104 protein-coding genes, 2 tRNA genes, 1 pseudogene and 1 riboswitch (2 of these 108 running past the window's edge) are annotated in these 112650 nt (G+C 70.7%); of the genes and pseudogenes, 52 read left to right on the forward strand and 55 right to left on the reverse strand.

The features are described 5' to 3' along the window. Nucleotides 1–346, forward strand: partial view of an amidohydrolase family protein gene (locus ACFWJX_RS13915; RefSeq protein ID WP_383241440.1) — the final stretch only. Its footprint begins 920 nt before the window's first position; only the last 346 of its 1266 coding nucleotides appear in the window; its start codon lies beyond the left edge, outside the window; the stop codon is at nt 344–346. An 85-nt stretch (nt 347–431) separates the two neighbouring features. Continuing rightward, nucleotides 432–1088 carry an SDR family oxidoreductase gene (locus tag ACFWJX_RS13920; protein ID WP_383241443.1) on the forward strand — a complete coding sequence of 219 codons (657 nt, stop codon included), beginning with the start codon at nt 432–434 and terminating at the stop codon, nt 1086–1088. A 30-nt stretch (nt 1089–1118) separates the two neighbouring features. Here ACFWJX_RS13920 and ACFWJX_RS13925 read toward each other — a convergent pair whose 3' ends face one another. Next, the gene (locus ACFWJX_RS13925; RefSeq protein WP_383241446.1) at nt 1119–1331 is read right to left on the reverse strand and encodes a hypothetical protein; all 213 of its coding nucleotides are present in this window, start codon (nt 1329–1331) and stop codon (nt 1119–1121) included. 98 nt (nt 1332–1429) lie between these two features. Between ACFWJX_RS13925 and ACFWJX_RS13930 the strand changes: the two genes are divergently transcribed. Beyond that, a complete protein-coding gene (locus ACFWJX_RS13930; RefSeq protein ID WP_383241449.1) occupies nt 1430–1744 on the forward strand; it encodes a hypothetical protein in 315 nt (104 codons plus the stop codon). A 109-nt stretch (nt 1745–1853) separates the two neighbouring features. Here ACFWJX_RS13930 and ACFWJX_RS13935 read toward each other — a convergent pair. Continuing rightward, nucleotides 1854–1951 (reverse strand) — tRNA-Tyr (locus ACFWJX_RS13935). A gap of 179 nt (nt 1952–2130) precedes the next feature. Between ACFWJX_RS13935 and ACFWJX_RS13940 the strand changes: the two genes are divergently transcribed. From ACFWJX_RS13940 to ACFWJX_RS13950, 3 genes are all read left to right on the forward strand, one after another. Further along, nucleotides 2131–2754 (forward strand): hypothetical protein, encoded by a 624-nt coding sequence (locus tag ACFWJX_RS13940; protein WP_383241452.1) that lies wholly within the window; start codon nt 2131–2133, stop codon nt 2752–2754. Nucleotides 2755–2863: 109 nt separating this feature from the next. After that, nucleotides 2864–4267 carry a hypothetical protein gene (locus tag ACFWJX_RS13945; RefSeq protein WP_383241454.1) on the forward strand — a complete coding sequence of 468 codons (1404 nt, stop codon included), beginning with the start codon at nt 2864–2866 and terminating at the stop codon, nt 4265–4267. Between the two features lie 150 nt (nt 4268–4417). Further along, a complete protein-coding gene (locus ACFWJX_RS13950) occupies nt 4418–5206 on the forward strand; it encodes an NUDIX domain-containing protein (RefSeq protein ID WP_383241457.1) in 789 nt (262 codons plus the stop codon). Here ACFWJX_RS13950 and ACFWJX_RS13955 read toward each other — a convergent pair. Next, nucleotides 5190–6197 (reverse strand): XRE family transcriptional regulator, encoded by a 1008-nt coding sequence (locus ACFWJX_RS13955; RefSeq protein ID WP_383241888.1) that lies wholly within the window; start codon nt 6195–6197, stop codon nt 5190–5192. The two genes, ACFWJX_RS13950 and ACFWJX_RS13955, sit on opposite strands and share 17 nt — an antisense overlap. A 1007-nt stretch (nt 6198–7204) precedes the next feature. Here ACFWJX_RS13955 and ACFWJX_RS13960 point away from each other — a divergent pair. From ACFWJX_RS13960 to ACFWJX_RS14020, 13 genes are all read left to right on the forward strand, one after another. Continuing rightward, nucleotides 7205–7462, forward strand: coding sequence for a DUF6284 family protein (locus ACFWJX_RS13960; RefSeq protein ID WP_383241460.1), 258 nt, complete (start codon nt 7205–7207; stop codon nt 7460–7462). Nucleotides 7463–7518: 56 nt separating this feature from the next. Beyond that, nucleotides 7519–7749, forward strand: a complete 231-nt coding sequence (locus ACFWJX_RS13965) for a DUF6303 family protein (protein ID WP_383241463.1) — start codon at nt 7519–7521, stop codon at nt 7747–7749. Beyond that, nucleotides 7746–8753, forward strand: coding sequence for a DUF2637 domain-containing protein (locus ACFWJX_RS13970; protein ID WP_383241466.1), 1008 nt, complete (start codon nt 7746–7748; stop codon nt 8751–8753). Before ACFWJX_RS13965 ends, ACFWJX_RS13970 begins: the two co-directional genes overlap by 4 nt. Beyond that, nucleotides 8753–9094, forward strand: coding sequence for an RRQRL motif-containing zinc-binding protein (locus ACFWJX_RS13975; RefSeq protein WP_383241469.1), 342 nt, complete (start codon nt 8753–8755; stop codon nt 9092–9094). The genes ACFWJX_RS13970 and ACFWJX_RS13975 overlap by 1 nt, the downstream gene beginning before the upstream one ends. Nucleotides 9095–9170: 76 nt before the next feature. Continuing rightward, a complete protein-coding gene (locus tag ACFWJX_RS13980; protein ID WP_383241472.1) occupies nt 9171–10742 on the forward strand; it encodes a hypothetical protein in 1572 nt (523 codons plus the stop codon). 1 nt (nt 10743) lies between these two features. Then, nucleotides 10744–12855, forward strand: a complete 2112-nt coding sequence (locus ACFWJX_RS13985; protein ID WP_383241475.1) for a hypothetical protein — start codon at nt 10744–10746, stop codon at nt 12853–12855. 222 nt (nt 12856–13077) lie between these two features. Beyond that, entirely contained in the window at nt 13078–13389 is a 312-nt protein-coding gene (locus tag ACFWJX_RS13990; RefSeq protein WP_383241478.1) for a hypothetical protein, read from the forward strand. Between the two features lie 170 nt (nt 13390–13559). Beyond that, entirely contained in the window at nt 13560–14363 is an 804-nt protein-coding gene (locus tag ACFWJX_RS13995; RefSeq protein ID WP_383241481.1) for a hypothetical protein, read from the forward strand. Continuing rightward, nucleotides 14360–15253: a bifunctional DNA primase/polymerase gene (locus ACFWJX_RS14000; protein ID WP_383241484.1), complete on the forward strand. Its 894-nt coding sequence runs from the start codon at nt 14360–14362 to the stop codon at nt 15251–15253. The genes ACFWJX_RS13995 and ACFWJX_RS14000 overlap by 4 nt, the downstream gene beginning before the upstream one ends. Beyond that, entirely contained in the window at nt 15250–16074 is an 825-nt protein-coding gene (locus ACFWJX_RS14005) for an SLOG family protein (protein ID WP_383241487.1), read from the forward strand. The genes ACFWJX_RS14000 and ACFWJX_RS14005 overlap by 4 nt, the downstream gene beginning before the upstream one ends. Continuing rightward, complete coding sequence (locus ACFWJX_RS14010) at nt 16071–17324, forward strand: DUF3631 domain-containing protein (RefSeq protein ID WP_383241490.1); 1254 nt, start codon at nt 16071–16073, stop codon at nt 17322–17324. The genes ACFWJX_RS14005 and ACFWJX_RS14010 overlap by 4 nt, the downstream gene beginning before the upstream one ends. A gap of 158 nt (nt 17325–17482) precedes the next feature. Beyond that, nucleotides 17483–17689 (forward strand): helix-turn-helix domain-containing protein, encoded by a 207-nt coding sequence (locus ACFWJX_RS14015; protein ID WP_328735340.1) that lies wholly within the window; start codon nt 17483–17485, stop codon nt 17687–17689. Next, a complete protein-coding gene (locus ACFWJX_RS14020) occupies nt 17686–19050 on the forward strand; it encodes a tyrosine-type recombinase/integrase (protein ID WP_383241493.1) in 1365 nt (454 codons plus the stop codon). The genes ACFWJX_RS14015 and ACFWJX_RS14020 overlap by 4 nt, the downstream gene beginning before the upstream one ends. 153 nt (nt 19051–19203) lie before the next feature. Here ACFWJX_RS14020 and ACFWJX_RS14025 read toward each other — a convergent pair. Further along, nucleotides 19204–19285, reverse strand: a tRNA-Tyr gene (locus ACFWJX_RS14025). 224 nt (nt 19286–19509) lie between these two features. Between ACFWJX_RS14025 and ACFWJX_RS14030 the strand changes: the two genes are divergently transcribed. Beyond that, nucleotides 19510–19998 (forward strand): YajQ family cyclic di-GMP-binding protein, encoded by a 489-nt coding sequence (locus ACFWJX_RS14030; RefSeq protein ID WP_356560363.1) that lies wholly within the window; start codon nt 19510–19512, stop codon nt 19996–19998. Nucleotides 19999–20103: 105 nt separating this feature from the next. Here the strand turns inward: ACFWJX_RS14030 and ACFWJX_RS14035 are convergent, their stop codons facing one another. Further along, nucleotides 20104–20370 carry a GlsB/YeaQ/YmgE family stress response membrane protein gene (locus tag ACFWJX_RS14035; protein ID WP_073492995.1) on the reverse strand — a complete coding sequence of 89 codons (267 nt, stop codon included), beginning with the start codon at nt 20368–20370 and terminating at the stop codon, nt 20104–20106. Between the two features lie 166 nt (nt 20371–20536). On the opposite strand from ACFWJX_RS14035, the gene ACFWJX_RS14040 reads away from it, so the two are divergent. After that, complete coding sequence (locus ACFWJX_RS14040) at nt 20537–21811, forward strand: APC family permease (protein WP_383241496.1); 1275 nt, start codon at nt 20537–20539, stop codon at nt 21809–21811. Nucleotides 21812–22012: 201 nt separating this feature from the next. Here ACFWJX_RS14040 and ACFWJX_RS14045 read toward each other — a convergent pair whose 3' ends face one another. From ACFWJX_RS14045 to ACFWJX_RS14100, 12 genes are all read right to left on the reverse strand, one after another. Continuing rightward, the gene (locus ACFWJX_RS14045; protein WP_383241498.1) at nt 22013–22405 is read right to left on the reverse strand and encodes a YccF domain-containing protein; all 393 of its coding nucleotides are present in this window, start codon (nt 22403–22405) and stop codon (nt 22013–22015) included. Continuing rightward, a complete protein-coding gene (htpX, locus tag ACFWJX_RS14050) occupies nt 22402–23262 on the reverse strand; it encodes a zinc metalloprotease HtpX (RefSeq protein WP_383241500.1) in 861 nt (286 codons plus the stop codon). Before htpX ends, ACFWJX_RS14045 begins: the two co-directional genes overlap by 4 nt. Before the next feature lie 183 nt (nt 23263–23445). Then, the gene (locus tag ACFWJX_RS14055) at nt 23446–24963 is read right to left on the reverse strand and encodes an NADH-quinone oxidoreductase subunit N (protein WP_383241503.1); all 1518 of its coding nucleotides are present in this window, start codon (nt 24961–24963) and stop codon (nt 23446–23448) included. Then, nucleotides 24960–26534: a NuoM family protein gene (locus ACFWJX_RS14060; RefSeq protein ID WP_383241506.1), complete on the reverse strand. Its 1575-nt coding sequence runs from the start codon at nt 26532–26534 to the stop codon at nt 24960–24962. The genes ACFWJX_RS14055 and ACFWJX_RS14060 overlap by 4 nt, the downstream gene beginning before the upstream one ends. A gap of 6 nt (nt 26535–26540) precedes the next feature. Further along, nucleotides 26541–28535: an NADH-quinone oxidoreductase subunit L gene (locus ACFWJX_RS14065; protein WP_383241508.1), complete on the reverse strand. Its 1995-nt coding sequence runs from the start codon at nt 28533–28535 to the stop codon at nt 26541–26543. Continuing rightward, on the reverse strand, nt 28532–28921 hold the full coding sequence (gene nuoK / locus ACFWJX_RS14070; protein WP_383241511.1) for an NADH-quinone oxidoreductase subunit NuoK: 390 nt from the start codon (nt 28919–28921) through the stop codon (nt 28532–28534). Before nuoK (ACFWJX_RS14070) ends, ACFWJX_RS14065 begins: the two co-directional genes overlap by 4 nt. Beyond that, entirely contained in the window at nt 28921–29559 is a 639-nt protein-coding gene (locus tag ACFWJX_RS14075) for an NADH-quinone oxidoreductase subunit J (protein WP_383241514.1), read from the reverse strand. The genes nuoK (ACFWJX_RS14070) and ACFWJX_RS14075 overlap by 1 nt, the downstream gene beginning before the upstream one ends. After that, nucleotides 29556–30095, reverse strand: a complete 540-nt coding sequence (locus tag ACFWJX_RS14080) for a NuoI/complex I 23 kDa subunit family protein (RefSeq protein WP_383241517.1) — start codon at nt 30093–30095, stop codon at nt 29556–29558. Before ACFWJX_RS14080 ends, ACFWJX_RS14075 begins: the two co-directional genes overlap by 4 nt. A 110-nt stretch (nt 30096–30205) precedes the next feature. Continuing rightward, entirely contained in the window at nt 30206–31174 is a 969-nt protein-coding gene (locus tag ACFWJX_RS14085) for an NADH-quinone oxidoreductase subunit H (RefSeq protein WP_383241520.1), read from the reverse strand. Next, complete coding sequence (locus ACFWJX_RS14090) at nt 31171–32631, reverse strand: NADH-quinone oxidoreductase subunit C (RefSeq protein ID WP_383241523.1); 1461 nt, start codon at nt 32629–32631, stop codon at nt 31171–31173. The genes ACFWJX_RS14085 and ACFWJX_RS14090 overlap by 4 nt, the downstream gene beginning before the upstream one ends. After that, on the reverse strand, nt 32628–33233 hold the full coding sequence (locus tag ACFWJX_RS14095; protein ID WP_383241526.1) for an NADH-quinone oxidoreductase subunit B: 606 nt from the start codon (nt 33231–33233) through the stop codon (nt 32628–32630). The genes ACFWJX_RS14090 and ACFWJX_RS14095 overlap by 4 nt, the downstream gene beginning before the upstream one ends. Continuing rightward, on the reverse strand, nt 33224–33619 hold the full coding sequence (locus tag ACFWJX_RS14100) for an NADH-quinone oxidoreductase subunit A (protein ID WP_073499893.1): 396 nt from the start codon (nt 33617–33619) through the stop codon (nt 33224–33226). Before ACFWJX_RS14100 ends, ACFWJX_RS14095 begins: the two co-directional genes overlap by 10 nt. Before the next feature lie 212 nt (nt 33620–33831). Between ACFWJX_RS14100 and ACFWJX_RS14105 the strand changes: the two genes are divergently transcribed. The 8 genes and pseudogenes from ACFWJX_RS14105 to ACFWJX_RS14140 form a co-directional block, all read left to right on the forward strand. Further along, nucleotides 33832–35070, forward strand: coding sequence for a sensor histidine kinase (locus ACFWJX_RS14105; RefSeq protein ID WP_383241529.1), 1239 nt, complete (start codon nt 33832–33834; stop codon nt 35068–35070). A gap of 196 nt (nt 35071–35266) precedes the next feature. Beyond that, nucleotides 35267–36649: a sensor histidine kinase gene (locus ACFWJX_RS14110; RefSeq protein ID WP_383241532.1), complete on the forward strand. Its 1383-nt coding sequence runs from the start codon at nt 35267–35269 to the stop codon at nt 36647–36649. A gap of 950 nt (nt 36650–37599) precedes the next feature. Beyond that, on the forward strand, nt 37600–38259 hold the full coding sequence (locus tag ACFWJX_RS14115) for a LuxR C-terminal-related transcriptional regulator (RefSeq protein WP_383241534.1): 660 nt from the start codon (nt 37600–37602) through the stop codon (nt 38257–38259). A gap of 200 nt (nt 38260–38459) precedes the next feature. Next, nucleotides 38460–40403 (forward strand): 2-oxoacid:acceptor oxidoreductase subunit alpha, encoded by a 1944-nt coding sequence (locus tag ACFWJX_RS14120; protein ID WP_383241537.1) that lies wholly within the window; start codon nt 38460–38462, stop codon nt 40401–40403. After that, a complete protein-coding gene (locus ACFWJX_RS14125) occupies nt 40396–41475 on the forward strand; it encodes a 2-oxoacid:ferredoxin oxidoreductase subunit beta (protein WP_383241539.1) in 1080 nt (359 codons plus the stop codon). Before ACFWJX_RS14120 ends, ACFWJX_RS14125 begins: the two co-directional genes overlap by 8 nt. A 216-nt stretch (nt 41476–41691) precedes the next feature. After that, nucleotides 41692–42546, forward strand: coding sequence for an SDR family oxidoreductase (locus tag ACFWJX_RS14130; protein WP_383241542.1), 855 nt, complete (start codon nt 41692–41694; stop codon nt 42544–42546). A gap of 234 nt (nt 42547–42780) precedes the next feature. Next, on the forward strand, nt 42781–43761 hold the full coding sequence (gene rarD / locus ACFWJX_RS14135) for an EamA family transporter RarD (protein ID WP_383241891.1): 981 nt from the start codon (nt 42781–42783) through the stop codon (nt 43759–43761). An 85-nt stretch (nt 43762–43846) separates the two neighbouring features. Continuing rightward, nucleotides 43847–44058, forward strand: a pseudogene (locus ACFWJX_RS14140) (winged helix-turn-helix transcriptional regulator); the annotation flags it as partial. Here the strand turns inward: ACFWJX_RS14140 and ACFWJX_RS14145 are convergent. Then, nucleotides 44045–44620 carry a CGNR zinc finger domain-containing protein gene (locus ACFWJX_RS14145; protein WP_383241894.1) on the reverse strand — a complete coding sequence of 192 codons (576 nt, stop codon included), beginning with the start codon at nt 44618–44620 and terminating at the stop codon, nt 44045–44047. The pseudogene ACFWJX_RS14140 and the gene ACFWJX_RS14145 sit on opposite strands and share 14 nt — an antisense overlap. A 162-nt stretch (nt 44621–44782) precedes the next feature. Between ACFWJX_RS14145 and ACFWJX_RS14150 the strand changes: the two genes are divergently transcribed. Together ACFWJX_RS14150 and ACFWJX_RS14155 are read left to right on the forward strand one after the other, a co-directional pair. Then, entirely contained in the window at nt 44783–45259 is a 477-nt protein-coding gene (locus ACFWJX_RS14150; protein ID WP_383241544.1) for a VOC family protein, read from the forward strand. 287 nt (nt 45260–45546) lie between these two features. Beyond that, a complete protein-coding gene (locus ACFWJX_RS14155) occupies nt 45547–46500 on the forward strand; it encodes a M28 family metallopeptidase (protein WP_383241547.1) in 954 nt (317 codons plus the stop codon). Between the two features lie 9 nt (nt 46501–46509). Here the strand turns inward: ACFWJX_RS14155 and ACFWJX_RS14160 are convergent, their stop codons facing one another. After that, complete coding sequence (locus tag ACFWJX_RS14160; RefSeq protein ID WP_383241550.1) at nt 46510–47766, reverse strand: tetratricopeptide repeat protein; 1257 nt, start codon at nt 47764–47766, stop codon at nt 46510–46512. Between the two features lie 209 nt (nt 47767–47975). Between ACFWJX_RS14160 and ACFWJX_RS14165 the strand changes: the two genes are divergently transcribed. The 3 genes from ACFWJX_RS14165 to ACFWJX_RS14175 all read left to right on the forward strand — a co-directional run bounded on the left by ACFWJX_RS14165 (nt 47976) and on the right by ACFWJX_RS14175 (nt 50427). Next, entirely contained in the window at nt 47976–48497 is a 522-nt protein-coding gene (locus ACFWJX_RS14165; RefSeq protein ID WP_383241553.1) for a DUF6668 family protein, read from the forward strand. Continuing rightward, the gene (locus ACFWJX_RS14170) at nt 48494–49729 is read left to right on the forward strand and encodes an amidase family protein (RefSeq protein ID WP_383241897.1); all 1236 of its coding nucleotides are present in this window, start codon (nt 48494–48496) and stop codon (nt 49727–49729) included. The genes ACFWJX_RS14165 and ACFWJX_RS14170 overlap by 4 nt, the downstream gene beginning before the upstream one ends. Before the next feature lie 110 nt (nt 49730–49839). Continuing rightward, the gene (locus ACFWJX_RS14175; protein ID WP_383241556.1) at nt 49840–50427 is read left to right on the forward strand and encodes a flavodoxin family protein; all 588 of its coding nucleotides are present in this window, start codon (nt 49840–49842) and stop codon (nt 50425–50427) included. 72 nt (nt 50428–50499) lie between these two features. On the opposite strand, the gene ACFWJX_RS14180 is transcribed toward ACFWJX_RS14175, so the two are convergent. From ACFWJX_RS14180 to ACFWJX_RS14195, 4 genes are all read right to left on the reverse strand, one after another. After that, a complete protein-coding gene (locus tag ACFWJX_RS14180; RefSeq protein ID WP_383241559.1) occupies nt 50500–51435 on the reverse strand; it encodes an ABC transporter permease in 936 nt (311 codons plus the stop codon). Further along, the gene (locus tag ACFWJX_RS14185) at nt 51422–52411 is read right to left on the reverse strand and encodes an ABC transporter ATP-binding protein (RefSeq protein ID WP_383241561.1); all 990 of its coding nucleotides are present in this window, start codon (nt 52409–52411) and stop codon (nt 51422–51424) included. Before ACFWJX_RS14185 ends, ACFWJX_RS14180 begins: the two co-directional genes overlap by 14 nt. A gap of 57 nt (nt 52412–52468) precedes the next feature. Then, nucleotides 52469–53692, reverse strand: coding sequence for an outer membrane lipoprotein carrier protein LolA (locus ACFWJX_RS14190; RefSeq protein ID WP_383241564.1), 1224 nt, complete (start codon nt 53690–53692; stop codon nt 52469–52471). Nucleotides 53693–54343: 651 nt separating this feature from the next. Further along, nucleotides 54344–55354, reverse strand: coding sequence for a polyprenyl synthetase family protein (locus tag ACFWJX_RS14195; protein WP_383241567.1), 1011 nt, complete (start codon nt 55352–55354; stop codon nt 54344–54346). 333 nt (nt 55355–55687) lie between these two features. Between ACFWJX_RS14195 and ACFWJX_RS14200 the strand changes: the two genes are divergently transcribed. Next, nucleotides 55688–57745, forward strand: a complete 2058-nt coding sequence (locus ACFWJX_RS14200; RefSeq protein WP_383241570.1) for a CocE/NonD family hydrolase — start codon at nt 55688–55690, stop codon at nt 57743–57745. Nucleotides 57746–58023: 278 nt separating this feature from the next. Next, a riboswitch (cyclic di-AMP (ydaO/yuaA leader) is annotated at nt 58024–58204 on the forward strand. Nucleotides 58205–58208: 4 nt separating this feature from the next. Continuing rightward, nucleotides 58209–58691 (forward strand): transglycosylase SLT domain-containing protein, encoded by a 483-nt coding sequence (locus ACFWJX_RS14205; protein ID WP_383241573.1) that lies wholly within the window; start codon nt 58209–58211, stop codon nt 58689–58691. Between the two features lie 48 nt (nt 58692–58739). Here the strand turns inward: ACFWJX_RS14205 and ACFWJX_RS14210 are convergent, their stop codons facing one another. Further along, nucleotides 58740–59564, reverse strand: a complete 825-nt coding sequence (locus ACFWJX_RS14210) for an HAD family hydrolase (RefSeq protein WP_383241576.1) — start codon at nt 59562–59564, stop codon at nt 58740–58742. Between the two features lie 245 nt (nt 59565–59809). Between ACFWJX_RS14210 and ACFWJX_RS14215 the strand changes: the two genes are divergently transcribed. The 3 genes from ACFWJX_RS14215 (at nt 59810) to ACFWJX_RS14225 (ending at nt 63115) form a co-directional block, all read left to right on the forward strand. Next, on the forward strand, nt 59810–60883 hold the full coding sequence (locus tag ACFWJX_RS14215) for a GNAT family N-acetyltransferase (protein WP_383241900.1): 1074 nt from the start codon (nt 59810–59812) through the stop codon (nt 60881–60883). A 94-nt stretch (nt 60884–60977) separates the two neighbouring features. Continuing rightward, a complete protein-coding gene (locus ACFWJX_RS14220) occupies nt 60978–62303 on the forward strand; it encodes a glycosyltransferase (RefSeq protein ID WP_383241579.1) in 1326 nt (441 codons plus the stop codon). Further along, nucleotides 62300–63115 (forward strand): polysaccharide deacetylase family protein, encoded by an 816-nt coding sequence (locus ACFWJX_RS14225; protein ID WP_383241582.1) that lies wholly within the window; start codon nt 62300–62302, stop codon nt 63113–63115. The genes ACFWJX_RS14220 and ACFWJX_RS14225 overlap by 4 nt, the downstream gene beginning before the upstream one ends. Nucleotides 63116–63144: 29 nt before the next feature. Here ACFWJX_RS14225 and ACFWJX_RS14230 read toward each other — a convergent pair whose 3' ends face one another. From ACFWJX_RS14230 to ACFWJX_RS14250, 5 genes are all read right to left on the reverse strand, one after another. Further along, nucleotides 63145–64167: a glycosyl hydrolase gene (locus ACFWJX_RS14230; RefSeq protein WP_383241585.1), complete on the reverse strand. Its 1023-nt coding sequence runs from the start codon at nt 64165–64167 to the stop codon at nt 63145–63147. Between the two features lie 704 nt (nt 64168–64871). Then, a complete protein-coding gene (locus ACFWJX_RS14235; RefSeq protein ID WP_383241588.1) occupies nt 64872–65297 on the reverse strand; it encodes a hypothetical protein in 426 nt (141 codons plus the stop codon). After that, nucleotides 65294–67066 carry a glycosyltransferase gene (locus ACFWJX_RS14240; RefSeq protein ID WP_383241591.1) on the reverse strand — a complete coding sequence of 591 codons (1773 nt, stop codon included), beginning with the start codon at nt 67064–67066 and terminating at the stop codon, nt 65294–65296. The genes ACFWJX_RS14235 and ACFWJX_RS14240 overlap by 4 nt, the downstream gene beginning before the upstream one ends. Nucleotides 67067–67198: 132 nt before the next feature. Continuing rightward, complete coding sequence (locus tag ACFWJX_RS14245; RefSeq protein WP_383241594.1) at nt 67199–69703, reverse strand: lipopolysaccharide biosynthesis protein; 2505 nt, start codon at nt 69701–69703, stop codon at nt 67199–67201. Next, a complete protein-coding gene (locus ACFWJX_RS14250) occupies nt 69696–71000 on the reverse strand; it encodes a DegT/DnrJ/EryC1/StrS family aminotransferase (protein ID WP_383241597.1) in 1305 nt (434 codons plus the stop codon). Before ACFWJX_RS14250 ends, ACFWJX_RS14245 begins: the two co-directional genes overlap by 8 nt. 428 nt (nt 71001–71428) lie before the next feature. Here ACFWJX_RS14250 and fahA point away from each other — a divergent pair, with 428 nt between their 5' ends. Both fahA and ACFWJX_RS14260 read left to right on the forward strand, forming a co-directional pair. After that, a complete protein-coding gene (fahA, locus tag ACFWJX_RS14255) occupies nt 71429–72700 on the forward strand; it encodes a fumarylacetoacetase (RefSeq protein ID WP_383241903.1) in 1272 nt (423 codons plus the stop codon). Nucleotides 72701–72846: 146 nt separating this feature from the next. Then, nucleotides 72847–73785: a M56 family metallopeptidase gene (locus ACFWJX_RS14260; RefSeq protein ID WP_383241906.1), complete on the forward strand. Its 939-nt coding sequence runs from the start codon at nt 72847–72849 to the stop codon at nt 73783–73785. 76 nt (nt 73786–73861) lie between these two features. Here the strand turns inward: ACFWJX_RS14260 and recQ are convergent, their stop codons facing one another. The 15 genes from recQ to ACFWJX_RS14335 form a co-directional block, all read right to left on the reverse strand. Then, on the reverse strand, nt 73862–75916 hold the full coding sequence (gene recQ / locus ACFWJX_RS14265) for a DNA helicase RecQ (protein ID WP_383241909.1): 2055 nt from the start codon (nt 75914–75916) through the stop codon (nt 73862–73864). 249 nt (nt 75917–76165) lie between these two features. Continuing rightward, a complete protein-coding gene (gene nuoN, locus ACFWJX_RS14270; RefSeq protein ID WP_383241600.1) occupies nt 76166–77815 on the reverse strand; it encodes an NADH-quinone oxidoreductase subunit NuoN in 1650 nt (549 codons plus the stop codon). Next, nucleotides 77812–79383, reverse strand: a complete 1572-nt coding sequence (locus ACFWJX_RS14275; protein WP_383241604.1) for an NADH-quinone oxidoreductase subunit M — start codon at nt 79381–79383, stop codon at nt 77812–77814. Before ACFWJX_RS14275 ends, nuoN begins: the two co-directional genes overlap by 4 nt. A gap of 5 nt (nt 79384–79388) precedes the next feature. Next, on the reverse strand, nt 79389–81368 hold the full coding sequence (nuoL, locus tag ACFWJX_RS14280) for an NADH-quinone oxidoreductase subunit L (RefSeq protein WP_383241611.1): 1980 nt from the start codon (nt 81366–81368) through the stop codon (nt 79389–79391). Nucleotides 81369–81383: 15 nt separating this feature from the next. Further along, on the reverse strand, nt 81384–81683 hold the full coding sequence (gene nuoK / locus ACFWJX_RS14285) for an NADH-quinone oxidoreductase subunit NuoK (RefSeq protein ID WP_003974374.1): 300 nt from the start codon (nt 81681–81683) through the stop codon (nt 81384–81386). Then, nucleotides 81680–82522, reverse strand: a complete 843-nt coding sequence (locus tag ACFWJX_RS14290) for an NADH-quinone oxidoreductase subunit J (protein ID WP_383241615.1) — start codon at nt 82520–82522, stop codon at nt 81680–81682. Before ACFWJX_RS14290 ends, nuoK (ACFWJX_RS14285) begins: the two co-directional genes overlap by 4 nt. Continuing rightward, on the reverse strand, nt 82519–83160 hold the full coding sequence (gene nuoI, locus ACFWJX_RS14295) for an NADH-quinone oxidoreductase subunit NuoI (RefSeq protein ID WP_383241618.1): 642 nt from the start codon (nt 83158–83160) through the stop codon (nt 82519–82521). The genes ACFWJX_RS14290 and nuoI overlap by 4 nt, the downstream gene beginning before the upstream one ends. Next, a complete protein-coding gene (gene nuoH / locus ACFWJX_RS14300; protein WP_383241620.1) occupies nt 83153–84517 on the reverse strand; it encodes an NADH-quinone oxidoreductase subunit NuoH in 1365 nt (454 codons plus the stop codon). Before nuoH ends, nuoI begins: the two co-directional genes overlap by 8 nt. Continuing rightward, nucleotides 84514–87021, reverse strand: a complete 2508-nt coding sequence (locus tag ACFWJX_RS14305) for an NADH-quinone oxidoreductase subunit G (RefSeq protein WP_383241623.1) — start codon at nt 87019–87021, stop codon at nt 84514–84516. The genes nuoH and ACFWJX_RS14305 overlap by 4 nt, the downstream gene beginning before the upstream one ends. Further along, the gene (gene nuoF, locus ACFWJX_RS14310; RefSeq protein ID WP_383241626.1) at nt 87018–88364 is read right to left on the reverse strand and encodes an NADH-quinone oxidoreductase subunit NuoF; all 1347 of its coding nucleotides are present in this window, start codon (nt 88362–88364) and stop codon (nt 87018–87020) included. The genes ACFWJX_RS14305 and nuoF overlap by 4 nt, the downstream gene beginning before the upstream one ends. Continuing rightward, entirely contained in the window at nt 88364–89236 is an 873-nt protein-coding gene (nuoE, locus tag ACFWJX_RS14315; protein WP_383241629.1) for an NADH-quinone oxidoreductase subunit NuoE, read from the reverse strand. The genes nuoF and nuoE overlap by 1 nt, the downstream gene beginning before the upstream one ends. Continuing rightward, nucleotides 89233–90555 carry an NADH-quinone oxidoreductase subunit D gene (locus ACFWJX_RS14320; RefSeq protein WP_383241632.1) on the reverse strand — a complete coding sequence of 441 codons (1323 nt, stop codon included), beginning with the start codon at nt 90553–90555 and terminating at the stop codon, nt 89233–89235. The genes nuoE and ACFWJX_RS14320 overlap by 4 nt, the downstream gene beginning before the upstream one ends. Then, the gene (locus ACFWJX_RS14325) at nt 90552–91307 is read right to left on the reverse strand and encodes an NADH-quinone oxidoreductase subunit C (RefSeq protein WP_383241635.1); all 756 of its coding nucleotides are present in this window, start codon (nt 91305–91307) and stop codon (nt 90552–90554) included. The genes ACFWJX_RS14320 and ACFWJX_RS14325 overlap by 4 nt, the downstream gene beginning before the upstream one ends. Continuing rightward, nucleotides 91304–91858, reverse strand: a complete 555-nt coding sequence (locus tag ACFWJX_RS14330) for an NADH-quinone oxidoreductase subunit B family protein (protein ID WP_319257444.1) — start codon at nt 91856–91858, stop codon at nt 91304–91306. Before ACFWJX_RS14330 ends, ACFWJX_RS14325 begins: the two co-directional genes overlap by 4 nt. 14 nt (nt 91859–91872) lie before the next feature. Further along, entirely contained in the window at nt 91873–92232 is a 360-nt protein-coding gene (locus ACFWJX_RS14335; RefSeq protein ID WP_007383963.1) for an NADH-quinone oxidoreductase subunit A, read from the reverse strand. 711 nt (nt 92233–92943) lie between these two features. On the opposite strand from ACFWJX_RS14335, the gene ACFWJX_RS14340 reads away from it, so the two are divergent. Beyond that, nucleotides 92944–93762 carry a C40 family peptidase gene (locus tag ACFWJX_RS14340; RefSeq protein ID WP_383241639.1) on the forward strand — a complete coding sequence of 273 codons (819 nt, stop codon included), beginning with the start codon at nt 92944–92946 and terminating at the stop codon, nt 93760–93762. A gap of 138 nt (nt 93763–93900) precedes the next feature. Further along, nucleotides 93901–94527, forward strand: coding sequence for a peptide deformylase (gene def, locus ACFWJX_RS14345; protein WP_383241642.1), 627 nt, complete (start codon nt 93901–93903; stop codon nt 94525–94527). A gap of 46 nt (nt 94528–94573) precedes the next feature. On the opposite strand, the gene ACFWJX_RS14350 is transcribed toward def, so the two are convergent. Then, nucleotides 94574–95860 (reverse strand): geranylgeranyl reductase family protein, encoded by a 1287-nt coding sequence (locus ACFWJX_RS14350; protein WP_383241645.1) that lies wholly within the window; start codon nt 95858–95860, stop codon nt 94574–94576. A 97-nt stretch (nt 95861–95957) separates the two neighbouring features. On the opposite strand from ACFWJX_RS14350, the gene ACFWJX_RS14355 reads away from it, so the two are divergent. Together ACFWJX_RS14355 and ACFWJX_RS14360 are read left to right on the forward strand one after the other, a co-directional pair. After that, the gene (locus ACFWJX_RS14355; RefSeq protein ID WP_383241648.1) at nt 95958–96464 is read left to right on the forward strand and encodes a GNAT family N-acetyltransferase; all 507 of its coding nucleotides are present in this window, start codon (nt 95958–95960) and stop codon (nt 96462–96464) included. Between the two features lie 143 nt (nt 96465–96607). Next, nucleotides 96608–96925: a PASTA domain-containing protein gene (locus tag ACFWJX_RS14360; RefSeq protein WP_383241651.1), complete on the forward strand. Its 318-nt coding sequence runs from the start codon at nt 96608–96610 to the stop codon at nt 96923–96925. A 22-nt stretch (nt 96926–96947) separates the two neighbouring features. Here ACFWJX_RS14360 and ACFWJX_RS14365 read toward each other — a convergent pair whose 3' ends face one another. Genes ACFWJX_RS14365 through ACFWJX_RS14380 form a run of 4 tightly spaced genes read right to left on the reverse strand, consistent with a single transcriptional unit; the run spans nt 96948 to nt 101439 of the window. Beyond that, on the reverse strand, nt 96948–97643 hold the full coding sequence (locus ACFWJX_RS14365; protein WP_073493917.1) for a demethylmenaquinone methyltransferase: 696 nt from the start codon (nt 97641–97643) through the stop codon (nt 96948–96950). 30 nt (nt 97644–97673) lie between these two features. After that, complete coding sequence (locus ACFWJX_RS14370; RefSeq protein ID WP_383241654.1) at nt 97674–98822, reverse strand: acyltransferase; 1149 nt, start codon at nt 98820–98822, stop codon at nt 97674–97676. Beyond that, on the reverse strand, nt 98823–101117 hold the full coding sequence (locus ACFWJX_RS14375; protein WP_383241657.1) for a bifunctional polysaccharide deacetylase/glycosyltransferase family 2 protein: 2295 nt from the start codon (nt 101115–101117) through the stop codon (nt 98823–98825). Nucleotides 101118–101136: 19 nt separating this feature from the next. Then, nucleotides 101137–101439, reverse strand: coding sequence for a hypothetical protein (locus tag ACFWJX_RS14380; RefSeq protein WP_383241660.1), 303 nt, complete (start codon nt 101437–101439; stop codon nt 101137–101139). A 394-nt stretch (nt 101440–101833) separates the two neighbouring features. On the opposite strand from ACFWJX_RS14380, the gene ACFWJX_RS14385 reads away from it, so the two are divergent. Next, nucleotides 101834–102868, forward strand: coding sequence for a hydrolase (locus ACFWJX_RS14385; RefSeq protein WP_383241663.1), 1035 nt, complete (start codon nt 101834–101836; stop codon nt 102866–102868). Nucleotides 102869–102884: 16 nt separating this feature from the next. Here ACFWJX_RS14385 and ACFWJX_RS14390 read toward each other — a convergent pair whose 3' ends face one another. From ACFWJX_RS14390 to ACFWJX_RS14410, 5 genes are all read right to left on the reverse strand, one after another. Continuing rightward, complete coding sequence (locus tag ACFWJX_RS14390) at nt 102885–103337, reverse strand: hypothetical protein (protein ID WP_383241666.1); 453 nt, start codon at nt 103335–103337, stop codon at nt 102885–102887. A gap of 7 nt (nt 103338–103344) precedes the next feature. Further along, nucleotides 103345–104544, reverse strand: a complete 1200-nt coding sequence (mqnC, locus tag ACFWJX_RS14395) for a cyclic dehypoxanthinyl futalosine synthase (RefSeq protein ID WP_383241669.1) — start codon at nt 104542–104544, stop codon at nt 103345–103347. Nucleotides 104545–104616: 72 nt separating this feature from the next. Next, nucleotides 104617–105417 (reverse strand): prepilin peptidase, encoded by an 801-nt coding sequence (locus tag ACFWJX_RS14400; protein WP_383241672.1) that lies wholly within the window; start codon nt 105415–105417, stop codon nt 104617–104619. A 63-nt stretch (nt 105418–105480) separates the two neighbouring features. After that, entirely contained in the window at nt 105481–107154 is a 1674-nt protein-coding gene (locus ACFWJX_RS14405) for a serine/threonine-protein kinase (protein ID WP_383241675.1), read from the reverse strand. Between the two features lie 73 nt (nt 107155–107227). Beyond that, nucleotides 107228–108076, reverse strand: coding sequence for a menaquinone biosynthetic enzyme MqnA/MqnD family protein (locus tag ACFWJX_RS14410; RefSeq protein ID WP_383241680.1), 849 nt, complete (start codon nt 108074–108076; stop codon nt 107228–107230). Between the two features lie 322 nt (nt 108077–108398). Between ACFWJX_RS14410 and ACFWJX_RS14415 the strand changes: the two genes are divergently transcribed. After that, nucleotides 108399–108602 carry a cold-shock protein gene (locus tag ACFWJX_RS14415; RefSeq protein ID WP_073499902.1) on the forward strand — a complete coding sequence of 68 codons (204 nt, stop codon included), beginning with the start codon at nt 108399–108401 and terminating at the stop codon, nt 108600–108602. Nucleotides 108603–108711: 109 nt separating this feature from the next. Here ACFWJX_RS14415 and ACFWJX_RS14420 read toward each other — a convergent pair whose 3' ends face one another. After that, on the reverse strand, nt 108712–109287 hold the full coding sequence (locus ACFWJX_RS14420; protein WP_383241683.1) for a helix-turn-helix domain-containing protein: 576 nt from the start codon (nt 109285–109287) through the stop codon (nt 108712–108714). A 68-nt stretch (nt 109288–109355) separates the two neighbouring features. Here ACFWJX_RS14420 and ACFWJX_RS14425 point away from each other — a divergent pair, with 68 nt between their 5' ends. From ACFWJX_RS14425 to ACFWJX_RS14445, 5 genes are all read left to right on the forward strand, one after another. Next, complete coding sequence (locus ACFWJX_RS14425; protein ID WP_383241686.1) at nt 109356–110051, forward strand: AzlC family ABC transporter permease; 696 nt, start codon at nt 109356–109358, stop codon at nt 110049–110051. Next, nucleotides 110048–110362, forward strand: coding sequence for an AzlD domain-containing protein (locus tag ACFWJX_RS14430; protein ID WP_383241689.1), 315 nt, complete (start codon nt 110048–110050; stop codon nt 110360–110362). Before ACFWJX_RS14425 ends, ACFWJX_RS14430 begins: the two co-directional genes overlap by 4 nt. A 68-nt stretch (nt 110363–110430) precedes the next feature. Continuing rightward, on the forward strand, nt 110431–110709 hold the full coding sequence (locus ACFWJX_RS14435) for a hypothetical protein (protein ID WP_383241692.1): 279 nt from the start codon (nt 110431–110433) through the stop codon (nt 110707–110709). Nucleotides 110710–110744: 35 nt separating this feature from the next. Next, nucleotides 110745–111389, forward strand: coding sequence for a class I SAM-dependent DNA methyltransferase (locus ACFWJX_RS14440; protein ID WP_383241694.1), 645 nt, complete (start codon nt 110745–110747; stop codon nt 111387–111389). Nucleotides 111390–111719: 330 nt separating this feature from the next. Continuing rightward, nucleotides 111720–112650 carry the 5' portion of a hypothetical protein gene (locus tag ACFWJX_RS14445; protein ID WP_383241697.1) on the forward strand. It continues 320 nt past the right edge of the window, so only the first 931 of its 1251 coding nucleotides appear in the window; its start codon is at nt 111720–111722; its stop codon lies off the right edge, out of view.

The following is a 112650-nucleotide window of genomic DNA, read 5'->3' on the forward strand; positions in this document are numbered from 1 at the left end:
CGGCAGCCTGCGGGACGTCTCCAACCCGGTCGGTCGGGGCGACCCGCTGGAGGCGGCGTACCTCCTCGCCTCCCGCCACGGCCTGCGCCCGGAGGACGCCTACGACGCCGTCAGCACGTCTGCGCGGGCGGCGCTGGGCCTCCCGGAGGTCCGGGTGGAGGCAGGCTTCCCCGCCGATCTGCTGGCCGTCCGCGGCGACCGCCTGGCTGGCGCGCTCTCGCTGGCGTACAGCCGGATCGTGATCCACCGGGGCCGGGTGGTGGCGCGCACCAGCGCGGTGCGCGAGTACTGCGACTCGGCGGCGGCAGCGGAGCTGGGGCTGCCGCGGCAGGGGCGGGGGACCTAGTCGTAGGGCGCGGGGGGCGTCGTTCTCCCGCCGGGACGGCCGGGCCGGACAGCGCGGGGCCCCGGCCGGGCGTACGGTCGAGGGCATGCGCATTGTCATCGCCGGGGGTCATGGTCAGATCGCACTGCGGCTGGAGCGTCTGCTCGCCGCACGCGGAGTCGAGGTCGCGGGCATCGTCCGCAAGGCCGAACAGAGCGACGACCTGCGGGCCGTCGGCGCCGAACCGGTCGTCCTGGACCTGGAGTCGGCGTCCACGGAGCAGGTCGCGGAGGTCCTGCAGGGCGCGGACGCGGCGGTGTTCGCGGCGGGCGCGGGCCCGGGCAGCGGAACGACCCGCAAGGAGACCGTCGACAAGGGCGCGGCGGTCCTGTTCGCGGACGCGGCGGTACGCGCGGGCGTACGCCGCTTCCTCGTCGTCTCCTCCTACGGCGCCGATCCCGACCACCAGGGCGACGAGGTCTTCGACGTCTACCAGCGCGCCAAGGGCGAGGCCGACGCGTACGTCCAGGGCCTGGACGGTCTCGACTGGACGATTCTGCGCCCCGGTTCACTCACGGACGACGCGGGCAAGGGCCTCGTCCGGCTGGAGGCGCGGACGGGCCCCGGGTCGATCCCGCGCGACGACGTGGCCGCCGTCCTCGCGGAACTGCTCGACACCCCGGCGACGGCCGGCCTGACCCTGGAACTGGTCTCCGGGTCGACGCCCGTACCGGTGGCGGTGAAGTCGGTCGCGGGCAACTGAGCGCGCTGCCGGGCGCCTTGCCGACGGCGTTCAGAACAGCGGCAGTTGGCCGGGGATGCCGGACACCACGTACCCGTCCAACGAGGGCTGGGCGGCACCCAGTTGCGCCGTGCTGCGGGATCCGGGGCAGGAGGTCAGCCGGCCGTTCTCGCGCGCGCCGGGCGGGTCGTGGCGGGCGAACCGTCCGGCGACCACGGCGATCTCCCGACGGCACTCGGGGCAGGTTCTGCGACGGCTGGACATGGAGTCAGTCTGCCCCAGTGCGCCACACGGGTACCGCGCGACAACGTACGCCCCGCTCGCCGCGCGCAACTGCCGTCCCCTCCCTAGCATCCCTACATGTGGCACATACCTTCGAGGAACTCGTGGCGAAACAGCGCGCGGCCGACGAGGCTCACGCGAGGGTCCTGCACCTGCGGGACACCTACGGCGCGCCTACGGCAGCCCCCTGGTCCCAGGCCCAGACCGACACCTACGAGACCGCCTGGCGTGCCTGGCGCGATCTCGCCCGCGACACCCAGGCCGCGCTCACCGACTACGCCAAGGACGAGGGCAGGCCCCGCAACGCCGTCGAAGCGGACGTGAGGAGAGCCGCGAAGACCCCGGAGGAGGCACCGGGGACGGCGTTGGGAGAGCCACCGCCCGGCGACCGATGAGCCCGGCCGGGACCATGTCCGACGTCGGCAACCAAGAAGAAGCCTCAAAAAACGAAGCAGACCCCCTCCGCTCTGCGTTTCCGCAGTTCGGAGGGGGTCTCACTCAGCGTGGCGGCGCCAGGATTCGAACCTGGGAAGGCTGAGCCGGCAGATTTACAGTCTGCGCAAGAGCGCCAGCCTATCTGTGCCTTGACCTGCTGCTTTGCCTATCGGTGATCGAGACTCAGGGCATCTCGTCCACGTACCGTCCAGATCTTGAGAGTGCCCGCGTGATGTGCCTCGGAACTGTACGTCCTGGAGAGGCGTCAGTGTCTGCGGATCCGAAACGGCGACAAGACGACGCAACCATGCAACCGAGTCACAGCCGTCGGCAGGAAGGGGCAGGCGTGGGCTTGGCGGACTGGGGCGATGTCCCGACATGGATCGGAGCGGGCGGTGCAATCGGGGCGGCGGTCTTCGCGTACCAAACGATCACGAGCCAGCGGCGGCAAATCGGCGAACAGCGGTCGTTTATTGCCGAGCAGTCGCGGTTCATGGGCGAGCAACAGCAGAACCTGGAAATGGAGCGTGCAGAGCTGCGCGCTGCGGCGGAGGATCGACGGTCGACGCAGGCCCGGCGAGTACGCATGCACGAGCGTCGGGCTGGTGCCACGACCGACGGACAGGGCGCAGTTGTCCCTGACGATCACTGGGTGGTCACGGCACACAATGAGAGTGACGTGCCCGTACACGATGTCGAAGTCCGATTCGGCAGCGCGCACACCGCTGCAGAGGTCCACGAGTGGCGTGGCCACTGGAACCAATCGGTGGAGTCACGAGGGGAGCGGCTGACGCTGCCCGTGCACGTACTCGGGCCAGGACGGGCTGCGCGATTCTTGTCGCAGCACTGGTCGCCGACGACTCTGCACAACAACCGTCCCACCCTGTACTTCACCGACGACAACGGCGTCCGCTGGATGCTGGACTCCTACGGGAAGTTGGACGAAGCCCCCGCTCCTGGGGCCTCGTGAAGGGTGCCGTCCGCGATGGGCGTGCGCCCCATAGACCTCTGCACCGACCTGGAGACCGTCTCTGAGCAAATGGCTTACACGAACACGGGGACACTGGCATTATATCTCCATGAGAACCATGCTAATCGATTGCAACTACCCTATCGAGGATTCTCTAGAGGTTAGTTTCGCGTCGACAGTCTCCTGCTACGACTTCGATGTAGTCCTGTGGGACATCGAAGGAACATTCGAGCACTACAACGATATCTGCAGAAAGGAACAAGGCCTGCCCACGCTTAATGATGGGCAATCCAGGCAGTTTCTGGAGGCTATTCAACGACGACGCGATGAGTTTGCAGAAATCCTGAGACTGGGCAGGGCCCTGGTTATTTTCCCGGGACGGAAACACGAAATCCTGAATCCTACCGGCGAACGGGATTCCGGTACCGGAAGGAATAGGGTCGAGACCCGAAAAGTGGCACCGATCAGCTTTCATCGGGCTCTCCCATTTGAACTGGAGATATCTCCAGGCGCAGGGGTTGAGGTTGAAGCGTTGCCAGGACCACTTCAGGCTCTCTGGCGAGAGACTCAGGGATATTGGGTGTACAGAGGAGTCCTCAAGAAGTACCCCGGTTCGCCCGCTTTCAAGATTGCACAAACCGATAACACGGTTGGATCCTACGTTAGATACAAAGATGGAGGAATCCTCGCAATCCTTCCTGAACCCTACTGGGATCCCACTGGGGGTGAGGAGGGAGACGAGGAGTCAGATGTCAGCGCCACAGAACAAGAACACTCTTCCACGCCTGAGCGTTTGCACGCTTGGCTGCGCAGCCAGATGCAACAGGAAACCGAAGACGCTCCCGTTTGGGTCGCCGATTTTTCCTTCCCTGAGATGCGAGCCCTCGATGACCAGTTGTCGACGCTGCAAGATGAACTCAAGGAACTCCTCGAAAAGATTGATAAAATCAAGGCATCACAGGCAGGGGAAGGGAAATGGAAGCGTCTGCTATACAGCCAAGGTGGCGTCCTAGAGTCTGAAGTCGAGCGAGCCCTAGAAACTCTCGGCTTTGAAATCCTACCTACTGTGCAGGGCAGGGCTGACATTCGCGTAAAATCGGGGGACTCTCAGGCTGTCGTCGAGGTCAAGGGAATCAGCAAGAGTGCTGCCGAAAAGCATGCCGCACAATTGGAAAAATGGGTCTCTGAGGAGATCATTGCCGGAGAGTCGACCCCGAGAGCCATTCTCGTTGTCAACGCGTGGCGTGAGAAAAGTCTGACTGAACGAACGCAACCAGCCTTCCCGGCTCAGATGCTCGCCTACAGCAAAAGCAAGGGTCACTGTCTAGTGACGAGCACTCAGTTGTTGCTGATGGCCCGAACTGCCATGACTGATCCCACGAAGGCTGAGGCAATCAGAAAAGAATTGCTAAGCACGGTTGGCACCGTGCCAGGCTGGGACCTGCCAAGTCCGCTGATCATTGAGACGGAAGACGCCGTGACTATCGAAGCGCCAGAGACGGATCAGACGTGAAAAGGAGCCGCGGCCTAGCGACGCCTGTCTCTGCCAACGGGGACGCGAGACTAGGCGTCGGCTTTACCGCGCGGGCTCGCCGCTGATGATGCGGGTGCCCACCCCCGCTACGCTGGTACGCACCACGGCAGAACGGAGAGTGTTCCGCGCATGGGCCCGAAGACGACGAAGGTCTACGAAACGCTCCGCGAACGGCTCGCCTCAGGCGAGTACGCCCCCGGTACCAAGTTCCCGTCCGAACGCACCCTGAGCGAGGAACTCGGCATCGGCCGAACGGCGCTGCGCCAGGTGCTTGCGCGTCTCGTCTCCGAGGGTGCGTTGGAGGTTCGCGGACGGAGCGCGTACCGCGTACCGGGACCGGTGAGTGTGCAGACCCCAGAAGGGCTCGAACCGTGGCGCATCCACGGTGAGCGCGACCTCTACGACAACCGGTGGGTGAAGCTCCAACTCTGGGATGTTGAGCCACCCGGGGTAGAGCGGTTCGAGCATCACGTGGTGAAGCTGCACCACGTCGCGATTACGGCCGTCGTGGACGACCAGGACCGCGTGCTCATGATGTGGCGGTATCGCTTCGTCCCGCAGCAATTCGGCTGGGAGCTCCCCGGCGGCATCGTGGACGAAGGGGAGGATGCCGCCGAGACGGCGCTCCGGGAAGTCGTGGAAGAGACCGGTTGGCGACCGAAGTCGCTGGAGCACGTCGTCACCTATCAGCCCATGATCGGGATGGTCGACTCACCACACGAAATCTTCGTGGGCTACGGGGCTGAACAAGTCGGTACGCCGACCGACCTCGAAGAAGCCGGCCACATCGAGTGGGTGCCCCTCGCAGACATTCCGGGTCTCATGGCGCGCGGTGACCTGATGGGTTCCGGAACGCTGGTCGCACTGCTCCACATTCTGGCAAACCGCGGAAAGCCGGGGGTCACAGCCGCGCACTGAGCAGGTCGACACGGCGGCGCTGCCGCACCGAACCAGTGCGGCCGGCCAACAGGCGCGCCTGCCGCAGGTGCGTTTGGGCGTCGTCGTACTCGGCTCGCGCCAGGTGGGCCTGTGCCAGGTCTGTGTGTAGCCCTGCTCGCGCACGGACGAAACTGGGGTCTGCGATCTCCAGAGCTGCATAGAGGCTGCCGACCGCATCGGTCTCACCGAGCAGGGCGAGCACGTTGCCCTGCCATCGAGCCAGGTGGGCGCCGTTCAGGAAGATGCTCAGCATGTCCGGGTCGCGGTCCTCAGGTCCCGGCGGAATGACCTCCATGGCCGCATCGAGAGCGCGCTTGGAGTCGTCCACCATTCCGGCATGGCCGCACAGCTCCGCTTCTGCGGCGAGCAGCCACGCCCGGAGCCGGGGCGAGCCGTGCCCGCCGAGGGTGCGTTGCGCATCCCGAATCAGGTCGACACCGAGCGCCGGCCGTCCCGCCTCGCGGAGCACGTACGCCTGCTCTGCTTTGGCGTGGGCAAGGTACATCGGGGCCTCGGCATCATGCGCCGCTCGCTTCGCCAACTCGTAGTGACGCCAGGCCCGTTCGACTGCACCCGAGTCAATCGCTTGCCACGCCGCCAGGGTTGACGCACCGGCGAGTGCGAGGGCGACGGGACGGCGCGCGTTCGGCAGCACGGCGAAGTTCAGCGCGTCTTCGAGCGCAGCGAGGTGCCCCGTCATCTGGTCGACGAGACCGGACGCGCCACGCTCCCGGTCCATGGTGCGCAGCAACTCCGTCTGTGCGTTGAACGCCTGCACCATGGATCCGCTGACGCTGCTGGCCGAATCGATCCTGCTCAGCAATTCGTCGTAGCCATCTGCTGCCGGTGCGGGAACCGCCGACGCGGTCCCCCTCAGCTCAGCGTCCGTGACACCGAGAATCTGCCGCAGGACAGTCGCGTAGCGGTCCGAGATGGTGCGCTTGCCGTTCTCCCACTCGGACACGTACACCCGCAGGCTCGCGGTGGACGCAACGTCGGTGACGTGCTGCCGGGCATACCGCTCGATCTCCCGGACCAATCGCTCTTGGGACCAGCCTCGCGCCGTTCGCGCGCCTCGAAGTCCTGTGCTCACAGACCACCGTCCGGCGATAGCTCCATACCCCAACCATCCCAGCATGCCGGACGTTGCCGCAGGTCAACAGGGGTTAACAGGACGGAAGTTAAGCCCTGTTGGCTACCGGGGACCCCGCCTCGAACTGTCTCCTAGAGGTGCACCGCGAGGACGGATCGCCACCCAAATCAGCGAACCACCTTGACTCTGGTGCGCACCAGATGCAAGCTACTGGTGCGCACCAGATTAAGGGCTAGTCCCGGAATCGCGGCGCGCAAGAACGTCCGGAGGAAAGCGCCCGCAGGGGTGCCAGTACAAAGGCAGCGTCGGTTACTTGAGAACTCAACAGATTGTCAGACGACGGGGTGTGAGTCCCCGTCTCCGCAGCGGCCCGGGTGACGGCCGCAGGCGGCCACTTCGCGGCAGGTGAACCAGTCCTGTCCCGCGTGCCAGCTCTGGAGAACAGCCCTGGGGATCATCCCTCCGCCACCGGAGGTCAACCGTAGGGGTGCCACCTGGTACGCGCCGCCCTGCTGGCGTCAGAGCAGTGACGATGACGCGCCCGATTCCCCGGCTCGGGACCGGTCCCCCTGGATGGCGGACCGGTGAAGCCGTGTCCCTTCGACAGAGGAGTCCCGATGAGCCAACGACAGCTTTGGGTGTCGCCGTGATGGACCGGCCGGCGTCGCCTGTGCAGTAGCTCGGTCCTCCCGTATCCAGCTTTCGCGGCGGCTCACGCTGCGCCGGTTGCCTCCCCCGCCCGTCCGGTCCCGCACTTTGCGGAGTCCGTACGGGCGGGGTTGAGGGGAGCCGGATATTCCGACCCCAACGGCAAGCGCCCCCGGTGCTGTAACACCGGGGGCGCGGTTCGGGCCGTTGCCACCTTGCAGGGAGAACACGACCCTATGAAGCACATCGTGACTGTTCAGGAAGCTGTTACCGCATTCGCGGACTGGATGGAGCCCACCGACTCCGAGTTGGACGCGATCGAGGCTGAGATGCTGGGCATCCTCGCGGACGTCGAGGCGCTGGACGTGCAGATCGCCCTGCTCGACCAGGCGCCCACCGAGCTGGACCAGCGCCGGGTGCGCCGCGATCGCCGCCGCGTGTTGTCCGAGCGGGCGGTGCTCGCCAACCGCGTCGTCTCGGGTGCGGTGGCGTGATGGCGCGGGAGCTCCGAGCGCAACTGTCTGCGAGTCAGAGCGGCTGGCGGTTGTACGTGGTGGTACGAGGCTCGCTCGATCCGTGGCCCGAGCACAGCTTCGGCCCCGGTGAGCGGGTGCCGACGTTCACGGAGCGGGCGCAGGCGCTCACGGCGCTGGGGTTCGTTCAGGCGCCGGCGGCTGAGTGGGAGTGGACGGAGTTCAGCACGGACCCCGCCGACCCCGCCTCGCCGGTGTGGCTGCTCGCCTCCGTCTGGGTGCGTTCACGGCAGGAGGCTGCCGCGTGAACAGTGTTCAGATCCGTTCAGCGGAGCGTGCCCTGTCGGTCGGGACGTGGTTGATCGTGTGCGGCGCGATGCTGTACTCCATCCTCACCGTCACCCCGCTCATGTCCGCCCACACCCCCGCCAAGTGGGGGTGGACGGCACCGATCCTGCCGCTCGTCGTGGACGCCGCAGTGGTCATCGTGGTCCGACTCGACTCCGTCCTTGCCCGCCTCGGTGGGCACGGTGGACGGTGGCCGATCATGCTCCGGTGGATGACCGGCACCATGACCCTCGCCCTGAACACCGCCGACTCCGCACTAAAGAAAGACCTGGTCGGCGTGGCCATCCACTCCGTGGCGCCGCTGCTGCTGATCGTCACCGCCGAGACCGGACTCGCCTACCGCCGCGCCATCACCGCCGCCGTCACCGCGCTGGAGGCACAGCAGCGGGCCGAACGCGAAGCAGCCCAGCAGACCGCGAGCGAACGAGCAGAGGCCGCCCGCCGGGAGGCACGCGAGGAGCGCGAGCACGCCGCGAACCTGGCACGTGAACAGCGTGAACACGAAGCCCGCCTCGCCGCGGAAGCCACGGAGCGCGAGGAGCGCCGGCGGCGGGAGGAGCGCGAGGAGCGGGCCGCCCGCGAGGCTGCCGAACGCGAGGCGCGTGAACACGCTGAGCGCGAGCGTGAACAGCAGCGGGCCGACCGTGAACGCCGTGAGCGCGAGGGCGCCGAGCGCCGCGAGCGTGAGCGTGCCGAGCAAGCCGAGCGTGAACGCCGTGAACACGCCGAGCGCGAGGAACTGGCCGAGCGTGAACGCGCTGCGCTGCTGGCCCTTGGACCGGCCAAGGAGAAGTTCCCCGAGGACCGGGCCCGCCGGCTCGTGAAGGCGGCGTTCGAGTCCGGGTTGCCGGTGCGGGCCGCCGCCGAGCTGTGCGGCTGGTCGGTCGGCTGGGTGTCCACCCGCTACGCCGAGTACCGCGACCCCGACACCGGCGGTGCTGAACTCGCCATCGCGAGCCGGTGATGGCCTCCATCCCGGTCTACGTCTGGCGCCTGGCGCCGGACGGCTTGGCCACCCGCCGCCAACTCCGCACGAAAGGGCTGAGGCCCGGTGGTCATGACGTGGTGGCGCAGATCGAGCGGCCCCGCCGCCGACGCGGCCCGCTGGTCGCCTACCTCTACGAGATCGACAAGGCCAAGCCGATCCGGCCGATGACGCCCGCGAAATGGGCGGCCCTGTCCAAGGCCAACACCGCGCGCCGTACCTGCCCCGAGTGCGAGCGGGATGCCGGCTACGTCATCCCCGCCTCGCTCGGTATGTGCGTGCCCTGCGCCTACCCCGACGACGAACAGCGCGCCGCTTAAGCCCCGTTGGCAGGCCCGGCCAATCGCCTCCTACAGCCCTGGCCGGGCCCTACTCCCGTGAAGGAGTGCAAGCAGCATGACGGAAGTCAGCATCGAACCGGTAGCCGTACAGGCCCCGCCGGACACACCGCCCCCGCCCCCGCAGACACCGCCCGTACCGGCTCCGGCTGCCGAGGAGGTGGACCACACGCCCGGCGGCTGGCCGGTCGTCCCGCTTGCTCTGTCGGGCACGAACACCACCGTGGGTATGGTCGCCGCCGCCTCGCTGGCCGGCGGCCCGATCGCCGCGGCCGTCGCCATGACCGGCGCCGTTGCCCTCGGAATAGCTGCGGCCACCCGCAGCCGCAAACCCAGCCCGCGCCGCGAGGCACGCCGGGCTGCCGCCCGCACCGCCGGTCGTACCGCCGCAGCCCGCACCACCGGGACCGGTGGCAACCGGGCCGCCGGGCACCGCGCGGGCCGCTCGAGTGCCGGTGGGTCGGGCAAGGTGCCCGGCCAGCACCGCCGCAGTCCCACAGCCCGGACCGCCGGCCCGGCCGGCAGCAAGAGCGGCCGGACCGGCACCGGCCAGTCCAGCCGGACGCCGCAGGGTAAGACGGGTATCCGCTCCGGGTTCGGCAGTAAGGCCGCGGGCCGGGCCGGACAGGTCAAGGCGCTGAGGGATGCGCAGAAGGCCGCGGGCGGTTCGCGCGCTGAGCGCCGGGCGCAGAAGACCGCAGCCCGCCGTGCGGTCGCGGACGCCCGCCGCAACACCAACACCCCTGCCAGCAAGGCCCTGTCGGGCGGGAAGGGCGGTCTGGCCGGGCACCTGCTGGGTGGCACCGGGCGCAAGGCGCGCAACCTGCGGGACGCGGCCGTCGCCAAGCAGCGTGCCAAGCGGGATGCCGCGGCCGGTCGGCAGGTGGACTCCCAGCGCGGTGTGTTGCGCAAGGCGCCCGCCCGCAAGGCCGCCCGACAGGCGTGGCGCCGGTCGGCGGCCCGCTTCCACCGCCGCCGCCTGCTCGCCGCCCTGCTCGCCTTGCCTCTCGGTCTGCTCGGGTTTCTGACGAGCCCGATCGGCCGCAAGCTCCGCATTCCCTGGCTGGTACACCCCGGCCGTCGCCTCTACCAGCGGCTCACCGGCGCCGCCGCCGAGGAGCGGGCGGCGCGGGATGAGGAGATCCGCGCACAGCAGCGCGAGCAGGAAGCCGCCGCGGACGCCGAGGCCGCCGAGGACGGCGCCGAGGGCATCGCCGACCAGGTCGAGCGGCCCGCAGACAGCACCCCCACCCCCAGCACGTCTCAGATCGAGGGAGGACCGTCCGTGTCCGGTTTCAAGTTCGAGGACCACGCCACCGACATGCAGGCCGCCGCACTGCTCTACGAGCCGGACGGCTGCATGGAGATCCTCGCCATGGTCGAGGGCCTCCCGGAAGCGCTGCGCATGGTCGCGCACGTGATGCAGATCCTCGCGGAGCGCTCCGACTCGGAGTTCCCGCTGGAGAAGGAAGTCGCCGGCGGCTTCAACGACATCCACGAGCTCCTGCGCAAGGCCGCCGAGGGCGCCGAGGAACTCCCCGCCATCTTTCGCCGCGTCCACGCGCAGGACATCGCCCGGCACGAGGACCCCCGCAACGGCACCGAGGCAGAGAAGGGCTGGAACGTCTGACATGAGCGCCACCGCCACGAAGAACACCAGTAGTGGCCCGGTGCTGGACTGGACCGCCGGTCACGGACCCGTGACCGGCGCCCTGTCCGCCACCACCGGAGCCTTCGCCATCGCCACCACCGGCGCCGCAACCGGCATGCCCCCCGGCTGGGCACTCGCCGTCGGCGCCGCCGGAGCCATCGGCCACACCGTTGCCGGCCTGCGCAACCGCAACGCCGGCCGGACCCTGGCCACCCATGCCGCGTCCTGGCTGGTCGGGGCCGGCTGGACGACCTGGGCCATGACCCACGGCCCGCTCACCTGGGCCGCCCTCGGCTCGCTCGCCACCATCGGCATCGGCATCGGTGCCGCCGCCCGATCGTCGGCGCTGTTCGAGGAGGCGCGGGAAGAGGAGGCGCTCGCCGCCGAACTGCGCCAGGTCGCCGCGGAACTGTCCGCGGAGCGCCGGGCGATCGCCGCGGAGTGGGTGGAGCGCATTCAGCGGATCTGCGGCATCACCGTGCGCGTGCTCGGTGTCGAGCAGTGGCCGACCGGGGCCGGCTACTCCCTCGACCTCGAACCGGCCGGCGGCATCACCTACCACCGCATCGCCCAAGACTCCGCCCGCCTGTCCGCCGATGCGCGCCTGCCGCACGGCTGCACCGCGGTCGCCTCCCCCGGCATCCACCAGGGCCGCGTCATCGTCGACGTGACCACCGTCAACGTCCTGATGGAGGAACGCACCTACCCCACCGACTACAGCACCTTGTCCCTGCTCACCGGGATTCCGTGGGGCTACCGGACCAACGCGGAGAACGTCCTGGCGTACCTGCGCGAGCAGTGCGCGCTAGTCGTCGGCCCGACCGGATCGGGCAAGACCAACATGGTCCACACGATCCTGGCCGGGTTCGCCCGCGCCGAAGACGTGCTGACCTGGGTGATCGACCTCAACTCCGGCTCCGCCGGCCTGCCCTGGGTTCTGCCCGCGCTGAACGGTGAGATCAAGCGCGAGGACGGCAAGCCCGTCCGGCCCGGCGTGGACTGGCTCGCCGGCACCTACGACGAAGCCGTGCTCATGCTCGATGCCGCGGTGAAGGTGGCCAAGCAGCGCAAGATGGCCTACCAGGACCTGCTGTCCAAGGCGAACACCGACCTGCTGCCGATCAGCCCCCAGATTCCCCAGATTGAGCTGGTCATTGACGAGGGTGCCGAGATCCTCGCGAGCAGCGATCGGGCGCTGCGCAAGCTCGCGGAGAAGATCCTGGAGGTCATCCGCATCGCCCGCGCCATGGGCGTACGCACCGTCCTGACCGCCCTAGGGGCGACCGGGTCGGTGCTGGGCAACCTGATGATCCGGCGCGAGGCCAAGGTGCGCGTCGCCCTGACCGGCGGCGAGACCGAGGGCATGGACCTGGGCAAGATGTTCCCCGGCACCCGCGGCCTGCGCGTCGACCAGGCCCCCTACAAGGGCGCCGGGTTCATGGGCACCCCCGAATCCCCCGCCGGGCTGTTCAAGGCCTGGCGCATCCTGCCCAATCAGATCCGCGAGATCATCGCCGCCACCTCCGACCGACACCCCACCCTCGACGCCGTGTCCGCCAAAGCCGCCGGCCCGGACTACGCGCGGCGCTGGGATGCGGAACGCACCGCGTGGATGCGCGACCACCCCGCCATCGACGACAACCCGCGGCCCGACGCCGAGGCGCGGCCGGCCGGGGGCGGGTTGAACCTTTCCGCCCTACGCGGCGAGACGGCTCCGGTGTCGGAGGAAGAGGAGTTGGCGCGCCGCTTCCGCGAGCAGATCGACGCACAGTTCGCCACCACACCAGACCCCGACGCCACTCCGGAGCCGCCGGCCCGGCCGGGCGGGCTGAACCTGTCGGCACTGCGGGGCGAGCAGGACAGCCCCGCGCAGCGCGCCGCACTCAACGTCCTCATCGCCGCCGGCCCCGAGGGCACCGGCGCCTCCGCCATCGCCCGCGTCCTCGCCGACGACTACGGCACCACCCGACAAACGGTCGTCGGATGGCTCAAGACCTGGGTCGAAGACGGCACCGCCGTACGCATCGGAGAGGGCACCAAAACCCGCTACGTCCACCGCCGCCACACCACCGGACAGCACCCGCAGGACTGATCACTTGTCGCCTGTCGCCCCACCTCCGGCAAGAGCCCGCACCGACCCTCTACGGGCCCGGAAACGGCTTGTGACCTGGGAGGCGACAAGCGACAAGACAAGACAAGCGACAAGCCGCACGACAGGAGAGACGACAAGCCAGACGACAAGCACACCCACCCACCGCACGGGCCCGCCCCACCTCTTGGCGCGGGCCCGCGGCACACCCCGAGGGAGCCAGAAATGCGCCAGCACACCCCGCGAGGCCAGATCGCCCCACACATCCCCGCCGACGTCTTCCAGCGCGCACAGGCGACCGGACAGCCGGTCGTGTTCGTCGTCAACGACCGGCCCGCGGCCGGTGTCGAGTGGCGGCGGCTACTGCTGCCCTTCGCGATCGCCGGCGCCACCGTCGCCGGCGGCTGGGGACTGGTCGCCGCCCTGTGCTTCCTGCTCGACACCGCCGCCCACACCGCCACCGTCATCGCCGGCGCCGCCGGACCCATCGGCATCGGCGGCATGACCCTCAAACTCGCCCGCACCAAGGGCGCCTAGCTACGCCAAGGGCGGCCCCCGTTCTCGCCAAAGTCCGGGGCCGCCCTTGCCCAACCTGCCCACTACAGACCTGTTGGAGGTCATCCAGCATGACGCAACCCACCGACATTCGGCGAGTCTTACCGCCAGCCGCACCCACCCCCTCGGCGGGAGCTCCGGCGGCACTCCGCATGCGGTTCTACCTGACCACGCACAAGCGGCACTGGCTGCGCCTCACCGATGTGCCGCTGTTTCTGAAGTCCGAGCACTGGAACCGTGCTGTCAAGTGGGACGAAGCCCAAGGTCCCTACGCCCTCGACTCCGGCGGCTTCATGGAGCTCAAGGACAAGGGCACATGGACCCGCACGCCCCGCAAGTACGTCGATGACCTGCGCCGCATCTGGGAGCACGTCGGCCCCTACGACTGGGCCGCCCCTCAGGACTGGATGTGCGAGAAAGCGATCATCGAAGGCGGTTGGTTCGGCGGGCAGTACTTCGTCGGCACCCACCTCAGCGTCGCCGAGCACCAGCGGCGCACGGTGAACAACTTCCTCGAACTGCGTTCCCTCGCCCCCGACCTGCGCATAGCGCCGGTCATCCAGGGCGACAACGTGCCGGCCTACGAGCGGTGTGTGGAGCTGTACGAGAAGGCTGGCGTCGACCTGCGGGCCGAACCGGTCGTCGGCCTGGGCTCGGTGTGCCGGTTGCAGTCCACCCGCCAGGGCGCCGCGATCGTCACCGCCATGGCCGCGCACGGCTTCAAGCTCCACGGCTTCGGCTTCAAGATCCTCGGCCTGGAACGCGTCGGCCACCTACTCGCCTCCGCCGACTCCGCAGCCTGGAGCTCCCACGCTCGCCGCCGGCCGCCGCTGGCCGGCCACACCCACAAGAACTGTGCCAACTGCATCGACTACGCCCTGAAATGGCGCGAGCGCGTCATCAACGCCATCCCCACACACCACCAGATGCTCCTGACCGACCGGAGCGCAGCATGAACCAGACCCTCCTGAACGCCGCCCTCGAAGCCGCCGGCCGCGACTGGCATGTGTTCCCCCTGCGCCCTGGCACGAAGCGCCCCGCCCTGCACGGCGAGACTGCCTGCCCCGGCACCGGCCCCTGCGAGCAGGGACACGCGAAGTGGGAGGACCGGGCGACCACCGACCCGGACCGCATCCGGGCCACCTGGTCGCACGGTGCGTACAACGTCGGCATCGCCACCGGCCCCTCCCGGCTGCTGGTCGTCGACCTGGACATGCCGAAGGACAAGAGCAGTTCGGACGCGCCTAACGGCGCGACGACCTTTGCAGCGCTCTGCGAGCGCGCCGGCCACCCCGTCCCGGACACCTACCGGGTGCCGACCGCGAGCGGTGGAGAGCACCTGTACTTCGCCGCCCTGCCCGGTGTCCGGCTGGGCAACACCGCGGGCACCCTCGCACCGTTGGTAGATACCCGCGCCTGGGGCGGCTACGTCGTCGCCGCCGGCAGCACCACCCCCACCGGCACCTACACCGCCGCCAACGACACCTCCGCGGCGCCACTGCCGGGCTGGTTGCTGGAGTTGCTGCAACCGGCCCCGGCCGCGCGTCCGGTCGCGGCGCTGCGGCTGCCCGCGGTCGACGGCAGCCGCGTCGCCCTGGCCGCGCTGGAGGCCGAGTGCGCGGTCGTGGCCACGGCACCGGAGATGCAGCGCAACAACACGTTGAACCGGTGCGCATTCAAGGTGGGGCGGTTCGTCGCGTGGGGCGACCTCCCCCGGCACGTGGCCGAGGAGGCCTTCCAAGGGGCGGGAGAGGCCGTAGGACTCACCGCTGCCGAGTGCCGCGCCACCATCCGCAGCGCCCTGGACAGCTCCATCCGCAAAGCCCGGCCCAGGGACGCGGCATGAGCACCCCACTCCCCCTCCCCTTGGAAGGCCAACCCCCCGCCACCACCGGCCCAAACGCCGCCGAACGCACCGGACATCCGGCGGCTGTGGGCGAGCCGAAGGGCGCCGCCCGCCAGGGCGTCCTGTCATCCCTTCGCCCTGACCCGCACCCCGAATCCGAGCCCGAACCGGGCCCGTTCCGGGTCCTGGTCACCGGCTCCCGCGACTGGCCCCACCCCGAGCAGGTGCACCGCGAACTCTCCGCCGCACGCCAGACCGCCACGGGCCCTCTCGTGGTGGTCCACGGCGCCTGCCCGACCGGCGCCGACCGGGCCGCAGCCGACTGGACAGCGCACATGCGCCGCGTCGGCCAGCTCAGCGTGACAGCCGAGGCCCACCCTGCCGACTGGCAGCGCCATGGCAAAGCGGCGGGCCCCCGTCGCAACACGGCCATGGTCCGCGCAGGTGCCGACCTGTGTCTGGCGTTCATCCACAACGCCTCGCCCGGCGCGACCCACGCAGCCCGCACCGCCGAAGCCGCCGGCATCCCGACGCTGCGCTACACCACGACCGCCACCGCCCCGCACCCCGGCGACCCCACACCGGAGCGGCCGGGCATCCGCATCTACGCCCCTCCGCTCTACCGCGACCACGACGACGGCGCCCGCTGGTCGACCCGCACCGCCGACACCCCCACCGCCGCCTACGCCTGCCCCTGCGGCCAGACGTGCACCGCCATCGGACACGGCTCCGTAAGCGTCCTGGTCGCCGCGTACGACGCCCACAAAGCCGCCTGCCCCGGGGTGCCCGCCCCGCTCACCGAAGGGAGGACCGCCGCATGACCACCACCCACGCCATCGACGGCGCCGCGCTGCTCGATGAGGTCGAAGCCTTCCACCGCCGCTTCAACGTCTTCCCCACCGAGTCCGCCTACGTCGCCGTAGCCCTGTGGGACGCCCACGCACACCTGATGGATGCCCTCGACGGCACAGCCCGCATCGCCTTCCTCAGCCCCGAACCGGGCTCCGGGAAGTCGCGCGCGCTGGAGATCATCGAGACGCTCACGCCGCGCGCTGCGACGACCGTCAACGCCTCCGCGAACGCCTTGTTCCGGCTCGTCTCCGCAGACGAGGGCACACCCACCCTCCTGTTCGACGAGATCGACACCGTATTCGGTCCCAAAGCGGGCGGGAACGAGGAAGTCCGCGGATTCCTCAACTCCGGTTACCGGCGCGGCGCCAAGTCCCTGCGCTGCGTCGGCGACGGATCCGACCAGAAAGCAGGCTTCTTCCCCTCGTTCTGCGCGGTCGCCATGGCCGGACTCGGCACGCTGCCGGACACGATCCTGACCAGGTCCGTCATCATCCGCATGCGGAAGAAGGCCCCCAACGAGAAATGCGAGCCCTACCGGCGCCGCGTCCACGAGAAGCAAGGTCACGTCCTGCGGGATCGGCTCGCGGACTGGACCGCCACCATCCACGACCAGGTGGCCGAGGCGTGGCCCGAGATGCCCGAGGGCGTCACGGACCGGCCGGCCGACGTGTGGGAACCGCTGCTCGCGGTCGCGGACGCGGCCGGCGGGCACTGGCCCGCACGGGCCCGCGCAGCGTGCATCGACCTCATCAAGTCGGCGAGCAGCAACGACGAAGCCTCGCTCGGCGTGCGGCTGTTGACCGACCTGCGCGACAAGGTGTTCTGCGGCGTGGACAAGATGCCCACCGCGGCCATCCTCGAAGTTCTGCTCTCCCTCGACGACGCGCCGTGGGCGGACATGAGCGAGGACGGACAGGCCATCAAGCCGCTCACCGCCCGCCGGCTGTCCAAGCTCCTCAGCCAGTACGTGCGCCCCGACAACACCCCGATCAAACCCAAGGGCATCCGGGTCGGCAGCACCACCCCCAAGGGCTACTACGCCGAAGACCTCACCGACGCGTGGAACCGATACTGCCGCCCCGACCCCCAGAAATCCGCAACATCCGCAACAGCCGCAACACCGCAGGTCAACGGGGGTGAATCTGTGGCGGATACCCCTTCCGAGACCCGCCACATGTCCGCGGAAACCGACACACGCCAACTCCGCATCGCCGGCTGACCAGCCACGCCCCAAGGTCCCGCCGCGCCGCCCCGCGCGGCGGGACCTATCCGCAACAGAAACGGCATCCGCCACAGATCCAAGCCGCTGACCAGCAATGTTGCGGCGTGGCGGATGTTGCGGATCCCCCAGAAGGCCCAAAACCAGGAGTCGCAACGATGGCTACTGCTGCCCGTCGCCGCCCGCCCGTGGACGAGTGGCTGACGCTCACGGAAGTGCTCACCGAACTCAAGATCACCCGCGCTACTTGGTACCGCTGGCGTGATCGCGGACTCACCCCCGAGGCGAAACTCACGCCGACCGGTCGTATCCGCGTGCGCCGCAGTGTCCTTGACGCCTTCCAAGAAGAACTGGACGCCGCGTGACCGAGTGGAGCTACACCGTCAAGATCTGGACCATCCGGAAACGCGACTACCGGAAGCCCTACCAACTCCGCTGGAAGGTGGGCCTACGGCCCCACTCGGAGTCCTTCCTCACCCTGGGTCTGGCGGAGAGCCGCCGCGCCCAGCTCATCACGGCCACCCGCGAGGGCGAACCGTTCGACGTGGAAAGCGGCCTGCCGAAGTCCCTGGTCGTGAAGAACCGGGACATCTCTTGGTTCGAGCACGCACACAACTACATCGAGATGAAGTGGGATGACTCCCCTGCCTCGACGCGGCGCACTCTCGCCGAAGCCATGGCGACCGTGACACCAACGTTCGTGAAGGACAGCAAGGGAATGGCCGACGCGAGAGTCGTCCGCACCGCGCTCTATGGCTGGGCCTTCAACAAGAACCGGTGGGAGGAGGAGCCGCCCGCAGAAGTGGCGAAGGTGCTGGACTGGTTCAAGCGCAAGTCCCTGCCCACGTCCGGACTTTCCGACCTCGTTCTCGTACGGTCCAGCCTCCGGGCGATCTCCCGGAAGCTGGACGGCAAAACCGCAGCGCCGGGAACCATCAGCCGGAAACGCGCGATCTTCTACAACTCACTTGAGTACGCGGTAGAAGCGGAACTTCTCACCGAGAATCCGCTCACCCGCATCAAGTGGAAGGCGCCGGAGCAGGTGGTGGAAGAGGTCGACCCGGCGGGCGTGCCAAACCCCGAGCAAGCGGCCAAGCTGCTGGCCGCAGTCCGCGCCCAGAGTGCTCGGGGCCGTCGTCTCACCGCCTTCTTCGGCTGCATGTACTACGCCGCGGCCCGGCCGGCGGAAGTCATCGGGCTAACCCTCCGGGACTGCGACCTGCCGCGCCGTGGGTGGGGCCTGCTGCGCCTCCGGGAGACCCGCCCCCGGTCGGGGTCGGCGTGGACTGACAGCGGTGAATCTCACGACCGGAGAGGGCTGAAGCATCGCCCGCGGAAGGCGGTCCGGCCGGTTCCGATCCCGCCTGAGTTGGTTGCCCTGCTCCGGTGGCACATCACCGCGTACGGCACTGCCCCGGACGGCCGGATCTTCCAGACCATGCGCGGCGGACTGATCCAAGACACCGGTTACGGCGAGGTGTGGGCAGAGGCCCGGTCACGTGCGCTCAACCCGTCGGAGTTCGAGTCGACGTTGGCCAAACGTCCTTATGATCTTCGTCACGCAGCGGTGTCCACCTGGCTCAGCTCCGGGGTGGAACCACAGCTTGTGGCAGAGCGCGCCGGCCACAGCATGGCTGTGCTCTTCCGGGTGTACGCCAAGTTCCTGAAGGACGGGGACGACGCCGCCAACGCCAAGATCTCCGCCCGATTGGCTCAGCGTGGATGAGGGGGCGGAAATCCCGTCCACGCCCCGTCCACAGAGTTCGAGATGGAGCGTTCGAACGCGAGACAGTGTGAGACAGTGCGCCGATCGCCAGGGGGTATGACAAAGGGCCCGTGACCTGCTGAGACAGCAGGTCACGGGCCCTTTGTTCCCGTGTGGCGGCGCCAGGATTCGAACCTGGGAAGGCTGAGCCGGCAGATTTACAGTCTGCTCCCTTTGGCCGCTCGGGCACACCGCCGGGTTTGCCGCCGTTCGAACCGCTTTTCGGCGGTGCTCTCCGGCAACGACGTAAACGATACCCGATGGGGAGGGGTGCTTCGCCACCTGATTCCTCACCGTACGGGCGGGGCCGGGTGGCTAGGCTTGTCCGGATGCGGCCCGCGTCTTGCGCCGGGCTCGGCGGCAGCCCCACGGACGCCGACACGCATCCGATACACACCCCGATACAAGGAGCCACAGGACATGGCCGACTCCAGTTTCGACATCGTCTCGAAGGTCGAGCGGCAGGAGGTCGACAACGCCCTCAACCAGGCCGCCAAGGAGATCTCTCAGCGCTACGACTTCAAGGGCGTCGGCGCCTCGATCTCGTGGTCCGGAGAGAAAATCCTGATGGAGGCGAACTCGGAGGACCGGGTGAACGCCGTCCTCGACGTCTTCCAGTCGAAGCTGATCAAGCGCGGGATCTCTCTGAAGGCGCTCGACGCGGGCGAGCCGCAGCTCTCCGGCAAGGAGTACAAGCTCTTCGCGGAGATCAAGGAGGGCATCTCCCAGGACAACGCGAAGAAGGTCGCGAAGCTCATCCGCGACGAGGGCCCCAAGGGCGTCAAGGCCCAGGTCCAGGGTGAGGAGCTGCGCGTCAGTTCCAAGAGCCGTGACGACCTCCAGGCCGTCATCTCCCTGTTGAAGGGTCAGGACTTCGACTTCGCGTTGCAGTTCGTGAACTACCGGTAGGACCTGACTCCCCCGAGACCCGGCAGCGGGACGGGAAGGGCGGGGCACCGCGGCAGTGGTCGCCCTTCCCGTCTGCCCGGTCCGATCCGGACGAGAGCCGCCGGGTCAGTCGCGGGAATTGCCGAAGAGGATGCGGTAGGCGATCAGCAGCACCAGCGATCCGCCGATCGCCGCGGCCCAGGTGGCGCCGTCGTAGAAGTCCTTGGTCACGGGGTGGTCCAGCCAGCGGGCCGATATCCAGCCGCCGATGAACGCGCCCGCGACGCCGATGACGGTGGTGCCGATGAAGCCGCCCGGGTCCCGGCCCGGCAGCAGTACCTTGGCGATGACCCCGGCCAACAGCCCCAGAATGATCCAACTGACGATGCTCATGTCCTGACCCTGCCCTTCCGCGCTGTGCCCGCACCGTCCCGGTGCTGTGATCTTGCTCCGGACAGGCTGTGCGTCCGCACGTCGTCCACGGCCCGTTCGTGCTGTGTTGCCGGGGACGACGTCCCGGCGGCGCCCCGTGGTTCCCCGGCTCAGTAGGGTGCGGTCCATGACACAGCCCGGATCGGCCGCCGAGCTGCGGCGCACCCTGGGGGTCGGGGACGCCGTGGTCATCGGGCTCGGCTCGATGGTCGGCGCCGGCATCTTCGCCGCCCTCGCGCCCGCCGCCCGTGCCGCCGGCTCGGGGCTGCTGCTCGGAATCGCGCTCGCCGCCGTGATCGCCTACTGCAACGCCATGTCGTCGGCCCGCCTGGCCGCGCTGTATCCGGCCTCGGGCGGCACCTATGTGTACGGACGCGAACGGCTCGGCCCGTTCTGGGGGTATCTCGCGGGCTGGTCCTTCGTGGTCGGCAAGACGGCCTCCTGTGCGGCGATGGCGCTGACGGTCGGAGCGTACGTCTGGCCGGGGCAGGCGCACGCGGTGGCGGTCGCGGCCGTGGTGGCGCTGACCGCGGTGAACTACGGCGGCGTCCACAAGTCGGCCTGGCTGACGCGGCTGATCGTGGCGGTGGTCCTGGCGGTCCTCGCTTCCGTGGTCGTCGTGTGCCTGGGATCCGGTGAGTCCGACGCCGGGCGGCTGGACATCGGGACGTCCGGAGGCTTCGGCGGCGTGCTGGAGGCCGCCGGCCTGCTGTTCTTCGCCTTCGCGGGGTACGCGCGCATCGCGACCCTCGGCGAGGAGGTGCGGGATCCGGCGCGCACCATCCCGCGGGCGATCCCCCTCGCGCTCGGTATCGCGCTGGCCGTGTACGTGTGTGTGGCGGTCGCCGTCCTTTCCGTCCTGGGATCGGGGGATCTGGGGCACGCTGCCGCGCCGCTGGCGGACGCGGTGCGCGCCGCGGGTGTGCCGGGGCTGGTGCCGGTGGTCCGGATCGGGGCCGCCGTGGCCGCACTGGGTTCGCTGTTGGCCCTGATCCTGGGTGTCTCGCGGACGACGCTGGCCATGGCACGGGACCGGCATCTGCCCGGCGTGCTGTCGGCCGTGCATCCGCGCTTCCAGGTGCCGCACCGGGCCGAGCTGGCGGTGGGCGCGGTGGTCGCGGTCCTCGCCGCCACGGTGGATGTGCGCGGCGCGATCGGTTTCTCCTCCTTCGGTGTGCTGGCGTACTACGCGGTGGCCAACGCCTCGGCGTGGACCCTGGATGCGGCGCCCCTGAAGCGGGCACTGCCGGCGGTGGGCCTCCTCGGCTGCCTGGTCCTGGCTTTCGCGCTGCCGGGGACCTCGGTGGTCACGGGGGCGGGTGTGCTGGCGGTGGGCGTGATCGCGTACGGGGTGCGGGCGCGGCTGGGTGCGGGGCGGGGCGGGGACAACAGGGCGGCGTAGGCCCGTTACGCGGTCGGTGCCTGTGCTCGCCCGGGTATCCGGGACACCGGGCGCGGTCGGGCCTGGGCCCGGGGTCCTGTCGGTGGTGTCTTCGCCTGCTCGTTCTCGCTCATGCATTCATGGTGCGGGCTGCCACTGACATCCGGGCCGGCCTGTGGAAAACCGGCGGGCTGTGGACAACTCCGGTCCGCTCGCGGCGGCTCAGCGCGCGGCGAACGGCTGGTCCGTGGGCACGATCTCGCGGCCCAGCGGAAGCAGTGAGACCGGGATCAGCTTGAAGTTGGCGATGCCGAACGGGATGCCGATGATCGTGAGGCACAGGGCGATGCCGGTGACGATGTGCGCCAGGGCCAGCCACCAGCCGGCGAGGACCAGCCAGAGAACGTTGCCGAGACAGGACGGGGCTCCCGCGTCGCGGCGCTCGATGGTCGTGTAGCCGAAGGGCCAGAGGGCGTAGACACCGATACGGAAAGCGGCGATGCCGAAGGGAATTCCGATGATCGTGATGCACAGCAGCAGACCTGCGAACACGTATCCGAGGAACAGCCAGAAGCCGCTGAGGATGAGCCATATGACGTTCAGGATGGTCTTCACTGGTGGCCTGCCATCTTCTCGAGACGGGCGATGCGCTCCGCCATCGGCGGGTGCGTCGAGAACATCTTGGAGAGGCCCTGGCCCGGGCGGAACGGGTTCGCGATCATCATGTGGCTCGCGGTCTCGATGCGGGGCTCGGGCGGCAGGGGGAGCTGCTTGGTGCCCAGTTCGAGCTTGCGCAGGGCACCGGCGAGGGCCAGGGGGTCGCCGGTGAGCTGTGCTCCGGAGGCGTCGGCCTCGTACTCGCGGGAGCGGCTGATGGCCAGTTGGATGAGGCTGGCGGCGAGCGGGCCGAGGATCATGATCAGCAGCATGCCCAGGATGCCGGGGCCGTCGTCGTCGTTGGAGCGGCCGACGGGGATCAGCCAGGCGAAGTTGACGAGGAACATGATCACGGAGGCGAGGGCGCCGGCGACCGAGGAGATGAGGATGTCGCGGTTGTAGACGTGGCTCAGCTCGTGGCCGATGACGCCGCGCAGTTCGCGCTCGTCGAGGAGGCGCAGGATGCCCTCCGTGCAGCACACGGCGGCGTTGCGCGGATTGCGGCCGGTGGCGAAGGCGTTGGGTGCCTCGGTCGGGGAGATGTACAGGCGGGGCATGGGCTGTCGGGCCTGGGTGGAGAGCTCGCGGACGATGCGGTACAGGCCGGGCGCCTCGAACTCGCTCACGGGGCGGGCGCGCATGGCGCGCAGGGCCAGCTTGTCGCTGTTCCAGTACGCGTACGCGTTGGTGCCGAGCGCGATCAGGACCGCGACGACGAGCCCCATACGGCCGAAGAAGCTGCCGATGACGATGATGAGTGCGGACAGTCCCCCGAGGAGTACTGCGGTCCTGAGCCCGTTGTGCCGGCGGTGCACGGTACGCCCTCCAAGTCGTGCGGCAGGGGAACCCTTCGCTTGCTGATCTTCTCTTCTGATCTGCGGTTCCACTGGTGTCGTGGTGCCACCTCCAGTGGAACCTCCCGTTTTGGACAACGCCAGACGAGGGCCCCTGGTTCCCCTGTGCTCCCGGCGGCGGGCGTGGGCCGTCCGGGTGACCGCTCAGAAGAGGGTGGTGTCGGCGAAGCGCAGGACCAGCTGCGGGGCTCCGGAGAGGGCGATGCCGAGGACCGCGGTGAGGGTGATGGCGACCGTGAGGGGCGCGGGGACGGGGTGCTTTCCGGTTTCGCCCTCGGGGGCGCGGAACAGCAGGGCCGTCCACTGGAGGTAGTAGTACAGGGCGATCACGACGTTGGCGGCCATGACGACGGCGAGCCAGCCGAGGCCGGCTTCGACGGCGGCCGAGAAGACGGTGACCTTGGCGAAGAGTCCGATGATGCCGGGCGGCAGTCCGGCGAGGCAGAGCAGGAAGAAGGCCAGGAGTAGCGCGGAGATCGGGTTCTTCGCGTACAGGCCCCGGTAGTCGGTGACGCGGTTCGTGGCGTGCCTACGGCCGACCAGGGCCGCGACGGCGAAGGCGCCCAGGTTCACGGCGGCGTACATGAGGGCGTAGGCGACGGTGGAGCCGACGGCGTGCTCGGGGTCGTCGGAGTAGGCGGCCGCGGCGATCGGGACCAGGAGGTAGCCGGCCTGTCCGACGGAGGACCAGGCGAGCAGGCGTACGGCGCTGTACGCGCGCGTGGCCTGTTGGCGGAGGGCACCGACGTTGCCGACGGTCATGGTGAGGGCGGCAAGTGCCGCCAGGGCGGGGCCCCAGACGTCGGCGTACGACGGGAAGGCGACGACCGTGACGAGGATGAGGCCGGAGAAGCCGACGGCCTTGCCGACGACGGACAGGTAGGCGGCGATGGGGAGGGGGGCGCCGACGTAGGTGTCGGGGACCCAGAAGTGGAAGGGGACCGCGGCCGTCTTGAAGGCGAAGCCGATCAGGGTGAGGACGACGCCGGTCTGGGCGAGGGTGTGCAGTTGTCCGTCGACGTCCTGGATGCGGTCGGCGACCTGGGTGAGGTACAGGGTGCCGGTCGTGGCGTAGACGAAGCTGATTCCCAGAAGGCTGACGGCGGTCGCGGTGACGGACGACAGGAAGAACTTCAGGGCCGCCTCGGAGGACCTGCCGTCGCCGTGCCGGATGCCGACGAGGGCGAACGCGGGGAGGGAGGCGACCTCCAGGGCGACGACGAGGGTGGCGAGGTCGCGGGAGGCGGGCAGGAGCGCGGCGCCCGCGGCGGAGGACAGCAGAAGGAACCAGAACTCCCCTTCGGGGAGTCGTCCGCGCTCGTCCTTGAGGGCGGTGACCGACAGGAGGGCGGCCAGCAGTGCTCCTCCGAGCACCAGGAACTGGATGGCGAGGGTGAAGTGGTCGGCCGTGTAGCTGCACACGCGTGTGTCGCCGGTCAGGCAGAAGGTGGAGCGGTCGCCGTCCAGGAGGGGCAGCAGGAGGGCCGTGGCGGCGGCGAGGCCCGCGACGGAGAGCCAGCCGAGGAGCGGCTTGCGGTTCTCGGGCACGAACAGGTCGGCGACGAGGACGAGCAGTCCGACGACCGCCGTGAGGGTGGGCGGGGCGATGGCGAGCCAGTCGACGGACTGGACGACCGAGGGGGTGGCGGCGAGCTGGCTCATCGGTTGCCTCCTGCGAGGAGCTGCTGCACGGCCGGGTCGGTCAGGCCGAGGAGTGCCTTGGGCCAGAGGCCGGCGACGACGGTGAGGACGACGAGCGGTGTCCAGGCCGCGAACTCGTACATGCGGACGTCGGCGAGGCGTGGGGCGTCCCGCGGGACGGCGCCCATGCAGACGCGGCGGACCACGACGAGGAGGTAGGCGGCGGTCAGGAGCGTCCCGAACGCCGCGATCGCGGTGTAGGTGAGGAAGGCGGGGCGGCTCAGGCCGTCGGCGGGGTTGAAGGCGCCGAACAGGGCCAGCATCTCGCCCCAGAACCCGGCGAGGCCGGGCAGGCCGAGCGAGGCGACCGCGGCGAAGGCGAGGAGGCCTCCGAGGCGGGGGGCCTTGCCGTAGAGGGCGGCGCCGGTCTCCTCGGCGAGGGTGTCGAGGTCGCTGGTGCCTGTGCGGTCCTTCAGGGCGCCGACCAGGAAGAAGAGCAGGCCGGTGATGAGGCCGTGGGCGATGTTGGCGAAGAGGGCACCGTTGACGCCGGTCGGGGTCGTGGAGGCGATGCCGAGCAGGACGAAGCCCATGTGGCCGACGGAGGAGTAGGCGATAAGACGCTTGAGGTCGCCCTTGGCGCCCTGCCTGGCGAGCGCGAGGCAGGCCAGGGAGCCGTAGATGATGCCGACGACGGCGAGGGCGGCGAGGTACGGCGCGAACGTGTGGAAGCCGTCGGGAGCGACCGGGAGGACGATGCGGACGAAACCGTACGTGCCCATCTTCAGCAGGACGCCGGCGAGGAGGACCGAACCGACGGTCGGGGCGGCGGTGTGGGCGTCCGGCAGCCAGCTGTGCAGGGGCCACATCGGGGTCTTCACCGCGAGCCCGATCCCGATCGCCAGAACGGCGATGACCTGCACGGATGTGGACAGCGACCGGCCGTTGTCAGTGGCGAGTGCCACCATGTCGAATGTGCCCGCCTTGATTCCGATCAGGAGCAGGCCGAGCAGCATGACCACGGATCCGAGCAGTGTGTACAGGATGAACTTCCAGGCCGCCCGGGTCCGGCTGGCGCCGCCCCAGCGGGCGATGAGGAAGTACATCGGGATCAGGACCATCTCGAAGGCGAGGAAGAACAGCAGCAGGTCGAGGACGGCGAAGGTGGCGAGGGTGCCGGCCTCGAGGACGAGCAGCAGCGCGACGAAGGCCTTCGGGCTCGGGCCCGCAGGCAGGTTGAAGTACGAGTAGAGCGCGCACAGGAAGGTCAGCAGCGCGGTCAGGACCAGAAGGGGGAGGGAGATGCCGTCGATGCCGAGGTGGATGCGCACGTCGAGTGCGGGGATCCAGCTGATGTCGGTCGTGGCCTGCATCTTCGACGGCTGGTCGTGGTCGAAGCCGAGCGCGAGGACGATCGCGGCGATGAGGATGACGCCGGTCACCGTGACACCGTGCCGCAGGACGGCCTTCTCGGGTGACTTTCCCTTCAGCCCGGGCGGCGCGGGGAGGAGAGCGGCGGCCGCGCCGAGGAGCGGGCCGGCCACGATCAATGTCAGAAGGAACTGCATCACGGACTCGCTGATATCGATCACGCGTGCTCACGCTCCCGTGGCGACGAGGAGGGCGGCGACCACCAGGACGACGGTGCCGGCGAGCAGCGCGCTCACATAGGTCTGGACGTTGCCGGTCTGGGCTCGCCGTACGGCGGTGCCGAGCCAGCGGGGCAGGGTGCCCGCGCCGCGTACGTAGGTGTCGACGACCTCGCGGTCGAGGAACCGGACGAGGCTCGCTCCGGCCTGCACCGGGCGGACGAACAGGGTGGTGTAGACGGCGTCCAGGTGGAAGCCGGTGGCCGCGTGGCGGTGGAGCGGGCCGAGCAGGAGCCGTCCGGGGTCTGCCGGGTCGGGCGCCGAGGCCACGTCTCCGTAGGCGGGTGTGTGGGTCGCGATGGCCTCGGCCTCGACGAGTCCGGCGTCGCCCTCGGGATGGGCGGCGACGGCGCCGAGCGGGACACGGGCGGCGAGCGCGGTGGTGTGCCGCCAGGCGCTGTGGACGACCAGGCCGCCGACGAGTGCCAGGCCGGTGCCGAGGACCGAGGTGGTGAGGGTGGGGGCGAGGTCGCGGCCGTCGAACCAGTCGGGCAGCGAGCGGTAGGCGAACGCGCCGAGGGCGAGGGACGGGACCGCGAGCACCCACAGCACCACGGTCATCGTCAGCGGCTGCCGGCCGTGGCCGGGGGCCTCGGCGCCACGGCCGCGGAAGGCCAGCAGCCACAGCCGGGTCGCGTAGGCGGCGGTGAGTACGGCGGTGAGCAGACCGGCGACGAGGACGATCCAGCCCGCCGCGGCGGGGGCGTGCTCGGTGTGGCCGGTGGAGACGTGCTCGGCGGCGCCGAGGACGGACTCCTTGGAGAAGAAGCCGCTGAACGGCGGGATCGCGGCGAGCGCGAGGAGGGCCACGGTCATCGTCCAGAAGGCGTCCGGGACGCGGTCGCGCAGGCCGCTCATGCGGGACATGGCGGCCAGCGAGTTGGTGCCGGCGGCGTGGATGATCACGCCGGCCGCGAGGAACAACAGGGCCTTGAAGGCTCCGTGGGAGACGAGGTGGAAGACGGCGGCACCGCGGTCACCGACGGCGAGGGCGCCGGTCATGTAGCCGAGTTGGCCGATCGTCGAGTAGGCCAGGACCCGTTTGATGTCGTCCTGGGCGAGCGCGGCGAGACCCGAACCCGCCATGGTGACGGCGGCCATGACGGCGAGGACGACCATCGCGGCCTGGGAGGCCTCGAACACCGGGAGGAGACGGGCGACGAAGTAGACACCGGCGGCGACCATCGTCGCGGCGTGGATCAGCGCGGAGACGGGTGTCGGGCCCGCCATCGCGTCGGGGAGCCAGGTGTGCAGCGGGAACTGCGCCGACTTGCCGGCCACGCCCGCCAGGAGCAGCAGGGCGATCAGCGTCGGGTGGTCGAGTCCGCCGTGGGCGACCGCGCCGAGGACCTTCGTGATCCGGAAGGAACCGGCGTCGGTGGCGAGGGCGAACAGCCCGATGAGGAAGGGAACGTCGCCGAGCTTGGTGACGAGGAAGGCCTTGATGGAGGCGGCGCGCGCCTCCGGGGTCTCCCAGTAGTGGCCGACCAGGAAGTAGGAGCAGATGCCCATCACTTCCCAGCTGACCAGCAGCACGATCAGGTCGCCCGAGTAGACGACGAGGAACATCGCGGAGGTGAACAGGGAGACGAGGGCCGCGTACGAGGGATAGCGCGGGTCGTCGCGCAGGTAGCCCGTCGAGTAGACCTGCACACAGGTGGCGACGAGGCCGACCACGAGGGCGACGAGGGCGGCGAAGCCGTCGATGTGCAGGGCGAGTTCGACCGGGACGGAGCCGGTGGGCGTCAGCTCGGTGGCCGCGTCGACGGCCGCGTCCCCGCCCTGGCGTACGGCGACGATCGCGGCCAGTACGAGGGTGGCGAGGGTCGGCAGGACGGCCAGCGGGCGGACGAAGCCGGGGGCGGTGCGGCCGAGGAGCAGGCCCGTGACGGCGCCGAGGAACGGAATGAGGGGGACGAGAACGGCGAGGGTGGTCGTGGTCACGCGGTGGCCTCAGCCTTCTCGTCCGCGGGGGCGGTACCGCCGGCATCGGCGCTCGGGGCGTTCTCGTGGCCCTCGGCGGTGTCGCGGAGTCTGTCGATGTCCGCGGTGCCGCGGTTGCGGTGGACGGCGAGGACGATCGCCAGGCCGATGCCGATCTCGGCGGCGGCGATGGCGATGGTGAACAGGGTCAGGGCCTGGCCGGAGTGCAGGGTCTCCTCGGCGGTCCGGCTGAGCCAGACGTCGAAGGCGACGAGGTTGAGGTTGACGGCGTTGAGCATCAGCTCGACCGACATCAGGACCAGGATCGCGTTGCGGCGGGCGAGGACGCCGTACAGGCCGGTGCAGAAGAGAAGGGCGGAGAGCACGGCGGGATAGGCGAGGTGCATCAGCGGTCGCCTTCCTGCTCGGCCGGATCTTTCCGGGCATCCGGGACGGATGGGGAACTCTCGCCGGTGCCTCGGGAGTTCATGGAGGGAGAGCTTCGCTCCGCCTTCGCCTTGCGGGACAGGACGATCGCGCCGACCAGGGCCGCGAGGAGGAGGACGGAGAGGGCCTCGAAGGGGAGGACCCAGTTCTGGAAGAGGCTCGCGCCGGTGGCCTCGGTGGAGCCGGCGGCCGGGCCGTCGAGGTCGATCCAGGTGGCACGGAAGGCGTCGACGACCACCCAGACGAGTGCGGCCGCGGCGGCGACGGCGACCGTGAGGGCGGCCCAGCGGTTGGCGGAGTCCGCGTCCGGGGAGCGGCCGATGGGTGCCCTGGTGAGCATCAGACCGAAGAGGAGGAGGACGACGACGGAGCCCACATAGATCAGTACCTGCACCCAGGCGATGAACTCCGCGGTGAGCAGGAGGTACTCGACGGCGAGGCCGCCGAGGGTCACCACCAGCCAGAGGGCGGCGTGCACCAGCTGCTTGGTGGTGACGGTGACGAGCGCGGCGCCGAAGGTCACCAGGCCGACGAGGAGGAAGGCGATCTCGACGCCGGTCGGCGAGAGGAAGCCGTGGGGTGCCTGAGAGAGGGTCACGCCTCGCCTCCCTGGGGGTTGTCCGGTCCGGCCGGGGTGGTCTGACCGGCCGAGGTGGTCTGGGCCGTTTGGGTGGCGGCCAGTTTCTCGGCCGTCTTGCGGGCGGCGGCGATCTCCTTCGGTTCCTCCGCGCCGGGGTCGAGGGCAGGTGGGGCCGGCACCGTCCACATCCACTCGCGGAGCTTGTCCCGCTCGTGGGTGAGCTCGTGGATGTCGGTCTCGGCGTACTCGAACTCCGGGGACCAGAACAGGGCGTCGAAAGGACAGACCTCGATGCAGATACCGCAGTACATGCACAGGGCGAAGTCGATGGCGAACCGGTCGAGGACGTTGCGGCTGCGTTCGCGGCCACCGGGGGCGGCCGCCGGGATCGTCTCCTTGTGGGAGTCGATGTAGATGCACCAGTCCGGGCACTCGCGGGCGCACAGCATGCAGACCGTGCAGTTCTCCTCGAACAGGCCGATCACGCCGCGAGTGCGGGGCGCGAGGTCGGGCTGGGCGTCCGGGTACTGCTCGGTGACGGTCTTCCGCGTCATCGTGCGGAGGGTGACGGCCAGGCCCTTGGCGAGGCCGGAACCGGGAATCGACAGGCGGGGCCGCCCGGAGGGCGTCGTTGAGGGACGGTTGTCGGGTGACGGGCCGGACATTAGGAGATCACCACCTTGACGACGCCGGTGAGGGCGATCTGGGCGAGGGAAAGGGGGACGAGGAGGGTCCAGGAGAGCTTCTGGAGCTGGTCCTCGCGCAGGCGGGGGTAGGTGACGCGCAGCCAGATCACGACGAAGGCCAGGACGGCGGACTTCAGCAGGGTCCAGACCCAGCCGAGGCCGTCGGCGCCCCAGGGGCCGTGCCAGCCGCCCAGGAAGAGGACGGTGGTCAGGCCGCACAGGACGACGATCCCGGCGTACTCGGCGAGGAGGAACAGGGCGAAACGGAGGCCGGTGTACTCGGTGTAGGCGCCGAAGATGATCTCCGAGTCGGCGACGGGCATGTCGAACGGGGGGCGCTGGAGTTCGGCGAGACCGGCGACGAAGAAGACGATCGCGCCGACGATCTGCCAGGGCAGCCACCACCACTCGAAGGCGTCGACGATGCCGGGGAGGGAGACCGTGCCCGCCGCCATGGCGACGGAGGCGGCGGTGAGCAGCATCGGGAGTTCGTAGGCGAGGAGCTGAGCGGCGGTGCGCAGGCCGCCGAGGAGGGAGAACTTGTTGGCACTGGCCCAGCCGGCCATGAGGGAGCCGAGGACGCCGACGCCCATGACGGCCAGGACGAAGAAGACACCGGCGTCGACGACCTCGCCGACGGCGCCCTCGCCGGGGCCGATGGGGATCGCGAGAAGGACGAGGAGGTACGGGAGCAGGGCGACGGCGGGGGCCAGCTGGAAGATACGGCGGTCCGCGCCCGCGGGGACGATGTCCTCCTTCTGCGCGAACTTCACGCCGTCCGCGATGAGCTGGGCCCAGCCGTGGAAGCCGCCGGCGTACATCGGGCCGAGGCGGCCCTGCATGTGGGCCATCACCTTGTGCTCGGCCTGACCGACGATCAGGGGGAAGGTGAGGAAGACGACGAAGACGATCAGGAGTCGCAGGGCGACGTCGAGAGCGTCGTTCACTGCGGGCCTCCCTGGGGGTTCGCGGGGGTGTCTTTGTCGGAGGGGCCGTTCTCAGGGGGGTCGTTCTCGGGGGCGTCGCTCGCGGGGGTGTCGCTCGCGGGGGTGGGCTGTTCGGTCGTCGCCGGTCGCTCGGGCTCCGGGTGCTCCGGGTCCCGATCCAGGTCCTCGAAGGCGGGGCGGGCGTGGTGCCAGGGGGCGTCGGCGCTGCGGGGTGCCCTGCCGGGGGTGGCCGACGGCTGGCCGGCAGATCCCTCGGACGCGCCGCGCGGGGCCGCCGAGGGCTGGGCCGCCGGGGACTGGCCCGCCGAGGGCTGGCCCGCCGAGGGCTGGGCCGCCGAGGGCTGGGCCGCCGGGGGCTCCGGAGGGGTCGGTCCGGCGCCTGTCTCGTCCTGGGCCGTCCCGTCCGACGTGGGGGCCGCCGGGGAAGTGTCCTCGGCCCGCTGGGAAGCAGACCCCTGGCTCACGCTTCGGGAACCGCGGGGGGCTGCCCCGGCCGTGCTGCGGGAGGCGGTCGGAGTCGGAGTGTCCTCGGTGCCGGCCGCCGACGGGGTGTTCGGGTCGGCGGCGGGCCGGACCGGGGTCTCGGCGGCCGTCTGACCGGCCGAGCCCTCGGCGGCCGTCCGGGCGCGTCGTGCGGGACGTTCGGCGGCGGTCGGCGGCGCCTCCGCCGCGGCGGCCGGCCGGCCTGTCTCCTGACCGACCGGCTGGCCCGCGGCCTGACCGACCGGCTGGTCCGGGGCCTGGCCGACCGGCTGGTCCGGGGCCTGGCTGGACGAGCCCTCCGACGCCGTCCGTGCGCGCCGGACCGGGCGGTCGCCCGTCGGGCGGGCCGGGCGTTCGCCCGGGGGCGTGCGGGGGGCTCGGGTGGCGCGGGCGGGGGCAGGAGGGAGCTGGCCCTTCAGGGGGCCCCATTCGTTGGGGTCGGGGACACCCGGGGGGAGCATCTGGCGGCGCTTGGGGCCGCCGTGTTCGGACTCGCCGGGTTCCTTCGCGCCGGGCCAGGCCTTGGCGACGCGGGCGGCGAGGACGAAGTCCTTGCGGAGGGGGTGGCCCTCGAAGTTCTCGGGGAGGAGGAGGTGGTCCAGGGCCGGGTGGTTGGCGAAGACGACGCCGAACATCTCGTGGGTCTCGCGCTCGTGCCAGGCCGCGCCCGCGTAGACGTCGACGGCGGTGGCGAGCGTCGGGGCCTCGTGCGGGACCGTGGTGCGCACCAGCAGGCGGCGGACCGGCGTGAGGGCGACGACGTGGGCGGAGACGCGGAAGCCGGTGCCCGGTTCGTGGACCGCGCTGAGCCAGTCGAAGTAGGTGCAGGACAGCCGGTCGCGGGCGGTCAGGAGTGCCGCGGTCCAGGACTGCGGTGGTACGTCGACCGTCAGGACCTCGTACGACTCCTCGGCGGTGGCCTCCGGGCCGAAGAGTTCCTCGGCGGGGGCGGGCAGCCAGCCGACGGTGGTCATCGGGCGTCCCCCTCCGCGGCCGGCGGCCGTACGAGTCCGCTCTGGAGGGCCGCAGCCGAAGGGCGGTCGGTGCCGGTGGCGTACCGCTCCCCCAGCGACTCGCGCGCGATCTTCTCCTGGAGCTTGAGGATGCCCTGGAGCAGCGCCTCGGGGCGCGGCGGGCAGCCGGGGACGTACACGTCGACCGGGATGATCTGGTCGACGCCCTTGGTGACGGAGTAGGAGTCCCAGTAGGGGCCGCCGCAGTTGCTGCACGCGCCGAAGGAGATGACGTACTTCGGCTCGGGCATCTGTTCGTAGAGGCGTTTGACGGCCGGGGCCATCTTGTCCGTGACCGTGCCGGAGACGACCATCAGGTCGGCCTGTCGCGGGCCCGGCGCGAAGGGGATGACGCCCAGACGGATGAAGTCGTGGCGGGCCATCGACGCGGCGATGAACTCGATCGCGCAGCAGGCGAGGCCGAAGTTGAAGACCCAGAGCGAGTAGCGGCGGCCCCAGTTCAGGACGACCTTCATCGGCTCGGGGGCGAGGCGGGCCAACGCACCCAGCCGCTTCGGCTCGGGAAGCAGCACCGGCTCGGGGGTGGGCGGGTTCACGTCCATGTCAGGACGCCCTTCTTGTAGGCGTACAGCAGGCCCACGGCCAGGAAGCCGAGGAAGATGAACATCTCCACGAGCGTGGCCGCGCCGTAGCCGGGGGCGGCGAAGACCGTCGCCCAGGGGAACAGGAAGATCGAGTCGACGGCGAAGATGACGTAGAGGAAGGCGTAGACGTAGTAGCGGACCTGGGTGTGGGCCCAGCCCTCGCCGACGGGGTCGACGCCGCACTCGTATGTCAGGAGCTTCTCGGGGGTCGGGACCACGGGGCGCAGGAGGCGGCCCGCGCCGAACGCGACCGCGACGAAGAGCACGCCGATGACGGCGAGGAGTCCGACGACCGCGTAGGAGTCGAAGTAGTCCGACGCCACGACGACCGTCGGTTCCCTCAGCGCTGCTTGCGACGACTGCGGCACGGTCCGTCCCTCGCTCCCCGACCCGACCTCGGCCTGTTCGACGATCTGTACGCACGGGAGTCTAGGGCCTGATAAAGGCACGGTAAGCAGGCCGTCACAGCTGGGGCAATGGGGGTGGGGTTTTCCCCAGGGACTCCCGGCGGCGAACTCCATGGCGCGGGGGCGCGTCGCGCGGCACGCTAACCCGTATGACCGTATCCAAACCCGCTTCCACGGCCGTGTTTCCGCGCGCCGTGCCCGTCGAGCCCGCCGCCGGCCGGGACGCGCCCGGGGGTGACGAGCAGTTGCCGCGCGTCCGGTTCGCCTACGACCCGCAGACGTGGAAGGAGATCGCACACCTTCTGACGAACCTGCCGATGTCGGTCGTCGGTTTCACCTACGTCATGACGGTGCTGTTCACGGGCGCCACGCTGACACTCACGGTGGTCGGGCTGCCGGTGCTCGCGCTCGGACTGCTGGGGGCGCGGCTGATCGGCCGGTTCGAGCGGGGCCGGGCGCGGATGCTGCTCGCGGTGCGCGTCGACGAGCCGAGCCCGCTGCCGTTGCGCCGGGCGGGCAACGTCTTCCAGGGCATGTGGCTGGTGCTGAAGGACCCGGTGGCCTGGCGGACGGTGCTGTACGACTTCATCCGGTTGCCGTGGGGGATTCTCACCTTCGGGGTGACGCTGACGTCGTTGTTCGTGCTCTGGCCGGTGCTGCCGTTCCTGGCCCGGGGGCTGACCAACGCGGACCGGGCGATGGTGCGGGCCCTGCTGTGCCCGTCCGACGAGCTGGAGCGGCGGATCGCCGAACTGGAGTCCGACCGGGGGGTCGTGGTGGACACCGCCGCGGCCGATCTGCGGCGCATCGAGCGGGATCTGCACGACGGGGCGCAGGCGCGGCTGGTCAATCTGGCGATGGGGCTCGGCCTGGCCAAGGAGAAGCTGCTGGAGGATCCGGACGCGGCCTCGGTGATGGTCGAGGAGGCGCACGGCGAGGTGAAGCTCGCGCTCCAGGAGCTGCGGGATCTGGCGCGCGGGATCCATCCGGCCGTACTGACCGACCGGGGGCTGGACGCGGCGCTGTCGTCCGTGGCCTCGCGGTGCACGGTGCCGGTGCAGGTGACGGCGGATCTGCCGGCGCGGCCGGCGCCGGCCATCGAGGGCATCGCCTACTTCACCGTCTCCGAGCTGCTCCAGAACGTCAGCAAGCACAGTGGGGCACGGTCCGCGTCCGTGGACGTGTGGCGGGTGGAGAACCGGCTGCTCATCCAGGTGCGGGACGACGGCCGGGGCGGTGCGCGGCTCGACGGCGGCACGGGGATGCGGGGGCTGGCGGACCGGCTGGGCGCTGTCGACGGGCTGTTCGTCGTGGACTCCCCGGTCGGGGGGCCTACGACCGTGACGGCGGAGTTGCCCTGGCGCGACCGGACGGAGCCGAGGGCGTAGGGGACGGCGTAGGGGAGGGCCTCTGAAGGGTGATCCCTGAGGGGTGATCCCTGAGGTCGGATCGCCGAAGTCCTGAGGTAGGGAAAACCCCCCTTCCAAGAGGCCGACGGACTCCATGGTCCGCGGGACCGCCGCCGAGGAGGGTGGAGGTAGGGGACGACACCTGCCGACGCGACAAGCAGAACGGACGACGCCGATGGCCACGCACTACGGGCAGTACGGGGACTACGGGGACTACGGGGACCCCTCGCGGCGGGGCGAGACGCCCGGGGTTGGGGCCGGGGAACGTCGTCGGCATCGGCTGCCGGCCGCGTTGCGGGCGCCGGTCGAGGCGCGTGCCTGGCGGGAGTTCGCCTACGTGCTGCTGAGCCTGCCGATCAGCATCGTGCTGTTCACCTTCGCCGTCACGATGCTGTCGGTGGGGGCGGGCCTGCTGGTGACGTTCCTCGGGGTTCCGGTGCTGGCGGCGGGGCTGGCGGCGTGCCGCGGCCTCGGGGCGGTGGAGCGGGCGCGGGCGCGGGGGCTGCTCGGCCTGGACGTGGCCACGCCGGAGCCGTTGCGGCCGCGGGGGAAGGGGGCTATGTCCTGGATGGGCGCGGTGCTCAGGAGCGGCACGTCCTGGCGGCACGTCCTGTACGCGGTGCTGCACCTGCCGTGGGCGGCCTTCTCCTTCGGCGTCGCGATCACCTTCTGGGCGTACGGCTGGGCGACGCTGACGTATCCGCTGTGGTTCTGGCTCTTCCCGCTGTACGGCGGACAGGGCGGGCTTCAGCTGTACGGCGACGATCACCACCGGGTGTACCTGGACAACCCGTTCGAGATCACCGTGACGGCGTTGGTGGGGCTGTTGTTCACGCTGGCCACGCCGTGGATCGTGCGGGCGCTGACGACGGTGGACCGGGTGATGGTGCACGGGCTGCTCGGGCCGTCGCGGCTGGCGTCGCGCGTGGTGGAGCTGGAGTCCGACCGGGGCGTCGTGGTCGATACGGCGGCCGCCGATCTGCGGCGTATCGAGCGGGATCTGCACGACGGGGCGCAGGCGCGGCTGGTCGCGCTGGCGATGGATCTGGGGCTCGCGAAGGAGAAGCTGCGGGAGGATCCCCGGGAGGCGGCGCGGATGGTGGACGAAGCGCACGGTGAGGTGAAGACGGCGTTGCAGGAGCTGCGGGATCTGGCTCGGGGGATTCATCCCGCCGTGTTGACCGACCGGGGGCTGGACGCGGCGCTGTCGTCCGTGGCCTCGCGGTGCACCGTGCCGGTGCAGGTGGAGGTGGACCTCGTGGAGCGGCCGGCCGCGGCGATCGAGGGGATCGCGTACTTCACGGTGTCGGAGTTGCTTCAGAACGTGAGCAAGCACAGTGGGGCGAGGTCCGCGTCCGTGGATGTGTGGCGGGTGGAGGAGCGGTTGATGGTGCAGGTGAGTGACGACGGGGTGGGCGGGGCGGATGCCTCCGGCGGGTCAGGGTTGGCCGGGTTGGCCGGGCGGCTCGATGCGGTGGACGGGATTCTGGTGGTGGACTCTCCGGTAGGGGGGCCTACGCGGGTGACGGCGGAGTTGCCGTGGCGGAGGGGGCAGTAACCGCTGGGGGTGGGGCAGGGGGTTCTCGCCCCCGCCGCCCCTACCCTTCCCGTCCCCAGGGGCTCCGCCCCTCCGACCCCACCAAGGGCTCCGCCCTGCGCCCCTGACGGGGCCGGGGGAATCGGGGCCGCCCCAGAGTCCCTGCCTTCGCGCCCCTGACGGGCGGGGGCAGGTGAACCAAGGCCAGCCCCGAGTCCTCCTCCACCCCCGGCCAGCCCTGAGTCCTCCTGCACCCCTGACGGGAGCGGGCAGGGGAACCAAGGCCGGCGCCCCTGCACCTTCGCCGAGACTCCGTCCCCCCGCACCCCTTGCGCGGGTCCGTCCGCCCCCTCGGGCAGAGGCCCTCTGGTCCCTCGCGGGGACTGCGTCCCTTGTGCTTCTGCGGGACTTCACTCCGCGCCCCCGGACGAGGCACCACGCCCCGCCCCTTCGGCCCCGCCAAGGGGCCAGACCCTGCACGCGGCCGGGACTCCGTCCCCTGCACCCCTGCGGGGCCGGGTGGGGGAATCGGGGCCGCCCCAGAGTCCCTGCCTTCGCGCCCCTGACGGGCCGGGGCAGGTGAACCAAGGCCAGCCCCGAGTCCTCCTCCACCCCCGGCCAGCCCCGAGTCCTCCTCCACCCCCGGCCAGCCCCGAGTCCTCCTCCACCCCCGGCCAGCCCTGAGTCCTCCTCCACCCCCGGCCAGCCCTGAGTCCTCCTGCACCCCTGACGGGAGCGGGTGGGGGAATCGGGGCCGCCCCTGAGCCTCCCCGGGGGCCATGTCTCGCGTGCCCCGACTGGCTCCGCCTGACTCTGCCCAGACCGGAAGCCCGCCTCCCGTCACGCGCTTTCCGTCCTCCCGTCATGAGAACGCCGCCGTTGTCCGGGCGCGGGTGGGGGGTTTGCTGGAATGCTGGGGGTGTTCTTTGGATGGACGGGTGGCTGGGGGGCCGGCGAGCGTGGAGGTCAGGGTGCGGGTGGTCATTGCCGAGGATTCGGTGTTGTTGCGGGAGGGGCTGACGCGGTTGTTGACGGACCGGGGGCTCGAGGTGGTCGCCGGGGTCGGGGATGCCGAGGCGTTGGTGAAGACGATCACCGAGCTGGACGCGGAGGGCGCGCTGCCCGACGTGGTCGTCGCGGACGTACGGATGCCCCCTACACATACCGATGAGGGGGTGCGGGCCGCCGTACGGCTGCGCAAGTCGTATCCGGGGCTCGGTGTGCTGGTTCTGTCGCAGTACGTGGAGGAGCGGTACGCCACCGAACTGCTGGCCGGTTCCAGCCGGGGGGTGGGGTATCTGCTCAAGGACCGGGTGGCCGAGGTGCGGGAGTTCGTGGACGCGGTGGTGCGGGTGGCCGAGGGGGGTACGGCCCTCGATCCCGAGGTGGTCGCGCAGCTCCTCGGGCGCAGCCGTAAGCAGGACGTGCTGGCCGGGCTGACCCCGCGGGAGCGGGAGGTGCTGGGGCTGATGGCCGAGGGGCGGACGAACTCGGCGATCGCCAAGCAGCTGGTGGTGAGCGACGGCGCGGTGGAGAAGCACGTCAGCAATATCTTCCAGAAGCTCGGCCTGTCCCCCAGCGACGGAGATCATCGTCGCGTACTCGCGGTCCTCACCTATCTCAATTCATGACGGGTTTTCTTCGTCGCGCCTTCTTGGACATCCTGGGCAGTCGGAAATCATGGCAAGTCAGGGCGCCGGGCCGTCTCAGGGCAGTGACCGTCTTTCGAATGGCCGAGGGAAGGCGACCCTTACAGACGTAGGGTTGATCCAGGGAGGGCCTTCCGGAAGGCCTCTCCCCCGGACAGCCGCCTCTAGGGAGGTCCAGTTCAGTGACCAGTCAGGTCAGCCCAGCGGAACAGGCCGACGGAACCGACGGAACCGATGCAGCCGTCGTGGGAGAGCAGCGCAAACCGGGCGGGACGAAGGACGTACGCCGTCTCGACCGGGTGATCATCAGGTTCGCGGGGGACTCGGGTGACGGTATGCAGCTCACCGGTGACCGATTCACCTCGGAGACGGCGTCGTTCGGCAACGACCTGTCGACTCTGCCGAACTTCCCCGCCGAGATCCGCGCGCCCGCCGGCACCCTCCCCGGCGTGTCCTCGTTCCAGTTGCACTTCGCCGACCACGACATCCTCACGCCGGGTGACGCGCCCAATGTCCTGGTCGCCATGAATCCCGCGGCGCTGAAAGCCAACATCGGCGATGTGCCGCGCGGCGCGGAGATCATCGTCAACACGGACGAGTTCACCAAACGGGCGATGCAGAAGGTGGGGTACGCGGCCTCGCCGCTGGAGGACGGTTCCCTCGACGGGTATCAGATCCACCCGGTCCCGTTGACCACGCTGACCGTCGAGGCTCTCAAGGATTTCGACCTCACCCGCAAAGAGGCCGAGCGCAGCAAGAACATGTTCGCGCTCGGCCTCTTGTCGTGGATGTACCACCGGCCGACGGAGGGGACGGAGAAGTTCCTGAAGTCGAAGTTCGCGAAGAAGCCGGACATCGCGGCCGCCAACATCGCGGCTTTCCGGGCCGGCTGGAACTTCGGCGAGACGACCGAGGACTTCGCGGTCAGCTATGAGGTCGCCCCGGCGGCCAAGGCGTTCCCGGTCGGCACCTACCGGAACATCTCCGGGAACCTGGCGCTGTCGTACGGGCTGATCAGCGCCTCCCGGCAGGCCGATCTGCCGCTGTTCCTGGGCTCGTACCCGATCACGCCGGCCTCGGACATCCTGCACGAGCTGAGCAAGCACAAGAACTTCGGCGTACGCACCTTCCAGGCCGAGGACGAGATCGCGGGCATCGGCGCGGCGCTGGGGGCGGCGTTCGGCGGGTCGCTGGCGGTGACCACCACCTCCGGTCCCGGTGTGGCACTGAAGTCGGAGACCATCGGGCTCGCCGTGTCGCTGGAGCTGCCGCTGCTGGTGGTCGACATCCAGCGCGGCGGGCCGTCGACCGGTCTGCCGACGAAGACGGAGCAGGCGGATCTGCTCCAGGCGATGTTCGGGCGCAACGGCGAGGCCCCGGTCCCGATCGTCGCGCCCCGCACCCCCGCCGACTGCTTCGCCGCCGCCCTGGAGGCGGCCCGGATCGCCCTGACGTACCGCACGCCGGTGATGCTGCTGTCGGACGGCTATCTCGCCAACGGCTCCGAGCCCTGGCGCATCCCCGAACTGGACGAACTGCCGGACCTGACCGTGCAGTTCGCGCAGGGTCCCAATCACACCCTGGAGGACGGCTCCGAGGTCTTCTGGCCGTACAAGCGCGACCCTCAGACCCTGGCCCGGCCGTGGGCGGTGCCGGGCACGCCGGGTCTGGAGCACCGTATCGGCGGGATCGAGAAGCAGGACGGCACCGGCAACATCTCCTACGACCCGGCCAACCACGACTTCATGGTCCGCACCCGGCAGGCAAAGATCGACGGCATCGACGTGCCGGACGTCGAGGTCGACGACCCGCACGAGGCGAGAACCCTGGTCCTGGGCTGGGGTTCCACCTACGGGCCCATCACCGCGGCCGTACGGCGGCTGCGCGCGGCCGGGGAGCCGATCGCGCAGGCCCATCTGCGGCATCTGAACCCCTTCCCGAAGAACCTGGGCGCGGTCCTGAAGCGTTACGACAAGGTCGTGATCCCGGAGATGAACCTGGGCCAGCTCGCCACCTTGATCCGGGCGAGGTATCTGGTCGACGCGCACTCGTACAACCAGGTCAACGGCATGCCGTTCAAGGCGGAACAGCTCGCCTCGGCGCTCAAGGAGGCCATCGATGGCTGACACGTCCACGGAAGGCACGGGCACGATCGAGGCGCTTTCACTCGTCCCCAAGGCCGAGGGCCGCCAGTCCATGAAGGACTTCAAGTCCGATCAGGAAGTGCGCTGGTGCCCCGGCTGCGGTGACTACGCGATCCTGGCGGCCGTCCAGGGCTTCATGCCGGAGCTGGGGCTGGCGAGAGAGAACGTCGTCTTCGTCTCGGGCATCGGCTGCTCCTCGCGCTTCCCGTACTACATGAACACCTACGGGATGCATTCGATCCACGGGCGGGCCCCGGCGATCGCGACCGGGCTCGCCACCAGCAGGCGCGACCTGAGCGTGTGGGTGGTGACCGGGGACGGGGACGCCCTTTCCATCGGCGGCAACCACCTCATCCACGCCCTGCGACGCAATGTGAACCTCAAGATCCTGCTGTTCAACAACCGGATCTACGGGCTGACCAAGGGGCAGTACTCCCCCACCTCCGAGGTCGGCAAGATCACCAAGTCGACGCCGATGGGCTCGCTGGACGCGCCCTTCAATCCGGTGTCGCTGGCCATCGGCGCGGAGGCGTCGTTCGTGGCGCGCACGATCGACTCCGACCGCAAGCACCTGACGGAGGTGCTGCGTCAGGCCGCCGCCCATCCGGGCACGGCCCTGGTGGAGATCTACCAGAACTGCAACATCTTCAACGACGGAGCCTTCGAGGCGCTGAAGGACCGGCAGTCGGCCGAGGAGGCGGTGATCCGGCTGGAGCACGGGCAGCCGATCCGGTTCGGCGCCGACCGGTCCAAGGGGGTCGTGCGGGACCGCGCGACCGGCGATCTGAAGGTGGTGGCGGTGACCCCGGAGAACGAGGCCGAGGTCGTGGTCCACGACGCCCACTCCGCGTCCCCGACCACTGCCTTCGCACTGTCCCGGCTGGCCGACCCGGACACCCTGCACCAGACCCCGATCGGTGTCCTGCGCTCCGTCGAGCGGCCGGTCTACGACACCCAGATGACCGACCAGCTCGACGAGGCGATCGAGCGGCACGGCAAGGGGGATCTGGCGGCGCTGCTGGCCGGCGGGGACACCTGGACGGTCGTCGGCTGAACGACGGCTGATCGACTACGCACGTCCGCCTTGAGCACGGGGCCCGGGACCGGAGAGGTTCCGGGCCTCTGTGTCTGCACGTACGGGATACCGCGGCACTCACCACCCTGGCACTTACCTTCATGCCAGTACCTTACTTCAAAGTGGGTACTTTCCCTCAGTTAGCGCACGCCTTAGGGTTAGTTGCAGACCGCACCCCCCAAGGAGTTCTGAATCATGAGCATTGTCGTCACCGGAGCCACCGGACACCTCGGCCGTCACGTCGTGGAGCAGTTGCTGGAGAAGGTCCCCGCGGAGGCGGTCACGGCCGTCGTGCGTGACAAGGCCAAGGCCGCCCACCTCGCCGAGCGCGGCGTGAGGCTCGCGGTCGCCGACTACAACGCCCCCGAGACGTTCGACGGCCTGTTCGCCGCCGGTGACAAGGTGCTGCTGATCTCGGGCAACGAGTTCGACAAGGGCCGGCCGGCCCAGCACCAGGTCGTCATCGACGCCGCCAAGGCGGCCGGCGTCGCGCTGCTGGCGTACACCAGCGCGCCCGGCAGCCTGAGCGCCGCGCTGGCCGACGACCACCGCGCCACCGAGAAGGCGCTGCTCGCCTCCGGCCTGCCCTACTCCCTGCTGCGCAACGGCTGGTACCACGAGAACTACACCGAGAACCTGGCCCCGGTGCTGGAGCACAAGGCCGTCGTCGCCGCCGCCGGTGAGGGTCGCGTCTCCTCCGCAGCCCGCGCGGACTACGCGGCCGCCGCGGTCGCCGTACTGACCGGCGAGGGGCACGAGAACACGACGTACGAGCTGGGCGGCGACGAGGCGTGGAGCTTCGCGGAGTACGCGGCCGAGCTGAGCCGGCAGACCGGCGAGGAGATCGGCTACAGCGCGGTGCCCGCGGAGACCCTGATCGGGATCCTGACCGGCGCCGGGCTGCCCGAGCCGTTCGCCGCGATCCTGGCCGGCGTGGACACGTCGATCGCGAAGGGCGAGCTGGTCGTCTCCACCGGTGACCTGTCCCGCCTGGCCGGCCGCCCGACCACCCCGCTGTCCGAGGCGATCGCCGCCGCGCTGAAGGGCTGACCCCGCCAGACCTCCGCCCGAGGGCCGCTACTCCCCCGTTCCGGGCTCCCGGGCCTCCCGACCCCCGCCTGTCACGACCGTATGGCGATACGGGCATGACAGGCGGGGGTGTACGGCGTTACCTTCGTCCACGCATGCCTGTCGTGAGGTCGTGAGAAGGAGGGGCCCGTGACCGGGACGTCCAAGGGTGGTGAGGGCCGGATCGGCCTGCTGAACGGCTTCGCCGCCTACGGGATGTGGGGCCTCGTCCCGCTCTTCTGGCCGCTCCTCAAGCCCGCCGGCGCGGCCGAGATCCTCGCCCACCGCATGGTGTGGTCCCTCGCCTTCGTCGCCGTCGCGCTGATCGTCGTACGGCGCTGGAAGTGGGCCGGCGAGCTGCTGCGCCAGCCGCGCCGGCTCGCGCTCGTCACGGTCGCCGCCGCCGTCATCACCGTGAACTGGGGCGTCTACATCTGGGCCGTGAACAGCGGCCACGTCGTCGAGGCGTCGCTCGGTTACTTCATCAACCCGCTGGTCACCATCGCCATCGGCGTTCTGCTCCTGAAGGAGCGGCTGCGGCCCGTGCAGTGGGTGGCGGTCGGCGTCGGCCTCGCCGCCGTCCTCGTGCTGACCATCGGGTACGGCCGCCCGCCGTGGATCTCGCTCTGCCTCGCCTTCTCCTTCGCCACCTACGGGCTGGTGAAGAAGAAGGTCAACCTCGGCGGGGTCGAGTCGCTGGCCGCCGAGACGGCGATCCAGTTCCTGCCCGCCCTCGGCTATCTGCTGTGGCTGTCCAGCCACGGCGGCTCCACCTTCACCGGGGAGGGCCTCGGGCACTCGGCCCTCCTCGCCTCCACCGGCATCGTCACCGCGCTTCCGCTGGTCTGCTTCGGTGCGGCGGCGATCCGGGTGCCGCTGTCCACGCTGGGCCTGTTGCAGTACATGGCGCCGGTGTTCCAGTTCCTCCTGGGCGTCCTCTACTTCGGTGAGGCCATGCCGCCCGAGCGCTGGGCCGGCTTCGCGCTGGTCTGGCTGGCGCTGGTGCTGCTCACCGGGGACGCGTGGCGCTCCTCGGTCCGCACGGCGCGGTCGGCCCGGTCCGCCCGGACGCTCGCCGCCGAGACCAGGGCGCCCAGCACCACCATGACGACGGGTACCGCCGGCGCCGTACGGAAGGCGCAGAGCGAGCCGTCCGCGGTCGAGGCGCCGGAGGTCTCCCCCAGCGCCAAGCCGTAGACGGCTGTCACAGCGGAGATCCCGATCGCCGAACCGAACTGGGTCGAGGTGTGCAGCAGGCCGCTCGCCAGCCCCTGCTCCCCCTCTCACCGTCACCCTGCGGCACCTGGAGCGGACGGCCTGGTCCACCGGACCGTGCATCCGGTGGTGCCGCCGCGCGTCGAGTACGAACTCACGCCCCTGGGCGGCACGTTGCCCGCCACGATCCAGTCCCTGGTGACCTGGACGGAACACCACCAGGCGGAGGTCGCGGCGGCGCGGGCGGCGTACGACGAGCGGGAGACTAGCTCTCCGTAAGCCGTCCGCGGGCCCGGTGGGCGCGCACCTTCTCGCGGTTGCCGCAGTGTTCCATCGCGCACCAGCGGCGGCGGCCGGGGCGGGAGGTGTCGACGAACAGCAGTCGGCAGTCGTGCGCGCCGCACTCGCGGACGCGGTGCGCGTGCGGGCCGGTGAAGAGGTCGATCGCGTCGCGGGCGACGGTCGAGAGCAGTCGGGTGCCGGTGGCGCCGGGAGCCCAGGCGTGGGTTCCGTCGGGGGTGAGGCGGGAGACGAGCGGGGGCTCGGCCGCGGCCGCGTTGAGGGCGTCGAGGTGCTCCGGCCGCTGCGGGCGGCCGTGGGCCCGGTCGGCGGTGAGGAGGAAAAGGGCGTCGCGTACGTCCCGTACGCGACTCAACTCCCTTTCGGACACAGTGAGTTCCAGCCCCTCGGGCAGGCGGCTGCGGGCGGCCCAGGCGACGAGGTCGGCGGGTTCGTGCAGTACCTCGTAGCGGGCGAAGGCGCCGGGGCCGCCGGTGGGCAGCAACTCCAGGCACAGGGCACCCGGGTCGAAGCGGTAGGGCTTGCCGTCGTGCGAGACCAGGGTCAGGCCGGGGGGCCGACCGGGTGGGGTTGCCGGGTTTGCCGGTGACGCAGATGCCGAAGGCGATCCCGGGGATGTCGGCGATGACGGCGATCCCGAGGTTTTCGGGTGTTCCGGCGTTTCCGTTGCCCGCGCGCTCATGTAACCAATATAACTGGTTACATGAGCGAGACACCCGCAACGGAACCCACGCCCGTCCACTGGAAGCTCGTCGTCGACTCCCTCGACCCGCACACGCAGGCGGACTTCTGGGCCGCCGCACTGCACTACACGGTCGAGGACAACAGCGCACTCGTCGAGCGCCTGCTGGGACTGGGCGCGCTGCCCGGCGCGGCCACGCTGGAGCACCACGGCCGCCCGGCCTTCCGGGACCTGATCGCCGTACGGCATCCCGCGGACCCCTTCGACGCGGAGAGCGGCACCGGACTGGGGCGGCGGCTGCTGTTCCAGCGGGTGCCGGAGGAGAAGACGGTCAAGAACCGGCTCCACCTCGACCTGCACCCCGGCGCGGGACGGCGGGAGGGAGAGGTCGAGCGGCTCACCGCGCTCGGGGCGAGTGTGCTGCGGGAGGTGAAGGAACCCTCCGGGACGTGGGTGGTGATGGCGGACCCGGAGGGGAACGAGTTCTGCGTGCACTGAGCCGAGCAGGGGGCGGAAGCAGGGCTCGCGACGGCCGGGCGACAGCGGCGCCAGGGGGTTCGCAGCGGCCGGGCGACAGCGGCGCCAAGGGTTCACAGCGGCCGGGCGACAGCGGCGCCAGGGGTTCACAGCGGCCGGACCGCGATGGCTCCGCTATGTGAACTCCTTGTCCAGATAGCGCTCTTGACGGAGAGTTGGCCACAGCTTCACCATCCAGGCACCCCATTCACTGTGGGTTCCCTGTGGCCAACCCACCGGGGACCCCTCTGGAACTCGGAGCCCCCACCATGAAGCTCTCCGTTTCCGGGCGGGCGACAGCGACCGCCGTCGTCGCCGCCGCCACGCTGCTCGCCACCGGATCCATAGCCGGCGCGGCGCCCGCCCCCGAGCCCGTCGCGATCGCCGCCGCGCCCGACATCCCGGTGACCGCCGTCAAGGCACACCTGACCCAGCTCCAGTCCATCGCCACCGCCAACGGCGGCAACCGCGCCCACGGCCGCACCGGCTACCGGGCCTCCCTGGACTATGTGAAGGCCAAGCTGGACGCCGCCGGATTCACCACCACGATCCAGCAGTTCACCGCGTCCAGCCGCGTCGGCTACAACCTGATCGCCGACTGGCCCGGCGGCGACACCAACCAGGTCGTCATGGCCGGCTCGCACCTCGACAGCGTCAGCTCCGGCGCCGGCATCAACGACAACGGAACCGGCTCGGCGGCCGTGCTGGAGGCCGCCCTCACCGTCGCCCGCACCGGCTACCAACCCACCAAGCACCTGAGATTCGCCTGGTGGGGCGCCGAGGAACTCGGTCTGGTCGGCTCCCGCCACTACGTCAACAACCTGTCCTCCGCGAACCGCGCCCGGATCAGCGGCTACCTCAACTTCGACATGATCGGCTCGCCGAACCCCGGCTACTTCGTCTACGACGACGACCCGGTCATCGAGAAGACCTTCAAGGACTACTTCACGGGCATCGGCGTCGCCACGGAGATCGAGACCGAGGGCGACGGCCGCTCCGACCACGCGCCCTTCAAGAGCGCGGGCGTCCCGGTCGGCGGCCTGTTCACCGGGGCGAGCCGCGCGAAGACGGCGGCGCAGGTGACCAAGTGGGGCGGTACGGCCGGACAGGCCTTCGACCGCTGCTACCACTCCTCCTGCGACACCACCGCCAACGTCAACGACACCGCCCTCAACCGCAACGCGGACGCGCTCGCGCACGCGGTGTGGACGTTGTCGCAGTAGGCCTACGCCTCAGGCGCCCTGCCCCTGCGGGCCCGTGCCCGAGTCGCGGGCCCGTCCGGCCAGCCGGGTCATCCGGGAAGTGGCCGACTCCAGTTCCTCGGCGTCCTCGGCGGCGGGGCCGCCCTCGGTGACCAACTCGGTCCACAGGGTGAGGAGTTCGGTGCCGAGGTTCAGGCCCTGGAAGGGGTCCCGTACGGCACGCCAGGCCGTCGCCGCGCTCTGTACGTTGCCGTACGCGGCCTCCGCGTCCCGGTTGCCGTGGTGGATGCGGGCCAGGTCGAGCGAGAGGTGGAAGGAACGGACCGGATCACCGGCCAAGTAGGCGATGTAGGAGGCGAGTTCACGCAGCCGGAGCACCTCGGGGTGCTCCGGTCCCAGCGTCGCCGACGCCTCGGTCACGGTCCGCTCCGCGAGCGCCGCGGCCGTGTCCGTACGTCCCGCCCGCACGGCCTCGTTGATCCGCGCCATCGGCTCGCCGAGCAGCGCGGGCGCTCCGTCGACCCCGGGAAGCGAGCGCGGATCCTCCCCGAGCACGGCCTCCGCCACGGCGTCGAAGCCACGGGCGGGGGTCGGCTTGGGCTCGGGCTCGGGGTCGAGCCCCAGGGCCGCTTCGGGGGCGCGGGGCGGGATGGGGGCGGGGGTGGAGTAGGCGGTGATGCGGGGGACGGGCTCGGGGGTCGGGTGGGGGCGGGCGTCCTCGGGGGTACGGTCCATCACCGGCGGCGGGCCGAACACGCCCGTCGGAGCGGCTGCCGCACCCGGGATCCCGTCCTGCGGCTCCACCGGCTCCACCGGCTCCACCGGCATCATTGGCATCCCCGGCTCGCGGCGCAGGAAGTGCGTGGGCTTGTCATGCCGGGTCGGTGCGGCCGGAGCGGCCGCCTCGGCAAGCTCCGAGGGCGGCGCGGGCGGTGCCTCGGCGGGCGGGGCCGACGGCCGGTCGCCCGGCTCCCTCTGCGGGGGCACCCTTAGGGGTTCGCCCGCGAAGTGGCTGGAGCCGTCCGGCTCGACGCGCAGCGGGACGACGTAGCCGATGCGCTCGTCGTGAACCGTGGCGAGCACCGGGTGCCCGGTGGCGAGGGCGATGCGGTGCAGGTGGCCGAGGACGGCCTGCTGGAGTTCCTGCCCGTCGGCGGCGACGACGGGGACGCCGCCGATACTCGCCGGCCCACCCCCGGAGACGTGCACGTCGAGCGGCGCCACCGCGACGGCCGGACGCCCGTCGTACTGCTGTGCCCGCTTCTTCTCGCGGCTGAGTCGAGACATCGGTTCCTCACCCTGACACGTCGCCGTGCACGTACGTTGTGCTCATAACCCGTGCACCCACACGTACACGTACTGTTGAGTCTCTCCGGCCGGGCCCGGTCCGCACGTCACCGCGACGTCACAGCCTCGTTCCAAGGCCCGTGGGTCACGGGGATCCGGCGGCGGTCCGGCCGCGCGGGCGGCGGTGGCGACGACGAGGAGTGCGGGGCATGCGGACGACGGACGGGCGGCTGCCGGGGCCGGAGATCTGGATCCGCGGCCCGGTGTCGGCGCCGGAGCCCCCACCGGGGCCGTACACCGCGGCCCCCGGGCCCCGTCGCTTCTCCTGGCTCGGCACGCACGGCGGGGCCGGCGCCTCCACGCTCGCCGCGGTCTACGGCGGCCATGACTGCGGACGGGACTGGCCCGGCCCGGACGACCCGCCGTCCGTCCTGCTCGTGGCCCGCACCCACGCGTCCGGACTGGAATCGGTACTGCGGATGCTGGAGGTCTTCCGGCGCGGGCAGGCCCCGGCGGGCCTCGATCTGGAGGCGGTCGTGCTGGTCGCGGACGCGCCGGGCCGGCTGCCGCGCCAACTCGCGCAGCGGGTACGGCTGATCGAGTCGGTCATCGACGTGTACCGGGTGCCATGGGTCCAGGACTGGCGCCTCGGTGACCTGTCGGGCACCCCTCCCCGCGAGACGGAACCCCTGGTCCGCCTCACCAGCACGGCCGCCCGGCGGGCGCGCTGAGCGCAGCTCCGCCCACGCCCCCTTCCCCGGCCGTCGCGCTCGCCGCCGCCGTACGGGAGGGCCGGCTGCGGGCCGTCGACGTGGTGGCCGGGGCGCTGGATCGAATCCGGCGGGAGGACCGTGCGCTGGGGGCGTTCGCCGAGGTGTGGGAGGACGCGGCGGCGGAGCGGGCCGCCGAGGTGGACGCGCGGGTCGCCGCGGGCGAGCGGCTGCCGCTGGCCGGGGTGCCGATCGGGGTCAAGGGCCGGCACGGGCTGCGTACGGCGGGGTCACTGGTGGCCGCCGGCTGCGTACCGGTGGGCGCGACGGCCGTGCCAGGACCCGGAACTCCCTGGCAGACCTGGGGACTCGGCGCCCACGGCCGTACCGTCAACCCCTGGCGCGCCGACCGCACGCCCGGCGGTTCCTCGGCCGGTTCGGCGGCGGCGGTCGCGGCCGGCCTGGTGCCGCTGGCGACCGGCAGCGACGGCGCGGGCTCGGTGCGCATCCCGGCCGCCTGGTGCGGCGTCGTCGGCCTGAAGGTCACGAGCGGCCGCTTCCCGTCCGCCGACCGTACGGGGCTCGCGGCGCCGGGCGTGCTGGTTCGGTACGCGGCGGACGCGGAGGCGTACTGGGGAGTGCTTTCCGGGGAGGGGGAGGGACAGGGACTGCGGCTCGGGTCGCTCACGGCCGTCTTCTCCCCCGATCTCGGGTTCGCCGACCCCGCCCCGGAGCCCCTGGCCCTCGCGCGGGCCGCCTTCGCACGACTCGTCGACGCCGGTGTCGTACGGCCTCCGCGGTCGGAGACGCCATTGCGGCTGGCGGATCCCGCGCCCGCCTGGCTCGCGCTCCGCGGGTCGGGTCGTACCTCAGAGGTACGGGAGGTACGGGAGGTACGGGAGGTACGGGAGGTACGGGAGGTACGGGAGGTACGAGGGGTCCGGGGGGTCCGGGGGGTCAACGACCGTCGGCTGGCCGCCTTCTTCGATCGGGTGGACCTGTTGCTGACCCCTACGACCCCTCAACCCGCGCACGGCCACGACGGCCCCGGCGACCGTTACTCGACGGCGCTGACGTGGGCGTTCAACCTGAGCGGGCATCCGGCGATCAGTATTCCGGCGGGGGTCGGCGCGGACGGCTGCCCGGTGGGGCTCCAGGTGGTGGCGGCGCACGGGCGGGAGGCGGTGCTGCTCTCCGTGGCGGCGGCCGCGGAGGCTCGGGCGGGGGTTCTCGGCACCCCCGGGAAACCCTGATCCGGGGCCCTGGCCCTCGGCACTCCTGGTTGACCCCTGGCGGCTGCTACTTGCGTATGCATATTATGCACATGCGCTTTACAGTCGCACGCCGACCATTTGGGGGACCCATGAGCACCCGACGTTTCCTGTTCGTGCTGGGCAGCAGCCGTCCCGAGGGCAACACCGAGCAACTGGCCCGCGCCGCCGCCGAGCAGCTGCCCGCCCATGTCGAGCAGGAGTGGATCAGCCTCGCCGAGCATCCGCTGCCCGACTTCGAGGACCTGCGCCACGACAGCGACCACGTCCGTCCCACCGAGGGCAACGTGGCGCTGCTGCTCGACGCCACGCTCGCGGCGACCGACATCGTGATCGCCTCGCCGCTGTACTGGTACACGCTGTCCGGCCAGGCCAAGCGCTACCTGGACTACTGGTCGGGCTGGCTGCGCACCCCCGGCGTCGACCTCAAGGCGACCTTGGCCGGACGCACCCTGTGGGGCGTCACCGCGCTCGCCGAGGAGCGGCAGGCGGTGGCCGATCCGCTGGTCGGCGCGCTGAAGAACTCGGCCACGTACATGGAGATGCGGTTCGGCGGGGTACTGCTCGGCAACGGCAGCAAGCCGGGTGACGTCCTCAACGACACGCAGGCTCTGGCCCGCGCGAAGACCTTCTTCGCGCAGCCCGCGCCGCTCGCCCGGTACGCCTTCGAGACCGACTGACGGCGGGCACCGACCCCGGCCCCGGCAGGCAACGGCTGCGGCGGGGCGGGGGCGGGCCGCGGGGACCGGCCGCTACGCCGTGACGTCCTTCGCCGTGAACCGCGCCCAGGCCGCCGAGCCGAAGACGGCGACGTACACCGCCTGGAGCCCGAGGTTCTTCTGGAGTTCCGCCCAGTAGACGGGTTCGCGCATCAGGTCGGCGAAGGACAGCCAGTAGTGGGAGAAGAGGTACGGCTGGATCGCGTGCAACTGCGGGATCTGGTCGAGGATCTGCACGGTGGTGAGCAGGCCCACGGTCGTCGCCATGGCCGCGATGCCGCTGTTGGTGAGCGTGGAGACGAACAGTCCGAGCGCGGCCACTCCGAGCAGCGAGGCGGTGACGGCCAGGGCGATCAACAGGGCCCGCCCCAGGCCGTCGGCGAAGGAGATACGGGTGCCCGAGATGGTCGTGAGGTCGCCGAGCGGGAACAGCAGCGCTCCGACCGCCAGCGCCGACACCGCGACGACCAGGGTGGCCAACAGGCAGAAGGTCACCGTGGTCGCGTACTTGGCGAGCAGCAGGCGGGTACGGCCGGCGGGGGCGACGAGGAGATAGCGCAGGGTTCCGGAGTTCGCCTCTCCGGCGACCGCGTCCCCCGCGACGACGCCGACGGCCATCGGCAGGAAGAACGGGAGCGTGGCGGCCAGCGCGGTGAACACCAGGAACAGGCCGTTGTTGGTGATCTGCGCCATGAAGGCCGGGCCTTCACCGCCGCCGCCCCGCTGACCGCCCGTCGAACCGTCACCGGTCTCGATCTTCACGGCGATCCCGACCAGCACCGGCACGGCGGCCAGCACGCCCAGCAGGGCGAGGGTCCGCCAGCGGCGCAGGGTGATGGTCAGCTCACTGCGGAAGAGTCCGAGGGTCCACAACCGACTGACCGGACGCGCGCCTTCGCCGTCCGCCACAGGTGCGGCCTTCACCGGTTCGGCCTTCACCTGTACGGCCTTCACTTCAGCCCGCGACATCGAAGCCCTCCCCCGTCAGTGCGACGAAGGCGTCCTCCAGGGAGGCCCGTTCCACGCAGAAGCCGCGCACCCGGACGCCCGCCGTCACCAACGCCTCGTTCAGTTCGGCCAGTTCACGGTCGGCGGGCTCGCCCGTCACCCGGTCCTCGGAGACGACGACGTCCGCCACACCCTGTTCCTTCAGCACCCGGGCCGCGTCCGCCGTGTCCGGGGTGGTCACGGCCAGCCGCCCGCGCGCACGAGCCGCCAGGTCGGACACCGGGCCCTGGGTGAGGAGCCGCCCGCGCGCCATGACGGCCGCGTGCGTGCAGACCTGCTCGATCTCGTCGAGGAGGTGGGAGGAGAGGAAGACGGTGGTCCCCTCCGCCGCCAACTCCCGCACGAGGACACGGATCTCGCGCATGCCCTGCGGATCGAGGCCGTTGGTCGGCTCGTCCAGGACCAGCAGCCGGCGGGGCTGGAGAAGGGCGGCGGCCAGGCCCAGCCGCTGCTTCATCCCGAGCGAGTACGCCCTCGCCTTCTTCGCGGCGGCCGCCGTCAGGCCCACCCGCTCCAGCGCCTCCGCCACGCGGGCACGCCGGGTGCGGGGGTCGGCGGTCGGGTCGGCTGCGTCGTAGCGCAGGAGGTTGTCACGGCCGGAGAGGAAGCCGTAGAGGGCGGGGCCCTCGATGAGTGCGCCGACGTGCGGCAGCACGACGCGGGAGGCGCGGGGCATGGGGTGCCCCAGCACCCGCGCCGTGCCGGAGGTGGGCTCGATGAGGCCCATCAGCATGCGGATGGTGGTGGTCTTGCCGGAGCCGTTCGGACCGAGGAAGCCGAAGACGCTGCCCGCCGGGACGGCCAGGTCGAGGCCGTCGACGGCGAGCTGTCCGCCTCGGTAGCGCTTGGTCAGGGCGCGGGTGCGGATGACGGTGTCCCCGTCGGCCGGACTCGGCGCCCCGAGCGCCGCCTCCGCCGCGTCGTCATCGTCGTCCATCGGCTCCCCGTCCCCCGATCGTCGGTTCCCGTCAGGGTACTCAGTGCTCCCCGGCGCTCACTTCCCGGTGTTCGCCGCCTTCACGAGGGCGTCCTTGGTGACGGCGCCGACGTAGACCTTGCCGTCGTCCGTGACCAGGGCGTTGACCAGGCGGGTGGAGAACACGGTGCCCGAGCCGAACTTGCCGTCGACCTTGTCGCCGAAGGAGCCCAGGAACCCGCCGAGACCACCCGCGTCGGGGAGGTCGCCGGAGGAGGGGACGCCCTCGCCGCCGGAGTCGAAGGTGGCGACGGTGGTCCATCCCTCGCCGAGGACGTCGAGCCCGGCGAGGTCCTTGGCGAAGCCCCCTTCCAGGTCGTCCCTGGAGGGTGCGGGGACGTCGGTCGGGGCGTCCGCGCTGCCCTCCTCGGTCACCTTCGCCCCCTTGGGCGGGGTGAAGTCGAAGGTGGCGGCGCCCGGCTTGGCGAAGCTGACCTGGGTGAAGCCGGCGTCGACGACCGCGGCGCCGCCGCTCGCCGGGGTCAGCGTGAACTTGAGCGGCAGCCCCGTCTTCGCGTCCACGGCCACACTGATCGCGCCGACGGTCGAACCTGACTGCTTCGGATTGACCAGCAGCTTGTAGGCGTCGCGGCCGGCCACCTGGACGGTGCCGTCCACCGTCACGGACGTGGTGTCGTCGACGGCCTTCAGGGCTTCGTCGGTGAGGTCCTTGGGCGTGGTCGGGACGGGCTCGGCCGCCTCCTTCCCCTTCGGCGAGGTGGAGTGATAGACCTCGTTGGAGGCGCTGTCGTACCCCCACACGTCCTTGCCGTTGTGGATGAGGCTGTACTCCGCGGCGTTCTCCAGGAGCGACAGCTTCTGCTTGTCCGGGCCGTCGGCGGCGACGCGCAGGGTGTGCGTGCCGGAGGCGAGTTCGGTGAGCTTGGCGGAGGGGTCGGCGGAGGACCCGCCGTCGCCGCCTCCGGCCGCCCCGGTGGCCCCGGAGAGGAGCCCGCTCTCCAGCCCGCCCAGATCGGGCAGGCCGAGGTCGGTGGTGATCTTCACGGTGCCGGACAGCTGCTGAACGTCCGACGCGGCGATCTTCTCGATGAGCTGCTGTGCGGTGATCTTCGGCAGGTCGGGGTCGCCCGAGTCGGCGAGCGCCGGGACCAGCCCGATCGTCGCCGCCGCGACACCGATCACGGTGACCGGAACGATGTACCGCACGGCCTTGCGCCGTCCGACACGCAGATCGTCGGCCTCCCCGGCGGGCGTGCTGTCGTCGGATGCGTACGGTGCCATGTGTGCCTTACCTCCGTCGTCGGCGGCGGCCGGTCGTCGCGCGGGTCAACGTCCCCCACTCAAGCCGCCATTCTCACCCGAATCGGTGAGGAGTGGTGATTTCCGTAGTCCCTATCTGACCAAATCAGCCACCCGTTTACGTCAACCCGAGGACCCAACCCGACGTACGCCTGGGGTATGACGTGGGGGTGGGCGGCGTAAGGGTGGGGTGAGGGGAGGGAGTCCGGGGGGCGCGGGGACGGAGACCGGGGCGGGAGACCGGGGCGGGAGGCGCGGGCGGTGTCTCGGCGGGGGCGCGGAGGTGTCCCGGCGGGGGCGCGGGGCGGTGTGCCGGCAGGGGTGCAGGGGACGCAGTCCCCGCCCGGGGTGCGGGGCGGAGCCCCGAAGCCCGCAGTCCCCGCCCGGGGTGCGGGGCGGAGCCCCGAAGCGGTTCGACCTGTACGTCTCGACCGACCGAGTCCGGCGGGTAGGTGGGAGAACACCGCAGGCGTGCAGGGGACGCAGTCCCCGCCCGGGGTGCGGGGCGGAGCCCCGAGGCGGTTCGAGGGTCACCTCTCGACAGACCGAGTCGGGCGGGTGGGTGGGCAAGGCGAGGCGAGGCGAGGCACAGCGAGGCGGGGCGGGGCGGGGCCCCCGTAGGCATCCCCGGCCTCATCCCGCCCGGTGGACCACCGCATCGCACAGCTCCAGAAGAGCCCGCTTAGCCTCACACTCCCGCAACGGCGCCAACGCCGCCCGAGCCTCCTTGGCATACCGCACGGTGTCCCGCCGGGCCTGCTCCAGCGCCGGGTGCGCCCGCAGCGCGCCCAGCGCCTCGGCGAGCCGGGCGTCGTCGCTGAGGTCGGAGTCGAGCAGCTCGCACAGCGCGATGTCCTCGGGCAGCGCCAGCCGCGCCGCCCGCTCGCGCAGCCGCAGCACCGGCAGCGTGGGGATGCCCTCGCGCAGATCGGTCCCGGGCGTCTTCCCCGACTCGTGCGAGTCCGACGCGATGTCGAGCACGTCGTCCGCGAGCTGGAAGGCGACGCCCAGCCTCTCGCCGTACTGGGTGAGCACGTCCACGACCGTCTCGTCGGCGCCGGACATCATCGCGCCGAACCGGCACGACACCGCGACCAGCGATCCGGTCTTGCCGCCGAGCACGTCGAGGTAGTGGTCGACGGGGTCCCGGCCGTCGGTGGGCCCGGCCGTCTCCAGGATCTGTCCGGTGACGAGCCGTTCGAACGCCTCAGCCTGCACCCGCACGGCCTCGGGCCCGAGGTCGGCGAGGATGTGCGAGGCGCGGGCGAACAGGAAGTCGCCGGTGAGGACGGCGACGGAGTTCCCCCAGCGGGTGTTCGCGCTGGGCACCCCTCGCCGTACCTCGGCCTCGTCCATCACGTCGTCGTGGTACAGCGTGGCCAGGTGGGTCAGTTCCACCACCACGGCGGAGGGCACGATGCCGGGCGCGTACGGGTCCCCGAACTGCGCGGCGAGCATCACGAGCAGCGGCCGGAACCGCTTGCCGCCCGCCCGGACGAGGTGCTGCGCGGCTTCCGTGATGAACGGGACCTCGCTCTTGGTGGCCTCGAGCAAGCCTTCCTCGACAGCCGTCAATCCGGCCTGGACATCGGCTTCCAGAGCCTGGTCCCGCACGCTCAGCCCGAACGGCCCGACGACGGTCACGAGGGGTCTCCTGTCTGCTGGTGTCTTCTGGCGATCACGCGGTTTGTCGATAGGTCGCTGCCCTCACTCAAGTCAGCGTATCCGGTCACGTTTCGATCACCGACAGCCCCCACGTCCCCCCGTCTCGAACTTCGCTCGCCAGGGAGTCGCTACCCGAGCGGCCGGGCGGCATCGGATCCTGCCCGGTATGTTGCTGATCATCCGGTACAAGCGTTCCGTACCGGCGAGAAAGCGGACCGGTGACGCCGTCCGGTCACCCTCGTCACCCCCGTCACCCGCCCGGCCGTAGCCGTCCGACACACCCTCCCCGCTGACCTCACGGGGGCCACGCACATGCGCATCCGTTCGTCCTTCCCCTACGAGACAGCCCACGAGGACCTCCGCATCCGTCTGCCCGACGGAACCCTCCTGTACGCCCGCGTGTGGCGACCGTTGACGGACGAGCCCGTGCCGGCGCTGCTGGAGTACACCCCGGACCGGCTCTCCGACCGCACGGCGGCACGCGACCGGCAGCGCCACCCCTGGTACGCGGGCCACGGCTACGCCTCCGTCCGCGTGGACGCGCGCGGGCACGGCAACAGCGAGGGCCTGCCGGACGACGCCGCCCGCCCGCCGACGGAACCGACCGGCCGAACGGCAACCGATGGCGTGGCGGCCGACGGGGCCGCCGTGGTCGCGTGGCTGGCGGCCCAGCCGTGGTGCGACGGCACGGTGGGCATGTTCGGCATCGGCCGCGGCGGCGCCTTCGCCCTCCGGGTCGCGGCCCGCACAGCCCTCGCACCCCCCGCGCCCACGCCGCTGAAGGCGGTCGTCGCCGTCTGCTGCCCGGACGGCCACCCCGACAACGGTGTGCGCCACCCGAGTGGTTCCGCCCTCCCCGCCGACCCTCCGCACGCCGAGGCGGCGCAGGCCCGGCTCACCTCCGCCTGCCTGCCGCCCGACCCCGAGCACGTCGGTGACGCCTGGCGGGACATGTGGCTCCGGCGCCTGGAGTCCGTCGACCCGTTCACCCCCACCGATGTCCGCGAGGACCTCACGACCGGCGTGCCCGTCCTGGCGGTGGGCGGCTGGCACGACCCGTACCCCGACACGGTTCTCGGGCTGGTCGATCGCCTCCCGCAGGACCGGGTGCGCGGCGTGATCGGCCCCTGGCCGCACGCGTACCCCGACCACGCCCCGCACCCCGGCCCCGCGATCGGCTTCCTCCAGGAGACCCTGCGCTGGTGGGACCACTGGCTGAAGGGCAAGGACACGGGCGTCCTCTCCGACCCGCTCCTGCGCGCGTACGTCCGCGGCTCCCACCTCCGGGCCACGACGTACGGCGTCCTGCCCGGCCGTTGGGTCGGCGAGCCCGCCTGGCCCTCACCCCGGGTGCGCGTCGTGACGTACGCCCTCCAGGGTGCCCCGGTCCTGGTGCGCTCCCCCTTGCACACGGGTGTGGACGCCGGCCGTCTGCTCCCCCGCGGCGACGACGCCGGTCTCCCGCCGGACCAGCGCGAGGAGGACGCGCGCTCGGTCTGTTTCGACTTCCCGGTGAGCGAGGAGACCTGGGTGCTGGGCGGGCCCCGGGTACGGCTGCGGCTGACGTGCGAGGCGCCGCACGCCCAGGTGGTCGCCCGGGTCTGCGATGTGGCCCCGGACGGCTCCTCGACCCTCGTGACCCGCGGAGTACGACAGCTTCGGCGCACGGAATGCGGAAGCTCGGAGCCTGGAGGCAAGCAGCCTGGAGGCGCGGGGCACGGAAGCGCGGGGCAAGGAAGCGCTGCCGGGGACGTCGTCCTCGACCTGGCCCCCGTCGGCCACGCCTTCCCGCCCGGCCATCGCATCCGTCTCGCCGTCTCCTCCGCCTACTGGCCGTGGGTCTGGCCCGAGCCCGAGTCGGCGGCGGGGTTCACCGTGGACCCGGCGGGCAGCGCGCTGGAACTGCCGGCGCGGGTCCGGGAGGCGGACGCCGGCGTCGCCTTCGAGGAGCCCGAACAGGCACCGCCCCTCGGGGTGAGCGTCCTCGCCACTCTCGACGGGCCGCGCCCCGAGCGGCTTCTGGTGCGGGACGAGGCCGGGGGCGAGTGGCGGCTGGAGGTCGTCCCGCCGGACGCCGGCACGCGCGCGTACCCCGACGGCCTGGAGTACACCGAGGACGCGCTGACGACGTACACGATCACCGAGCGCGATCCCTTGTCGGCCCGGGTCCGCTGCGACCGGACGGTCCGGCTGCACCGCCCCGAGCGGGGCTGGGACACGAGCGTGCGGACCCGTTCGGAGGTCACCGGCGACGAGACGGACTTCGTCGCCACCGACGAGGTCGTGTGCACGGAGGGCGGCGAGGTGGTGTTCCACCGGACCTGGCGGAAGCGCATTCCCCGGACGCCGCTCCCACACCCGCCCCTTTAAAAGGCACTTGGGGCTCAATGACCGTTTTACCCCTGTTGTGGACGTCGGTGAGTTGGCTCACTTCACGGCCATGCGGGCAACCTGCACCGGAAGTTGTGATTCCGCTTTGCCCGTCGGCGAGTTGAGGCTTGGCGAACGCAAAGGATCAAGCAGGCATACGCATCTGATCATGGTCAATAGGGGCGATCTGTGAATCCGGCACTTGTTCCGGACATGTGCTCTCGCATACGTTCCCGGCCTGTCGGGCAGACGCCTAATCCTGCCGCCGCCCGGCAACCCATCGACCGACACTCACGCACGGCAGGAGCGGGGGACCCAGGTAAGTCGCCGAGCCGTACGTCACGCACGTACCGGACCGGCTTGGGGTGAAGTCGCGTCGCCGTACCCGTACGGCGGCCGGCCGGGCACTTTCCAGCCCGAACCCGACAGCTCACCTCGTAGGCGCCGGAGAGGAACCTTCGTCATGCCCGCTGCCGCTCAGCACCGCCGTACCCGTCTCGCCCGCACCCTCGTCGTCGCCGCCACCGGCGCCGCCGTGCTGGCACTCCCGCTCATCGGCTCGACCAGCGCCTCCGCGGCCACCACGGCGTCGGCCACGACCGCCGCCACGACCACGGCCGGGTACACCAACAACCTCGACGGCTGGATCCGCGAGTCGCTCGCGATCATGGCTGAAAAGGGCATTCCGGGCACCTACAACGGCATCTACCGCAACATCATGCGCGAGTCCTCGGGCAACCCGAACGCCATCAACCTGTGGGACTCCAACGCGGCCGCGGGCATCCCGTCCAAGGGCCTTCTCCAGGTGATCGACCCCACCTTCGCCGCGTACCACGTGGCCGGCACCGCCTACGACCCGTACGACCCGGTCGCCAACATCACCGCCGCCTGCAACTACGCGGCCCACCGGTACGGCTCGATCGACAACGTCTTCGGCGCGTACTGACCGTCGCCCCCAGGGACTAGGGACCGGTAGGCCCCAGGGACCGGGGGACTAGGGGAAGAGTCTTTCGAGGACGACGGCCACGCCGTCGTCCTCGTTCGACGTCGTCACCTCGTCGGCCACCGCCTTGAGTTCCGGATGGGCGTTGGCCATCGCCACACCGCGCCCCGCCCAGTCGAACATCGGGATGTCGTTGGGCATGTCGCCGAAGGCGATCGTGTCCTGCGGCCTCAGCCCGAGGTGCTCGGCCGCCAGGGCCAGTCCGGTCGCCTTGGTGACGCCGCACGGCTGGAGCTCCACCGTGCCCGGCCCGGACATCGTGACGGTGGCGAGCGAGCCGACCACCGAACGGGCCGTCGCCGCCAACTCGTCGTCGGACAGGGTGGGATGGCGCAGCAGCACCTTGCTGATCGGCTCGCACCACAGGTCGTCGCGTGCTCCGACCCGCAGGGCCGGCAGGGTCGGGTGCGGCATCAGGTAGCCAGGCTCGATGAGCGTGAGCCCGTCGACGCCGTCCTGGTCGACGGCCGCGTACACCTCGCCCACCTCGGCCTCGATCTTGCCGATCGCGGTCTCGGCCAGCTCCCGGTCCAGGGTGACCGACCACAGCAGGCGGTCGGCTCCGACGTCGTAGAGCTGCGCGCCCTGTCCGCACACCGCGAGCCCTCCGCCGCGCAGGATGTCCAGCAGCGGCCGTACGCGGGGGGCCGGCCGGCCGGTCACCACGAGGTGGCGGGCGCCGGCGGCGGCGACCCTCGCGAGCGCGTCGAGCGACCGGTCGGAGAAGGTGTCGTCGCCGCGCAGGAGCGTTCCGTCCAGGTCTGTGGCGACGAGGGAGTACGCGCAGCGCGCGGCATATGCGGTGGGTGCGGCCATGATCAGAGAATACGGACCCCAACGGGCTCCGACTCACTTCCAGTTCGGCGCCGTTCGCGCGGGAAACGACGTCATTCGCGCGAGAAACGGCTTTCTGCCGCAACGCCGGGTACGGCGAAGTTAAAGGCCTATGCACCGGTTGGCAACAACATGGTCCGCTACCTACCGCCCGCAGTACCTGGAGCGGTACCGTCCAGACAGTCCAGGGGGGACTTGATCGGGGGGTCAGGTTGAGCAGCGGACGTATTCGTGTGCTGAAGCCGGAGGATCTCGGCGAGGGGGAACGGGAGCGGTGGCGCGCGCTGCGCGCCGCGTCGACGGCTGCGCGCAACCCGTTCATGGAACCGGAGTTCACCGACGCCGTGGGCCACGTGCGGCCTCGCACGCGCGTCGCGGTGGTGTACGAGGGGCGCGAGCCGGTCGGCTTCCTGCCCCATGAGCGGGGCAGGCTCGGCCAGGGCCACGCCCTCGCGTACGGCGTCTCGGACGCCCAGGGAGCCGTCCTCGGCCCGGGTCTCGGCCTGAACGCGGACGAACTCCTGCGGGCCTGCTCGCTGTCGAGCTTCGCCTTCGACAATCTGGAGGCGGAGCAGGAACTGCTCGTCCGGCACGCGGCGGCCGAGTACACCTCCTACGTCATCGACGTGGAAAAGGGTTACGAAACGTACGAGTCCGTCCTGCGCGCGCAGTCGCCGAAGTTCCTGAAGACGACACTCGCCAAGGAGCGCCGGCTCGGCCGTCAGGTCGGTGACCTGCGGTTCGTGTTCGACGAACGCGACCCGGCCGCGCTGCGCACGCTGATGGCGTGGAAGTCCGCGCAGTACCGCAGGACCGGCCGCCGGGACCGGTTCGCGCAGGACTGGATCACCCGGCTCGTGAACCTGCTGGCCGCGGAGACGCGCGGCCCGGACTGCTCCGGCACGCTGTCCGTCCTCTACGCCGGCGGGCAGCCGATCGCCGCGCACTTCGGGCTGCGCTCGACGACCGTGCTGGCCTGCTGGTTCCCGGCCTACGACCCCGAGTTCGCGAAGTACTCGCCCGGTCTGGTGCTGCATCTGCGGATGGCCGAGGCGGCCGCCGCCGAGGGCATCGGGCTGCTCGACCTCGGGCGGGGGGCCGCCGAGTACAAGGACTCCCTGAGGACGGGCGAGCTGCCCGTCTACGAAGGAGCGTGGACGCGTCCGGGGGCGGGCGCCGCGCTCTACTGGCTCAGCCGCGAGCCCTCGCGCCGCGCGCACCACTTCGTGCGCAACCGGCCGCGGCTCGCGGCGACGGCCGCACGGGCGCTGAAGGAGGTAGGGCGGCTGCGACGGTCCTGACGGGTCCCGACAGATGCGCGACAGGCTGCTGACGGGGACTGACAAGGGCTGACGGGCGCTGACGGGTTCCATCGGAGTGGGAGGGGGAGGATCCGTGTCCCAGGCGACACGTGTACGGCAGGAGATTCAGAGGTTCCTCGCGATCGAGCCGGTGCAGGTCGCCGAACTCGAACTGGACGACGGCGGTGCGCTGAGACCCGGACCGGGCAGCCCGCCCGTCACGCACGGCGAGGTGTTCCTCCTGGTCAGGAGAGGCGGCCGGCCGGTCGCCACGCTGCTCGGGCGGGTACCCGAGGGTGCCGACCCGATGGCGGTCCTCACCGCACTGGCCCAGCGACACGTGGGTGCCGGACCGGAACCGGCCCTCACAGGGGTCACCGTGCCCTTCACCAGCGTCGTCATCGCCACCCGCGAGCGCGCCGACCGGCTCGCCCACGCGCTCGACTCGATGCTCGCCCAGGACCACCCCGACTTCGAGATCGTCGTCGTCGACAACGCCCCGGTGACGGACGCGACCCGCGTACTCGTCGAGCGCAAGTACGCCGAACGCGTGCGGTACGTGACCGAACCCGTCCCCGGCCTCGCCGTCGCCCACAACACGGGTCTCGCGTCCGCGCGCGGCGACGTGGTCGCCTTCACCGACGACGACGTGGTCGCCGACCCGCGCTGGCTGACCGAACTCACCGCGCCCTTCGCCGCCGACCCCGGACTCGGCTGCGCGACCGGCCTGATCCTGCCGGCCCGGCTGCGCACCCCCGCCCAGGTCCTGCTGGAGAGCCACGGCGGCTTCGCGAAGGGCTTCACACCACGGACGTACGACCCTGCCGAACCGCCCGCCGACGAGCCGCTGTTCCCGTTCACGGCGGGCCGGTTCGGGTCCGGCGCGAACATGGCGTTCCGGTCCGGCGTGCTGCGCGCGGTCGGTGGCTTCGACCCGGCGACGGGGGCGGGGACGCTCGCGCGCGGCGGCGACGACCTCTACGGCTTCGTCCGCGTGCTCGCCCAGGGCCACCGCCTGCACTACACCCCGCAGGCCCTGGTCTGGCACCACCACCGCGAGACCTGGCAGGACCTGGAGACCCAGGCGTACGGCTACGGCGCCGGCCTCACCGCCTACCTCACCGCGATCCTGGTCAACCGGCCCGCCCTGCTTCCGGCGTTCCTCGCCCGGCTGCCCCGCGGACTCGCGCACGCCCGCACGCTGACGGCGGTGCGGGACGCGGAGGACGCGGCGGGTGCGCCTGGTGGGCATGACGATCGGGGGCATCCATGGCCCCGCAGGCTGTCGCGGCTGCAACGCCAGGGGATGGCGTACGGGCCGGTCGGCTATCTGCGCGCCCGGCGCACGCTGCGGGCCGCGCTGGTGTCCGGGGCTTCCGGTTCTTCCGGCGCTTCCGGCGCTTCCGGGGATGCGCGATGACGGGGGCGGGTGGCCACGCCGGCACCGCCATACCCGTGTTCCTGTACCACGCCGTGATGGAGGAACCACCGGACTGGATCGCGGAGTTCACCGTCACCCCGAAGGAGTTCGCGGCGCAACTCGACGCGATCGTCGACAACGGTCGTACGCCCGTGACGGTCAGCGCGCTCGCCGACCACCTCGCGGGGCGGGCGCCGCTGCCCGCGCGGCCGGTGCTGCTGACCTTCGACGACGGGTTCGCCGACCTGCCGGGGCCGACCGCCGAGGCCGTGGCCGCCCGGGATCTGACCGCCACCGCCTATCTCACCACCGGCGCGATCAGTCCCGGCGGGCGCAGTCTGCTGCCGCCCGCCCCGATGATGACCCTGGACCAGGCCGCCGGGCTGGAGCAGTCCGGCATGGAGATCGGCAGCCACACCGTCACGCATGCACAGCTCGACACCCTGTCGCCTCGCGACCTCGCCCGCGAACTGCGGGACTCGCGCGCCGTGTTGGAGGAAGCCCTCGGGCATCCCGTGCGCCATCTCGCCTATCCGCACGGCTACAACAGTGGGCGGGTGCGGCGCATGGCGGCCGCCGCCGGGTACGAGACGGCCACCGCCGTGCGGCACGCGCTGAGTTCGGAACGGGACGAGGCGTACCGCATCGCGCGGCTCATCGTGCGGCGCTCCCACACCGTCGCCGATGTGGAGAGCTGGCTGGCTGGCGGGGGCGCCCGTGTCGCCCCGTACCGGGACGGGCCGAAGACGGTGGGGTGGCGGTGGTACCGGCGGGCCCGCGCGGTGCTGCGCGGGCCCGTGTTCGCGGGCTAGGGCCGCCCGGCCCGCGGTCTCCGGGCCGTCTATCCGAACGGCTGGTTCAGGTAGGGGTCGGAGACCGCCTTGCGCAGGCTGGCCCAGGCCTCGTCGCCGGCCAGTGCGAGGTCGCAGTGCGGGCCGGGGTCGCGGTAGTTCCACTGGAGCGCGGCCTTGACGCCCTCCAGCTCCTTCAGGACCTTCGGCACCTGCGCGTACCACTCGGCCTGCCGGCCCGGACGGGACGGGTCGTCGGCGGTACCGAACTCGGAGAGCATCAGCGGTTTGTCGTCGGAGATGTTCTCGCGGATCCACGCGTGCGTGGCCTGCTGGGTCTCGGCGAAGGAGAGCCAGCCCGCCTTGTGGCACCGGTAGTAGTTGTACTGGTTGTAGGCCACCCAGTCGACGTAGTCGTCGCCCGGGTACATGCGCTTGATCAGGTCGGCGTGCTCCAGATAGCCGGTCGTGGTCCAGGTCCACACCACGTTGGTCACGCCCAGTTCCCGGAACCGGTCGTGGATGTGGCGGTAGGCGCGGACGTAGTCCTCGGGGGTGCCGTTGGCCGGGGTGCGGGTGTCCATCTCCAGGTCGAAGGAGAGGAAGACCTTCTCGCCGAACTCCTTGACCCGCGCGGCCTGGACGTCGATGACCGACGCGTCCAGGTCGCCGTCCGCGATCTGCTTCCAGGTGGGCTGCTGCGCCGGCGTGCCGCCCCACCACTTGCTCTCCCAGGAGAGCAGCAGCAGATGGTCGTCACCTGCGACGCGCTGTTCCTGCGGGGTGAGCAACTGCCCTTCCAGGCGGCCCCCTTGGACCAGGGACATGTCGTGGTACGTGTACACGATGTCGAGCTTGCGTCCGATGCGCCGCTCGTAGCCGCGGACCTTCTCCGCGAGGTTGTCCTTGCTGTGCGGCACGAACGCGCCGAACCAGGCCCCGCAGGGCGGTTCGAGCAGTTCGGTCGGCGCGCACCTGCCACCGACGGCGGGCGGCCGCGAGCCGGCCGGCTCCGGCCCGTAACCGGAGTCCCCCAGGCCGAGGCCACCCTGCAGGAGGAGGACGACGGCCATGACGGCACAGGCGACTGCGGCGACGGTGAGTAAGCGGGGGCCCGATCGGGGGGCACGTGAGGTGAGTCGGCGGGGGGTGCGGCGGGGGTCTCGCGGGCGCCGGTGGCGGTGTGCGCGGCCGTCATCGCCGGGGGACGCGCTGTCACCGCGGAGCGGACGGCCGTCGTCACCACGGAGCGGACGGCCGTCGTCACCGGGGAGCGGACGGCCGTCGTCGCCACGGGGCGGGCGGCCGTCGTCGCCACGGGTCCAACGGTTGTTCGAGTGGGCGCGGTCGTCATCGCTGAGGGACGACCTGTGATCGCGGGGCGCACGACCGTCCTCGCCACCGGACGGACGGTCGCCCGAACGTCGGCGGCCCTCGTCACCGGAGCACGAGCTGTCACCGCGGAGCGGACGGCCGTCGTCACCACGGAGCGGACGGCCGTCGTCACCGGGGAGCGGACGGCTGTCCTCACCACAGGACGGGCGGTCGATCGGACGTGCGCGGCCGTCATCGCTGAGGGGCAACCTGTGATCGCGGGGCGCACGACCGTCCTCGCCACCGGACGGACGGTCGCCCGAACGTCGGCGGCCCTCGTCACCGGAGGACGAGCTGTCGACGCGAGGCGGACCGCCGTCGTCGTTACGGGACGGGCGGTCGATCGGACGTGCGCGGCCGTCGTCGCGCGGGGCGCGGCCGTCGTCGCCAGGGTGGAGCAACCTCACGGAGCAGTACCCTTCGCAGTCCTCGGCGGGGAGGCGCGCAGCCGCGGGCAGAACGCGGCGACCGTGGTGAGCAGCGTGAGCGTCAGTAGGACGCGCTGCGCGCTGAATGCGTGCGTGGCGATGAACACCGTCCCGGCGAGCAGCACGAGGGCCACGCTCACGAAGACGGCCAGCATCAGCCGTTCGAGCAGGTCGGAGTGGTGCTCGAAGGCCGGGTCCCGACGCTCCACGGGCCCCGCGGCGGGGACCACGGCCAGCGCGGGACCGCAGATTCTCAGCACGGCGGCGCCCGGCCCCGCCGCCAGGAAGGCGATCATGGCCGCGCCCCGCAGCACGGAGCCGTCGGGCAGCGCGAGTGCGGACAGCGCCAGCCAGCCGCCGAACGGGGGCAGCATCCGGACGACCAGTTCCTGCGGTGTCATCGGCCCGTCTCCTTCAGAACGTAGGCCACCCCTGCGTCGTTCCCCGCCACCCGCTCGAACAGGGGCGAGGCGTCGACGGACTGCCGGATGCGGTCCAACTGACCCTTCGTGAGCAGCCCGTTCATCTCGGAGTCGGCGAACTGGCCGCGGCTGAGGAGCAGATAGGCGCGGCCCGGCGACTCCACGGCGGACATGTCGCGGGCCAGGGTGGCCGCCGGATCGCGCACGATGGTGTCGACGTGCTGCCGGTCGTCGTCGAGAAACCAGTAGTGGTCCACTCTCCAGTAGTCGGCGAACGCCAGCGGATAGTTGCGGTCGGCCGCGACGACCAGGGAGTCGTCCGGTGCCTGGTCGATGACCTGCCGCACCAGGTCCACCTCGGCCGGCGGGAAGTAGCTGATGCGGTCCTTGCCGGAGTAGCTCGGCACGAAGGCGAGGGTGCCGGCGAGGAGGGCCAGCGGCGGGAGCCACAGGTAGCGGCGTGGCTCGGGCTGGCTGGTCTTCTCCATCGCCGTCAGGGTGCGCACCTGCGGCAGCAGGGCCGCCGCGGCGAAGAAGGCGGCGCCGGGCAGCATGAACATCAGCACCCGGAAGATCATCTCGCTGCCGTAGCTGCTCGCCCCGAGCATCGGCAGGGGGGCCGCCGCGATCAGCAGCAGCGGCATCGCGCGGTGGCGCAGCACCGGCTGGCGCAGCACGCCCACCACCGCGAGCAGCAGTACCGAGGCCGACAGCAGCCGGGCGACCCAGGACGTCGTCACCGCGCCGGTGCCGGTGGGGGTGGCGCCGTAGCCGGTGGAGACGTTGCCGCCGATGTCGCCGATCGAGCGGAGCATGTCGGGCAGCGCCGCGGAGAGGAAGGGCAGGGCGGCCGTGAGGCACCAGGCCAGGAAGATCACGACGGTCGTGATCAGCGGGACCTTGTCGCGATAGCGGCGGGTGAGGAAGAGGGCGGCCAGCGAGACGATCAGCATGCCCGGCGTGAGCTGGTGCGAGATGACGAGGGCCACCACCAGCACCGTGAGCAGCACCGTCCACACGGCCTGGCGTTGCTGCGCGGCGGACTGGTCGGGGCGGCCGTAGCGGCGCAGGACGACGGCCAGCACGCCGAGGTGCAGGGCGAAGGCCAGGGACTGGGGGGAGAAGTAGTCCTGGCCGACCCAGTTGGCGACGCAGAACAGCCAGACGCCGGTCCAGATCAGCCGCCGGTCCTCGGTGAAGGTGCGGTAGAGCAGCAGCAGCGGGAGCAGCAGCATCAGGCCGGAGACCAGTGGCCACCACGCCATGAACTGTGCGGCCGAGTCCACGCCCAGCAGCCGCACCAGCGTGGCCTGGGCGGCGAAGAAGCCGGGCCACTGGTCGTAGACGGCCATGTCGCCGATCGCGTCCGCGTTCTCCAGCCGGCCCGCCGTCAGCAGGTGGTCGATGACCGCATCGTGCTTCCATGCCCAGGCGTACAGGGGTGTCGGGTAGAGCACCGCCTGTGTGGCGCGCTCCATCACCAGCAGACCGACGACGTACGCCGGCGCCCAGGCGGGGTGGCGGCGGGGGCCGCGGAGCGTGACCCAGAAGCCGACGGTGAGCAGCGCCAGGCCCGCCCAGAAGGTGGGGTGCACGGCGGTGACGAGGCCGAAGTCGTCGAGGTCGGAGACGTCGGTGTGCGTCACGGCCCAGCCCCACAGGGCGAGCGCGACGAGCAGCGCGGGCGCCGGGTGCGACGCGGCGTGCCACCAGGGGCGTCCGGGCGGCAGGTCGGAGAGGTCGCTCACGGGCTCACCGCCGGCCCGGATTGCCGGGTCTGGTGCGGCCGGAACGGTCACGGGCTCCGGCTCGGATCTCTCTCGTGGAGTGGCTGGCGGACGCACGGCGGTTCCCCCCTGGCGGTTCGACTCTGTGCTTGATCAGTCGCTGGACGGGTCGCTGGTTCGGGTGGTGACGGGGCTGCTGACGGCCCTTCTGTCGCTCACCGGTGACAGGTGCGGATCCGGCGCGGGCTGCGCCGGCGGCTCGGCACGGTGGAGGGACAGGAGCAGGACGAGCAGGAACAGCAGGCCGAGCAGCGGCAGCGCGGCGGGCGCGAGCGTCTCTCTCCCCGCCCAGCCCCCCACGGCGACGAGATAGACGATCCCCCAGCGCGCCGCCCACGGCAGCCGCCCGCCCGGACGGTCGCCGAAGCGCCGACCGACGCGGTCGAGCAGCAGCCACAGCAGCACGAGACAGAGCAGCTGACAGACGGGCGGCACCCAGCGCAGCAGCGGCTCGGGCCCGGGGAGGCCCAGGGTCTGCGCGAAGAAATCCGCCGTTTGGGTGTAGAACGCCCCACCCAGTGCCCGTGGTTCCCGTCCGAGGGCGACAGGTACGGCGTACAGCGCGAGGGCGACGGCTCCCAGCGCCGTACCCGGCAGCCACGCGTCGTGCCGCACTCCCAGCGTCACGGTGGCGACGAACAGCAGGAGCAGCGCTCCCCCGGCGAGCAGCGCGGGGCCGGGCAGCAGGCCCAGCATCCCCCGCCCGCTCAACGACTCCGCGAGACCGCCCGAGAGCCGTCCGCCGAGCCACGGCAGGTTCCGCAACGCCACGACGTAGGACACCGTGGCGATACCGAGGAGGCACCACAGCCCGGCGCGCAGCCGGCGCTGGCCGCGCTCGGACCAGAGGCCGTCGCCCTCGTGGCCGGGCGCCGGTGTGCTCGGTGCCTCTCCGCGCTCCGTCGGAGGTGTGCCCTTGTGCGGGCGGACGATCACCGCGAGCGTGTCCGCCTGGAGTGCCTCGCGTTCGTAGCCGGGGCGCCCTATGAACAGCGCGACGGTGTCCTCGTCGGAGGCCCCGTGCTCGTACGCCGCCCGGCGCGCCCAGCTCGTGCCGTACCCGGCGGTGGGATTCAGGCGGGCCCAGCGGGCGCCGTCCTCCGGCGGCGTGCCGTCGGGGGCGGTGGCCGGGGCGGCCCGGTCGGCGGGCGGGGCGTCGGCCGGCACGGTGGCGGGCGTCCGGCTCGTCTCCCGGAGCGCCGCCTTCAGCCCGAAGACCGAGACGACGGCGATCAGCGACATGCTCAGCAGCACCGCCCAGCCCGCGCCCGCGATGCCCGCCGGGGTGAAGAGCACGGCGGCGCTGCCCAGGACCAGCGTGCACATGGCGCCCTGGAGCGCGGCGAGCACACCGGTGCGGCCCTGTACGCGCAGCACCCCGATGTACATCTCCACCACGACCCGCGGCAGCGCCCCGGCGGCCAGCAGCCGCAGCACGGTGGTGCCGTGTTCGGCGTAGTCCTCGTTGAACGGCAGCAGAATCTGCGGCGCGAACACCACCAGCACCAGGACCACCGGCACCAGCAGCAGCGTCATGCGGCGCAGCGCCCCGCGGACGCCGTCGGCGAGCCGGCGCGGGTCGTGCGAGGCGTGCGCGGTGAGGGAGGAGGCCATGTTGATGGCCAGGAACTCCATCGTGCCGCCGACGGTGTACGCCACGTAGAAGTAGCCGTTCTCCGCCGCGCTGAAGCGGACGGCGACCATCACCGGCAGCAGGTTGATCATCGCCAGGCTGAACAGCGCGCCGAGCGAGTCCCCGGCCAGGAACCGGCCCATCTCACGGGCCTTGGGCGGTTCCAGGTCGCGGTCGGCCGCGGTCTGGCGCGGGATGAGCTTGCGGAAGATGAGCCAGCCCAGCGGCAATGTCGAGAAGGCGATCGCGGCGGCCCAGGACACGAAGATGCCGAGCGCGGGCAGTGCGGTGGCGAAGATGATCAGCAGGATCAGCTTGCCGATCGAGAAGACCGCGTTGCCGATCGGGACCCAACCGGATCTGCGCAGTCCGGTCAGCACGCCGTCCTGGAGGGTGAGCAACGCCCAGGCCACGCAGGCGACGACGAACGCCGCCCCCGCGGCCGTCGTGCCGAGCGGCGCGTACGAAGCCCCCCACAGGTCGAGCGTGAGCAGGAAGACGACGGCGGCGATGGTGACGACCACTGAACTCGCCGCGTACGCCCGCCACACCAGGGCGCCGGTCGCCCGTCCCGCGCGCGGGACGAAGCGGACGACCGCGCCGATCATCGTCGTCGCCGTGATGCTGGCCAGCAGGCGCATCGCGGCGATCGCGGCGGAGCCCTGTCCGACGGCCTCCTCGGTGTAGTAGCGGGCGGCCACGAGCCAGAAGCCGAGGCCGAGCACGGCGGAGACACCGGTGCTGAGCATCAGGAAGTAGGCGTTCCGGAACAGCGAGTCGGAATCCCGCCCGCCGCCACCGGAGCCGCCCGGCTCTGCCTCGGTCGGCGCCGGTGACTCGATCGGGGTTCCGCTTCCGCCGGGCGCCCCGGTCGCGGTCCCCGGTCGGACGGGTGCCCCGGCTTCGGCCCCGGCCTGTGTTTCGGCCAAGGTCCCGGCGTGTGTTCCGGCCTGCGTGTCAGCCACGGGTCGGCTCCAGCCCTCCCGGCGCCTCGGCCGGCCGCGCGCCGGACTCCTCCAGTACGTCGACGGCCTGCCGCGCCCGCAACGGATCGACCGGCAGCGCGTGCCGGGCGAACCAGCGGGCCCCTTCCGGATCCGGCGAGAGGTCGGTGAAGCCGACGCCCGCGTAGTCGTCGAGCGGCGGGTCGTAGAGATACCCGACGACGATGCCCCGCCGCGCGAGAGCCGCGATCGCGGCATCCCGGTCGGCGACGAACAGGGGGACCCGGAACAGGGGTTGGGCGACGGGTTGCGTGACGGCTTGCGTGACGGCTTGCGTGACGGCTTGCGTGATGCGGTGGGCAACGGGCCGGCTGACGGGGCGGGCGGCGGGCGGGGCGGCAGCCGGCCGTCCGGGTCCCGCACCGGATCCGTCCGCCTCACCCGCGCCGCCCCCCGGGACCGGCCGTGCCCACCGGGTGGACAGCAACTGCTCCGTGCCCGCCCGGCAGGCGGTCAGGACCTCGTCGAGGTGATCCAGCCTGCGGCCGATCCGGCCCAGGCGCAGCCCGCCGGAACGCAACCGGTAGTCGTGCATGTCGACCCGGACCCAGGAGTCGCTCGCGGTGAGGTCCGGCGCCGCACCGACCGCCCGGACCAGCTCCTCCGCCCGCAACGGCATCCGGACCTCCTCGCGCTCCATCAGCCCGAGCATCCGCATCGTGGCCCACGCGGCCCGCCGCAGCCGCAGCCCACGGACGGCCGCCTCCGCGTACGGCCGGACGGTGTAGGCCAGTTCGGCCGTCAGCCGTCCGGGCAGCAACAGGTCCTCGCAGGTCTTCTCCAGGGCCTCGCGCAGGCCCGGGTCGGCGCAGGACAGGAAACCGCCGGCCTTGGCGCCGACGTGCTTGGACAGACTGAAGACGGAAGCGTCGCCCCAGCCGCCGACCGGCCGGCCGCCCACCTCGCTGCCGATGGCGTGCGCCCCGTCCTCGAACAGGGGAATCCCCAGCGCGTCGCACTTCGCCCGCAGTCGCGGTGCGTCGTCCGGATTGCCGTACAGGTTCGTCGTGAGCACCGCGGACAGGGAGCCCCACACCTCGTCCGGCACCGCGTCGACGTCGATCGACGCGTCCAGCGGGTGCAACGGCGCCTGCACGGGTCTGAGTCCGGCCGCGAGCACGACGAAGAAGATCACGTCGTCGTTCACCGGCGACATCAACACCCGTCCGCCCGGCGGGCACCAGTGGCGCAAGGCCACGAACAGCCCGAACCGGCACGACGGCACGTACACGCATTCCCGGCCGAGTCTGCCGCGCATGGTCTCTTCCAGCCGTTTCGGCCGTGAAGCATGCCGCGTCGACCCGAGGCCGGCCTCCCCTGTGGCCATCTGCCCCCCAAATGTGCCATGGGAACGCCCCCTCCCCGAGGCCTTCCAGCACCCGCCCAGAGTCGCCCCTTTCGCACCGCTCCGTCAAGATTGCGGACCGGCCTGTGGACAACTTGCCGTACACGAACGGAAGCGGAGCGCTCCGACCGCGACACCTCATCTCTCACCTCCTGTGTCACTCTCGTGTCGCCCCGGTGTCCCTCCTGCGAGGTCAGCCGTAACGTGTGCCGCGACTCGGCGCACCCGCAGAGCACTCGCGGAGCACCTGCGCATGGCCGGCACCCGGCCATGGCGAACGTATGTGCAGACCCGGCGAACAGATGGAGAGCACGAAAGTGAGGCAGCACCCGATGCCCCCCTTGGCCCCCTTCGACCTCCCCGAGGGCGACCCCTTCGGCCCGCACAACCTCCCGTACGGCGTCTTCTCCCTCCCCAGCCCCGACGCCGACCCCGGCTCCGGCTCCGACACCGGCCCTCACGCCGGGTCCGCGTCCGGCTCCGGGCAGCGGACGGTCGGTGTCCGGCTCGGCGACCATGTGCTGGACGCCGGTGCGGCGGCCCATGCCCTCGGCTCCCCGCACGCCGACCTGCTCAGCCGCCCGACCCTCAACCCGCTGCTGGCGGCGGGCCGCACGACCTGGTCCGAGGTACGCCGCGCCCTGACCGAGTGGGTCACGGACCCCTCCCGCCGGCAGACGCTGCTCCCCTTCCTGCATCCCCTTTCCTCGGTTGCCCTGCACCTCCCCTTCGAGGTGGCCGACTACGTCGACTTCTACGCCTCCGAGCACCACGCCCGGAACGCGGGCGCCATCTTCCGCCCGGACGCCACGGACACCCTCCTGCCGAACTGGAAGCACCTGCCGATCGGCTACCACGGCCGCGCCGGCACGGTCGTGGTCTCCGGCACGGACGTCGTCCGCCCGTCGGGCCAGCGCAAGGCGCCCACCGACCCGGCCCCCGTCTTCGGCCCGTCCCAGCGGCTCGACATCGAGGCCGAGGTCGGCTTCGTGGTGGGCACGCCGTCGCGGCAGGGACACCCGGTCCCGCTGACCGACTTCCGCGAGCACGTCTTCGGCCTGTGCCTCCTCAACGACTGGTCGGCCCGCGACATCCAGGCCTGGGAGTACGTCCCCCTCGGCCCCTTCCTCGGCAAGTCCTTCGCCACGTCGGTGTCGGCGTGGATCACCCCGCTGGAGGCGCTGGAGGACGCGCGGCTCTCACCCCCCGAGCGCACCCATCCCCTGCTGCCCTACCTCGACGACTCCGCCACCGAGCCCGCCGGCTACGACCTGCGCATCTCGGTAGCCGTCAACGGCCACGTCGTCTCCGAACCCCCCTTCTCCACCATGTACTGGACGGCCGCCCAGCAACTTGCCCACCTGACGGTCAACGGCGCCTCCCTGCGCACCGGCGACCTCTACGGCTCGGGCACGGTGAGCGGCCCGGCCGACAACCAGCGCGGCTCCCTCCTGGAGCTGAGCTGGAACGGCCGCGACCCCCTGGAACTCCCCGACGGCAAGCGGACGTACCTGGAGGACGGGGACGTGGTGACCCTGTCGGCCTGGGCCCCGGGTCCGGGCGGGCTGCGGGTCGGGCTGGGCGAGGTGAGCGGGCGGGTTCTCGCGGGCTGACTCCGGCGGCCCGCGCCGTCATACTGGCGGCGGGAACGGTCCCCGTACCGGGCCCGCCGCACGCACCTTCCCGGAGCACGGCCCCGTCCGCCGCTCCGACCCGTTTGCCCACCGTCCTTTCCGACCAGGATCCGGAGCCCGTGGCAATGACTCTCTGCCTGCTCCTGTTGAGCGTCGTCGCCCTGACCGCCGCCGTGCCGGTCCCGCGTGCGCTGACCCGGGCCGAGTGGCCCGAGCGGGAGCCGGTGGTCGCCCTGTGGGTGTGGCAGTGCCTGGTCGCCACGGTGCTGCTGTGCTGTCTGACGGCGCTGGTCCTGGGGGCCGCCGCCGTCTTCCACACCGTCCGCAGCCAGGTCTTCGCCCCCGCGCCGCCGGCCGTGACGGAGGCCTACGACCTCTCCACCGCCCCGCTGTGGGCGACGGCCCTCACGCTGCTGCTGGCCTGCGGGGCCGCCTGGACCACCGCCATGCTCGCCCGCGAGCTGGTCGAGACCCGCCGGCGCCGCGGCCAGACCCGCGCCCACCTGCGCGAACGCGCCCCCGACCTGCCGGCGGGGCTGCCCTCCGCCCGGGGTCCACTGCTCGTGCTCGAGGACGAGTACCCGGACGCCTGGTGGATGCCCGGCAACCCACCCCAGCTGATCGTGACCACCGGTGCCCTGCACCGCCTCACCTCCCGTCAGATGGACGCGGTCCTCGCCCATGAACGGGGGCACGCCCGCGCCCACCACGACTGGCTGCTGCACCTGTCGACGGCCCTGGCGACCGGCTTCCCGCGCGTCCCCCTGTTCGCCCACTTCTGCGACCAGACCCACCGCCTGGTCGAACTCTCCGCCGACGACACGGCGTCCCGCCGCTGCGGTCATCTCACGACGGCCCTGGCGCTGATCGAGCTGAACCAGCACCGGGGCGTCCTGTCCTGCGCGTCCTCCCACCGCCTCCTGGGCGAACGCGTGGACCGCCTCCTCCAGCCGCCCCCACGGCTGCTGCGCCGGCACCGGGCCCTGACGACGACCGTGGCGGCACTGGTCCCCCTGCTCCCGCTGCTGATCACCTTCGCGCCGGGCCTGACCGCACTGAGCTGAACGCCTACCGGGGCCGGCTCCCGCCCCGGCGATCCCCTCCCCGGTCGCTCGCGTCCAGTCCCCCCCATCCGGCCGCCTATATCCAGTCCTCCGGTTCCGGCTCCGCGTCCATTTCGGGCCAGTAGTCGTCGGACCCGGCGTCCGAAGAGGGCACCCCGCCCGCGGCAGGCGCGGAACCCTGAGCCGTCCCCGGCCCCGTCCCGGGGTCAGGAGCGGCGACGGGAGCCGGGTCCGGGGCTTCGCCCAGCGACGCCAGCACGCCGATCACTCCCTCCCCGTACGTCGCCAGCTTCTTCTCGCCGACTCCGCTGATCCCGCCCAGTTGCCGTACGGACGTCGGCCACTCCGTGGCGATCTCCCGCAGTGTGGCGTCGTGGAAGATGACGTACGCCGGAACGCCCTGTTCCCGGGCCTGTTCGGCGCGCCATGCGCGCAGGGCCTCGAAGGCGGGCAGCAGTGCCTCGGGCAGTTCGACCGCGGCGGCCTTCGCCCTGCCCCTGCCGGAGGAGGAGCCCGACGTCTTCGCCGTCACCGGCTTCTTGGGCTCCTTGCGCAGCGGCACCTCCCGCTCGCGCCGCAGCACCTCCCCGCTGGAGTCCGTCAGCACCAGCGTGCCGTAGTCCCCCTCGACCGCGAGCAGCCCCTGTGCCAGCAACTGGCGGACGACACCGCGCCATTCGCCCTCGGAAAGATCATCGCCGATGCCGAACACCGACAGCTGGTCGTGGTCGAACTGGATCACCTTGGCCGAGCGCTTGCCCATGAGGATGTCGACGATCTGCACCGCGCCGAACTTCTGGCCGCGCTCCCGCTGCAACCGCACCACCGTCGACAGCACCTTCTGTGCCGCGACCGTGCCGTCCCAGGTCTCCGGGGGTGCGAGACAGGTGTCGCAGTTGCCGCAGCCCTTCGGGTCCGGTTCCTGGCCGAAGTAGGCCAGGAGCTGCCCCCGGCGGCACTGGACCGTCTCGCACAGCGCCAGCATGGACTCGAGGTGGGCTGCGGCCCTGCGCCGGAACGCCTCGTCGCCCTCGCTCGACTCGATCATCTTGCGCTGCTGTATGACGTCGTTCAGGCCGTAGGCCATCCAGGCCGTCGAGGGCAGTCCGTCACGGCCCGCACGGCCCGTCTCCTGGTAGTAGCCCTCGATCGACTTGGGCAGGTCGAGGTGGGCGACGAACCGCACGTCCGGCTTGTCGATGCCCATGCCGAAGGCGATGGTCGCGCACACGACCAGGCCTTCCTCCCGCAGGAAACGCGACTGGTGCGCCGCGCGCGTGCCCGCGTCCAGGCCCGCGTGGTACGGCACGGCCTCGATGCCGTTGCGGGAGAGGAACTCGGCGGTCTTGTCCACGGAGTTGCGCGACAGGCAGTAGACGATGCCCGCGTCGCCCGCGTGCTCCTCGCGCAGGAAGCTCAGCAGCTGCTTCTTGGGGTCGGCCTTCGGCACGATCCGGTACTGGATGTTGGGCCGGTCGAAGCTCGCCACGAAGTGCCGGGCCGTCGGCATGCGCAGCCGCTGTGTGATCTCCTGGTGCGTCGCGTGGGTGGCCGTGGCCGTGAGCGCGATCCGCGGGACGTCGGGCCAGCGCTCGCCCAGCAGGGAGAGGGCGAGGTAGTCGGGGCGGAAGTCGTGCCCCCACTGGGACACGCAGTGGGCTTCGTCGATGGCGAAGACCGCGATCTTGCCGCGCGACAGCAGGTTCAGCGTGCTGTCCAGGCGCAGCCGCTCCGGCGCCAGGTACAGCAGGTCCAGCTCACCGGCCAGGAACTCGGCCTCGACCGTGCGCCGCTCGTCGAAGTCCTGCGTGGAGTTCATGAACCCGGCACGCACGCCCAGTGCCCGCAGCGCGTCCACCTGGTCCTGCATCAGCGCGATCAGCGGCGAGACGACGACGCCCGTACCTGGTCTGACCAGGGAGGGGATCTGGTAGCAGAGCGACTTGCCGCCACCGGTCGGCATGAGGACGACCGCGTCCCCGCCGGCCACGACATGCTCGATGACCTGGCCCTGCTCACCTCGGAAGGCTTCGTACCCGAAGACCCGGTGGAGCGTGGCCAGCGCCTCGCTCTCCGTGCCCGGCATCTCGGTGGTTGCTGGCATCTCCCTGATCCCGCCCGTCCCTCGCATCGTCCCGTCCCCCGTACGTGGTCCCTCGACCACTGCGTCCACGATAGGGGTCCGGAGTGACACCGCCGGAGTTATCCACAGGCTCGGCATGATCGGCCGGCCCAGAACGGCCGCTATCGCACAGGCGACCGAAGGGCGAGCACCCGCCGCATACGCTCGCCGCAGACACCCGCCGTACGCGCTCGGCGCAGACGACGGCCCCGGCTCCCCTCCGCAGGGAACCGGGGCCCGTCGCACAAGCTCCGCAGGTCAGCGCACGAATACCCCTGCCTGGCTCGCCAGGTCCAGGAAGTACTGCGGTGCCACGCCGAGCACCAGGGTGACGGCCACGCCCACTCCGATCGTCGTCATCGTCAGAGGCGACGGGACGGCGACGGTGGGGCCCTCGGGCCGCGGCTCGCTGAAGAACATCAGGACGATGACGCGGATGTAGAAGAACGCGGCGATCGCCGACGAGATCACACCGACCACGACCAGCGGCGCCGCACCGCCCTCCGCCGCCGCCTTGAACACGGCGAACTTCCCGGCGAACCCGGAGGTCAGCGGGATACCGGCGAAGGCCAGCAGGAACACCGCGAACACGGCCGCGACCAGCGGCGACCGGCGGCCCAGCCCCGCCCACTTGGACAGGTGCGTCGCCTCCCCGCCGGCGTCCCGCACCAGTGTCACCACGGCGAACGCGCCGATCGTCACGAAGGAGTACGCGGCCAGGTAGAAGAGGACGGACGAGACACCGTCCGGCGTCGTCGCGATGACACCCGCGAGGATGAATCCCGCGTGCGCGATCGACGAGTACGCCAGCAGCCGCTTGATGTCGGTCTGCGTGATCGCGACGATCGCGCCGCCCAGCATGGTGACGACCGCGACGCCCCACATGACCGGCCGCCAGTCCCAGCGCAGGCCCGGCAGCACGACGTACAGGATCCGCAGCAGGGCGCCGAAGGCGGCCACCTTGGTGGCGGCGGCCATGAAGCCGGTGACGGGGGTCGGCGCGCCCTGGTAGACGTCCGGCGTCCACATGTGGAACGGCACGGCGCCCACCTTGAACAGCAGCCCCATGACGATCATCGCGGCGCCGATGAGCAGCAGCACGTCGTTGCCCATGGTGTCCGCGAGGGCCGGGCTGACGTTGGTGACCGTGCCGTCGACGACCTGCGCGATCGTCGCGTACGAGACCGAGCCGGCGTACCCGTACAGGAGGGCGATGCCGAACAGGGTGAACGCCGAGGCGAAGGAGCCGAGCAGGAAGTACTTGACCGCGGCCTCCTGCGACAGGAGCCGCTTGCGGCGGGCCAGCGCGCAGAGCAGATAGAGCGGCAGCGAGAAGACTTCCAGGGCGATGAAGAGGGTCAGCAGGTCGTTGGCCGCCGGGAAGACCAGCATGCCCGCGACCGCGAACAGCAGCAGCGGGAACACCTCGGTGGTGGTGAAACCCGCCTTGACCGCGGCTTTCTCGCTGTCGCTGCCCGGCACGGATGCGGCCTGGGCGGCGAAGGAGTCGACGCGGTTGCCGTGCGTCTCGGGGTCGAGTCGCCGTTCGGCGAAGGTGAACAGGCCCACCAGGGCGGACAGCAGGATCGTGCCCTGGAGGAACAGGGCCGGTCCGTCGACCGCGATCGCGCCCATGGCCGCGATGTGCGCCTTGGTGGTGCCGTACCCGTCCGCCGCCAGCGCCACCACCGCGGCGAACGCGGCGACCAGGGCGACGACGGAGACGAACAGTTGGGCGTGGTAGCGGGATCTGCGCGGCACGAATGCCTCGACCAGGATCCCGACGACGGCCGCGCCCACGACGATCAGGGTGGGCGACAGCTGCGCGTATTCGATCTTCGGCGCGTCGATCTTCGAGATCGGGTCGGCCGCGGTTGTCCACAGGTTGTGGACGACTGCTGTGCTCACTTGGCCGCCTCCACCTCGGGCTGGGGGTCCTTCTTGTGTACGTCGGACAGTGTCTGCTTGACCGCCGGGTCGACGATGTCCGTGACGGGCTTCGGGTAGACGCCCAGGAAGATCAGCACAACGATCAACGGGGCGACGACCATCAGCTCACGCGCGCGGAGGTCCGGCATCGAGGCGACCTCGGGTTTGAGGGGACCGGTCATCGTCCTCTGGTAGAGGACGAGGGTGTAGAGCGCGGCGAGGACGATGCCGAACGTGGCGATGATGCCGATCACCGGATAGCGGGAGAACGTCCCGACCAGGACCAGGAACTCGCTCACGAACGGCGCCAGCCCCGGCAGCGACAGGGTCGCCAGGCCGCCGATCAGGAAGGTGCCGGCGAGCACGGGGGCCACCTTCTGCACACCGCCGTAGTCGGCGATGAGCCGCGAGCCGCGCCGCGAGATCAGGAAGCCGGCGACCAGCATCAGGGCGGCCGTCGAGATGCCGTGGTTGACCATGTAGAGCGTCGCGCCGGACTGGCCCTGGCTGGTCATCGCGAAGATGCCCATGATGATGAAGCCGAAGTGCGAGATCGACGCGTACGCCACCAGCCGCTTGATGTCCCGCTGCCCGACGGCGAGCAGCGCGCCGTAGATGATGCTGATCACGGCGAGGACGAGGATCGCGGGCGTCGCCCACTTGCTGGCCTCCGGGAAGAGCTGGAGACAGAAGCGGAGCATCGCGAAGGTGCCGACCTTGTCGACGACGGCCGTGATGAGGACGGCGACCGGGGTGGTGGACTCCCCCATCGCGTTGGGCAGCCAGGTGTGGAGCGGCCACAGGGGCGCCTTCACGGCGAAGGCGAAGAAGAAGCCCAGGAACAGCCAGCGTTCGGTGTTCGTCGCCATGTCGAGCGAGCCGTTGGCGCGGGCCTCGGCGATCTCCGTCAGCGAGAAGTTCCCGGCGACGACGTACAGGCCGATCACCGCGGCCAGCATGATCAGTCCGCCGGCGAGGTTGTAGAGCAGGAACTTCACGGCCGCGTACGACCGTTGGGTGGCGGCCGCTTCCTCGCCGTGCTCGTGGGCCCGGTCCCCGAAGCCGCCGATGAGGAAGTACATCGGGATCAGCATGGCTTCGAAGAAGATGTAGAAGAGGAAGACGTCGGTGGCCTCGAAGGAGATGATCACCATCGCCTCGACGGCGAGGATCAGGGCGAAGAAGCCCTGCGTCGGCCGCCACCGTTTGTTGCCGGTCTCCAGCGGGTCGGCGTCGTGCCAGCCCGCGAGGATGATGAACGGGATCAGCAGCGCCGTGAGCGCGATGAGCGCCACCGCGATGCCGTCCACGCCGAGTTCGTACCGGACGCCGAAATCGGCGATCCAGGAGCGGGACTCGGTGAGCTGGTAACGGTCGCCGTCAGGGTCGAAGCGGACCAGGATGACGATCGCCAGGACGAGCGTGGCGAGGGAGAAGAACAGCGCCAGCGCTTTGGCGGCGTTGCGCCGCGCGGCCGGGACGGCGGCCGTGGCGATCGCCCCGATCGCGGGGAGCGCCGCGGTCGCTGTCAGCAGAGGAAAGGACATCGGTATCAGACCGCCCTCATCAGCAGGGTCGCGGCGACGAGGATCGCCACACCGCCGAACATCGAGACCGCGTACGACCGCGCGTAGCCGTTCTGGAGCTTGCGCATGCGCCCGGAGAGACCGCCGACCGAGGCCGCCGTGCCGTTGACGACGCCGTCGACCATGGTGTGGTCGACGTACACCAGGGACCGCGTGAGGTGCTCGCCGCCGCGGACCAGGACGATGTGGTTGAAGTCGTCCTGGAGGAGGTCGCGCCGGGCGGCCCTGGTGAGCAGGGACCCCCGCGGGGCGACGACCGGGACGGGACGGCGGCCGTACTGGGCGTAGGCGACGCCGACGCCGATCACCAGGACCACCATGGTGGCGAGGGTGACGGTGAGGGCGCTGATCGGAGCGTGACCGTGGCTGTGTCCCGTGACGGGCTCCAGCCAGTGCAGGAAGCGGTCGCCGACGCCGAAGAACCCGCCCGCGAAGACCGATCCGAAGGCCAGCGCGATCATCGGGATCGTCATGGACTTCGGGGACTCGTGCGGGTGCGGTGCCCCCGTCGGGGCAGCGACGTGACCGGATGCGGCCGCGGCGGCGGGCTCGGCGCTCGGTGCCTCCGGAGAGCGAGTGGGTTGGTTCTTCCAACGCTCCTCACCGAAGAACGTCAGCAGCATCACGCGCGTCATGTAGTACGCCGTGATGGCCGCGCCCAGCAGAGCGCAGCCGCCGAGGATCCAGCCCTCGGTGCCGCCCTTGGCGAAGGCCGCCTCGATGATCTTGTCCTTGGAGAAGAAGCCGGACAGACCGGGGAAGCCGATGATGGCGAGGTAGCCGAGGCCGAAGGTGATGAAGGTGACCGGCATGTACTTGCGCAGGCCGCCGTACTTGCGCATGTCGACCTCGTCGTTCATGCCGTGCATGACGGAACCGGCGCCGAGGAACAGGCCGGCCTTGAAGAAGCCGTGCGTCACGAGGTGCATGATCGCGAAGACGTAGCCGATGGGGCCGAGGCCGGCGGCCAGCACCATGTAGCCGATCTGCGACATGGTCGAGCCGGCCAGGGCCTTCTTGATGTCGTCCTTCGCGCAACCGACGATCGCACCGAACAGCAGCGTGACAGCGCCGACGACGGTGACGACGAGCTGTGCGTCGGGCGCCAGGTTGAAGATCGCCGCGGAGCGGACGATCAGGTAGACGCCCGCGGTCACCATCGTGGCCGCGTGGATGAGGGCCGAGACCGGGGTCGGGCCCTCCATGGCGTCCCCGAGCCAGGACTGCAACGGCACCTGGGCGGACTTGCCGCAGGCCGCGAGCAGCAGCATCAGGGCGATGCCGGTGAGCGTGGCCTCGGAGGCGCCTCCGACGAGTCCCGCCTCCTCGTGCGTGCCGAGCAGGGGACCGAAGGCGAAGGTGCCGAAGGTGGTGAACATCAGCATGATGGCGATCGACAGGCCCATGTCGCCGACGCGGTTGACCAGGAAGGCCTTCTTCGCGGCGGTGGCGGCGCTGGGCTTGTGCTGCCAGAAGCCGATCAGCAGGTAGGAGGCGAGACCGACGCCCTCCCAGCCGACGTACAACAGCAGGTAGTTGTCGGCGAGGACCAGGAGGAGCATCGCCGCCAGGAACAGGTTCAGGTAGCCGAAGAAGCGGCGGCGGCGCTCGTCGTGCTCCATGTACCCGATCGAGTACAGGTGGATCAGCGAGCCGACACCCGTGATCAGCAGGACGAACGTCATCGACAGCTGGTCGAGGTGGAAGGCGACGTCCGCCTGGAAGCCCTCGACCGGGATCCAGCTGAACAGGTGTTGCGTGAGCGTCCGGTCTTCGGCGTCCTTGCCGAGCAGGTCGGCGAAGAGGACCAGGCCGATCACGAAGGAGGCGGCCGCGAACAGGGTGCCGAGCCAGTGGCCGACGGCATCGAGCCGCCGGCCACCGACCAGGAGGACGGCCGCTCCGAGCAGGGGCGCCGCGATCAGCAGCGCAATCAGGTTCTCCACGATTCTTCCGACCCCTTACAGCTTCATCAGGCTGGCGTCGTCGACCGAGGCCGAGTGGCGGGAACGGAACAGCGACACGATGATCGCGAGTCCCACCACGACCTCCGCTGCGGCGACGACCATCGTGAAGAAGGCGATGATCTGGCCGTCGAGATTGCCGTGCATGCGGGAGAAGGCGACGAACGCGAGGTTGCACGCGTTGAGCATCAGCTCGATGCACATGAACACGACGATCGCGTTGCGCCTGATCAGCACGCCCGTCGCGCCGATCGTGAACAACAGGGCGGCGAGGTAGAGGTAGTTGACGGGGTTCACTTCGACGCCTCCTCGGCCCGCTTGAAGGTCGGCGGCTCGATCGGGGTGCGGTCCAGGCGCTCCTCGGCGCGCTGCTCGAGCGCCTTGAGGTCGTTGAGCGCCTCGGCGGACACGTCCCGGATCTGGCCGCGCTCCCGCAGCGTCTTGCTGACGGTGAGTTCCGACGGCGTGCCGTCGGGCAGCAGGCCGGCGATGTCGACGGCGTTGTGCCGCGCGTACACACCGGGCGCCGGCAGCGGCGGCAGGTGGACGCCCTCGCGGACGCGCTTCTCGGACATCTCGCGCTGCGTCATCGCCCGCTCGGTGCGCTCGCGGTGGGTGAGCACCATGGCGCCGACGGCGGCCGTGATGAGCAGGGCGCCGGTGATCTCGAAGGCGAAGACGTACTTGGTGAAGATGAGGGCCGCGAGGCCCTCCACATTGCCGCCCGCGTTGGCCTCGGCGAGGCCGCCGAACTCCGTCAGGGAGGCGTTGCCGATGCCTGCGACCAGCAGGATGCCGAAGCCGAGACCGCAGACGAGGGCGAGCCAGCGCTGGCCCTTGATGGTCTCCGTCAGGGAGTCCGCGGCGGTGACGCCGACGAGCATCACCACGAACAGGAACAGCATCATGATCGCGCCGGTGTAGACGACGATCTGTACGACGCCCAGGAAGTAGGCGCCGTTGGCGAGGTAGAACACCGCCAGGATGATCATGGTTCCGGCGAGGCAGAGCGCGCTGTGCACGGCCCTCTTCATGAAGACGGTGCACAGGGCGCCGATCACCGCGACGGTGCCCAGCACCCAGAACTGGAACGCCTCGCCGGTCGAGGTGGAGTAGGCGGCGAGCTGTGCGCTCATCGGCCGATCACCTCCCCGGAGGCGGGCTCGTCCTGGCCGAACGTGGAGGCGGCCTCCTGCGGAACCTCGCCCTTGCTGAGGGCGACCTGCCGCTCGGTGCCGGGCGCGGCCTCGGTCACCAGGCCCCGGTAGTAGTCCTGTTCGTCCATGCCGGGGTAGATGGCGTGCGGGGCGTCGACCATGCCCTCGTCCAGGCCGGCGAGCAGCTGCTCCTTGGTGAAGATCAGGTTGGCGCGGCTGCTGTCGGCCAGTTCGAACTCGTTGGTCATCGTCAACGCGCGCGTGGGGCACGCCTCGATGCACAGGCCGCACAGGATGCAGCGGGCGTAGTTGATCTGGTAGACGCGCCCGTACCGCTCGCCCGGCGAGTAGCGCTCCTCCTCGGTGTTGTCCGCTCCCTCGACGTAGATGGCGTCGGCGGGGCAGGCCCAGGCGCACAGCTCGCAGCCGACGCACTTCTCCAGGCCGTCCGGATGGCGGTTGAGCTGGTGCCGTCCGTGGAACCGCGGAGCGGTGGTCTTCTGCTGCTCGGGATACTGCTCGGTGAGCCGCTTCTTGAACATGGCCTTGAAGGTCACGCCGAAGCCGGCTACCGGGTTCTGGAAACCGGGTTTGGTCTCCTTGGGCTCCTCAGCCATCGGACGCCTCCTTTCCATCCAGCGATCCGTCACTCTGAGTATCGGGCCCACCACTGACAATCAGCTCCCGCTCCCGGCGCGAAGCGCGCCTGGGCACCGGCGGCAACTCCTGTCCCGGCAGCGGCGGTACGGGGAACCCACCCGCCATCGGGTCGAAGCCGGCGGGCTCCGCGGGGGCTGTCTGCTCGTCCTTGCCGCGGTCGCGGAACATGTCCGCGACGAAGGAGAGCAGCAGCAGGGCCAGGACACCGCCGCCGACGTAGAGGGCGATGTCGGCGAAGTCGTAGTTCTCGTTGCGCAGGGTCCGCACGGTCGCGACGAGCATCAGCCAGGTCACCGAGACCGGGATGAGGACCTTCCAGCCGAGCTTCATCAGCTGGTCGTAGCGGACCCGTGGCAGCGTGCCGCGCAGCCAGATGAAGAAGAACAGCAGCAGCTGCACCTTGACGACGAACCAGAGCATCGGCCACCAGCCATGGTTCGCGCCCTCCCAGAAGGTGCTGACCGGCCAGGGAGCCCGCCAGCCGCCGAGGAAGAGCGTGGTCGCCACGGCCGACACCGTCACCATGTTCACGTACTCGGCGAGCATGAACATCGCGAACTTGATCGACGAGTACTCGGTGTTGAAGCCGCCGACCAGGTCGCCCTCGGACTCCGGCATGTCGAAGGGGGCGCGGTTGGTCTCGCCCACCATCGTGACGATGTAGAGGATGAAGGAGACCGGCAGCAGGAGGATGTACCAGCGGTCCTGCTGCTGCTCGACGATCGTCGACGTCGACATCGACCCGGAGTAGAGGAACACCGAGGCGAACGCGGCGCCCATCGCGATCTCGTACGAGATCATCTGCGCGCAGGAACGCAGGCCGCCGAGCAGCGGGTAGGTCGATCCGGAACTCCAGCCCGCCAGGACGATGCCGTAGATGCCGATCGAGGCGACCGCGAGGATGTAGAGCATCGCGATCGGCAGGTCGGTGAGCTGCATCGTGGTGCGCTGGCCGAAGATCGAGACCTCGTTGCCGGCCGGACCGAAGGGGATCACCGCGATCGCCATGAAGGCCGGGATGGCGGCGACGACCGGTGCGAGGACGTACACCACCTTGTCCGCGCGTTTGACGATGAGGTCTTCCTTCAGCATCAGCTTGATGCCGTCGGCGAGCGACTGGAGCATGCCCCAGGGGCCGTGCCGGTTGGGGCCGACGCGCAGCTGCATCCAGGCGACGACCTTGCGCTCCCAGACGATGGAGAACAGCACGGTCAGCATCAGGAAGGCGAAGCAGAACACCGCCTTGACGACGACCAGCCACCAGGGGTCGCGGCCGAACATCGAGAGGTCTTCAGCGGCGAGGTACGGGCTCATGCCTCTACCTCCTTGGGAGCGTCGGCGGCGGACGTCGCCGGGCCGATGCGGACGAGGGAGCCGGGCCGGGCCCCGGTGTCGGAGGCGACGCCCCCACCCGTGGAGTTCAGCGGGAGCCACACCACCCGGTCGGGCATCTCGGTGATCTCGACGGGCAGTTCGACCGTTCCGGCGGTGCCGGTCACGGCGAGTGCCTCGCCGTCCTCGACGCCCGCTTCGGCGGCCGTGGCGGCGGACACGCGCGCGTGGGCGGCGTGCCGGGTCCCGGCGAGCGCCTCGTCGCCCTGCTGGAGGAGGCCCTGGTCGAGCAGCAGGCGGTGCCCGGCGAGCACGGCCTCACCGGCGGCGGGCCGCGGCAGGACGCCCGCGGTGTCCAGCGGTGCGGTGGCCCGCGGCCCGTCCCAGGCACCGAGCCGGTCCAGTTCGGCGCGCGCGGTGCGCAGGTCGGGCAGGCCCAGATGGACGTCCATGGCGTCGGCCAGCATCTGCAGCACGCGCGCGTCGCTCGGTGCCAGGCGGCGCGTCATCTGGTCGGGCTTGAGCGCGGCCTCGAAGAAGCGCACCCGGCCCTCCCAGTTGAGGAAAGCGCCCGCCTTCTCGGCGACCGCGGCGACGGGCAGTACGACGTCGGCGTGGGCGGTGACCTCGCCGGGCCGCAGCTCCAGCGACACCACGAAGCCGGCCTCGTCGAGCGCCACACGCGCACGTGCCGGGTCGGGCAGGTCGGCGACCTCCACCCCGGCGACGAGCAGCGCCTGAAGCTCACCACCCGCGGCGGCATCGATGATCTGCCCGGTGTCCCGGCCGTAGCGCAGCGGGAGTTCGGCGACGCCCCAGGCTGCCGCGACCTCTTCCCGCGCGCGCGGGTCGGTGGCCGGGCGCCCGCCCGGCAGCAGCGACGGCAGCGCACCCGCCTCGATGGCGCCCCGCTCCCCCGCCCGGCGCGGAATCCACACCAGCTCCGCCCCGGTGGCGGTGGCCGCCCGTACGACGGCGGTCAGACCGCCCGCGACGGCGGCGAGCCGCTCACCGACGATGATCACCGCGCCCCCGGCGCGCAGCGCCTCGGCGGCCCGGCTACCCGGTTCGTCCTCCAGGCCGACCCCGCTGGACAGCGCGTCGAGCCACTCGGTCTCGGTGCCCGGAGCGGCCGGCAGCAGCGTGCCGCCGGCCTTCTCCAGGCCGCGGGTGGCGTGCGTGGCCAGCGAGAAGACCTTCTGCCCGTGCTTGCGCCAGGCCTTGCGCAGCCGCAGGAAGACGCCGGGCGCCTCCTCCTCGGACTCGAACCCGACGAGCAGGACGGTGGGCGCCTGCTCCAGCGTCGTGTACGTGATGCCGCTGCCGTCGAGGTCACGGCCGCGGCCCGCCACCCTGGACGCCAGGAAGTCGGCCTCCTCGTTGCTGTGCACGCGCGCGCGGAAGTCGATGTCGTTGGTGCCGAGCGCCACGCGCGCGAACTTGCTGTACGCGTAGGCGTCCTCGATGGTGAGGCGGCCACCGGTCAGGACGCCGGTCCTGCCGCGCGAGGCGAGCAGTCCCTGGGCCGCGATCTGCAGCGCCTCTGGCCAGGAGGCCGGTTCGAGGTCGCCCTCGGCGTTGCGCACGAGCGGGGTGTGCAGCCGGTCGCGCTGCTGCGCGTACCGGAACCCGAACCGCCCCTTGTCGCAGATCCACTCCTCGTTGACCTCGGGGTCGTCGGCGGCGAGGCGCCGCATGACCTTGCCGCGCCGGTGGTCCGTGCGCGTCGCGCAGCCGCCCGAGCAGTGCTCGCAGACGGACGGCGAGGAGATCAGGTCGAAGGGCCGTGAGCGGAACCGGTAGGCCGCCGAGGTGAGCGCGCCGACCGGGCAGATCTGGATGGTGTTGCCGGAGAAGTACGACTCGAAGGGGTCGCCCTCACCGGTGCCGACCTGCTGGAGCGCGCCCCGCTCGATCAGCTCGATCATCGGGTCGCCCGCGACCTGGTTGGAGAACCGGGTGCACCGGGCGCACAGCACGCACCGCTCACGGTCGAGCAGCACCTGCGTGGAGATCGGGACGGGCTTCTCGTAGGTCCGCTTGCGGCCTTCGAAGCGGGACTCGGCGTTGCCGTGCGACATGGCCTGGTTCTGCAGGGGGCACTCGCCGCCCTTGTCGCAGACCGGGCAGTCCAGCGGGTGGTTGATGAGGAGCAGCTCCATCACACCGTGCTGCGCCTTCTCGGCCACCGGGGAGGTGAGGTGGGTCTTCACCACCATTCCGTCCGTGCACGTGATGGTGCAGGACGCCATCGGCTTGCGCTGGCCCTCGACCTCGACGATGCACTGGCGGCAGGCGCCGGCCGGGTCGAGGAGAGGGTGGTCGCAGAAGCGCGGGATCTCGATGCCGAGCTGCTCGGCGGCCCGGATGACCAGGGTGCCCTTGGGCACGCTGATCTCCACGCCGTCGATGGTCAGCGACACGAGATCTTCCGGCGGGAGAGCCGCCTCTCCGCCCCCGGAGGGAGCGCTGGTGGTCACCGTCATGCGTTCACCTCCGTGCGGTCGGCCCAGGCCGTCGACTTGGCCGGGTCGAAGGGGCAGCCGCGGCCCGTGATGTGCTGCTCGTACTCCTCGCGGAAGTGCTTGAGCGAGGAGAAGATCGGCGAGGCGGCACCGTCGCCGAGGGCGCAGAAGGACTTGCCGTTGATGTTGTCGGCGATGTCGTTGAGCTTGTCGAGGTCGGACATGGCGCCCTTGCCTGCCTCGATGTCCCGCAGCAACTGCACCAGCCAGTAGGTGCCTTCGCGGCAGGGTGTGCACTTGCCACAGGACTCGTGGGCGTAGAACTCGGTCCAGCGGGTGACGGCCCGCACGACGCAGGTCGTCTCGTCGAAGCACTGGAGTGCTTTCGTGCCGAGCATGGAACCCGCGGCGCCCACTCCTTCGTAATCAAGGGGGACGTCGAGGTGCTCGTCGGTGAACATCGGTGTCGAGGAGCCGCCCGGCGTCCAGAACTTGAGGCGGTGGCCCGGTCGCATGCCGCCGCTCATCTCGAGGAGCTGGCGGAGGGTGATGCCGAGGGGGGCCTCGTACTGGCCGGGGCTGGCGACATGGCCGCTGAGCGAGTAGAGCGTGAAGCCCGGGGACTTCTCGCTTCCCATCGACCTGAACCATTCTTTTCCGTTTTGCAGAATCGCGGGAACCGACGCGATCGACTCGACGTTATTCACCACAGTCGGGCACGCATAGAGGCCCGCGACAGCAGGGAAAGGAGGACGCAGCCGCGGTTGTCCACGGCGGCCTTCGAGCGAGTCCAGCAGCGCGGTCTCTTCGCCGCAGATGTACGCGCCCGCACCCGCGTGCACGGTGAGTTCGAGGTCGAGTCCGCTGCCCAGGATGTTCTCGCCGAGGTAGCCCGCCGCGTAGGCCTCGCGCACGGCCTCGTGCAACCGTCGCAGAACAGGGACGACTTCACCACGCAGATAGATGAATGCATGAGACGACCTGATGGCATAACACGCGATCACAATGCCCTCGATGAGGCTGTGCGGGTTCGCGAAGAGGAGCGGGATGTCCTTGCAGGTTCCCGGCTCCGACTCGTCGGCGTTGACAACTAGATAGTGCGGTTTTCCATCCCCCTGGGGAATGAACTGCCATTTCATTCCCGTGGGGAATCCCGCGCCACCGCGGCCACGCAGCCCGGATTCCTTGACGTACGCGATCAGGTCGTCCGGCGACATGGCGAGTGCCTTGCGGAGACCCTCGTAGCCCTCGTGCCTTCGGTACACGTCCAGCGTCCAGGACCTGTCCTCGTCCCAGAAGGCCGACAGTACGGGTGCGAGCAGCTTCTCGGGGCCGGTGTCTTTCAGCTCGGGTGCCAAGGTCATCACTCCCCCTCCTCGGCGGTAGGCCCTGCCGGGTGAGCCGGGTCGGAGGCCGACGTGTCCTGCGGCGCGTCATGCGAACTGAGGTGCTCGGTCGGCGACGGGTCGTGCACGGCCAGGTCCTGCGGCGCGTCGTGCGGTCCGCCGTCGCGCGGATGGACCACGCGCGCGGGTGCGGTCTCTCCCCTTGCCAGGCGAAGACCCACCAGCGACGCCGGTCCCGCGCTGCCGCCCGCTTCGACGGCGCCCTCGCGCTCGTCGGGGAAGCCCGCCAGGATCCGGGCGGTCTCCTTGAAGGTGCACAGCGGAGCCCCGCGCGTGGGCGAGACGGTACGGCCGATGCGCAGGTCGTCCACCAGGCGCTTCGCGCTCTGCACGGTCTGGTTGTCGAAGAACTCCCAGTTGACCATCACAACCGGCGCGTAGTCGCAGGCCGCGTTGCACTCGATGTGCTCCAGGGTGACCTTGCCGTCATCGGTGGTCTCGCCGTTGCCGACGCCAAGGTGGTCCTGGAGCGCCTCGAAGATGGCGTCGCCGCCCATCACCGCGCAGAGGGTGTTGGTGCAGACGCCCACCTGGTAGTCACCGCTCGGCCGGCGCCGGTACATGGTGTAGAAGGTCGCGACCGCGGTGACCTCGGCGGTGGTCAGATCCAGTACGTCCGCGCAGAACTGCATCCCGGTGCGCGTGACATGTCCCTCCTCCGACTGCACGAGGTGCAGCAACGGCAGGAGCGCGGAGCGGGAGTCGGGGTAGCGGGCGATGATCTCGCGCGCGTCCGTCTCCAGCCGGGCTCGGACGTCGTCCGGGTAGGCGGGCGCGGGCAACTGGGGCATGCCCAGGCTGACGCCCCGCTCCGAAGAAGAGGTGGTCACCGGTCGACGCCTCCCATCACGGGGTCGATGGACGCCACGGCGACGATCACGTCGGCGACCTGGCCGCCTTCGCACATCGCCGCCATGGCCTGAAGGTTGGTGAAGGACGGGTCGCGGAAGTGGACCCGGTAGGGGCGGGTGCCGCCGTCGGACACGGCGTGCACCCCGAGTTCGCCCTTGGGGGACTCGACGGCCGCGTAGGCCTGCCCCGGCGGGACCCGGAAGCCCTCGGTGACCAGCTTGAAGTGGTGGATCAGGGCCTCCATGGAGGTGCCCATGATCTTCTTGATGTGGTCGAGGGAGTTGCCGAGGCCGTCGGGGCCCAGGGCGAGCTGGGCGGGCCAGGCGATCTTCTTGTCGGGGACCATGACCGGGCCGGGCTGGAGCCGGTCCAGGCACTGCTCGACGATCCTGAGCGACTGGCGCATCTCCTCCAGGCGGATCAGGAAGCGGCCGTAGGCGTCGCAGGAATCGGCGGTCGGGACGTCGAAGTCGTACGTCTCGTAGTCGCAGTAGGGCTGGCTCTTGCGCAGGTCGTGCGGCAGGCCGGTGGCGCGCAGCACCGGGCCGGTGGCACCGAGGGCCATGCAGCCGGCCAGGTCGAGGTAGCCGATGTCCTGCATGCGGGCCTTGAAGATGGGGTTCCCGGTGGCGAGCTTGTCGTACTCCGGGAGGTTCTTCTTCATCTTCTTCACGAACTCGCGGATCTGGTCCACCGCGCCGGGCGGCAGGTCCTGGGCGAGTCCGCCGGGGCGGATGTACGCGTGGTTCATGCGCAGGCCGGTGATGAGTTCGTAGATGTCGAGAATCAGTTCACGATCACGGAATCCGTAGATCATGATCGTGGTCGCGCCGAGTTCCATGCCTCCGGTGGCGATGCACACCAGGTGGGAGGACATCCGGTTCAGCTCCATCAGGAGCACCCGGATGATCTTGGCTCGCTCGGTGATCTGGTCCTCGATTCCGAGGAGCTTCTCGACGCCGAGGCAGTAGGCGGTCTCGTTGAAGAAGGACGTCAGGTAGTCCATGCGCGTCACAAAGGTGGTGCCCTGTGTCCACGTACGGAACTCGAGGTTCTTCTCGATGCCGGTGTGCAGGTAGCCGATGCCGCAGCGGGCCTCGGTGACCGTCTCGCCGTCGATCTCCAGGATCAGGCGGAGCACACCGTGGGTGGAGGGGTGCTGGGGCCCCATGTTGACGACGATGCGCTCGTCGTCGGCGCGGGCCGCGGACTGGACGACCTCGTCCCAGTCGCCACCGGTGACCGTGTAGACGGTGCCCTCGGTGGTCTCGCGCGCCGATGCTGACTGAGTGCTCACGAGTACGACCTCCGCTGGTCCGGAGCCGGGATCTGGGCGCCCTTGTACTCGACGGGGATGCCGCCGAGGGGATAGTCCTTGCGCTGCGGGTGGCCCTGCCAGTCGTCCGGCATCATGATCCGCGTCAGGGCCGGGTGACCGTCGAAGACGATCCCGAAGAAGTCGTAGGTCTCGCGCTCGTGCCAGTCGTTGGTCGGATAGACGGAGACCAGGGACGGGATGTGCCGGTCGGAGTCCGGGGCACTGACCTCGAGCCGGATCAGCCTGTTGTGGGTGATCGAGCGCAGGTGGTAGACGGCGTGCAGTTCGCGGCCCTTGTCGTTCGGGTAGTGGACGCCGCTCACTCCCGTGCACAGCTCGAAGCGCAGGGCCGGGTCGTCTCGCAGGGTGCGGGCGACGCGGACGAGGTGTTCGCGTTCGATGTGGAAGGTGAGTTCGTCGCGGTCGACGACCGTCTTCTCGATCGCGTTGCCGGGGAGGAGACCCTGCTCCTCCAGCGCACCCTCGAGTTCGTCGGCGACCTCGTCGAACCAGCCGCCGTAGGGGCGGGCGGTCGGTCCGGGGAGGCGTACCGAGCGGACCAGGCCGCCGTAACCGGAGGTGTCGCCGCCGTTGTCGGCACCGAACATGCCTCGCTGGACGCGGATCTCCTCACCGCCCTGGCCTCGCTGACCGGGGAGGTTGGAGGCGGAGAGGTCCTTCTCGGGGTTGGTTCCCTCGGCCCCTGCGCCGGTGCCGTTGGCGTCGCTCACCGCAGCAGCCCCTTCATCTCGATCAAGGGCAGGGCCTTGAGCGCCGCTTCCTCGGCCTCGCGGGCCGCTTCCTCGGCGTTCACGCCCAGCTTGGTGTTCTGGATCTTGTGGTGGAGCTTGAGGATCGCGTCCATCAGCATCTCCGGGCGCGGCGGACAGCCGGGGAGATAGATGTCGACAGGGACGATGTGATCCACGCCCTGGACGATCGCGTAGTTGTTGAACATGCCGCCCGAGGAGGCGCACACCCCCATGGAGATCACCCACTTCGGGTTCGGCATCTGGTCGTAGACCTGCCGCAGCACCGGCGCCATCTTCTGGCTGACCCGGCCGGCCACGATCATCAGGTCCGCCTGGCGGGGCGAACCGCGGAAGACCTCCATGCCGAAGCGCGCCAGGTCGTAGCGGCCGGCGCCGGTGGTCATCATCTCGATGGCGCAGCAGGCGAGGCCGAACGTGGCGGGGAAGACGGACGCCTTGCGCACCCAGCCCGCGGCCTGCTCGACGGTGGTCAGCAGGAATCCGCTCGGCAGCTTTTCTTCGAGTCCCATGACTTAAAGGCCCCTCAGTCCCATTCCAGGCCGCCGCGCCGCCACACGTAGGCGTAGGCGACGAAGACGGTGAGCACGAAGAGCAACATCTCCACGAGCCCGAAAACCCCCAGGGCGTCGAAGGTGACGGCCCAGGGGTAGAGGAAGACGATCTCGATGTCGAAGACGATGAAGAGCATCGCCGTCAGGTAGTACTTGATGGGGAAGCGCCCGCCGCCGGCCGGCGTGGGGGTCGGCTCGATACCGCACTCGTAGGCCTCGAGCTTGGCGCGGTTGTACCGCTTCGGCCCGATCAACGTGGCCATGACCACGGAGAAGATCGCAAAGCCTGCCCCGAGGGCTCCCAGTACGAGGATGGGCGCATACGCGTTCACCGCTCCTCGCTCCTCTCAGTCGGCACTGACTGCTGGCGATGGTGTGGGCTCACATCCGTCTCACCGGCCTCACGAACTCCGCCGGCCCCGACGAAGATCGCGAACATGTGAAGCAGGTCACAAGCCCAACTGCCTCGCATCCTATGCCTGCCGCTCTGTGATCTGCGACACGGGGTATTGCACAAGCTTTGTGATCTCCACCACCTGACGAAGGATCATGAAGTCATATCAGCGGTGATCTTCGTACGCGAAGCGTCAGAGTGATCACAAGAAGTGACATTTATGCGCGTCACCGCAGGTGGATGGCGGCGTCTCTATATCAAGAGGATTCCGCTGCATGCAAATTGGTGTTGGGCGGGGTGCCTTGATAGAGGACGCGTTCACACATCAGGGGGAGTCTCGGGGCCGATGTGGACGCGTGCACGCGTTCACGAGCGGAGCCGGTCGCGCCGCGCGCACCGGACGCGGGCCTTCCGTTAATCGTTCCGTGACCTCCGCCACACTCACGAGTGGCGCCCGAGAGCCGGGCTTGGCCAACGATCTCAACCAGTGCTAGGCGCGGGGCAATCCGGACGTAACAACGAAAGTCCATGATCACGGGCTTGATCACCCGCGTCCGCAATGTCCGTTACGGCGTCAATAAAGGGTGGTGCGGCAGGTGTTCGGGGTCCCCATTGAGTAATTGTGGCGCAGCACACGTTTCTTGAAGGTATGGAGGACCCCCTGATACCGGTTGTACTCATGTCCCACACCGCTCACATACGCAGCCACCGGAAACCCGGCCGCAGCGCGTCGACGATCGCGATGCGGGCCGGAGTCGCCAGTGGTGTACTCGGCTCGCTGGCCGTGGCCACCGCGGCCGGATCGGCCAACGCCGCCGAGCCGGTGACTCAGACGCTCGAACTGCCCGTCCTGACGGGTGACGTGGCCGCACAGGTCACACAGTCCGCGAACGCCACGCAGCAGGCCGCCGCGAACTACCAGCTGGAGGCCGAGCGCGACGCGGCCGCCGCCGCGGCCGCCAAGGAGGCCAAGCAGGACCTCGCCGCCGCCAAGAAGGCCGAGGCGAAGAAGAAGGCCGAGGAGGCCCGCAAGGCTGCCGCCGAGGCCGCCGTGTCCCGTTCCACGGAGCGGACCACCCTCTCCACCTCGACGACCGCCTCCGCTCCGGCCAGCGGCAGCGTCGGGACGGTCATCTCCTTCCTCAAGGCCCAGCTGGGCGACGCCTACGTCATGGGCGCCACCGGCCCCAACGCCTGGGACTGCTCCAGCCTGGTGCAGGCCGCGTTCAAGCAGGTCGGCGTGGACCTTCCGCGCGTCTCGCAGGACCAGTCGATGGCCGGCACGGACGTGTCGCTGTCCAATCTCCAGGTCGGCGACATCCTGTACTGGGGCGGCAAGGGTTCCGCGTACCACGTGGGCGTCTACATCGGCGACGGCCAGTACCTCGACGCGGCCAACCCCTCCAAGGGTGTGGTGATCCAGGATCTCTCCGGCTACCCGGCGTCGGGCGCGGTGCGCGTGCTCTGAGGCGCACCGATCCGGACGCACGGATCACCGGAAGGGCCGCAGCCGCTCGGGGGCAGCGGCCCTTCGGGCTCTCCTGTCATCCTCGGGTCGGACCGGTGGAACCCCACCGGCCGTCCGCGAGTTGAAGGAGAGACACCCATGCCCAGTGTTTTCGTCCAAGGACGCCCCGTCGCCTCCTATCCCCCGCTCGCGCCCGAGGCCGGGCGCGGCTCGGTGCGGCGGATCACCGAGACCGGTGAGGGAGTCCTGCACAAGCCGTGCCGGGACGTGACCGAGTTCGGGCCCGATCTCGCCGCGCTCATCGACGACATGTTCCTCACGATGTACGTCGCCGAGGGAGCCGGCCTCGCGGCGAACCAAGTCGGGGTCGGCCTGCGACTGTTCGTCTACGACTGCCCGGACGACGACGGTGTCCGACATGTCGGACACATCGTCAACCCGGTCCTGGAACCGCTCGACCCGGCCCACCGGCGGCTGCTCGACGAGAGCGAGGGCTGCCTGTCCGTCCCCGGCGCCGTCATGGACGTACCGCGTCCGGACCGGGCCGCCGTGCGCGGGCTCGACAAGGACGGGGAGCCGCTCCTCATCGAGGGCACGGGGTACTTCGCGCGCTGCCTCGCCCACGAGACCGACCATGTGAACGGGCACGTGTATCTGGACCGGCTCTCCCGGCGGGAACGCCGGGACGCGCTGCGGCAGGTGGCGGACCGGCGGGACGAGGTGTTCGCCCGCCGGGCCGCCAGGCAGCGGACGCTCACCGCCTGATCACGCCGCCACGGTCGCGGGACCGTGACCGTGTCCGCCTGTCGGGTCAGGCCTTGGGAGCGACCTTGCTCAGGCCGTTGATGATGCGGTCCATCGCGTCGCCGCCCGTGGGGTCGGTGAGGTTGGCGAGCATCTTGAGCGTGAACTTCATCAGCAGCGGGTGCGTCAGGCCGCGCTGGGTCGCGATCTTCATGACCTTCGGGTTGCCGATGAGCTTCACGAAGGCGCGGCCCAGCGTGTAGTAGCCGCCGTAGGTGTCCTTGAGGACGCGCGGGTAGCGCTGGAGGGCCAGTTCGCGGCCCGAGGGGGTCGAGCGGGCGTGGGCCTGGACGATGACGTCGGCGGCGAGCTGGCCGGACTCCATGGCGTAGGCGATGCCCTCACCGTTGAAGGGGTTCACCAGGCCGCCGGCGTCGCCGACGAGCAGCAGACCGCGCGTGTAGTGCGGCTGGCGGTTGAAGGCCATCGGCAGCGCGGCTCCGCGGATGGGGCCGGTCATGTTGTCCGGGGTGTAGCCCCAGTCCTCCGGCATGGAGGCGCACCAGGCCTTCAGGACCTCGCGCCAGTCCAGTTCCTTGAAGGAGTCGGAGGTGTTGAGGACGCCCAGGCCGACGTTGGAGGTGCCGTCGCCCATGCCGAAGATCCAGCCGTAGCCCGGCAGGAGGCGGTCCTCGCCCGGTCCTCGCCGGTCCCAGAGTTCGAGCCAGGACTCGAGGTAGTCGTCCTCGTGGCGGGGGCTGGTGAAGTAGGTGCGCACGGCGACGCCCATCGGGCGGTCCTCGCGGCGGTGCAGGCCCATCGCCAGGGACAGGCGGGTGGAGTTGCCGTCGGCGGCGACGACGAGCGGGGCCCGGAAGGTGACCTCGCGCTTCTCCTCCCCGAGCTTCGCGTGCACGCCGGTGATCCGGCCGGTGCGGTCGTCGACGACGGGCGCACCGACGTTGCAGCGCTCGTAGAGCCGGGCTCCCGCCTTCTGGGCCTGGCGGGCGAGCTGCTCGTCGAAGTCGTCGCGCTTGCGGACGAGGCCGTAGTCCGGGAAGGAGGCGAGATCCGGCCAGTCCAGCTGGAGGCGGACGCCGCCGCCGATGATGCGCAGGCCCTTGTTGCGCAGCCAGCCGGCCTCCTCGGAGATGTCGATCCCCATGGCGACGAGCTGCTTGACGGCGCGCGGGGTGAGGCCGTCGCCGCAGACCTTCTCGCGCGGGAACTCGGTCTTCTCCAGCAGGAGTACGTCGAGCCCGGCCTTGGCGAGGTGGTAGGCGGTCGTGGAGCCGGCCGGCCCCGCGCCGACCACGATCACATCGGCGGTGTTTTCGGAGAGGGGCTCGGTCACGGCGGGTTCTCCCCAAGTTCGGAATCGCGTGCCGACCGGCACTGGACACGGGCAGTCTATTCAGGAGAATTGATCAACCTGCTGAAGGGCTGCCCCCGTGAACCGAGTTCTGCCCGTAGTGCGGCTGCGCGTCCCCACGGACGAGGACGCGGTGGCGTGGCAACGGGTCTTCGACCACCCCGATGTCATGGAGTTCCACGGCGGTCGTTCCGCGGGGCTGTCCGTCTACGAGGAGCTCACCGCCCGCCAGCGCCGGCACGACGCCGAGCGCGGGTTCTGCCTGTGGACGATGCTCGACGAGTCGGGGCGGGTCATCGGCTTCACCGGCGCCCAGCCGTGGGACCGGGAGTGGGGCCCGACCGGCGAGATCGAGATCGGCTGGCGGCTCGGCCGGGAGTACTGGGGCCAGGGGTACGTGACGGCGGCGGCGCGGATGACCCTGGAGCGGGTGCGGGAGGCGGGGGTGCCGAGCGTGGTGGCCATGGTCGTCGCGGGCAACACCCGGTCCATCGCCGTCACCCAGCGGCTCGGCATGCGGCTCGCCCAGGTGTTCACCACCCCGGAGTCGGGGCGGCAGGGGCACTGCTACCGGCTGGACCTGTAGAAGCCCCAACTCCGGTTCAGTGACGGTGAGTAGCCGATTGTCACGGAAAGACACCCGGCGCTTCCGGACGCCCCCCTCGGGCGGTTACCCTTCCAGTACCGCTGGGGGTGACATCTGTGCTCATACGGCCCAAAACACCCGAGGTGCGCGTACCGAAGCTCGTCGGACTGATGGCCATGGACGCGCGCGAAGCCGCCATCACACAGGGAGTGCTGCTGGCCGCGCCCGACCGGCCCGACTTCCACCGCACCGTCGTCGACTACGTCGTACGGCAGTACCCGCCGCCCGGAGTCGAGGTGCCGCGCGGGGCCGTCGTCACCGTGTGGTTCGACTTCACCGAGGGAGAGGGCGGCGGAGGCGCGGGCGTCCGCGAGCCTCGGCTTCCGTCGCCGGGCGGCGGTGGGCTGCAGCGCGAACTCGACCCGCCGCCGGAAGGTCCCTTCGAGGCGATCGACAGGTAGCCGCCGGGGGCGGGCCGGTCGCTCAGTTCTCCTTGAAGCCCCGGTGCAGGGTGACCACGCCGCCGGTCAGGTTCCGCCAGGCGACCTTCGACCAGCCGGCCTTGCGCAGGTGCTCGGCGAGGGCGGGCTGGTCGGGCCAGGCACGGATGGACTCGGCGAGGTAGACGTACGCGTCGGGGTTCGAGGAGACCGCGCGGGCGACCGGGGGGAGGGCGCGCATCAGGTACTCGGTGTACACCTGACGGAACGGCGCCCAGGTCGGGTGCGAGAACTCGCAGATCACGACCCGCCCGCCGGGCCGCGTCACCCGGTGCATCTCGCGCAGGGCCGTGTCGAAGTCCTGCACGTTGCGCAGCCCGAAGGAGATCGTGACGGCGTCGAAGGTGTCGTCCTTGAACGGCAGCTTCGTCGCGTCGCCCGCGGTGAGCGGCAGCCAGGGGTGCTTCTGCTTGCCCACCTGGAGCATGCCGAGGGAGAAGTCGCAGGGGACGACGTAGGCGCCGGTCCGGGCGAAGGGCAGCGAGGAGGTGGCCGTACCGGCGGCCAGGTCGAGGACCTTCTGCGCGGGACGGGCGTCGACCGCGCGCGCGACCTCCTTGCGCCACCTGCGGTCCTGGCCGAGGGAGAGGACGTCGTTGGTGAGGTCGTACCGTTCCGCCACGCGGTCGAACATCGAGGCGACTTCGTGGGGCTGCTTGTTCAGGGAAGCACGGGTCACCCGCCCATTGTGGCAGCAGGGGGTCGCCCGTCATGGCAGCAGCCTCGGCTTCTTGCGGGCCGCCACGTCCTCTACCCAGCCGCACAGCAGCACGAACACCACGATCAGCAGCCAGCCCACGGCGAACAGGAACCACTGGCTCTCCAGCGGCAGATACGCCTCGAAGGCGGGCACGTCCCAGAATCGGTCGATCAGCGGGACCGCCAGCACCAGGGCGATCTCGTGCCAGAGGTAGATCGTCACCGCGCGCGCGTTGAAGACGGTGACCAGCCGGTTCGTGCGCCGCAGCCGGGTGAGCCCGGCGAGGTCGATCCGGAAGTACGCCTTGGCCCACATCAGCAGCATCACGAAGCCGGCCGACCAGAAGGCCTGGGCGAGCGGGTTCTCGTCCAGGTCGTAGGTGCCGTACCCGGCCCGCTGCGAGAAGGCGTACCAGCCGCCGTACGCCATGGCGGCGAGGGAGAGGACGGCCACCAGGGCCGGCTTCATGCGCTGGAGCACGCCGTCGCGGTGGGCGAAGCCGAGCATCCAGCAGAACAGGTACGCCGACAGGTCCCACAGGGCCGTGCCGACGCGGTTGTCCGGGCCCGCCCAGGCGAAGTTCAGGACCAGGATCGGGGCGAGGGACGCGATGAGGACGGGGATCGGGGCGAGGCGGAACAGCCGGAGCAGGAGCGGCGAGAGCAGCACGAACCACAGGTAGGTGCGCAGGTACCAGAGGATCTCCCAGGCCTGCTCGCCCCAGGCGTTGCCCGGCGGATCGCCCAGCGGCACGATCCAGTAGACGATCTGCCAGCCCGGCATCCAGTCGTGGACCAGCATGGCCACGACCACGAAGGCACCCCAGAACCAGAAGGGCGGCAGGAGCCGGCGGAGACGGCCGCGCACCACCTTGAGCGCCGGGCGTTCCAGGGACTTCGCCATCAGGGTGCCGGCCAGGCCGAACATGACGCCCATGGAGGGGAAGACCAGGCCCGCCCAGGCCCACCCGAACGTGTGGTAGGCGACGACACGGACGAGGGCGAGGGCCCGGAGGCTGTCGAAGTAGCGGTCGCGGCCGGGAGCCTCCGGCAACGGGGCGGTGCCGGAGGCGGCGGCGGTGGCGGTGCCGGAGGCGGCGGCGACCGGGGCGACCGTCACCGCGGCCCGCCGGACCGTGCCCCTGCTGTGCGCCCCCACTCAGCTCACCCCGGCCGGGGTCCCGACCTCGCCGGTCCTCTTCAGCTTCTGCCAGCGCAGGCGGCCGCCGGTGAGGGCGGTGATGCAGGAGTGGATGAGGACGAGGTACATCATCTGGCGGTAGGCGAGTTGCTGGAGCGGCATCATCAGCAGGTAGCGGTACTTTTCGCGGTCGAGCCGGAAGGCGTACGCGGCGCAGACGAGCTGGACGGACAGGACCGCGAGCCAGGCCAGCAGGGCCGCCTTGAAGTCGATGAAGATCATCGAGTAGGCGGTGAACACGTCGATCAGCGGCGCGAAGACCGGCGTGACGATCTGGAAGAGGACGACCAGCGGCATGCCGACGCGGCCGAAGCGTCCCGAAGGCCCCTTGTCCGTGAGGGACTTGCGGTGCTTCCAGAGTGCCTGCATGGTGCCGTAGGACCAGCGGTAGCGCTGGGACCACAGCTGCTTGAGGGAGCCGGGGGCCTCCGTCCAGGCGCGGGCGTGTTCCTGGTAGACGACGTTCCAGCCCGCGCGGTGCATGGCGATGGTGATGTCGGTGTCCTCGGCGAGGGTGTCCTCGCTCATGCCGCCGACCTCGAGGACGGCGTCCCTGCGGAAGGCGCCGATCGCGCCGGGGATGGTCGGCATGCAGCGCAGCAGGTCGTACATGCGGCGGTCGAGGTTGAAGCCCATCACGTACTCGATGTGCTGCCATGCGCCGATGATCGTGTCGCGGTTGCCGACCTTGGCGTTGCCGGCGACCGCGCCGACCTTCGGGTCGGCGAACGGCTGGACGAGCTGCCGTACGGTGTCGGGCTCGAAGACGGTGTCGCCGTCCATCATCACGACGATGTCGCAACTGGCGTTCCGGACGCCGTTGTTGAGGGCGGCGGGCTTGCCGGCGTTCTCCTGGCGGATGACGCGGACGTTCGTCATGCCGAGGGCCTCGGCGGCCTCGCGGGAGATCTCGGACGTGCGGTCCGTCGAGCCGTCGTCGACGATGATGATCTCGATCGGGTGGGTGCTCCGCGCCAGTGACTCGAGGGTGTTGGCGATGCACTCCTTCTCGTTGTACGCCGGGACGATCACGCTGACCGGCCGGGTGACGTCCGGTCCCCAGCTGAAGCGGCGTTTGTTGCGCTTTCTGTAGTGGCGGCGGGCGAGGATCAGCATCATCCCGAAGCGGCCCATGACGGCCACGCCCACGACGGCCAGCCCGACGGAGAGCGTCGGCACCGTCCACTCGGCGACGGTGACCGCCGCGACGAGCGCCTTGCCCTCGTACAGGGTCACGCCGGTGGCCTCCCGGTGGGCGGCCTGGAGCCGGTCGACGGTCCCGGCAGCCGCACCTGCCCCGCCGGTCGCCCCGTCGGCCTGGCCGCCGGGCACGGTGCCGCCTGCCTGCTGCCCGGAGGTCTCGCGGGCCGCCGCGTTCTCCTCCTGCATCACGCCGCTGATGGTGGTGAAGGTGTAGCCGGCCGCCTTCATCTTCTTGATGTACGTCGGCAGCGCGGCGATCGTCTGTGAGCGCTCGCCGCCCGCGTCGTGGAAGAGGACCGAGGCGCCCTTGCCGTCCTCCGGCGTGGCCCACTTGATGATGTTGGAGACGCCCGGCCGCTTCCAGTCGTCGCTGTCGGTGTCCACGAAGACGCTCGTGTAACCGTCCTCGCCGAGCCGCTGGTAGACGGGCCAGCTGTAGTTGTCGATGGCGTCCGTCTCCGAGGAGTACGGCGCACGGAACAGCGTGGTGGTGATGCCGGCCGCGCCCGCGAGCGCCAGTTGGGTCTGCTCCATCTCGCGGTCGACGCGGGCGTCGCTCTGATAGGAGAGGTCGACGTGGGTGAAGGTGTGGATGCCCACCTCGTTCCCCTGCTCGACCAGGTCCTCCACGATGTCCGGGTAGCGCGAGACCATCGACCCGACCAGGAAGAACGTCGCGGGGACGTCGTACTTCTCGAGGATCTCCAGGACCTCTGGCGTCCAGGTGGGGTTGGGGCCGTCGTCGAAGGTGAGCGCGATCGTCTTGTCCGGCACCGAGACGGTGGTGGCCTGGCCGCCCCGGAAGGTGAGGATCGGGCCGCCGTCGAGGATGTCGTCGGGCACCTTGCTCGCGCTGGCCCCGGTGCGAACGCGCTGGTCCCCGCCGACCTCGGCGCGCAGATAGCCGTCGAGCAGCATCACGCTGGTGAGCGCCAGCAGGATCAGCGCCGCGAGGATGACACGGGGTTTCTGGAGGGCCGCGGCCCTGCCCGCCGCCCGTTCGATACGGGAGGGGGCGCGGCGCCGGCCGCGGGAGGGAGTCGTCGTCATGTGGGTGGCTGCGTTCCGGTCAGTTGGACGCCGCGGAGGCGGAGACGGACGGGGACGAGGAGGGGGAGACGGTGCCGGTGGGCGGGGTGCCGCCCGGCAGGCCGACCGGGTTGCCGAGGCCGCCGTCCGGGCGCACACCGCCGGGGCCCTGGCCTCCCTGGGCGTTGCCGCCGAACGGCAGCAGTGAGGACGGGGTCAGCGAGGTGCCCCAGCCCATGAAGGCGGCGCCCAGGACGACGGCGTAGCCGAGGCAGCCGACGCCCATGAGGACGCCGATCCGGCGCAGCAGCTTGGACCGGCGTCCGGAGTTGTCAACGAACACGGGCCCCTCGGCGGCGGAGTCGTTGCCGCGTTTGCGACGGCGACCGCGAGCGGCGGCACGGCTTTCGATGGCAGGCTCGGAATGCATTCCCCGGATATTAGGGAGCCTTTATGTGCCCTAAACTCTGGTCTTCTTGTGAGAGAGCCATGAGGAACGGGCGAAACTGTCTCTTGCCTGAGAGAAAGGGCATGAGCCTGCGCGGCCGACCCTTGGAGGTACTGGGCCGATTGCCGCTTTTGGACCCCAGATCGCCCCGCTTTGACCATATCCGTCCATGGAATGTCTGTGTGTTTACTGTTCCGGCGCGGGCCGTTCGCATGTGAGACATTTCCAGTTCGGGAACGGTCTTTGTTTCCGTCCTGAGACAGAAATCACGAGAGCGGGTGCATGCGCAATGAGGAGTTTCCTGAGGCCGGCGGCCGGGCTCACCTGCCTGTTTGCCCTGGCCACGGCGGGATGCTCCGCGGGGTCCGACAGCACGTCGGACGCGGCACCCGCGACACCCACCGCACCGCGAGAGAGCACCAGCGCCGCGCCGCAGAACGCCGCGTCCAGTACGACGTACGCCCCCTACGTCAACGCGGCGGAGACCTCCGCCAATGACGCGGCGGGCTCCCCGGCGGCGTACAACCTGGCCTTCGTCATATCGGACGGAAGCGGCTGCACCCCGGAGTGGAACGGCCAGTACGCGGTGGACGACACGACCGTGGCCTCGCGCGTCTCCGCGCTCACGGAGACGGGCGCCTCGGTGCGGGTCTCCTTCGGCGGGGCGTCCGGGAAGGAACTGGCGGCCACCTGCGACAGCGTGGCCGAGCTGACGCGGGCCTACGGCGCGGCGCTCGACGCGGCCGGTTCCACGCAGGCCGACTTCGACATCGAGGGCGAGGAGCTGACCGACGCCGACTCGGTCGCCCTGCGCTCCCAGGCGATAGCCGCGCTCCAGGAGGAACGCCCGGACCTGGAGGTCTCGTTCACCCTTCCGGTGATGCCGTCGGGGCTGGACTCCGACAGCCTCGCGCTGCTCACGTCGGCGAACAAGTACGACGTCCAGGTGTCCGCCGTCAACCTGATGACGATGAACTACGGCGAGTCGTACGCCGGAGACATGGGCGGGTACGCGATCACCTCGGCCACCGCCGCGCACACCCAGTTGAAGGGGATCTTCGGCACGGCGGACGCCGACGCCTGGAAGGGCATGGCGCTCACCTCGATGATCGGCGTCAACGACGTCGACAACGAGACGTTCACGCTCGCGGACGCGGCGGAGGTGCGGGCGTTCGCCGAGGACAAGGGCATCGCCTGGGTGTCGATGTGGTCGACGTTCCGGGACCAGCAGTGCGAGGAGGGCACCGACGCGGACGACGCGCTGACCAACTGCAGTGGGGTGGAGCAGAGTTCGGGCGCGTTCGCGGAAGCCTTCTCCGGCTGACGTGACACCCGGTCGGCTAGCGCCGCCTGTGCACCAGCCGTCCCGCGCACACCGTCGCGATGCACGCGCCGCTCTCGTCGAAGACGGCGAGGTCGGCGCGGCCGGTCTCGGTGATCGCGGTCGGCCGGGCCCGCGCCAGCACGACGACGTCGTTGCGCTCGGCGGCGGCCCGGAGTTCGGACGAGCCGGCGTGTTCGGCGAGGACGGCCACCGCGCCGAGCTTCAGCACCGCGTGGACACGCTCGCGTGGGCTCGGGGCGTCCGGCAGGGGGCCCTCGTGGATGTGCGCGGGACCGAGCACACCGGGCCAGCGCCGGACCCGCGCGCCGGGAAACCGCTGCTCCAGCTCCGCGAGAGGCCCCACACCCGCGACCCGGATGCCCTGGACGGCGACAGCACCGCCCTTGATCGGCTCCGGGTCGTCGTCCCAGACGTGACGGACCTCGTCGGCCGCGTGGATCGTCAGCACGGCGAGGTCAGTTGGAGGCCAGCAGCTTCAGTTCGGGGTGTGCCGTGCCGCCCTCGATCGCGGTGGACGAGATGTGCGAGACGACCCGCTCGTCGACCGGGTCGTTCGCCGGGTCGTCGTGCACGACGAGGTGCTCGTACGTCGTCGCGCGCTGCGCCGGGACGCGACCCGCCTTGCGGATCAGGTCGATGATCTCCAGGCGGTTGGAGCGGTGCTTGGCACCGGCCGAGGAGACCACGTTCTCCTCCAGCATGATCGAGCCGAGGTCGTCCGCGCCGTAGTGCAGCGACAACTGGCCGACCTCCTTGCCCGTGGTCAGCCAGGAGCCCTGGATGTGCCGGACGTTGTCGAGGAAGAGGCGGGCGATCGCGATCATCCGCAGGTACTCGAAGAGGGTCGCCTGGGTGCGGCCCTTCAGGTGGTTGTTCTCGGGCTGGTAGGTGTACGGGATGAAGGCGCGGAAGCCGCCCGTCCGGTCCTGTACGTCACGGATCATGCGCAGGTGCTCGATGCGCTCGGCGTTGGTCTCGCCGGTACCCATCAGCATGGTCGACGTGGACTCCACACCGAGGTCGTGCGCGGTCTCCATGATCTCCAGCCAGCGCTCGCCGGACTCCTTCAGCGGAGCGATCGCCTTGCGCGGGCGGGCGGGGAGCAGCTCGGCGCCGGCCCCGGCGAAGGAGTCGAGACCCGCGGCGTGGATGCGCCGGATCGCCTCCTCGACGGACACCTTCGAGATCCGCGCCATGTGCTCGACCTCGCTCGCCCCCAGGCTGTGGATGACGAGCTGCGGGTACTCCTTCTTGATGGCGGAGAAGTGCTTCTCGTAGTACTCGACGCCGTAGTCCGGGTGGTGTCCGCCCTGGAACATGATCTGGGTGCCGCCGAGTTCGACGGTCTCCGCGCACCGGCGCAGGATGTCGTCCAGGTCGCGCGTCCAGCCCTTGGCCGTGTCCTTCGGCGCCGCGTAGAAGGCGCAGAACTTGCACGCCGTGACGCACACGTTCGTGTAGTTGATGTTCCGCTCGATGATGTACGTCGCGATGTGCTCGATGCCGGCGTACTGACGGCGGCGTACGGCGTCGGCCGCGGAGCCCAGCGCGTGCAGGGGCGCGTCGCGGTAGAGGTCGAGCGCCTCCTCGGGAGTGATCCGCCCACCCTCGGCGGCACGGTCGAGGACGGACTGAAGGTCGGCCTTCTCGGTCACCGGAGCGTCCCTTTCGTCAAGGGTTGTGGACGGACCCGGCCAGCCTACGCCAGCGCCTCCGAACGGCTCACCTCAGGCCGCGTACGCGCCCATCAGCACACCGGCGTACACACCGGCGATCAGGAACGGCCCGAACGGGATCGCCGTCTTGCGTCCGGCCCTGCGCGTGAGCAGGAGCGCGCCGCCGTACAGCGCGCCGAACAGGAACCCGGCGAAGGTGCCCAGCATGACCGTCGCCCAGCCGTACCAGCCGAGGACCGCGCCCGCGCCGAGGGCGAGTTTCACGTCGCCGAAGCCCATGCCGCCCGGGTTGACGAGGTGCAGCACGAGGTAGCCGGCGCTGAGCGCGAGGGCGCCCAGCAGGGCCGTCGTCCAGTCACCGGCGTGCTCGGGCAGCAGCGCGGCCACCCCCAGCAGGGCGAGGGCTACGGCCGCGAGGGGCAGCGTGAGCGGATCGGGCAGCCGCTTCACCCGCAGATCGACGGCCGCGAGCAGCACTCCGACGGGCGCCAGCAGCAGCCAGACGGCCAGCTCGGGCCGGATGCCGGTGGCGAGCGCCAGCCCGGCACAGAGGAGCGCGGTGACGAGGGAGAAGCGAAGGGCGCCGGAGCCGTACGGCGGCGACGTGCCGGGGCAGCCGGGACAGCGGGCGGGGCCTAGCCAGCCGCGCAAGGGGTGCCCCTCGGGGCAGGTACGGCGCCGGCCGGGGTCGACGACTCCGGCCGCCTCCCCCGCATCCGCCCCCTCCAGTTCCTCCAGTTCCGGAAGTTCCACCGAGAACCGGTACGCCGCCCGTGGCAGCACCGCTCCCGCGACCGCCCCCCACACCACGGCGAGGGCGATCAGCACGGTGTCGATCGGTGCGACGGTCAAGGAACTCCGCCTCTCTCTTCGCTCGTCGCCTGCGCCGCTCGCTGCCTGTGCCTACGCCGCCCGCTAGTCGACCCGCGACATCCGCGCGACCGGATTCCCTTCGGCCGAACTCTCCGACCGGTACGTCAGATCGTCGCCCGTCCGCGTCAACCGCACGGTGTGGGCGGCCGGGTTGCAGCCGCCGTGGTTGGTCTTCGCGCCGACCGAGGTGGTGATCAGTTCCTTCGGGGTCACCTTCTTCAAGGTGAGGACGTCGAGGCAGACACCGCCGAGCACATCGGTCTGACGGAGGCGCCCCAACTCCGTTCCTACGGCGGCCTGTTTCACCGTCAGCCGGAAGGTGCCCATCGGGAGCTGACCGCCCAGGCCGCTGCCCTGGCCTTCCCAGGTGCCGACGTAGGCGGCGGGGACCGCACCGGTCGCGGCGGGGGACGGGGTCGCCGCCGGGGCCTGGGAGGACGCGTCGTTGCCCGCGGCGCTGTCGTTCTCGTCGGAGCCCGAACCCGGCATCAGGTCGAGGACGAACACCGAGCCGACCGTCACCGCCGCCAGCGCGCCCGCGACCGCGAGGGCCACGGTGCAGCTCAGCCGGCGCCCGCGCCCGCCCTCGCCGGGCGTCGCGGCGGCCGCGAGGGAGAGGGACAGCTTGCCGGGGCGCTCACCGCCGGTCGCGGACCGCCGGGCGTCCCGCGGCGCGGGCATCACCGGTGCCGGTCCGAACTCCCCCACCGTGGCGGGAGCCTGTGCCTCCCCCACCGTGGACGGCCCCTCCGCCTCCCCCACCGAGGCGCTGCTGAACCCCACCGGCCCGGACACCGGCCCGGCGCCGGCCCCTGCCCCCGTCACCTCCAGGTTCAGCAGCTGTACGGCGCTGCGCCCCACCTGCTCCACCAGCCGCCCCGGCAACCAGCCCGAGGCGACCAGGCGGGCCGCCCCCTCGGGGGCGAGACGGTGGGCGACCTCCGCGGGGGTGGGCCGGGCGGCGGGGTCCTTGGCGAGGCAGGCCGTGACCAGGTCCAGCAGGTCTCCGTCCAGGCGGCCCAGCGCGGGCTGCTCGTGGACGACCTTGTACAGCAGGGCGGCCGAGGAGTCGCCGGGGAACGGGGGTTCGCCGGTAGCCGCGTACGCCAGTACCGCGCCGAGGGAGAAGACGTCGGCGGCGCCGCCCGCGCCCTTGCCGAGGATCTGCTCGGGGGCCATGTAGCCGGGGGAGCCGACGGAGACGCCGGTCGAGGTGAGGGACGCGGTGCCGTCGGTCGCGCGGGCGATGCCGAAGTCGATGAGCAGGGGCCCGTCGACGGTGAGGAGGACGTTGGACGGCTTGACGTCCCGGTGCACGAGGCCGAGTCCGTGGACGGTGCCGAGCGCTTCTGCGAGGCCCGCCCCCAGCACCCGTACGGTGTGCTCGGGCAGTGCGCCGCCGCCCGCGACCGCCGCGGCCAGCGAGGGTCCGGCCGCGTAGGCGGTGGCGACCCAGGGGACGTTCGCCGTCGGGTCGGCGTCCAGGACGGGCGCGGTCCAGGCGCCGCCGACCCGCCGGGCGGCGTCGACCTCGCGCCGGAAGCGGGCACGGAACTCCTCGTCGAGCGCGAGGTGCGGGTGCACGATCTTCACGGCGACCGTGCGGCCTCCGGCGCTGCGGCCCAGGTAGACGCGGCCCATCCCGCCGGAGCCGAGCCGGCCGAGCAGCCGGTAGGGCCCCACCTCGGTGGGTTCGTCGACACCGAGCGGCTGCATGACGTCCACCCCTCCCCCGTAGCCCCCCGTGGGCCCGTGGGCCCCGAGGCCCGCCAGCAGCCTAGTGCCGTCGTTACGGCTGCAGAAGGTCGACCTTGACGTCGGCCGGGAAGCCGGTCGTCGGGCCGACGCGGCGGGCGAACTCGGTGACGGCCGCCAACTGGGCGGGCCCGAAGCGGAAGTCCAGCGTGGTGAAGTACCGCTCCAGGACCTCCTCGTCGAAGGCCTCCCAACGGGCCGCCTGCTCGGCGACCTTGGTGACCTCTTCGAGGGAGAGGTTGCGGGAGGCGAGGAAGGCCTCGTGGACCTTGCGGGTGATGAGCGGCTCGCGCTCCAGGTAGTCCCGGCGGGCCGCCCACACCGCGAAGACGAACGGCAGGCCGGTCCACTCCTTCCAGAGCGCGCCGAGGTCGTGCACCTGGAGGCCGTACCTGGGGCCGTCGAGCAGGTTCGCCCGCAGCGCCGCGTCGCCGATGAGTACGGCCGCCTCGGCCTCCTGCATCATCAGGCTCAGGTCGGGCGGGCAGGTGTAGTACTGCGGCCGGACGCCGTAGCGGTCGGACAGCAGGAGCTGGGCCAGGCGCACGGAGGTGCGTGAGGTGGAGCCGAGGGCGACGCGGGCGCCGTCCAGTTCCTCCAGCGGCACCTGGGAGACGATCACGCAGGACATGACGGGACCGTCGCAGCCGACGGCGATGTCGGGGAAGGCGACCAGCTCGTCGGCGTTCCTCAGGAACTCGACGAGGGTGATGGGCCCGATGTCGAGGTCCCCCCGCACCAACTGCTCGCTGAGCTTCTCCGGGGTGTCCTTGGTCAGCTCGAAGTCGAGGAGGGTGCCGGTTCTCGCGAGCCCCCAGTACAGGGGCAGGCAGTTGAGGAACTGGATGTGGCCGACGCGCGGCCGGGTGCGAGAATTGTCCACATCGCGACGATAGACCCCGCCCGGTGACGTGCGGCCTCCGGCCCCCGCTCCACACCTCGCTCCGACCCCGCACGGGTCCGCCGTCAACCCCTTTTCCGGATCTTCAAACATCCGGGTGACGTGATCTTGACCTCTATTGCATTCCGGTGCCTGCATGCTAGGCTCGCCGCAAGTTGCAGTTTGGTTTCCCTTGCAGTACAGAGCCTGCGGAGCATGTAACCGCAGGCTCTTGACGTTTTCAGACGTATGCAGTTGTGCGGCACTTGCTTTCACGCTTGCAGGGTTCTGGAGCAGGGCAACCCTTTGGGCCCAAGGAGGGCTTATGGCTACCGGAACCGTGAAGTGGTTCAACGCCGAAAAGGGCTTTGGCTTCATCGCCCAAGAGGGCGGCGGCCCCGACGTCTTCGTCCACTACTCCGCGATCAACGCGCAGGGTTTTCGTTCGCTCGAGGAGAACCAAGCGGTCTCCTTCGACGTGACCCAGGGCCCGAAGGGCCCGCAGGCGGAGAACGTCACCCCCGTCTGATCGCCTGATCGCATCACACCCTGAGATCGCAAGTCTCTGAGAGCAGTACCCAAGGAGCCCCGCGCCGCAAGGCGACGGGGCTCCTGCCTTTCCGTGACGGTCCCCGCCCCTACACGTGCTGCATGACGAGCACGAACGTCGTCCCGGGCAGCAACGCCTCGTACGAGTGGGGCACATCACCCCGGTACGTCAGGTAGTCGCCGGGCTCCAGCTCCACCGTCTCCCCGACCGGCCCCGCCAGCACCCGCCCGGTGCTCACGATCAGGTGCTCGACCGTGCCCGGAATGTGCGGCTCCGAGACGCGGGCCGCGCCCGGTTCGGCCCGGAGGTGGTACAGGTCCCGCCGGGCACCCGGCGGACTGGCGGACAACAGGGTCGCCACGTACGGCGCCTGCTCCGAGGCGACCGTCGGCCCCTCCCCCGCCCTGATCACGCGTACGGCGGAGACCGGGGGCTCCACCAGCGCGCTGAACGGGACGCCCAGAGCCACGCCGAGCGCCCAGATCGTCTCCATGCTCGGGTTCCCGCTCGCCCCCTCCAACTGGGAGAGCGTGGACTTGGCGATGCCGGCGCGCTTCGCCAGCTCGGAGAGGGACAGCCCGGCTCGGGTGCGTTCGCGACGCAGGGAGGCGGCGATCCAGTCGAGGGGGAGGCGGGAGGGCTGCGGGGGCGCGGCGTCGGACATGGCGTTCGCTCCATCGGTACGGACGTTCGGCTTGACGAACAGTTGTCGCTCTGTTCATTGTAGAAAACATGCGTTCGCCAAACCGAACACCCCGTGTATCGGCCGTCCAACGGGCCCTCGTCCGCGACAGTTCACTCGTCTGGCTCGCCAGCGGGGTGGTCGGCGTGTCCTTCGGGGCGATCTCCGTGGCCGGAGGGCTTCCGGTATGGGTGCCGGTGGCGATGTCCGTGCTGGTGTACGCGGGATCGGCGCAGTTCAGCGCGGTGGGCGTGCTGTTGGCCGGGGGCGGGCCGTTCGCCGCGGCGGCGACCGGGCTGCTGCTGAACACCCGGACGGCCGCCTTCGGGCTGGCCGTCGCCGACCTGCTGGGACCCGGTCGCGCGACCCGCCTTCTCGGCGCGCACCTCGTCACGGACGAGACCGTCGCCCTCGCGCTGGCCCAGCCGGACCCCGCTCGCCGCAAGGCGGCCTTCTGGATCTCCGGGCTCGGGCTGTTCGTCGTGTGGAACCTCGGTGTGCTGGCCGGGGCGCTCGCCGGCGGCGCCCTCGGCGACACCGCCGCGTACGGCCTCGACGCCGCCTTCCCCGCCGTTCTGGTGGCCCTGGTACTGCCCGCGCTCCGCGAGGACGCCCGGCTACGGCGTTCCGCGGCACTCGGCGCCGCCCTGGCCCTGGCGCTGACGCCCGCCGTCCCGGCCGGGGTGCCGGTCCTGCTGGCACTCGCCGGGCTGTTTCTGTACGGCCGTGAGGGAGCCGCCGTATGAGTGCGTCGGTCGTCGTGATCCTGGTGTTGGCGGTGGGGACCTACGCGTTCCGGCTGGTGGGGCCCGCGCTGCACGGGCGGGTCGTCCTGCCCGCGCGGGTACGGGAGTTGCTGTCGGCCGGGGCGGTGGTGCTGCTGGCCGCGCTGCTGGCGACCGGCGCCCTGACCGAGGGCGGTGGCTTCGCCGGGTGGGCGCGTCCGGCGGGGGTGCTGGTGGCGGTGGCCCTGGCGTGGCGGCGGGCGCCGTTCCCGGTGGTGGTGCTGGGAGCGGCGGTGACGGCGGCGGGGCTGCGGGCGTTGGGCGTCAGTTGAGCCGCGACAATGTGAGTGCGCGCACTTGACCGGGCGCGACGGAAACAGGATGGGAAACGGGGGATCACATGGAAAACGGTGACGAAACAGGCGGCACTTCCGACGGCGCCGGGGCCTCGGCCGCCGTGCCGGTCGGCCTCGCGGCCGGACTGGGGATCGGCACGGCCGTCGGTGTCGCTCTCGGGCTGACCGTCTTCCACAACCTCGGACTCGGACTCTCCCTCGGCATCGGCCTGGGCGTGGCCATCGGCGCGGGAGCCGATGCGGGTGCGGGCGTCGCGCGCGAGCGCGGGAAGGCAGAGAAGGCCGGGGAGACGCCCCGGGAGGCGGGCGAACCCCCGGAGTAGGAGGGCTGTCAGTGGTACCGGCTACGGTCCCGCGCATGACCGAAGCCTCCGATTTCCTCACCGCCACCCGCACCTTCTACGACGCCGTCGCCGAGGACTACGCCGACCGGTTCCGTGACCTGCACGAGAAGCTCCCCTGGGACCGTGCCGTGTTCACGCTGTACGCCGAACTCGTCGGCGCGGGCGGGAAGGTGGCCGATCTCGGGTGCGGGCCGGGGCGGGTGACCGGGCATCTCGCGTCGCTGGGGCTGTCCATGTCCGGGCTGGACCTGTCGGACTCGATGCTGGCGGTGGCGCGGCGGGAGAATCCTGGGCTCCGGTTCGAGCGGGGTTCGATGCTGGAGCTGCGGCACGAGGACGGATCGCTGGACGGGGTCGTCTCCTGGTACTCGTCCATCCACACGCCGGCGGACCGACTCCCCCACCTCTTCGCCGAGTTCCGGCGTGTCCTGAAGCCCGGCGGCCACGCCCTCCTCGCCTTCCAGGTCGGCGACGAGCCCAAGCACCACGACCGGCCGTGGGGTCACCCGGTGTCCCTGGACTTCCACCGCCGCACACCGGAGCGGATGGCCGAGCTGCTTGCCGAAGCCGGTTTCTCCGTACGTTCCCGAACGGTCCGCGCACCGGAGCCCGAACTCGACGAGAAGGTGCCGCAGGCGTACCTGGTGGCCCGCGCCTGAGGGTTGTCCGGTGGGCCCCGCCAGGGGACAGGCGGGCCGGGAAGCCGGACCGTGACGAGGAGACCGCCGGCGGGGCGGGGCACGGGGGCGGGGGTCCCGTCGTGGGCGCGGTGAGGGTCGGTACCAGTTCCGGTTCTGTGGAGTCGGGGCCTGCGCGACGCTCGTCGAGGCGACAGAACGTTGGTCAGGTCAGGGCGGACGAAGGTAGCGTCAGGCCCGTCGAGGTCTTCCAGATGGGCAGTGTGAGAACTTCCATCACCGGAAGACCTCGCCGCCTACCCGGCCACCGCCGACGCCCTCAACTGCGAAGAGCCACTCCAGGAGCCGACGATGGATGACGACATTCAGCTGATCAGCGACGGCGACGGCCTGGCGGTCATCGGAAGTCCGCCGGCCGTCGAACGCTTCCTCGTCTCCGAAGGACTGCCGTCGAAGGACCTCGGACTGCCAAGGCTCCGATCGGTCCTCGGTGCCGTGGCTGGAGCCGCGCAGACAGGTTCCGAGATCGCTGCCGACTCGGGCCGCTGGGTGAAGCTGACCGAGCAGTCCGCGCAGGCTCTCAAGAAGTACGACCTGATGAAGGGTTCGCATGCGGGCGTCAGCCGTGCCGTGTTGACGAAGAACGGCAAGATCAAGGGACTCCTCGAAGTGGCGAGGACACCCGGATCGTTTCTGACCAGTCCGGAGCGGCTGTCCGGTGTCGCCGGGCTCATGGCGCAGCTTGCGATGCAGCAGACCATGGACGAGATCACCGACTATCTCGCCGCGATCGACGCGAAGGTCGACGACGTGCTCCGCGCCCAGAAGGACGCGGTGTTGGCGGACATGATCGGAGCGGGCCTCGTCATCGAGGAGGCCATGACCGTCCGGGAGCAGGTGGGTCGGGTCTCCGGGATCACGTGGTCGAAGGTGCAGAACACGTCGATGACGATCGCACGGACCCAGGTCTACGCGTTGCGCCAACTCGACGCGCTCGCCGAGAAGATGGAGCGCAAGTCCAAGATCGGTGATCTCGCCAAGGCGTCCAGGGACGCGGAGTCCACCGTTCGGGAGTGGCTCGCCGTTCTGGCTCGTTGCTTCCAACTGCACGACGCGGTCGCCGTGCTCGAACTCGACCGCGTGCTGGACGCGTCTCCGGATGAGCTGGACCGGCATCGTCTCGCGCTTCGGGTTGCCCGGCAGAACCGGATGGAACTCATCTCGCGGAGCACCGAGCGTCTGATGGCCCACGTGGACGCGGCTGTCGGCACGGCCAACACGA

Source organism: Streptomyces sp. NPDC058335, assembly GCF_042723915.1.
Classification (GTDB): domain Bacteria; phylum Actinomycetota; class Actinomycetes; order Streptomycetales; family Streptomycetaceae; genus Streptomyces.

Coding starts and splice junctions, on each gene's coding strand:
- ACFWJX_RS14180 (WP_383241559.1), bottom strand. CDS start 51,435: ATGTCGCGGGCTGAAGTGAAGGCCGTACAGGTGAAGGCCGAACCGGTG.
- ACFWJX_RS14165 (WP_383241553.1), top strand. CDS start 47,976: ATGCGGACGACGGACGGGCGGCTGCCGGGGCCGGAGATCTGGATCCGC.
- ACFWJX_RS14160 (WP_383241550.1), bottom strand. CDS start 47,766: ATGTCTCGACTCAGCCGCGAGAAGAAGCGGGCACAGCAGTACGACGGG.
- nuoH (WP_383241620.1), bottom strand. CDS start 84,517: ATGAGCCCGTACCTCGCCGCTGAAGACCTCTCGATGTTCGGCCGCGAC.
- ACFWJX_RS13945 (WP_383241454.1), top strand. CDS start 2,864: ATGAGAACCATGCTAATCGATTGCAACTACCCTATCGAGGATTCTCTA.
- ACFWJX_RS14080 (WP_383241517.1), bottom strand. CDS start 30,095: ATGACGCGGAAGACCGTCACCGAGCAGTACCCGGACGCCCAGCCCGAC.
- ACFWJX_RS14000 (WP_383241484.1), top strand. CDS start 14,360: ATGAACCAGACCCTCCTGAACGCCGCCCTCGAAGCCGCCGGCCGCGAC.
- ACFWJX_RS14210 (WP_383241576.1), bottom strand. CDS start 59,564: ATGGCCGCACCCACCGCATATGCCGCGCGCTGCGCGTACTCCCTCGTC.
- ACFWJX_RS14105 (WP_383241529.1), top strand. CDS start 33,832: ATGACCGTATCCAAACCCGCTTCCACGGCCGTGTTTCCGCGCGCCGTG.
- ACFWJX_RS13950 (WP_383241457.1), top strand. CDS start 4,418: ATGGGCCCGAAGACGACGAAGGTCTACGAAACGCTCCGCGAACGGCTC.
- ACFWJX_RS14435 (WP_383241692.1), top strand. CDS start 110,431: ATGGAAAACGGTGACGAAACAGGCGGCACTTCCGACGGCGCCGGGGCC.
- ACFWJX_RS14015 (WP_328735340.1), top strand. CDS start 17,483: ATGGCTACTGCTGCCCGTCGCCGCCCGCCCGTGGACGAGTGGCTGACG.
- ACFWJX_RS14420 (WP_383241683.1), bottom strand. CDS start 109,287: ATGTCCGACGCCGCGCCCCCGCAGCCCTCCCGCCTCCCCCTCGACTGG.
- ACFWJX_RS13975 (WP_383241469.1), top strand. CDS start 8,753: ATGGCCTCCATCCCGGTCTACGTCTGGCGCCTGGCGCCGGACGGCTTG.
- ACFWJX_RS13960 (WP_383241460.1), top strand. CDS start 7,205: ATGAAGCACATCGTGACTGTTCAGGAAGCTGTTACCGCATTCGCGGAC.
- ACFWJX_RS14175 (WP_383241556.1), top strand. CDS start 49,840: ATGAGCACCCGACGTTTCCTGTTCGTGCTGGGCAGCAGCCGTCCCGAG.
- nuoI (WP_383241618.1), bottom strand. CDS start 83,160: ATGGCTGAGGAGCCCAAGGAGACCAAACCCGGTTTCCAGAACCCGGTA.
- recQ (WP_383241909.1), bottom strand. CDS start 75,916: ATGCGAGGGACGGGCGGGATCAGGGAGATGCCAGCAACCACCGAGATG.
- ACFWJX_RS14200 (WP_383241570.1), top strand. CDS start 55,688: ATGCGCATCCGTTCGTCCTTCCCCTACGAGACAGCCCACGAGGACCTC.
- ACFWJX_RS14430 (WP_383241689.1), top strand. CDS start 110,048: ATGAGTGCGTCGGTCGTCGTGATCCTGGTGTTGGCGGTGGGGACCTAC.
- ACFWJX_RS13925 (WP_383241446.1), bottom strand. CDS start 1,331: ATGTCCAGCCGTCGCAGAACCTGCCCCGAGTGCCGTCGGGAGATCGCC.
- ACFWJX_RS14030 (WP_356560363.1), top strand. CDS start 19,510: ATGGCCGACTCCAGTTTCGACATCGTCTCGAAGGTCGAGCGGCAGGAG.
- ACFWJX_RS14005 (WP_383241487.1), top strand. CDS start 15,250: ATGAGCACCCCACTCCCCCTCCCCTTGGAAGGCCAACCCCCCGCCACC.
- ACFWJX_RS14440 (WP_383241694.1), top strand. CDS start 110,745: ATGACCGAAGCCTCCGATTTCCTCACCGCCACCCGCACCTTCTACGAC.
- ACFWJX_RS13995 (WP_383241481.1), top strand. CDS start 13,560: ATGCGGTTCTACCTGACCACGCACAAGCGGCACTGGCTGCGCCTCACC.
- ACFWJX_RS14385 (WP_383241663.1), top strand. CDS start 101,834: ATGAGGAGTTTCCTGAGGCCGGCGGCCGGGCTCACCTGCCTGTTTGCC.
- ACFWJX_RS14110 (WP_383241532.1), top strand. CDS start 35,267: ATGGCCACGCACTACGGGCAGTACGGGGACTACGGGGACTACGGGGAC.
- ACFWJX_RS14375 (WP_383241657.1), bottom strand. CDS start 101,117: ATGACGACGACTCCCTCCCGCGGCCGGCGCCGCGCCCCCTCCCGTATC.
- ACFWJX_RS14330 (WP_319257444.1), bottom strand. CDS start 91,858: ATGGGACTCGAAGAAAAGCTGCCGAGCGGATTCCTGCTGACCACCGTC.
- ACFWJX_RS14425 (WP_383241686.1), top strand. CDS start 109,356: ATGCGTTCGCCAAACCGAACACCCCGTGTATCGGCCGTCCAACGGGCC.
- ACFWJX_RS14260 (WP_383241906.1), top strand. CDS start 72,847: ATGACTCTCTGCCTGCTCCTGTTGAGCGTCGTCGCCCTGACCGCCGCC.
- ACFWJX_RS14405 (WP_383241675.1), bottom strand. CDS start 107,154: ATGCAGCCGCTCGGTGTCGACGAACCCACCGAGGTGGGGCCCTACCGG.
- ACFWJX_RS14225 (WP_383241582.1), top strand. CDS start 62,300: ATGACGGGGGCGGGTGGCCACGCCGGCACCGCCATACCCGTGTTCCTG.
- ACFWJX_RS14040 (WP_383241496.1), top strand. CDS start 20,537: ATGACACAGCCCGGATCGGCCGCCGAGCTGCGGCGCACCCTGGGGGTC.
- ACFWJX_RS14125 (WP_383241539.1), top strand. CDS start 40,396: ATGGCTGACACGTCCACGGAAGGCACGGGCACGATCGAGGCGCTTTCA.
- ACFWJX_RS14090 (WP_383241523.1), bottom strand. CDS start 32,631: ATGACCACCGTCGGCTGGCTGCCCGCCCCCGCCGAGGAACTCTTCGGC.
- nuoF (WP_383241626.1), bottom strand. CDS start 88,364: ATGACCTTGGCACCCGAGCTGAAAGACACCGGCCCCGAGAAGCTGCTC.
- ACFWJX_RS14235 (WP_383241588.1), bottom strand. CDS start 65,297: ATGACACCGCAGGAACTGGTCGTCCGGATGCTGCCCCCGTTCGGCGGC.
- ACFWJX_RS13985 (WP_383241475.1), top strand. CDS start 10,744: ATGAGCGCCACCGCCACGAAGAACACCAGTAGTGGCCCGGTGCTGGAC.
- nuoK (WP_383241511.1), bottom strand. CDS start 28,921: ATGCACCTCGCCTATCCCGCCGTGCTCTCCGCCCTTCTCTTCTGCACC.
- ACFWJX_RS14230 (WP_383241585.1), bottom strand. CDS start 64,167: ATGGCCGTCGTCCTCCTCCTGCAGGGTGGCCTCGGCCTGGGGGACTCC.
- ACFWJX_RS14185 (WP_383241561.1), bottom strand. CDS start 52,411: ATGGACGACGATGACGACGCGGCGGAGGCGGCGCTCGGGGCGCCGAGT.
- ACFWJX_RS14415 (WP_073499902.1), top strand. CDS start 108,399: ATGGCTACCGGAACCGTGAAGTGGTTCAACGCCGAAAAGGGCTTTGGC.
- ACFWJX_RS14205 (WP_383241573.1), top strand. CDS start 58,209: ATGCCCGCTGCCGCTCAGCACCGCCGTACCCGTCTCGCCCGCACCCTC.
- ACFWJX_RS14250 (WP_383241597.1), bottom strand. CDS start 71,000: ATGCGCGGCAGACTCGGCCGGGAATGCGTGTACGTGCCGTCGTGCCGG.
- ACFWJX_RS14130 (WP_383241542.1), top strand. CDS start 41,692: ATGAGCATTGTCGTCACCGGAGCCACCGGACACCTCGGCCGTCACGTC.
- ACFWJX_RS14290 (WP_383241615.1), bottom strand. CDS start 82,522: ATGAGCGCACAGCTCGCCGCCTACTCCACCTCGACCGGCGAGGCGTTC.
- ACFWJX_RS14035 (WP_073492995.1), bottom strand. CDS start 20,370: ATGAGCATCGTCAGTTGGATCATTCTGGGGCTGTTGGCCGGGGTCATC.
- ACFWJX_RS14010 (WP_383241490.1), top strand. CDS start 16,071: ATGACCACCACCCACGCCATCGACGGCGCCGCGCTGCTCGATGAGGTC.
- ACFWJX_RS13920 (WP_383241443.1), top strand. CDS start 432: ATGCGCATTGTCATCGCCGGGGGTCATGGTCAGATCGCACTGCGGCTG.
- ACFWJX_RS14190 (WP_383241564.1), bottom strand. CDS start 53,692: ATGGCACCGTACGCATCCGACGACAGCACGCCCGCCGGGGAGGCCGAC.
- ACFWJX_RS14055 (WP_383241503.1), bottom strand. CDS start 24,963: ATGAGCCAGCTCGCCGCCACCCCCTCGGTCGTCCAGTCCGTCGACTGG.
- rarD (WP_383241891.1), top strand. CDS start 42,781: ATGTGGGGCCTCGTCCCGCTCTTCTGGCCGCTCCTCAAGCCCGCCGGC.
- ACFWJX_RS14275 (WP_383241604.1), bottom strand. CDS start 79,383: ATGTCCTTTCCTCTGCTGACAGCGACCGCGGCGCTCCCCGCGATCGGG.
- ACFWJX_RS13980 (WP_383241472.1), top strand. CDS start 9,171: ATGACGGAAGTCAGCATCGAACCGGTAGCCGTACAGGCCCCGCCGGAC.
- ACFWJX_RS14340 (WP_383241639.1), top strand. CDS start 92,944: ATGGAGGACCCCCTGATACCGGTTGTACTCATGTCCCACACCGCTCAC.
- ACFWJX_RS14305 (WP_383241623.1), bottom strand. CDS start 87,021: ATGACGGTGACCACCAGCGCTCCCTCCGGGGGCGGAGAGGCGGCTCTC.
- ACFWJX_RS14150 (WP_383241544.1), top strand. CDS start 44,783: ATGAGCGAGACACCCGCAACGGAACCCACGCCCGTCCACTGGAAGCTC.
- ACFWJX_RS14095 (WP_383241526.1), bottom strand. CDS start 33,233: ATGGACGTGAACCCGCCCACCCCCGAGCCGGTGCTGCTTCCCGAGCCG.
- ACFWJX_RS14155 (WP_383241547.1), top strand. CDS start 45,547: ATGAAGCTCTCCGTTTCCGGGCGGGCGACAGCGACCGCCGTCGTCGCC.
- ACFWJX_RS13990 (WP_383241478.1), top strand. CDS start 13,078: ATGCGCCAGCACACCCCGCGAGGCCAGATCGCCCCACACATCCCCGCC.
- def (WP_383241642.1), top strand. CDS start 93,901: ATGCCCAGTGTTTTCGTCCAAGGACGCCCCGTCGCCTCCTATCCCCCG.